The sequence below is a fragment of the Pseudomonas sp. C2B4 genome (assembly GCF_013359695.1).
GTDB lineage: Bacteria > Pseudomonadota > Gammaproteobacteria > Pseudomonadales > Pseudomonadaceae > Aquipseudomonas.
The window spans coordinates 38,735-140,536 of the sequence record NZ_JABFMU010000009.1; the positions used below are offsets into that span (position 1 = coordinate 38,735).

Here is a 101,802-nt window from a genome sequence, read left to right on the forward strand (position 1 = left end):
AGGGCGGTATGTCCGGCATGGCCGGCATGGACCACAGCAAGATGGCTGGTATGGACCAGGGCGGTATGTCCGGCATGGCCGGCATGGACCACAGCAAGATGGCTGGTATGGACCATGGTGACATGTCAGGAATGGCTGGCATGGGTGGAATGGATGGCATGGAGATGCAGTCGCACCCAGCCTCCGAGACCAATAACCCATTGGTCGATATGCAAGCCATGAGCACTACGCCGAAGCTTAACGACCCGGGTATTGGCCTACGGAACAACGGCCGTCGCGTGCTCACTTACGCGGATCTGAAGAGCACTTTCCAGGACCCTGATGGCCGCGAGCCCAATCGGACGATCGAGTTGCACCTGACTGGCCATATGGAGAAGTTTTCCTGGTCATTCAATGGCATCAAATTCTCCGACGCCGAGCCATTGCGCCTCAAGTATGGCGAGCGCCTGCGCATCACGCTGGTGAACGACACCATGATGACCCACCCCATCCACCTCCACGGCATGTGGAGCGACCTCGAGGATGAGCACGGAAAATTCATGGTGCGCAAACACACGATCGACATGCCACCCGGTACCAAACGCAGCTATCGCGTCACCGCCGATGCCCTGGGACGCTGGGCCTATCACTGCCACCTGCTGTTTCACATGGAAATGGGCATGTTCCGTGAAGTACGGGTTGATGAGTAAGGGAAACGGATTATGAGCAGATATCTGAATCGTCAGTCATTGATTGGTTGCGCCCTTGCCATCGGCATATTGAGTGGAGTGCCCTTGGTACAAGCTGGGGAAGGCAATGCCGAGCACGCTCACGCTGCTGCCGACACAGACAAGTCAGCAACAAAGCATAAGACCAAGACAAGTGAGTCCAAGTCTGATCACGGTTCTATGGACCATGGAACGATGGACCACAGCAAAATGAATCACGAGTCGATGGATCATGACTCAAACACTAAAAAAGCGGATTGAGACCATGACCCTTAAGCTTTTACGTCCGACCCTGATGGCGTTGACGGTTTCAGTCAGCTCTGTGTTTGTTGGTATCGCTACCGCGGCTGAAGAGATGGATCACTCCAAGATGGATCATGGTTCGATGGGAGCCATGGACCATAGCAGCATGGGGGCGATGGATCACGGCAATATGAACATGGACCAAGGCCAAATGGAGGGCATGGATCACAGCACCATGAATATGGATGCTGGGGCAACCACCATGAGTCGGACGCCCATTCCTGTATTGACCGATGCTGATCGTAAGGCCGCCTTTCCGCCTGTCGCAGGTCATGGCGTTCATGACAAGAAACTCAACTCTTTCGTCCTCCTGGATAAATTTGAATATCAAGACGCGGATAACGGCAGCGCTCTGAGTTGGGATGCCAAAGGTTGGATCGGAGGCGACGTCGATCGTTTGTGGCTACGCTCGGAAGGTGAGCGTACTAATGGTGTGACGGAAGATGCCGAACTCCAGGCGCTGTGGGGCCATTCCATCGGTCCATGGTGGGATGTTGTCACCGGTGTGCGCCAGGACTTCAAACCCGGTTCACCGCAGACGTGGGGGGCTGTTGGGATCCAGGGCATGGCCCTCTACAACTTCGAAACTGAAGCAACCGCTTTCATAGGCGAGAACGGCCAGACCGCCGCTCGACTAGAAGGTGATTACGACATTCTGCTCACCAACCGCTTAATCTTGCAGCCGACCGCCGAAGTGAACTTCTACGGGAAAAACGACCCACAGCGCGGCATTGGCTCTGGATTAGCCAATACCGAAGTGGGCTTGCGGTTGCGCTATGAGATTGTTCGTGAGTTTGCCCCTTATATCGGGGTTACCTGGAATCGCTCCTACGGCAAGACCGCCGACCTGGCCAGCGATGAAGGGGAAGATACCAACGAGGCTCGCTTTGTAGCCGGTATTCGCATGTGGTTCTAAGGGGCCGACATGAAAAGAACAATAAAAACGTTGACTGCTGCCAGTGTGGTCGCCGCCATTGTAGGCGCCGGTGTCGTGTATTTCGGGGTGTTTAATGTGGGCGCCGATGACCCCCATTCGCAGGCCGTGCACTCCCTACTCTCAACCGCTCGGGATCGATCAATCGAAGTACGCTCCCGAGACATTGAAGTCCCCGACCTGACAGACGAAGCGCTCATTCGTGCAGGTGCTGGCAACTACAATGCTATGTGCATTGGTTGCCACTTGGCTCCAGAGCTCGCGCAAACCGAGTTGAGTAAGAGCCTCTATCCGGCACCTCCCAACTTGTCGAAGCTTGGTGTCGATGGAAACCCAGCAGCAGCGTTCTGGATCATCAAGCACGGTATCAAGTCCACGGGCATGCCTGCCTGGGGTAAAAGCATGTCCGATCCCTATATTTGGGGAATGGTTGCTTTTCTTCAGCAGCTTCCGGGTATGGATGCTCAGGAATACAGAGCGTTAGCCGCGAGCAGCGGTGGCCATCAGCACGGTGGGGGTGAGTCCATGATGCATAACCATGAAGGTCAGCATGATGGTCAAGAAGAAGCGACTTCTTCACATCACCATGATGCAGGCGGAGCTGAAGAGCTCGCCGAAGCTGACGTTCACCACGGCGACACAATTGGCGCCCATGCACATGGTGATGTAACACCTTCTCGGGATGATGGTGTCGAACACGCCCATCCTGACGGTGTGGGGGCTTCACATGACGCTCCTGCAACATCAGCCGCTCAGCCAAAGACTCATACCCATGCCGATGGTAAGGAGCACACTCATGCGCAATAATTTTCGTCGTTCCGGCCGGGCACTTCGCCTCGCGACATTTGCGGTTCTGTTTATCGGCTCGGCTGCCCACGCTGCTGAACCTCTGACGATTGATGTCTATCGAGAGCTTTACTGCGGATGCTGCAAGAAGTGGATTAAGCACCTTGAAGCGAACGGCTTCACCGTCATTGATCATGTAGAAACAAACATAAACATGAGCGCGGTCAAGCAGGAGCTGGGCGTCGCTCCGCGTCTCTCGTCCTGCCACACTGCGGTGATCAATGGGAAATTTGTTGAAGGCCACGTGCCTGCCGAGCAAATAGTCGAGTTGACTAAGCGCACCGACCTTCTCGGGATTGCTGTCCCCGGCATGCCGGCAGGCTCGCCTGGGATGGAGGGCGAGGGACCGGAGGAAGTCTACCAAGTCATCGGCCTGACCAAAGCAGGTACTGATGAAGTACTCGCCGAGTACCCAGCACACTAGTTTTCAAACTGCCCGTCATCCTTGCATGGTTACTGCTCGTGACCATGCAAGTGAAGCGAACCCTTACCCAAGAACGCAGAACGCTGTGTGATGGAAAGCATGAGCAAGCGTAAGGGCGCATGCCGAATGTCCGATTCTGGCCGGAACGTCCGCTTGTGGCCGTTTTCTGCCTGTCGCCAACGTCAGCTTTGGGTCTTTCTCTGCCGGTCATGCACACAGCGAAATGGTCAAATTCGATGCAAATGATTGGTCAGGTCGAATGCAAAATGGGTGGGAAAGTCAGTGCGATTACCATCTAGATGCTGAGATCGTATCTGCGCGCGGTTGACCTAGCGTGCTAATCAATACAGCCAGGGAGTGTTTTCTTCGCGAGATGCTGGACAATGCATATGGCTTATCGATCAGTTCCTCAAGGATGCGGAAAAGCCGCATCCCGAGTACAAGCGAACCTGGCATTAGACCAAGTCAATTTCATGCTGGCTAGAAGTTAAAGCTTCAGTGACTCCCTGCGATGATGGTATTGCCCAGGTAGGTCGAATCGACTGTAGAGCAAGTCCAGCATCCTTTGCCTTGGATGCTTGCCGGCTGTTGAACGAGCCAATCGCGAAGACTCTCGCCATGCACAGGAGGCAAACGGTCGTTAAGCCGTCTCAATGTCCGGTGTCGCAGGCATCGTCTGACGTGCCAGTCGATATAGACGTCCCATACTTGCCTCTTGAGCGTTTCCTGCAAGGCCTAGGCGAGCGGTGCATCCTGGTGGCTATGGCTCAGGAAAGCGGTAGGTTGAACGAGTTATCGGTGCAACGTGGCACAGCTCGATGGCCAGAGGCTGGGCGGATGAAAACCAATGGGACGGGAAGACTAGATACGACCAGATCTGCCGCTACGCTGCCCGCTCACAGCTTCGGCATTGGATCGCCCTTGATGACGATGTACAAGGATGGGCAGAGGGTTCGGCTCAACAGCTCATTGCCTGCGTACCTGATTTTGGACTCGGCTCCCCCCAGACCCAAGCGGAGCTTCAAAGACGTCTGGAGGAAATGTGCTCACCCCATGGGTAATGAGCGCCGGGTAAAGGAGAGAGCGTGAAGCTATCGTCGATGCGATGCAGGTACCAGCAAGGGCATGTGTTGGCGCCAAAACCCTATAGCCTATGCTGCATGCATTAACTCAAATGGCGGTTACGAAAGTCGTCCAGCCCTGTCACGTTACCTCGCTGCTCGCTTGCTTGCTCAATGAGCTGTTGCTGCAGCATGTAGTTCTCATGGACCAGCGACACAATCTTGCTGAGGGCTAGCTCATAATCCTTCCGGAGACTCGTAATCTGCCCATGTGCGGCCTTCTTAAGCGACTTTTGCTTTTCAACCTCCTGGGCAGCGCTTGGCTTTATTTGCGCGCTCTGATTGGCGGCAGCGGCTTCGATCTCAGCGATCAGCTCCGCGTTTTCAGCGCGACTTTTTTTGATGGAGCCGCGCTTACGGCCAGCTTCAAGAGCCACAGTATCCTTGTTGATCGCAGAGCCCTTCGGGACAATCTGTGGCCTCCCATTCATTAACCGATGCAGCGCCGCCCGGTAGTTTTCAAGCGCACTCATGTCATCGCCTCCATTTTTTCCAGCAGCCCCCGATTCTCCAGCTTTTCGTAAATCGCATTGATTTCAGATTCAATCTGTTTGTACTGAGGATTCCTCGGCACGAACAGGGATTGTCCACGCTTCAGATTGTTCACGCCACGCTTGATATTCTTCAGGCTGCGGTCTTCATCGAGAAGGGATTTATCGCAGTCGAGACAGACGAATATGCTGGTGAAGGAAATTTTGTCGCAAGGTTCGAGATTCGTGCAGCCGCCCAGCGGGCTGGGCTTATAAACCATTTCGCCTCGCACGAACTTCTTTTGTGTGAAAGCGCGATCCGTTGTGATGATCAACGGCTTACCCTGATCTCGGGACACTTGAATGCGATGTCCCTCGCCACCCCAAAGCCGGCTCGTGCTGTTGATAACATCTTCCTCGTAGTTGAGAAATTGTGCTTTGCGGCGCTCGTGCTCCAATTCATCCAGCCAACGCTGCGATTCTTCGCTTTGGAGGAAATTTGTGGCAAATGCACTGCCCCTACGATAGTACGAGGCCATAACCTCTGTCAGGTGCTTAAATTGCAGCCCCAACGAACCCACGGAAACCATTCCAGAGCGCGCTGAATAGACTGCGAGGGAACGCCTGCACTGGTGAGTTGCCAAAGGCCAAAATTGACCCACTTTAACGTCAGGATCGGTCCGCCAATCCCGAAAACCATCAAACTGCTCCAACTCACGAATATCTGATTCCTGAACCACCAACCCGGGCCATCGGCTTGTTATTCGATCTATCTGGTCTTTACTAGTCATTCTTGTAACAGGAGCACCCTTAAATGCCTGGTGAGGGGCGCCGCACTTTTTTCGCGCCGCGAAGAGTGGATACTGGCTCAAGTCGGATTCATCATGTTCGAACAACAGCGCAGCAATCTGTCCAGCGGTCCGGGCCGCGATCACGCCTTTCTCGACAATGGGCGCTGTGACCCAGAATGTTTCAGTATGATTCTGGCCTGCAATCTTCGACGTATAGCCGCGCAATATACTAATAATGGCGCCGCCCGCGCTTATCGTAGTATATGTGTCGGCAGGTAGGTGCCGGGCTTCATTTTCGCGCATGCCGGAGAACAAATGAATCCAGTATTTCGCAGCCTGTTGAATTTCACCAAGATAGGCGTTGAGTTGTATCCAGCTCGTAATAGATAATTTCTCAAAAACCGAACCAAGTCCGTTCTGGGCGACTGCGTCGCGCCATGCAATGCTATTTTTGTAGTCGCGTGCACGAGTTACGGAGAGACCGAATTTTGGGTTTTCTTTCCTCCGCCGGTAAAGCCCCATTATCGCTTCGCCGTTGGTATTGAAGGCATCTAACTCAGCATTGAGTGCAGTTATGATCTCAGCGTAGAGGCGCGATGGAATAAGCTTGGTTTGTTGTGGGTCATTTTTTTGTAGTTTTGGATGTTTGTCGTACATATCTTGCATACGTTTAACAATGGTGTAGCTCGATGGCGCAAACTCAAAGTTCGGGTGAGCTATCCTTAGATCAAAGACTTCTTTTATAAGATTAAGCATGCTGCGCATTTGATTTTGGCCTAACTCGGAAAAGCCTCGCAATAGCAAGCGATTGATGTTTGCTTCTTCGAACAATTGAAGCAGTGAAAGGTCGCTATTGAGCGCTAGGCGCGCTAGCCTGTTAATCTCAGTAATTCCAATGGAATTAGGCTTGCGCGGTACGGGAAACAAATACATCCGCGCCAGTTGAATGCGCTTCATTTCATCGGCAATGACTATTACCAGCGGACTGCTCTTCGAGTTCTCTGCCCAACTATAGAAGTTGTATATGCATCTGCCTTGTGCGCAGTACATTTTCATATTCCAAGAGTCATCTTGGTAGCGCGAAACGATCTCTCCAGTCGCCGTGCGTGAAACAACAAAGCTCCCATCAACGGTAAAGTAGTGCGATGCATCAGCGCAGCTATCAGGCAGCTGGTGAGCTTGATACTGATTGAGTTTGAGATTTGTAAGAATGCTCACGACACGGTTCCTATTGTAACCAATGTATCGAAGTGAATGGCCCAAAATGGGTCGAGCGCACCGCATTCGATCTCATCGCGCACCCGGTTGATAATTGACTCGTAACTTGCATCAATGTCTTGAATGGCCGAGAGCACTTCGTCGATACGATGGACAGTCGGTCCAAATTTGCTTTGCCAATGGTCAGAGGGTTGTTTTGCTTTAATGGCCTGGATTAGATAGCGCAACGACAGCAGGCGACGAAGATCCTCTTCATCTGCGTGAACGGCGTAGTGCGCGCAAAACAAGCAGGATTCCGGGTCAACGCAGGAGGGTGTGGGAGCCCGCGCAGTAAAGCCTTGGGCGTGCTGAGGTTGCGATTCAGGCGGTTTCTCACACGACCCTGTGCATGTAGTAGTTATCTCATCTTTCTTTTTGTCAAGAATACGCACCGGGATTAGCTCTACAGTACGCGTGCGTGTGATGGCGGATTGGTACTGTGCTTCTAGGAAGTGACTGATTTCCGTCGCGTAGTCTTCCAGTGCAGGCCGACTGTAGCTCTGCCGCAAAGTCGCTTCGGTGTTGCTCAGCTTTTCCGCAGTGACTGACATATCGCTACCACTCAACTTCACATATTGATAGCTGACATTTTTTCGCCATTGCGTTGGAGTTACCCAAATTGTTTTGGGTAACGCTCTAGAGAGAAGCCTTTTGAAACCATTTATACTGGAGCCACCCACTGGTGCTACTCCATATCCGTTTGAGACAACAGGAAACACCAAAGTACTGTGTGCGCCATTCAAAACCCACGTCCGTAATTCAAGGTACTTTTTGAATACAGGAGCAAAACGAGCTCCAAACTCCGGCTCAACGGTTTTCCCGCCAGCCCGTGCCTTAGTTCCCGAGAAACGCTGACCTTGTGTGCTGGATACAATTTTTAGTGTGCCGACTGCGAGATTTTGAGCCACTTTGAGATTGCAGCCTGTAGCGGCGATAAATGCCAGCATGCCTGCGACCACAGCATGAGCACCGATTCGAATCCTTAGCCATGAGCGTGAATTATTGTTGTTTTTTTCATGCCGCTGCCTTGTGTCGTCATAGTTGGCTCTCATATTTTGCAGTTCTGCGCTATCACCCATCAAACCGAAGTGTCCTTTTACTTCTTCCCAAGTAGGAAACGTCGGTAACTCAACTAATATGGATGAGGTACTAAATTCTGCGGACTGAGATTTTACGCTATTGAGGTGCAATGAATAGAGATAACAAAGCTCGTCTTTAGGCGATCTGAGATGAAGCGGGAGAGCATCGCCCTTAACCAGGGCGCGATGCGCTTCATCAATGTAGTTGATCAGTACGGCAAATGTCTGTGCTTGAGTGTCGGCATTCGGTAACTTCAAATTTACATGGTTCGCGTGCGTGCTTCTTCGTGGGATATATGTCGCGATGCTGTTGACTTCTGGCTCGCTCAGGTCAGTTGTTGTAATCACTAATTTTCGAGCAGCGGCCTGATAGGACGAAGCAGTAGTTTGTTTAATCGACTGTCCACTGATCCCCGAGCTATTCATTCGATGCAGTAAATATCCGGTATAGTCGCTATAAGCTTGTTTCATAGACTGCATGTCATCAAAAGCGTAGTGGGACTCCTGCGTGTCAATCCAGTCAACAAATATTTTATATGTATCGAAGTCCTTAGCTATTACGGGACGACTATCCCCAGCACTCAATTGCTCTATTAAAGCTTGCGCGAAAGGAGTTCGTGATTTATCGAGGGATGACAGATCTACTGGGCAGCCTATTTTGGTGTGCAGTTGCTTACCCCGACGCGTATAGCAAAGCGATCCGATATCTAAGTATCGCTTGCCGATGTCGGCACCATTATTAATCATCAAGACAGCCAGTTGCGGATGAATTACCTCAACATTTGTATCTTTCGCGTCAATAACTACGACCTGGCGATGAATGAAGTTGCTGCTCACGCAAGTCCACCCGTGTTGGCTGATGTATTGATGTGGCTGAATAGCTGGTTTTCAAATTCATGCTGCACGCTGTTTTTCCACTTCAAGCGAGACTTATACTTCAAGTACTGCATGGTCGTTTCTATATTGGCGTGCCCCATGCGCTGTCTAACGTACTCCACCGCAGCTGTGATATTTTGGTCGCCCATGTGTTGCAATTGGCTTTCGAGCAAGTTCATACCGAATGTGGCGCGTAGGTCATGAAAGGTAAAGTCCTGAAAACTAGGACTATCACAACGAATACGCGGGAAGAGTATCTGTTGGATATGTGTCCGCAAAGCTGCACCATCTTGTATGGCGACGTCACGCGCTCTGTCGATCATTCCCGCGCTTTCGCTAATACGGCTATCTGAGTGATCGAATATTTCCTTTTTGCTGGTGTAATAAGGAACACCACTTTTACTCAAAAATACATAGTTATCCTCAGTGGCTCCGTAATAAGATCGATCGCGACGCTTTCTAGCTTCGTCACTGTCTACATAAATTCGCATATCCTGCACAAGCCAACCAGGGACAAGCAGCGTCATACGTTTGCCGCGCTTCGTATCAATTTGTGAACCAGCGCCTATGGGAAGTCGCAGATAGCCATTGCTGTCAAAGTGGCCTTTAAGGTGCGTAAGTCGTAGGGTTCCGATAGTCTGGACTCTTGCACCTGTAAATAAGGCAAAATAGAACATAAGCTGATATTCGCGAGACGATTTAAGCAGGGCTTTTAATACGCATGATTGTTCGTCAACGGTAAGCGGACGAAGCATTCCGCCATCGTTGATATACTCGCTCTGGCGCTGTTTTTTTTGATTCGGAATAGCTAGGTTGTGCGAATTAACTTTGAGATTTTTCTGGATGCCATAGCTCGACGTTACGCTGATATATTTTTTTATCTCTGTAAACGCAATTCCATAGAGTTTGTCACCGTCAATGAGATTCCAGTTGATTATTCCGCGATAAAAGTTGACCACGGCATTGATTCTGGCGCTGGCTGTGCTTGCAGAAAGTTGCCCATCATTAACAAACTCGATCAGTCGTTGTCGGTAGCGAAATGTGACCTTAAGGCGGTCATTCTTAGGGAAAAACAAATAATCTAGCTTTTCCTCTTCAATAAAACGCAAATAGTCGAGTAGATGATCGGCAATCCCTCGGAATGTTTTTGATTCATAACTGACTTCTTTATGGAGTTTCGTAATTAGGTAAAGGTTTCCGATGGTCCACGGTTCACCGTCGCTCTGAATGAGTACGGGAAAATTTGGTAGGTATCCCTTCTCACCCTCTACGAATTCATAATCCGGCAGGCTGTTCGAAGCCCTGCAATCACCTATTTCTAGGAAGCACAATGTTACAGGCCTGAACTCGGAAATGAGGATTCTCCGTGCGGTTGAGTCGTAGCGCCCTTGCCCGGTTTTGCTTCTAATCTGATTTCTCGCCACGATGACTCATCCGCAAAAATGATCGCTGTATGGGCATACAGTGATTCACTCGGATTATGCTGTCAATAGGGCTACGTTCGGACTATCGTCGAAAATCATCAGCGTCGGCAGGTGCGCCAATGCCCGGGCGACCTTGCCCAGCCCGGCCTTGAAACCGTCGATGCGCGTCTGTTCCAGCGCATAACGCTCGCGTCTTTGCGGCGTCAGCACTGGCGCCTGTGGCGCAATCAAGGTCCAGGGCGTCGGCGACCAGACCAGCAGGTACATGGCCATGACTTCGGCGAAGGTCACCAGATGGTTGTCGGCACTGCTGCTGGTGAAAATCGGCTTGCGCGCACCGCCGAAAAAACGCTCGCGCAGGGTTTCGTTGCTCTCCAGCGCCGGCAACAAATCCGCACGGTGGTAGTAGCTGGCGGGGTGCTCGTAGAGTTTGGCGCTGTCGCTGACCACCGCGCCTTCCAGATGCTCGCCGAACAACCCCAGACGCTCGATCAAGTCATGAATCGCCCGCAGCGTCGGCCCGGCCACATCGTCGGCGTAGACCTGATCGCCGCTCATCATCAGCAGTGCCGGGCGATCACAGGCGTCATGGTCTTGCGCCAACAGCGCATCGACACAGAGCAAGCCATCCGTCGCCGGGTGATGCGGCTTGCGGCAGGAACCGTGGAGCAATTGATCGATCCGTGAGCGCAGGACAAAGTTCGGTGCACGCGCATCGCCGTACAACAGGTGCGGTGCCCAGTCGGCGATGCCGATGCCGTCATCGATCAACAGGTCATATTCGATCCGCTCATCGCAGGGCAGGGCGGTTTCCAGTGACACATCGATCAGGTGCACAAACGCCTGCGTGCCCACCGCAATCACCGTGCATTGCCCGGCATCCAGGCGAATATCGCCCACGTTCTGCAACCGCAGCGTCAGCTCCAGCGCCCGGGTCCCCACCAGCCACAGCACCAACCGCGTGGGTTCCAGCCGTCGCAGCAGCGGGCCGGTCAGCACGGGGGGCAAAACTTGATGAGCGTCGGGCAATGGCAAGGTTACGGACATCCGGGTTCAAGCTCTTGGGGCACAGAGGCGGGCGATGATAGCGCAGGTCATCGCCGCTGCCTGTTAAGCCTTGTGAGCGTTGATGTGTTGAAACTGCTTGATCCGGGCTCGGTAGCGAATGGCAATCACATCCAGCTCCGCGACCGACAGCTTGTTGGCGCGATACACCTGGAACGGCTCATGCCACGACCACTGGCAGCGGTGCGCCGTGGCGCGCAATGGATGCATCAATTGCTCAAGGTCGAAGCCATTCGACCCGCTCTCGGAGTAGGACTCGGGGGTGTTGCCGGCGGTGGCCACCAGCATCACGGGCAGCCCTTCAAGTCGGCGGCCCTCGTTTTCATACGCGATGTAATACATGCGCGTCAGGACGCTGTCTTGCCAGGTCTTGAGCAGCGCCGGCGTCGAATACCACTGCACGGGAAATTGCAGCACCAGCCGTTGCGCTGACAACAGGCGTTGCACCTCCAGCCGGGTGTCCACCTGATCGCTGGGGTAAGTGCCATACAGATCGACGATGTCGATTCCGGGCAGGTCTTTCACCGACTCCAGCAAGGTGCGGTTGGTGCAGGAACGGCCAAGGTCGGGGTGAAAGCACAGAATCAGGGTGGTGTCGGTCATGGCGAACCCGGCATGAGTGAAAGGGAGCCCAAGCGTGCCAGCGTGGTGTAAATTGCTCCAATGGATGGTTTGTCTAGTTAGGTATTGATTCAATGAATCTGCGTTCGGTGGATCTCAACCTGTTGACCGTGCTCGACGCGTTGCTCGACGAAGCCCACGTCTCCCGCGCCGCCGAGCGTGTCGGCTTGTCGCAACCGGCGGCATCCAATGCATTGGAGCGCTGTCGCCACCTGTTCCAGGATCGCCTGCTCGAACGGGTACCGGGCGGGATGCTGCTGACCCCCAAGGCCCAGGCCATGCGCGGGCCGTTGAAACAGATTTTAGGGTCGGTGAGTGATTTGGTGGGCGCTGCCAGTGCCGACCTGGGCACCCTGCGTCAGACCGTGCGGGTGGTGATGGCGGATTTTCCGGCGATCATCGTCGCGCAACCGCTGCACCATCGACTGGCACAACTGGCGCCGGGCATCGACCTGGTGATTCAGCCCTGGCAGGGCGGTGAGGCCGCGCAGGAAAGCCTGAGCCGTGGGCAAAGCGATCTGGCCATGTCCGTGTTCCCCAGCCTCGGCCCCGATTTCACCCGACGCCTGCTGCTGCACGAATATTTCGTGGTGGCGATGCGTCCCGGCCATCCGGCGATCCCGGACTTCGATCTGCACCGCTGGCTGAGTTATCCACATGTGCTGGTGTCGGGGCAGGGCGCCACCTGGGGCCCGCTCGATGAAATGTTGAAGGGCAAAGGCCTGTCGCGACGGGTTGGCATTGTCGTGCCCAGCTTCGTCATGGTGCCGGATCTGCTTATGGGGTCTGACTTGATCTCGCTCTTGCCCAGCCGCTGTTTGTCGATGCCAATGGCCAAAACCCTGCACACCCAGGAGCCGCCGATTGAGGTGGAAGGTTTTCCACTGCACCTGGCCTGGCATAGACGGCGGGATGAAGACGTGGCCGTGCAATGTGTGGCGCGGGCGTTGGAAGAGGTGATTAGCGAGCTACAGTGAACGCGGTACGTCATTGATCAGAAGGGAGCCCACATGAACAGAATCATCCTGCCGGCACTGGCCATTTTCATCGCGGCGCAATCCCCTGCGTACGCCATCAACGACAAGTACCGCCAGCAACTTGACCAGTCCGGCTGCACCCAGGTCAGCGAGACCCAAGGCTGCGATATCCACAAGAGCAAGGCGGAAAACGCCAAGGCCGGGTTCACCAACCCGGCCGCCGAGAGCACAACCACCCAGACGCCTTATGCCGGGCAGTGGGTTGCCAAAAGCGATGCCGGCGCGACCGTCGCCACCATTCGTATCGATGCCAAGGAGCAGGTGTGGGTCAATGGCAAGCGGGTCAACGCCAAGCGCACCGACGGCACACTGCAATTTCGCCAGGGCAAGCTGACCTTCACGATTCAGGGCGATCGGCGGTTGCAGAATGAGGACTATTGGACCGACAGCGATGCCGGGACCAAGGGGCCGATTCAGATCGAGTAGCGTGATCGGGAGTTTGAATATGGGCGTCTTTAGAGTCGGACCATTGCCGCTTAATCGCTGTTCTGCACGCGCACCGATCCGTTGGCCCGCCTTCATATTCCAGAACTTGTGCCAAGCTGATGGGACGCCAATTCGCCGGTCGTTCTGGAGGCCATGACATGACGCACGCCCCTACGTCGCACATCCGTCGAGAGTTCTACAAATCCGTCGGCTTCTACCTTCGACTGGCCTGGCCGATCTTTTCCGCGATGCTGGTCGTCATCGTTACGGTTGGCTTGATCATCAGCTATCTGGAGGGCTGGGACGCGTTTGACGGCATCTATTTTGGCTTCGTGACCGGCTTGACCATTGGTTATGGCGAGCTGGTGCCGAAACTGCCGCTGTCGCGGGTATTGGCGATATTGCTTGGGTTCAATGGTGTGCTGCTGACGGCGATCTTTGCGGCCATCAGTGTGCGGGCGATCGAGACGGCGGTTCGGGTGACGGGGGGAGATAAGTAAGGCGGGCAAACACAACACACCACCCCTGTGGGAGCGAGCCTGCTCGCGAAAGCGGTGTGTCAGCCACATTAATGTCACCTGACACTCCGCATTCGCGAGCAGGCTCGCTCCCACAGGTTTTACACAGTTCTCTACATCAAGCCTCCCACCCCGCCCCGCTGACCGCCTCTTGCGCCAGCGGATGCAAATCCGCCCCCTGATGCTCCGTCTGCCAGGCCAGTAATTCCTTGCGCATGCCCGGCGTCCAGTACATCTGCAGATGGTTACGCACACCGAGCACGGCCTGCTTCTTGTCCGGTTCGCTGGCGAAGTACTGGGCGATCTGGTTGGCCATCTTGATCAGGTTCTCAGTGCTCATCGGCGCACCTCCGCTTTGGCACCTTGACGACGTTCCTTGAGCAAGCGGTGCTGTTCGTCACTGAATTCCTGATAGCGTTTTTGCCATTCGGATGGGTGATAGACGCGGCTGACTTCCACGGCGGTGACCTTGTACTCCGGACAGTTGGTGGCCCAGTCGGAGTTGTCGGTGGTGATCACGTTGGCCCCCGATTCAGGGAAGTGGAAGGTGGTGTACACCACGCCCGGCGCGACCCGTTCGGTGACCTTCGCACGAAGTACGGTCTGGCCGGCACGGCTGCCGATGCCGACCCAATCGCCTTCGTTGATACCACGGCTCTCGGCGTCGGTCGGATGGATTTCCAGGCGGTCTTCGTCATGCCAGGCGACGTTCTCGGTGCGCCGGGTCTGCGCGCCGACGTTGTACTGGCTGAGGATGCGCCCAGTGGTGAGCAGCAGCGGATAACGGCTGTTGACCTTCTCCTCCGTGGGCACATAACCGGTGAGCATGAAGCGCCCCTTGCCCCGCACGAATTGCTCGATGTGCATGGTCGGTGTGCCATCCGGAGCGGCGGCGTTGCACGGCCATTGCAGGCTGCCGTGGCGTTCCAGTTCGGCGTAGCTGACGTTGGTGAAAGTCGGCGTCAGGCGGGCGATTTCATCCATGATTTCCGATGGATGCTTGTAGTTCATCGGGTAGCCCAGGGCATTGGCCAGGGCCACGGTGCCTTCCCAGTCGGCCTTGCCGCCCAGGGGATCCATGACCTTGCGAACCCGCGAGATGCGGCGCTCGGCGTTGGTGAAGGTGCCGTCCTTTTCCAGGAACGAGGCGCCCGGCAGGAACACGTGGGCGAACTTGGCGGTTTCGTTGAGGAAGATGTCCTGTACCACCACGCATTCCATGGCCGACAGGGCCGCGGTCACGTGCTGGGTATTCGGGTCGCTCTGGGCGATGTCTTCGCCCTGGCAGTACAGGCCCTTGAAGCTGCCGGCCAGCGCCGACTCGAACATGTTGGGAATGCGCAGGCCCGGATCGGGTTGCAGGGTGACGTTCCAGGCCTGTTCGAACTCGGTCCGTACCGCCACGTTGGAGATGTGCCGGTAACCGGGCAACTCGTGGGGGAAGGAGCCCATGTCGCAAGAGCCCTGCACGTTGTTCTGCCCGCGCAACGGGTTTACGCCCACGCCTTCGCGGCCAATGTTGCCGGTGGCCATGGCCAGGTTGGCGATGCCCATGACGGCGGTGCTGCCCTGGCTGTGCTCGGTGACGCCCAGGCCGTAGTAGATCGCGGCGTTGCCGCCGGTGGCATACAGGCGAGCGGCGGCGCGAATATCGTCAGCGTCGACCCCGCAGACCGGGGCAAGGGCTTCCGGCGAGTTCTCCGCACGGCTGACAAATTCGCTCCAGCGGGCGAAGTCATTGCCCTCGCAACGGGCGTCGATAAAGGGCTGGTCTTGCAGGTTTTCGGTGATGATCGTGTGGGCCAACGCGTTGAGCATGGCGACGTTGGTGCCGGGGCGCAGGGCCAGGTGATATTCGGCGCGGGCGTGCACCGAATCCACCAGATCAATACGCCGTGGATCGATGACGATCAGCCGTGCGCCTTCACGCAGGCGACGTTTGAGCTGGGAAGCAAACACCGGGTGCGCATCGCTGGGGTTGGCGCCCATCACCAGAATCACGTCAGCCTGCATCACCGAATCGAAACTCTGGGTACCGGCGGACTCGCCCAAGGTTTGTTTCAAGCCATAACCGGTCGGCGAATGGCAGACCCGCGCACAGGTGTCGACGTTGTTGTTGCCGAACGCGGCGCGTACCAGTTTTTGCACCAGATAGGTTTCTTCGTTGGTGCAGCGGCTGGAGGTGATGCCACCGATGGAGTCGCGGCCGTATTTCTGCTGCAAGCGACGGAATTCGCTGGCGGCGTAGGTCACCGCTTCGTCCCAGCTGACTTCCTGCCACGGGTCGTTGATGTGCTGGCGGATCATCGGCTTGGTGATGCGATCCGGGTGGGTGGCGTAGCCCCAGGCAAAGCGGCCCTTGACGCAGGAGTGGCCGTGGTTGGCCTGGCCGTTCTTGTCCGGAACCATGCGCACCAGTTGGTCGCCTTTCATCTCGGCGCGGAACGAGCAGCCCACGCCGCAATAGGCGCAAGTGGTGATCACGCTGCGTTCCGGCTGGCCCAGCTCGACCACGCTTTTTTCCATCAGGGTCGCGGTCGGGCAGGCTTGTACACAGGCGCCGCAGGACACGCATTCCGAGTCGAGGAAGTTCTCGCCACCGGCCGCTGCCACCCGGGATTCGAAACCGCGACCGGTAATAGTCAGGGCAAAGGTGCCCTGGGTTTCTTCACAGGCGCGCACGCAGCGGTTGCAGACGATGCACTTGCTCGGGTCGTAGTCGAAATAAGGGTTGGAGGTGTCTTTCACGTCCTGCAGATGGTTCTCGCCTTCATAGCCGTAGCGCACTTCCCGCAGGCCGACCTGGCCGGCCACGGTTTGCAGCTCGCAGTTGCCGTTGGCCGAGCAGGTCAGGCAGTCCAGCGGGTGATCGGAGATGTACAGCTCCATGACGTTGCGGCGCAGGGTCGCGAGCTTGGGCGTCTGGGTGTGCACCGTCATGCCTTCGGTGACAGGCGTGGTGCAGGACGCGGGGTAGCCACGCATGCCGTCGATCTCCACCAGGCACATGCGGCAGGAGCCGAAGGCTTCCAGGCTGTCGGTGGCGCAGAGCTTGGGAATGGTGGTGCCCATCAGCGCCGCGGCGCGCATCACCGAGGTGCCTTCAGGCACGGTGATGCTGCGGCCGTCGATGTTCAGGGTGATCTGCACATCGCTTTCGCGGGCCGGCGTGCCCAGATCCATATCGGTTTTCGGATCGAATACAGTGATCATTGCTCGGCCTCCGAGGCTTGCAGACCGAAGTCGGCGGGGAAGTACTTGAGGGCGCTGGCGACCGGATAGGAAGTCATGCCGCCCAATGCGCAGAGCGAACCGTATTGCAGCGTGTCGCACAGGTCCTTGAGGATGATCACCTGCTGATCGCGAGCGGCTTGATCCGGCGCGGCGAGCAGGCGGTCGATCACCTCCACGCCACGGGTCGAGCCAATGCGGCACGGCGTGCATTTACCGCAGGATTCCTCGGCGCAGAACTGCAAGGCGAAGCGTGCCATGTGCGCCATGTCGAGGCTGTCGTCAGCCACCACCACGCCACCGTGACCGAGCATCGCGCCGATGGCGGCGAAGGCTTCGTAATCCAGCGGGGTATCGAATTGCGAAGGCGGCACCCAGGCGCCCAGCGGACCGCCCACCTGCGCAGCCTTCAGCGGACGGCCACTGGCGGTACCGCCACCGTAGTCTTCCACCAGCTCGCGCAGAGTCAGGCCAAAGGCCCGTTCCACCAGCCCACCGTGACGGATATTGCCCGCCAGCTGGAAAGGCATGGTGCCCAGGGAGCGGCCCATGCCGTAGTCGCGATAGAACTGCGCGCCCTTGGCCAGAATCAGCGGCACCGAGGCCAGGGTCAGCACGTTGTGCACCAGCGTCGGCTGGCCGAACAGGCCCTGCAACGCAGGGATCGGCGGCTTGGCGCGGACGATCCCACGTTTGCCTTCGAGAGAGTCCAGCAGCGCGGTTTCTTCACCGCAGATGTACGCACCGGCGCCGACCCGCACTTCCATATCGAAAGCCAGACCGCTGCCGCCGACATTGGCGCCTAGGTAACCGGCTTCACGGGCGATGTTGAGCGCCTGGCGCAGGGTGGCCACGGCGTCGGGGTATTCCGAACGCACATAGATGTAGCCGAAGGTGGCGCCGGTGCAGAGCCCGGCAATGGCCATGCCTTCGATCAGCAGGAAGGGGTCGCCTTCCATCAACATGCGGTCGGCGAAAGTGCCGGAGTCGCCTTCGTCGGCGTTACACACGACGTATTTCTGCGCCGCCTGGGTGCCACGCACCGTGCGCCATTTGATCCCGGCGGGGAAGGCCGCGCCGCCACGGCCACGCAGGCCTGAATCGAAGACTGCGGTGGCGGTTTGTTCGCCGCCAATAGCAACGGCTCTTGTCAGGCCTTCGAAACCGCCGTGGGCGCGGTAATCGTCCAGCGACAGCGGCCGGGTGATGCCGGCGCGGGCGAACAGCAGGCGTTGTTGGGATTTCAGGTAAGGCAGTTCTTCCACCAGGCCCAAGGCCAGTGGGTGTGCTGTTGGGCTTTGGAGGGCTTCTAGTACGGACGGTACATCGTCTGCGGTCAGCGGACCGAAGCCGATTCGGCCTTGAGGAGTGTCCACTTCCAGCAACGGCTCCAGCCAGTACAAACCGCGCGAGCTGGTGCGTTGTAGCTCCAGCGGCAGATTAAGTGCTTTGGCCTGAGTGATCAGCGCCGTGGACACCTCATCGGCGCCCACGGCACGGGCCAGCGAATCACAGGGCAAATAAAGAGTCGGCATCACGCGTCCTCCCGGCAAGCATCGAGCAAGGCATCCAGACGCTCTGCACTGAGCCGCGCATGCACCCGGCCATCCAGCTCCAGAGCGGGCGAACAGGCGCAGGCACCCAGGCAATAAACGGGACGCAAACTGATGCTGCCATCGGCGCTGCTGCCGTGGTCATCCAGTTGCAGGCGATCGCGCAACTGCGCGGCCAACTGCTCGGCCCCGCGGCTCTGGCAAGACTCGGCGCGGCACAAACGCAGAATATGGCGGGCCGGCGGCGAGGTACGGAAATCATGGTAAAAACTGATCACCCCGCGAACCTCGGCCTGACTCTGGTTCAGCGCATGGGCAATCTCGGGGATGGCCGCATCGGGGATATAGCCGATGCGCTCCTGAATATCATGAAGAATCGGCAACAGCGCGCCGGGAGTGCCCTTATGGCGCTCCAGCAGAGTGTTGACCACAGACAGGTGCAAACTCTCATCAGGCATTCAGCAATCCTCACGGTCACGGACAAACCTGGTGGTTGTCGGTTGTCCGAAAGTGTCGGCTGCGGCATTCACACCACGTCACGGTATCGTGGCAGGCCGTTGGCCAGGGCACCCTTGGCGGGCATCTTGTTGCGCCCGATGCGATCTGCGTCGCACCTCTACCGGGCATAAAGGGCAGCTTGCCACGCGGCTATTGATTGAACTGCACCAAAGCGACGTGCTCGGTTCTGCCTACGACTCTCCATTAAGTCTAGTTGAGCGGGGCACGGGAGCCTCGGCCAGTGGCTTAATGCCGCTATGGGCTTGTCGTGGTGGATGTATAGCAAGCATTACAGGTGGGAAGAAGCATCAGAACCATGGGCAAATCTACGGAGCAGATGCAGGGGGGGCTGACTCTGCAATCCCGATCGAGTATGAAGTCAGGCACAAGCCGTTCATTTGATAAACAGGGAAAGACCGATGATTGATTTCAACAACAAGGGATTCTTCAAACTCAAGCAAAACGACGAATACGCCGAACGCGTTTCCGCCCTGTTGATCGACGGCGAACACGTCATCGACGCCTACAAATCCATGCGCGACGGCGTGGTGTTCACCAACAAACGCATCATCTCGGTCAACGTCCAGGGCATCACCGGCAGCAAAAAAGACTTCACCTCATTGCCCTACAAAAACATCGTCGCGTACTCGGTCGAAACCTCAGGCACGTTCGACCTGGATTCCGAGCTGGAGATCTACTTCTCATCGTTGGGCAAAGTAAAATTCGAATTCACCGGCAAGACGTCGATGGTGGAAGTTTCGAAGCTGATTTCCCAACATCTGCTTTAACCACCCCCCAACAAAAAGCCCCGGAAACCCCGGGGCCAAACCAAATACCCACCAACACACAAACCCCCTGTAGGAGCGAGCCTGCTCGCGATAACGCCAGCCCAGCCAACACCAATCCCGAATGCAGAACTGCATAAGCAGCCCACCCACCCAAGCCAAACAATGCCAGCCAACTCACCCCAACCCCTGTGGGAGCGGGCTCGCCCGCGATAGCGCCAGCCCAACCAACATCAATCTGAACCAGCCACCAAAATCACAAGCAACCCAACCCCACAGACATCAACAACTACTCTCCAGCCTTCGCCGCCGCCCGCTCGGATACCTGCCCAGAAGCCCGATCCCGAGTCAGCACCTTAACCGCATCATCCACCACCGCCTTACTCATCGCCGTCAAATAATGCGCGGCCCAAGCGTGGTAATCCGTGTCCCTGACATAGGCCGCATCCTTGGTCAGCGCCTTGGCGAGAAACAGAAAATCAGAAGCCATGGCCAATGCATCGTCCAACGGGACATCGCGGGTGACGTGGAATAGAGGTTGATCGGAGCAGTAGATGGCGGGGGTTAAACCGATGGTTTTGAGTTCGGGCTGTTCGGTCATTGGCCACCTCCGAGGAGGGAGAGGCAATGGGGGAGGGTGTTATGCGATTGGGAGTTGCGTAGAGGGAACAGCCAAATTTCAAACGGATTGATACTGCGCATTATCCAACTCCTTGATATGAGGAGCTGCCACGTTCGTTTCCACACGAATGGGTGACAGCTGTGCGCAGGGTGGAAAACCGGGAATCAAGGAAACCGGCACGCCCGAAGACGTCCCACGCACAGCCGCCATAACTCACGCCGCAGGCATAAAAAAAGCGCCGGCAGACGTGATGGGGGCGCTGTTGCGCCTTGAATTACACGGGTTTCCACACCCGGTCGCTGAATTGGCAGCGACGGTAGGAGGGTATCGTGCAGATTTAGATCCTGCAACCTTGGAGGGATTCGATCACAAGCACAGATGGCGAAAAATTTAGTCTGTTCCGATTTCGGTCCGTATCAGCATCATCGAAAAGATGCAGGAATGCATCATAAAGGCATCGCAGACATCCTAGCCTCTTCTCCAAGATAGCGAAGCTATTGTTGCCGATGCCCCGCATTAACCAGCTATTCCCTACGCTAGGAATAAATCTCCTAGCCGAAGGCTGACCCTGACGAGGAAACAGGATTGATGTAACCTACCGTGCTAGCCGGCCTTTTGCCATAAACCTAGTACCCAAGTCACGTGAAGACACCGACACCTCTCTCGCCCGACGATGTTATGAGGGATGCAGCTGAGAAGCTTCGCAGTTGGGAATGCGCCAGCAAGAATAGAACAAGGAAGCTTCGGATGAGCGTTCGAGTGACTGTTTTACAGGCTGACCATGGAGATTGCCTACTGGTCTCTTATCTGGGAGACGGAGGGCCCTTCAACATATTGATTGATGGGGGAACGGTCAATACTTTTAGGCGGCCCAATGGGGCGCCCGGCCCATTGAGGCTAATCCTTGATAATCTTAAAACAAGCGGACAGTCAATTGACCTCTGTGTACTAACTCACATTGACAGCGATCATATTGGTGGAATGAAGCGAGCTTTCGAAACCGATGGGTATCTTGGAACTATTACCAAGAAGCTCTGGTATAACTCATCCGTTCTAATTACTGATGCAGCTGGTGTCCCTGACATTATTGAAAATCATGTCAAGTTTGATAAGGATGAAAATCCGCAAACCAGCTTTCGACAAGCATTTACCCTAGAAAGTAAAATCATGTCGGGAAACTATTGGCATAAAAATTTAATATTGACAGGGCAGAAACATACAGAAGGACCATTCACATTAACAGTGCTCTCTCCTTGTAAAGGCGATATTCTTAAGCTGGCGAACAAATGGCCGAAAGAGTTCATAAGTCCTTATACTTCCGGAAAGCGCAAGGATGTCAATGAGTCCTTTGTAAACTTACTAAGTAAAGATTTATTTGTTGATGATGACGCGCCAGCAAATCGCAGCTCCATTTCATTTCTTTTGGAGCTAGGAAGCTTTAGAGCACTCTTTTTGGCCGACGCACCCGATGATGTGGTGCGACAGTCTCTGACATCCCTGGGATACAGCGATTCTAATAAGATAAAAGTTGATTTCGTTAAGGTATCTCACCATGGAAGCCAGAGCAATACGAGCCAAGAGTTTCTCTCGATGATAGATAACTCGGGGTTCTTTTTTTCCACAAACGGTTTGGTACACCAGCATCCCGACAGACTGACCATAGCCAGGATTCTCAAGCAACATCCACAAGCTAAACTGTATTTCAACTACCAAGAAGTAATAAGCCAGACCTTTAGCTATGCTGAGCTTACCAAATACGCCTCAAACATATCCACAATACAAAGTTTGGATTTTTACCCGTGAATTTCTCACAAGACACGACCGCTTTGCAGTGCGTCAATCAGTACGCAGTAAAGGTTAACGGAGGAAGCGGGGTTTTAGTAAGTTCTCTGCACCCCGACGTAGCATATGTCTTAACTGCTCGGCATGTTGCTGAAAAAAAGCAAGTGGTAGAGAGTTACGACGGCTTGAAGATAAAGGTAAAAAAATGCCTCACATTTCCTGATCGGGGGAAAACCAAAGGCTTAGATTGTGCAATTTTAGTAATTGATCCAGTCGAAGGTTTAAATTATGCACCGGTGACAACATCTGCCATTAGGCCAGGAATGCCTTGCTGGATGATTGGTTATCCTGAAAGTCGGGCTCAGATGGTTGGTAATGCCAAGCAGATCAAAAATCAAGACTGTACCGTAGGCTCTGCAGAGAGCCATAAGTTCATCATAAACGCCACAAATGGCCCTCAGAAAATATATATTAATGGATTTTCTGGTGCGGGTGTTTTTATCGATTCAAATGGGCGGCTCGAGCTTTTAGGGATAGAGTATGGAGTAGATGAGGCGCCGATTGATTATAATGAACAAGCTGGACGTTTAGTTTGCTACACAATGAATCATTTCATACAGCTTTTGGCGGATAAAAAACTCCCGCCACTTGCGCCGGATTATTTAGGGTGTTTCTCCCGCATAAGTAATCTGATTTTTAATCTAAACTTCATAAATAACACAACCCTTGCAGAAGTCCAAGTCTACTTAAATCGAATCTCTCAGAACCTAATCGACAACGGCCTTCCTAAGCCTTTTCAAATGGTGGAAAAATATGGCTCCCATCTCTTGATCCCAAGCACAGATCCTGGGGCAATAATGGATCGAAACCTCTGGGTCGGACTTTTGGAGTTTTACGTAATTTGCAGTGCAATTGATTCCGTGCAATGTCTTGCAAGTGAATACATTGAGGACTCAGCTAAAACTCGAAGATTTTTGTATCACAACTCAAGCCAGAGTTGGCTCGCTAAACTCAGGGAAATATTGGATTTTGCAAACCAAACAATGAGCTCCCACGGTGTAGTTGTTGTAGGCTCGCCAGAAGGTAATCCCTTGATAGAGCCTGACGAAATCCATCTAAGCGACATAATAACCGACATTGCTTCTCCTAACCCTGTTGCACAAAAGCAAGAAATAGATGCTCATACGGTGAGCAAGCTTGAAAGCCTTTCAGTGCACCACCTTACTGCACTTAATAGCAAATGCTTAGTTAAGAATGAGTATCGACTCAGAGGTAAGAGCCAAATCGAATTCGTAAAACTATTTAAGGAGTACTATGGAGAGTTTATTAAGGGCAGACCTTAATCTTCGAAGCTTGGAGGCTGAATTTCCAAACTTCAAATTTTACGCATATGCCTCAAGTGATCAGTCGATTGTTTGCTTTGCATGTTTTAATAGCAATAAGGAAAATATACTATCCAATTGGGAAGGGATACAAGGCATCATAGCCGGAAAATTTCAAGCCACAGATGATCGCGCAAAATGGAATTATTATCTTGCATTTTTCACCCCTGAAAAGTTACCAATAACAGAAATTTATCGCATCCAGAACGACAGATTTTGTAGTCGTAAATTGATATTTGATAAACATGTGTACCCCTTCGATGCTGAGCACATCCAGCAAGTTTTGAGCAGGGATATACTGGGGTCGTCACTTAAACTAGACCTACGACAAATACCAGAACAATTTAACAGTTCTCTGTCCGAAGTATTGACGTCCGTTCCATTGAGCCACAATCCGATAGACAAAGACAAAAGGCGCGCAATTTTAAGTAGCTTGATAGGTGCATAATAGATGAAAATCAAGAACGTTAAGATTCAGGCTTTTCGCGCTTACAATAGCATTGAAAATGGTACTTTCGACTTTTTACTTAACGATGGTGAGCCTGCAAAATTTGTCGCTCTCTATGCGCCTAATGGCTTCGGCAAAAGCTCTTTTTATGATGCTGTAGAATGGGCGCTCACTAAGAGCATAGGTCGATATGTTCGTGCCTCAACCAAAACAAACAACGTGGCGGCAGCAGACAACAGCAAAGACCCGGAGTCTCCTCAATACATTTTACGCAACCACGATGCTCCCCTTGAACTTAAGACATCTGTCAGTGTTCTCACAACTATAAGTAAAAAGCCATTTACGCGAAATCTATCGCCTGCCGTAGATGGAGCAAGAGATTTTTCATTCACTGGAAAAGTCGCCAAGGGGCGAGCAGCATTCAGAGATATATTTTTATCCCAAGAAGGTGTGGATGCCTTCATTCGAGAAAGCAAGCCAGCTGATCGCTATGAACGCTTCATGGATACGTTCTCCGTGGATGCGGAAGACACTCGCAAGAAGCTCTATGCCCTCAGGGCTGAAAATACACAGATGCTGGATGAGATTAGAAATGAGATTTCTAAACTAGAGGAACTGATAGCTAAACCTGTAAATCTTACGGCCTTTGAGCAATATAATTTAGCCGTGAACTCACTAGGTGATGAAGGCCAGTATCTTAAGGTATCAGAAAGCAATTTAAATCAAGCCTCGGAAGGCAATCTCAAGTTTATGATTGCGGAGGTGATTCGACGCTTCGAACGTCTTGCTGAGTTTAAAAACTCGGAAATTGAGTTATTGAAAAATCTCATACTAGACTCCGAAATTGCGTATGACTCAGAAAGAAGCCTGGCTGACTCAGTCGAGACTTACAGCCACCTTTCGATGGCAGTTGCAAAAAGCAGGAGGTGTAAAGAGCTCAGCACGCAAATTGAGAATCAACAAGCTGTACTGACCGACCTAAATTCACAGGTTAGCGAATTGAAACAGCTTGCACAGTCGCTGCCACCCTTTGATGTTGCAACTAAAAGCATTGCAATCTTAGAGCAGAGCCTATCGGAAGAACTACTATCTCTTAAAAATGAAGAGTCCACGCACAAGGTCATCAGTATTGCGCTTGAAAAATTATCTAAGAGTATCACTGACGCAGATACTCTGTTACACCAGTGGAGATCATACCAAGACGCCGCAAAAAATAGTTTTCTGATAATTCAGACAGAGTCTGAGCTAATCCAACAGATCAACCTTAAGATTCAAGATTTAGAGTCGCGACTTTCTGCACTAAACATAAGTGAGCTCGCACTTTCTGAGCGCATCAACAAACTTAGCATCTCTGGTCTAGATCGGCACAATGTCATATCGAACATAACAGGGCTCATCCCCATATCTGAAGACGTATCTATTAGGTTGTCCTCAGCAAATCGAAGAATTGTTCAGCTGGAGGCTCAATTATCTGAAAACGCCTTGGCTTTAAAGGCTGTCAATGATCAGTCCGGGCTATTTGGGCAACTGGTAAACCTTGGGCAAACACTAATTTTAGAACACAAGGGGGCGAATTGCCCCTTGTGCAACCACCCATATGATGATCATGAAAAACTTCTAGCAGCCATTGCTAAGAACGATGCGATCCCTTCTTTACAGAGCTATTTGCAGCAGCAGGCGCAGAGTATTTCCTCTGAGAGAGAAACCACCGTTAACGAAGCTGACGAACTACTTCGGCGTATTCTACAGTTTGTCGATGAAGCCCTGGCCTCTGTACGGCTGACGTTGGCTCAGGTAACAAAAAATAAACTTATAACTAACTCAGAGCTTAATACTCTTCGCTCACAGCAGATCACTGCTACGGGGAAGCTGAATGCAGCTAGAGAATACACTCTGCAAATGGACGAGCCGGCACTTGTTAATCATATAAACTCACAAATAGCTATTATTGAGGAAAATAAGAAAAGCTACGTATCTCTCCGCGAAATTGAAGAGCGGGGGTTTCGTCGATGCTTATCTCTTATCGAGCAATCACAAAAAAATATACAAGAACTCCGTTCATCCGTAGACGCACACAAAGGGCAACCGGCTTATCTATTTGTTGCTCAGTATGCGAGTAAAATAGGACTCCCATTGGGGGCAGGACTTCATGAACACTGCAAAACTAAGCAGGAAGAGTTAATTCAAAAATTAAGTGATGCTGAAACCTTGCTGAACCAAGCACTCACCGAGACCTCCACTCTCCAAAGTTGGATGATTCAATCGAAAATTTGGCTAAAAGATTCGGACGTCGAACAAGCTTATACCGAACTCCATGATTCAAGGGCGACTTGGCTCGGTCTGCAGTCTAATTTTGGAAAAAGATTCTCAGAAATTTTTAATATACCTGCACCTAGCGCTCTAAATATAACTAACGGTCTACTAAATGGAAAAATTTCTGAGTGCTTGGCAGAGTGCGCAACGCTCAGAAAAAAAATAGATACGTGCTCTACATTGCAGGAATTGCTTCCTGTTCTTCTGCCTTATATTGAGCATCTGACACATAAGCGAAACCTCTCACCCTTGATGCTGCTTAAAACACAGCATGAAGCTTTACAGGAGAGGTTGGAAAATGAAATATCCGAGGTCGTATCATATTTAGAATCAAAAATATCTGGCTTTTTCTATAACGACCTCATAAACGAGATTTATAAAAAAATAGATCCACATCCTAATTTCAATACTGTCGAATTTGTTCCTACTTTTTCGCAAGATGAGCGACCTAGCTTGCATATAGTAGTGGTGGATGAGAAAAATAAACGAGTCCCGCCGACTTTGTATTTCAGTGCCGCCCAGCTTAACATCCTAAGTCTCAGTATATTCTTAGCAAAGGCTATTCACGCTACTTACGAGGGTGCTCCAGTCGACGTGATATTCATCGATGATCCGATGCACTCTATGGACTCCATCAATATCCTATCAACCATTGATTTGCTCCGAAACATCAGTCGCCAACTTAATAAGCAGATCATAATCTCTACTCACGATGAGAATTTCTACAAACTACTTCAAAAGAAAATTCCACTTGATAATGGATCTAAATTTTTGAGGCTTGAGTCATACGGCGTAGTCCGCGTCGAGCCAGCGCAACTGTAAAAAGTCTCTTACGAATTCATCATAGCTCGCTTGAGCTATGATGAAATGAGTCGCCCATCGTTTCGTAGGCACCTCCAAGCCTTGTAATGAAGCGCCTTAGGGGATGTCATGAGCAACCAGCGCTTTCCAAACAATTCAGAATCCAGGCGGTCAACCAAGTGACTGAAAAGGCGCTCTTTCTCAGACGTGACTACGCGATTGGGCGTGTCCGCCGTGTAGAATCCCAACTCCCCCAGCCCATGAGCCAATCGCGGACTGCCAAATAAGGAGTAACAACTTGCTTACCCGTCCCGATAAGGAGAAAGGGGATAGATTTATTATTGGTTAAATTTCCGCTTTATATGCCGCCAGCCCGTATTCATTGAATGGCTTTCAGATAATCCCGCAGGGCAATGAGTGGGCCATTCAGCTCCCTAATAGCCTGAATCCCAGCAAACTCCCCCGCCAACTTCCCCAACTCCCGCCCCAACGGCTTATCCACACCCCCAACAGCCTCCAACGCCAACCCTACACACTCATCCACCTTCACCTGAATCCCCTCAACATCCCCCCGGCGCACCAGCAACTCAAACACATCCCGCTGGTAATCACCCATCACCAAATCATCCCGCAAAATCGGGCTTGAACCTTCCGTTTCATAAGCGAGTTTGAGAGAGAAGAGGGCGACGGTTTCCAGTTGCGATTCCATGGGTGAGTCCTTGTGAAAGGGTCAGGCGGGGTGAAGGGTAAAAAAGGTCAAAAGATCGCAGCCTTCGGCAGCTCCTACACGGGACGGTGGGGTGTCAGGTGCTTTTCTATAGGCGAAAAAAAAGGCCTTGCTAAGCAAGACCTTTCTTAATTTTGGTGCCCCGAGGGAGACTCGAACTCCCACTCCTTTCGAAAACGGATTTTGAATCCGCCGCGTCTACCAATTCCGCCATCAGGGCTCAATGGCGGCGAAGTATAGAGAGGTGAATACCGCTGGTCAATCAGGTACATGGAGAATTTTTGATATTTCCGCTAGACTTCCCGGCCCTGCTAGACGAACCCCATCATGCGCGTTGCTGACTTTACTTTCGAGCTTCCTGATTCGCTGATTGCCCGCCATCCTTTGGCCGAGCGTCGCGGTAGTCGCTTGTTGACCCTGGATGGGGTCAGCGGCGCCCTGGCACACCGTCAATTCACTGATTTGCTGGAGCATTTGCGCCCTGGCGATTTGATGGTGTTCAACAATACCCGGGTGATTCCGGCGCGGCTGTTTGGCCAGAAGGCTTCCGGCGGCAAGCTGGAAATCCTGGTGGAGCGGGTGCTGGACAGTCATCGCGTGCTGGCCCATGTGCGTTCCAGCAAGTCGCCCAAGCCTGGGTCGAAGATCCTGATCGATGGCGGTGGCGAGGCCGAGATGCTGGCGCGTCACGATGCGTTGTTCGAGCTGGGGTTTGCCGAAGAAGTCTTGCCGTTGCTCGACCGCGTCGGGCACATGCCGTTGCCTCCTTATATAGACCGCCCGGATGAAGGCGCCGATCGCGAGCGCTATCAGACGGTGTACGCCGAGCGCCTGGGCGCGGTGGCGGCGCCGACGGCGGGGCTGCATTTCGATCAGTCGCTGCTGGAAGCGATTGCCGCCAAGGGCGTCGAGACGGCGTTCGTGACCCTGCACGTTGGCGCGGGCACTTTCCAGCCGGTGCGCGTGGAGAAGATCGAAGACCACCACATGCACAGCGAATGGCTGGAAGTCGGCCAGGACGTGGTGGATGCGGTGGCCGCCTGTCGCGCGCGCGGCGGTCGGGTGGTGGCGGTGGGGACTACCAGCGTGCGTTCCCTGGAAAGCGCCGCCCGCGATGGCGTGCTCAAGCCGTTCAGTGGCGATACCGACATCTTTATCTACCCGGGCCGGCCGTTTCATGTGGTCGATGCCCTGGTCACCAACTTCCATTTGCCCGAATCCACGCTGTTGATGCTGGTTTCGGCGTTCGCCGGTTATCCGGAAACCATGGCCGCCTATAAAGCCGCGGTCGACAACGGATACCGCTTTTTCAGCTACGGTGATGCGATGTTCATCACCCGTAACCCCGCTCCAAGCGGCCCAGAGGAAACAGAATGAGTCGCGAATGTCGCATGTCGTTTGAGCTGCTTGCCACCGATGGCAAGGCTCGTCGTGGTCGCTTGACCTTCCCCCGTGGCACCGTCGAGACCCCGGCCTTCATGCCGGTCGGCACCTATGGCACGGTCAAGGGCATGCTGCCACGGGATATCGAGGCGATTGGCGCTGAAATTATCCTGGGCAACACCTTTCACCTGTGGCTGCGCCCGGGCATGGAAGTGATCAAGAAGCACGGCGACCTGCACGATTTCATGCAGTGGAAAGGCCCGATCCTGACCGACTCCGGCGGTTTTCAGGTGTTCAGCCTGGGCGCCATGCGCAAGATCAAGGAGGAGGGCGTGACCTTCGCTTCCCCGGTCGACGGCGCCAAGGTGTTCATGGGCCCGGAAGAGTCGATGCAGGTCCAGCGTGACCTGGGCTCCGACATCGTGATGATTTTCGACGAATGCACGCCGTACCCGGCCGACGAAGACGTTGCCCGCGTGTCGATGGAGTTGTCGCTGCGTTGGGCCCAGCGCTCGAAAAACGCCCATGCCGACAACACGGCGGCGCTGTTCGGTATCGTTCAGGGCGGCATGCACCAGGATCTGCGCATGCGCTCCCTGGAAGGCCTCGACAAGATCGGCTTCGACGGCCTGGCTATCGGCGGTCTGTCGGTGGGCGAGCCCAAGCATGAAATGATCAAGGTGCTGGATTATCTGCCAGCCCAGATGCCGGCTGACAAACCTCGTTACCTTATGGGCGTTGGCAAACCGGAAGATCTGGTTGAGGGTGTGCGCCGCGGTGTGGACATGTTCGATTGCGTGATGCCAACCCGTAATGCCCGCAATGGGCATCTGTTCATTGACACAGGCGTGATCAAGATCCGTAACGCGTTCCATCGCCATGATGATTCGCCGCTGGATCCGACCTGCGATTGCTATACCTGCCAGAACTTCTCCCGTGCTTATCTGCATCACCTGGACAAGTGCGGCGAAATGCTGGGAAGCATGCTCAATACCATCCATAACTTGCGCCATTATCAAGTGCTTATGGCTGGTTTGCGCGAGGCTATTCAACAGGGTACATTGGCCGCCTTTGTCGATGCCTTCTACGCCAAACGCGGGCTTCCCGTTCCGCCTTTGGACTGAGTTTTCTGACCCCAAGATTCAACATTTGCAACTGGAGTGCTAAATGAGCTTTTTTATCTCTAATGCCATGGCAGACGCTGCAGCACCTGCTGCAGCCCCGATGGGCGGCGGCTTTGAGTGGATTTTCCTGGTCGGCTTCCTGGTCATCTTCTACCTGATGATCTGGCGTCCACAGGCCAAGCGCGCCAAAGAGCAGAAGAACCTGCTGAGCAGCCTGCAGAAAGGCGACGAAGTTGTGACCACCGGCGGTATCGCTGGCAAGATCACCAAAGTGGCTGACGATTTCGTCGTTCTGGAAGTTTCCGACACCGTCGAAATGAAATTCCAGAAGGGCGCCATCGCCGCCACGCTGCCTAAGGGCACGCTGAAAGCGATCTAAGTTTCAACTTCTACTCAATCGACGGGGCGCGCAAGGCGCCCCGCGTCATAAGCGGGCGGCGTGATGCTGAACAAATACCCTCTGTGGAAATACATTCTGATCCTGGCGGTGCTGGCGATCGGTCTGATTTATTCCGCTCCCAATCTTTATCCTGATGACCCGGCCATTCAGGTCAGCGGTGCAAGCACTGCGCTGCAGGTCAATCAGGCAGATCTGGACCGTGTGAGCGCTGCGCTCAAGGAATCCGGGATCGACGTCAAGGCTGCCACCCTGGCTGCCGGCGGCAAGGGCGGTCTGATTCGCCTGGTCAAGGCTGAAGACCAGTTGCCTGCCAAGGACGTTGTGCGCAAGGCGTTGGGTGATGACTACGTCGTCGCGCTGAACCTGGCACAAACCACCCCGCAATGGCTGCGCAGCCTGGCCGCGCACCCGATGAAGCTGGGCCTGGACTTGTCCGGTGGTGTGCACTTCCTGCTTGAAGTGGACATGGACAAAGCCCTGGATGCACGCCTGAAAGTCTACGAAGGCGACGTCAAGAGCCTGTTGCGTAAAGAGAAACTGCGCTATCGCAGCCTGCCGCAACTGGGCGGTGCCATTCAGCTGGGCTTCACCGATGAAGCGACCCGCGAACAGGCCCGTACCATCATTCGCAAGAACTTCAACGATTTCGACATTGTTCCGGCCGACCTCAATGGCCAACCGGTACTGCGTCTGGCGATGACCCCGGCGAAGCTGGCGGAAATCCGCGAATACTCCATCAAGCAGAACTTGACCACGGTACGTAACCGCGTCAACGAGCTGGGTGTTGCTGAACCGATCGTCCAGCGTCAGGGCGCCAACCGTATCGTGGTTGAGCTGCCGGGCGTACAGGACACCGCAGAAGCCAAGCGTATCCTCGGCAAGACGGCCAACCTCGAGTTCCGTCTGGCGGCTGAGCCTGGTGCTTCGAAAGCCACTTCCGAAGAATTCGAGTTCCGTGAAGGCAAGCGTCCTCCTGCGTTGATCGAGCGTGGCCTGATCATCACGGGCGACCAGGTGACTGACGCCAAGGCTGGTTTCGGCGAGCACGGCACGCCAGAAGTGAACATCCGTCTGGACGGTCACGGCGGCGAGCTGATGAGCCGTGCGACCCGTTCGAACGTCGGTCGCAGCATGGCGGTGATCTTCATCGAGCAGCGTCCGGTCACCACTTACACCAAGCAAGTGGTCGACGGCGTCGAGAAAGAAGTGCCGGTGCAGTCGTTTAAAGAAGAGAAGAAGATCATCAGCCTGGCGACCATTCAGTCGCCGCTGGGTGCTCAGTTCCGCATCACCGGCCTGAACGGCCAGGGCGAATCGTCCGAACTGGCGCTGCTGCTGCGTGCCGGTGGTCTGGCGGCGCCGATGTACTTCGCTGAAGAGCGCACCATTGGTCCTAGCCTGGGTGCCGACAACATCGTCAAAGGTGTTGATGCATCCCTGTGGGGCATGTTGTTCGTTTCGCTGTTCATCATTGCCATCTACCGCTTCTTCGGCATCATCGCCACCGTCGCGCTGGCGGTGAACATGGTGCTGCTGCTGGCCCTGATGTCGCTGCTGGGTGCAACGCTGACCCTGCCAGGTATCGCCGGTATCGTGTTGACCATGGGTATGGCGGTCGACGCCAACGTACTGATCTTCTCGCGGATACGTGAAGAGATCGCGGCGGGCATGAGTGTGCAGCGGGCAATCAACGAAGGTTTCGGTCGCGCATTCACCGCGATTCTCGACGCCAACCTGACCACCTTGCTGGTGGGCGGGATCCTGTTTGCCATGGGTACAGGTCCGGTCAAGGGCTTCGCCGTGACCATGTCCCTCGGGGTTCTGACCTCGATGTTCACGGCCATCATGGTCACCCGCGCGATGGTCAACCTGATCTTCGGCGGTCGTGACTTCAAGAAGTTGTGGATTTAAGGGGCTGCCATGTTACGTACAATCAACTTCATGGGCGTTCGCAACTTCGCGTTCGGCGTCACATTGTTCCTCACGGCCCTGGCATTGTTCAGCTGCGCCACCAAAGGCATGAACTGGGGCCTGGACTTCACCGGCGGTACGCTCATCGAGCTGACCTACGAGCGTCCGGCTGATGTGACCAAGGTACGTGAGCAACTGGTTACGGCCGGTTATCACGAAGCCGTGGTACAGAACTTCGGCGCCACCACTGATCTGCTGGTGCGCATGCCTGGCGAAGACCCGCAACTGGGCCACCAGGTGGCTTCGGCGTTGCAGAAGGTCGGCGGCGAAAACCCGGCGACGGTCAAGCGCGTCGAGTTCGTCGGCCCGCAAGTGGGTGAAGAGCTGCGCGACCAGGGCGGCCTCGGCATGCTGATGGCGCTGGGCGGCATCCTGATCTACCTGGCCTTCCGCTTTCAGTGGAAGTTCGCGGTCGGTGCAATCGTTTCGCTGATCCACGACGTGATCGTGACCATCGGTATCCTGTCGTTCTTCCAGATCACCTTCGACCTGACGGTGCTGGCGGCGGTACTGGCGATCATCGGTTATTCGCTCAACGACACCATCGTGGTATTCGACCGGGTTCGTGAGAACTTCCGCGTACTGCGCAAGGCCAGCCTGATCGAGAACATCAACATCTCGACCACCCAGACCCTGCTGCGGACCATCGCGACGTCGGTTTCGACCTTGCTGGCCATTGCCGCGCTGCTGTTCTTCGGTGGCGACAACCTGTACGGCTTCTCCCTGGCGCTGCTGGTGGGTGTTCTGGCGGGTACTTATTCGTCGATCTACATCGCCAACGTGGTGCTGATCTGGCTGAATCTGAGCTCCGAAGACCTGATTCCGGTAGTCAACACCGAGAAGGAAGTCGACGACCGTCCTTGAAGGAAGCTTCCTTCAGCGATGTAGTCCAAAAAGGCGCGAGTTGAACTCGCGCCTTTTTTTATGCTCCAAGGCTGGGAGAAGCGCGGGTTTATCCCGCATTTGATGGTCAGGAGGTTCATGTGAACAAGTCGATGCTGGTTGGTGCTGTTCTGGGTGCTGTCGGTGTGACTGCCGGGGGTGCTGTGGCCACCTACAGCCTGGTTAAAAATAACGGCCCCGAGTATGCGCAAGTACTCGCCGTTGAGCCGGTCAAGACGCAAATCAAGACTCCACGTGAAGTGTGCAAGGATGTAGCTGTCACCCGGCAAGCGCCGGTGAAAGATCAACACCAGATCGCCGGTACCGTGGTAGGTGCGCTGGCGGGTGGTCTGCTGGGTAACCAGATCGGCGGCGGCACCGGCAAGAAAATTGCCACGGTGGCGGGCGCGGTCGGTGGCGGTTATGCCGGCAACAAGGTTCAGGAGGGCATGCAAGAGCGTGACACCTACACCACGACGCAGACCCGTTGTAATACGGTGAATGACATCAGTGACAAGGTCGTGGGCTACGATGTGCGGTACTCGCTGGATGGCAAGGAAGGTAAGGTCCGGATGGATCGCGATCCGGGTAACCAGATTCCTGTGGATAAAGAGGGCAAGTTGATCCTGTCGGAGAATCAGCAGGCTCATTGATCGGCTCAAGACGATTCAAAAAGAAGCACCCTGCGGGGTGCTTTTTTTGTGCCTTAAATACTGATTTGAGGCCTCTGATAGACCCTGTGGGAGCGGGCTTGCCCGCGATAGCGATCTGTCTGGCACATTGATGTTGTGTGTGCCGACGCTATCGCAGGCAAGCCAGCTCCCACAGGGATTTGTGGTGTTTTCGGGGGGGGGGGCAAATTCCAGGCATAAAAAAAGCACCCCGAAGGGTGCTTTTCTCTGTCGCTGGAGGCTTAGCGCTTCAGCGAGGCCGGCAGGTGCGGCTGGATGGCCGTCAGGACTGCCTTGAAGCATTTGGTGTTGCCGGCAACGACGTGGCCTTTTTCAAGGAAGTCGTGACCGCCGGTGAAGTCGCTCACCAGACCGCCTGCTTCCTGGATCAGCAGGGCGCCTGCCGCCATGTCCCACTCGGATAGGCCCGACTCCCAGAACGCATCGAAACGACCGGCGGCCACGTAGGCCAGGTCCAGGCTGGCGGAGCCGGCGCGGCGGATGCCGGCGGTCTGGCCAACCAGGGCGCGGAACATGCCCAGGTAGTTGTCGAGGTTGTCCATCTGGTCGTCACGGAACGGGAAGCCGGTACCCAGCAGGGCGCCGTCCAGGCTGGTGCGGCCGCTGACGCGCAGGCGACGACCGTTCAGTTGAGCGCCGCGACCACGGCTGGCGGTGAATTCTTCCTGGCGAACCGGGTCCAGAACAACAGCGTGTTCCAGGCGACCGCGGTATTTGCAGGCGATGCTGACAGCGAAGTGAGGAATGCCGCGCAGGAAGTTGGTGGTGCCGTCCAGCGGATCGATGATCCACAGGTATTCTTCGCCTTCGATCCCGGTACCGGCGTGCAGACCGGTCTCTTCACCCATGATCGAGTGATTCGGGTAAGCCTTGCGCAGCGCGTCGATGATTTTCTGTTCGGCGGCGCGATCCACCTCGGATACGTAATCCTTGGCGTCTTTTTCGTCGACCTTGATGGTATCCAGGCGCTCGATGGAGCGGAAGATCAATTCACTGGCGCTGCGGGCGGCGCGCAGCGCGATATTCAGCATGGGCTGCATGGATGTGTCACCTAAGGTTGTTAAAGAAAGCCGGGCATTCTATCAGAAAGTTTCTACAGGTGAAGGACGACGTTCGCTTTCATGGCTTAACGGTAGTTTGAGCTGTAAGATTCTGCTCCCCCTATATATGTTCGAGAGCGCCTCCCTTGCTGCAAAACATTCGTGTCGTCCTGGTCAATACCAGCCATCCGGGCAATATCGGCGGGACTGCGCGCGCCATGAAAAACATGGGCCTGTCGCGGTTGGTGCTGGTCGAGCCGCGCCTGTTTCCGCATCACGAGGCTGATGCCCGTGCATCCGGTGCCGGGGACATCCTTGAAAAAGCGCAAGTCGTCGCCACCTTGGAAGATGCCTTGGTCGGCTGCAATCTGGTGCTGGGCACCAGCGCCCGCGACCGTCGGATTCCCTGGCCGCTGCTCGATCCCCGCGAATGCGGTGCGAAAGTGGTCGAGGAAGCCGCGCAGGGCGCCGAGATCGCCTTGGTGTTCGGTCGCGAAGATTCCGGCCTGACCAACGAAGAGCTGCAGCGATGTCACTATCACGTGCACATCCCATCCGACCCTGAGTTCAGCTCGCTGAACCTTGGGGCGGCGGTGCAGGTGTTGAGTTATGAAGTGCGCATGTCCTGGCTGGCGGCCGAAGGTCAGCCGAGCAAGGTCGAAAAGGAAGAAGTGGCATCGGTCAAAAGCGCTGAGCTGGCGACCATGGATGAGCTGGAACGATTCTATGAGCACCTGGAGCAAACCCTGGTGGCCATTGAATTTCTCGATCCGGAAAAGCCACGGCACTTGATGGCGCGCCTGCGCCGGTTGTACGGACGCAGCTCGGTCAGCCGGGCGGAAATGAATATATTGCGTGGCATCCTCACGGAAACCCAAAAAGCGGCCCGTGGTGAGCTTCTTAAGCGGAAGGATTAATGATGTTCGAGCGTTTGCGTGAAGATATCCAGAGTGTTTTCCATCGTGATCCGGCGGCGCGTAATGCTTTTGAAGTCCTGACCTGCTACCCCGGCATGCATGCCATCTGGATCCATCGCCTGTCTTCGATGCTGTGGCGTGCCGACCTGAAATGGCTGGCGCGGCTGGTGTCGAACTTCGGTCGCTGGCTGACCGGGATCGAGATTCATCCGGGCGCCAAGGTCGGTCGGCGTTTCTTCATCGACCATGGCATGGGCATTGTCATCGGTGAAACCGCCGAGATCGGTAATGACGTGACCCTGTATCAGGGTGTGACCCTGGGCGGGACCAGCTGGAACAAAGGCAAGCGTCACCCGACCCTGGGTGATGGTGTGGTGGTTGGGGCGGGCGCGAAGGTGCTCGGTCCGTTCACTGTTGGAGCTGGCGCCAAGGTGGGCTCCAATGCCGTTGTGACCAAAGAAGTGCCGCCGGGCGCCACTGTGGTGGGTATTCCGGGGCGGATCATCGTCAAGCCTGACGAAGAGCAGGACGCCAAGCGCAAGGCCATGGCCGAGAAGATCGGCTTCGATGCTTACGGTGTGACTGAAGACATGCCGGATCCTGTGGCTCGCGCCATCAACCAACTGCTGGATCACCTGCAAGCAGTGGATGGTCGCCTGGAGGGAATGTGCGGGGCGTTGAAGGATCTGGGCAGTAATTACTGTGCGAAAGATCTGCCTGAGCTGCGCGAAGAAGATTTCGCCTGTGTGAAGGACAAGGATCAGAGCCAGGCCAGTTAATGCCTTTATAGGTCGTATTCAGGCAATGGCACAGCGCTAAGCGGTGTGCCATTAAGCCGCAGACCCTGATATCATGCGCCCGCTCTTTGCGGGTAATCCTGACTAAAGTACTAGGTCTTATAGTTGACTTAAATACTCAGGAATTGCATACTCGCCCCATTCCGAACTCCGTGGTAATTGTCCATGCGACTGACTACAAAAGGCCGATACGCCGTGACCGCCATGCTTGATCTGGCGTTGCACGCGCAGCACGGGCCCGTGTCCCTGGCCGATATCTCCGAGCGCCAAGGCATCTCCCTGTCCTACCTCGAACAGCTTTTCGCCAAGCTGCGCCGCAGCAACCTGGTGTCCAGCGTTCGCGGTCCAGGCGGCGGCTACCAGCTGTCACGCGACATGCAGGGTATCCAGGTCGCCCAGGTGATCGATGCGGTGAACGAATCGGTCGATGCCACCAAATGCCAGGGGCAGGGTGATTGCCATCAAGGCGACACCTGCCTGACCCACCACTTGTGGTGCGACCTGAGCCTGCAGATTCACGAATTTCTGAGCGGTATCAGCTTGGCTGACCTTGTGACTCGCCGTGAGGTGCAAGAAGTAGCCCAGCGCCAGGATCAACGCCGTTGCAACAGCAAGGTGCCACGCCTGGACAAGATTGAAGCGTCCGCCGTCGAATGACAGCCACAGAGCTAACGGCGCGCCAGCCAGCCTGATTTAGGAGATAGTCCATGAAATTGCCGATTTACCTTGATTACTCTGCGACTACCCCGGTTGATCCGCGTGTCGCGCAAAAAATGAGTGAATGCCTGCTGGTCGACGGAAACTTCGGTAACCCGGCGTCCCGTTCCCACGTGTTTGGCTGGAAAGCTGAAGAGTCCGTCGAAAACGCCCGTCGTCAGGTGGCCGACCTGGTCAATGCCGATCCGCGTGAAATCGTCTGGACCTCCGGTGCCACCGAATCCGACAACCTGGCAATCAAGGGTGCGGCACATTTCTACGCCACCAAAGGCAAACACCTGATCACCACCAAGATCGAGCACAAGGCTGTCCTGGACACCATGCGCCAACTGGAGCGTGAAGGTTTCGAAGTCACCTACATCGAACCTCGCACCGATGGTCTGGTGACCCCGGAAATGATCGAAGCTGAACTGCGTGACGACACCATCCTGGTGTCGGTCATGCACGTGAACAACGAAATCGGTACCGTCAACGACATCGCCGCCATCGGCGAGCTGCTGCGTTCCAAAGGCATCCTGTTCCACGTCGACGCCGCTCAGTCCACCGGCAAGGTCGAAATCGACCTGCAGAAGCTGAAAGTTGACCTGATGTCGTTCTCCGCTCACAAGACCTACGGTCCTAAAGGCATCGGCGCCCTGTACGTAAGCCGCAAGCCGCGTGTGCGCATCGAAGCGACCATGCACGGTGGCGGTCATGAGCGCGGCATGCGCTCCGGCACCCTGGCGACTCACCAGATCGTCGGCATGGGCGAAGCTTTCCGGGTGGCCAAGGAAGACATGGTTGCCGAGAATGCACGCATCAAAGCCCTGAGCGACCGCTTCTACAAGCAGGTCGAGCACCTGGAAGAGCTGTACGTCAACGGCAGCCTGACCGCCCGCGTTCCGCACAACCTGAACTTGAGCTTCAACTACGTTGAAGGCGAGTCGCTGATCATGGCGCTCAAGGATCTGGCGGTTTCGTCCGGTTCGGCCTGCACCTCGGCATCGCTGGAGCCTTCGTACGTGCTGCGCGCCCTGGGCCGTAACGACGAACTGGCACACAGCTCGATCCGTTTCACCTTCGGCCGCTTCACCACCGAAGAAGAAATCGACTACGCCGCGCAGAAAGTCTGCGAGGCCGTTACCAAGCTGCGCGCTCTGTCGCCGCTGTGGGACATGTACAAAGACGGTGTCGACATTTCGAAAATCGAGTGGGCGGCACACTGATTTCAAGTCGCCGCGAACCAGCCCCGAGGACTCAGGTCCCGGGGCCCAAAGAGCGACTCTCTGATGAGTGAGGATTAAGAACCATGGCTTACAGCGAAAAGGTCATCGACCACTACGAAAACCCGCGCAACGTCGGCAAGATGGACGCGGAAGATCCTGATGTCGGCACCGGCATGGTCGGCGCTCCGGCATGCGGCGACGTGATGCGCCTGCAGATCAAGGTCAACGACGCCGGCATCATCGAAGATGCCAAGTTCAAGACCTATGGCTGCGGTTCCGCCATCGCTTCCAGCTCCCTGGCCACCGAGTGGATGAAGGGCAAGACGCTGGACGAAGCAGAAACCATCAAGAACACCCAGCTGGCTGAAGAACTGGCCCTGCCGCCAGTGAAAATTCACTGCTCCGTGCTCGCTGAAGACGCCATCAAGGCGGCCGTTCGCGACTACAAGCAGAAGAAAGGCTTGATCTGACTTTCAGGATTTGGCGACGAGTAAGGAGTCACCGATGGCTATCAGCATGACAGAAGCGGCTGCTCGACACGTGCGACGCTCCCTCGACGGGCGCGGCAAAGGTGAGGGGATTCGCCTGGGTGTTCGCACCACAGGCTGTTCCGGCCTCGCCTACGTGCTGGAGTTTGTCGACGAGGTGGTTGCAGAGGATCAGGTGTTCGAAAGTCACGGCGAGAAAGTGATCATCGACCCGAAAAGCCTGGCCTACCTGGACGGCACCGAGCTCGATTTCGTCAAGGAAGGGTTGAACGAAGGCTTCAAGTTCAACAACCCCAACGTGCGCGGTGAATGTGGCTGCGGCGAAAGCTTCAACATCTGAGGCTGCTCGTGGGTACTCCTTGTCATTTCGCTTTATTTGAGCTGCAACCGAGTTTCAATCTGGACCTCGATCAGCTGGCTTCGCGCTACCGCGAGTTGGCGCGCAGCGTTCATCCGGACCGCTTTGCTGACGCCTCCGAGCGTGAGCAGCGGCTGGCGCTAGAGCAATCCGCGAGCCTCAACGAGGCCTACCAGACGCTCAAGAGTCCCCCCAAGCGCGCGCGTTACCTGCTCGCCTTGAGTGGTGGCGAGCTGCCGCTGGAGGTCACGGTGCATGATCCGGAATTTCTTCTGCAGCAGATGGAGTTGCGCGAAGAGCTCGAGGATCTGCAGGACAGCGCCGATTTGTCGGGCGTTGCCGCGTTCAAGCGCCGCCTGAGGGCCGCCCAGGATGAACTGAACCAAAGCTTCGCAGCTTGCTGGAACGATGCCGCGCAACGTGAACGGGCCGAACGCCTGATGCGGCGCATGCAGTTCCTCGACAAGCTCACCTACGAAGTGCGCCAGTTAGAAGAGCGCCTCGACGATTAACCCAGTGCCGCTCCGGTCGCACGCCTGATATACAGATAAGTCCTGATAACGATGGCCCTACTGCAGATCGCCGAACCCGGCCAAAGTCCTCAACCGCACCAGCGTCGTCTGGCTGTGGGGATCGACTTGGGCACTACCAATTCGCTGGTCGCTGCATTGCGCAGTGGTCTTTCCGAGCCTCTGGCCGACGCAGAAGGGCGGGTTATCCTGCCGTCTGCCGTGCGCTACCACGCCGATCGCGTCGAAGTGGGCGAGTCGGCCAAGCTGGCTGCCGCCACCGATCCCTTGAACACCGTACTATCGGTCAAGCGCCTGATGGGTCGTGGTCTGTCCGACGTCAAGCAATTGGGTGAGCAGCTGCCGTACCGCTTCGTCGGTGGCGAGTCGCACATGCCGTTCATCGACACGATCCAGGGCCCGAAAAGCCCGGTCGAAGTGTCGGCGGATATCCTCAAGGTCCTGCGCCAACGCGCTGAAGCCACCCTCGGTGGTGAGTTGGTGGGTGCGGTCATCACCGTTCCGGCCTATTTCGATGACGCTCAGCGCCAAGCCACCAAGGATGCGGCCAAACTGGCCGGTCTCAACGTGTTGCGCCTGCTCAACGAGCCGACCGCCGCGGCGGTAGCTTATGGTCTGGACCAGCACGCCGAAGGCCTGGTGGCGATTTATGACTTGGGCGGCGGCACCTTCGATATCTCGATTCTGCGCCTGACCGGCGGCGTTTTCGAAGTATTGGCCACTGGCGGCGACAGCGCCCTGGGCGGCGATGACTTCGATCACGCGATCGCTGGCTGGATCATCGAGAGCGCCGGCTTGTCCGCCGACCTCGATCCGGGTGCGCAACGCAATCTGCTGCAAACCGCTTGCGCGGCCAAAGAGGCGCTGACTAACGCGGCGTCGGTTGAAGTCGCTTATGGCGACTGGAAAGCCGAATTGACCCGCGAAGCCTTCAATGCGCTGATCGAGCCAATGGTTGCCCGCAGTCTGAAGGCCTGCCGTCGTGCCGTTCGTGATTCCGGTGTCGAGCTGGAGGAAGTTCACGCCGTGGTCATGGTCGGCGGTTCGACTCGCGTCCCGCGTGTTCGCGAAGCTGTTGCCGAAGCCTTCGGTCGCCAGCCGCTGACCGAAATCGATCCGGATCAAGTGGTGGCCATCGGTGCCGCGATCCAGGCCGATACCTTGGCCGGCAACAAGCGTGACGGCAGTGAATTGCTGTTGCTTGACGTGATTCCGTTGTCCCTGGGGCTGGAAACCATGGGTGGCCTGATGGAGAAGGTGATTCCACGCAACACCACCATCCCTGTCGCCCGCGCCCAGGACTTCACCACCTATAAAGATGGCCAGTCAGCCATGGCGATCCATGTGCTGCAGGGTGAGCGCGAGCTGATCAGTGACTGCCGCTCCCTGGCGCGTTTCGAATTGCGTGGCATTCCGGCGATGGTCGCCGGCGCCGCGAAGATTCGCGTGACTTTCCAGGTCGATGCCGATGGTCTGCTGAGTGTTTCCGCCCGTGAGTTGGGTTCGGGTGTCGAAGCCAGCATCCAGGTCAAGCCGTCCTACGGTCTGACCGACGGCGAAATCGCCAAGATGCTCAAGGATTCGTTCCAGCACGCCAACGATGACAAGGTTGCCCGCGTGCTGCGTGAGCAGCAGGTCGATGCCCAGCGCCTGATCGAAGCGGTGCAGGCCGCCCTGGAAGCTGACGGCGAGCGTCTGCTGGACGCCGATGAGCGCATGGTCATCGAGCTGCAGGTGCAGGAACTGACCGAACTGATGAAAGGTACCGATGGTTACGCCATCGAGCAGCAGACCAAGCGTCTGTCGCAAGTGACCGATGCCTTTGCTGCCCGCCGCCTGGACTCGACGGTGAAAGCCGCGCTGGCGGGGCGCAACCTGAATGAGATTGAGGAATAACGATGCCGCAGGTCATTTTTCTGCCACACGAAAAGTTTTGCCCGGAAGGCATGGTCGTGGAGGCTGAGACCGGTACGTCCATCCTCGAGCTGGCCCATGAGCACCATATCGAGATGGAAAGTGCCTGTGGCGGTGTCTGCGCCTGCACCACTTGCCACTGCATCATCCGTGAGGGTTTTGACTCGCTGGAAGAGGCCGATGAGCTGGAAGAAGACTATCTTGACAAGGCCTGGGGGCTGGAAGCTCAGTCGCGCCTGGGCTGTCAGGCCAAGGTCGGGACTGAAGACCTGACCGTCGAAATTCCGAAATACTCGCTCAACCACGCAGCCGAAGCGCCGCACTGATTCAAGGAGCTTTCATGAGCCTGAAATGGGTTGATGTGCTGGAAATCGCGATCCAGTTGTCTGAATCCAAGCCGGATGTGGACCCGCGTTACGTGAATTTCGTCGATCTGCACCAGTGGGTGTTGGCATTGCCGGAGTTCAGTGATGATCCGACACGCGGTGGCGAGAAGGTGCTTGAAGCCATTCAGGCCGCCTGGATCGAAGAAGCAGACTGAGTCTGCACCGTACGCAGTTAGGCATTACCCGAGAACCCGCGTATAATTCGCGGGTTTAATTTTTCGTAAATTACCGTTTCTGGAGTTACACCATGGCTGTTCAACGTACTTTCTCCATCATCAAGCCTGACGCCGTTGCTAAAAACGTGATCGGCGAGATCACCACTCGTTTCGAAAAAGCTGGCCTGCGCGTTGTAGCTTCGAAACTGAAGCAACTGTCCAAAGCCGAAGCCGAAGGCTTCTACGCTGAGCACAGCGCTCGTGGTTTCTTCAACGACCTGGTTGCTTTCATGATCTCCGGTCCGGTTGTCGTTCAGGTTCTGGAAGGCGAAAACGCTATCGCTCTGAACCGTGAGCTGATGGGCGCTACCAACCCTAAAGAAGCTGCTGCCGGCACCATCCGCGCTGACTTCGCTGACTCCATCGACGCCAACGCTGTACACGGTTCGGACTCCGAAGCCGCTGCCGCTCGCGAAATCTCGTACTTCTTCGCAGCTACTGAAGTAACCACTCGCTAAGCATTGGCTTAAGAGTGAAGGTGAATCCATGACGACATCGACTGTTAAAACCAACCTGCTGGGGCTCACCCAGCCGGAAATGGAAAAATTCTTCGACTCAATCGGGGAGAAGCGTTTCCGTGCCGGTCAGGTAATGAAATGGATTCACCACTTTGGCGTCGATGATTTCGACGCCATGACGAACGTCAGCAAGGCCTTGCGCGAGAAGCTCAAGGCTGTTGCTGAAGTTCGCGGTCCGGAAGTGGTCAGCGAGGACATCTCCAGCGACGGCACCCGCAAGTGGGTGGTGCGCGTGGCGTCCGGCAGCTGCGTCGAGACCGTGTACATTCCCCAGGGCAAGCGCGGCACCTTGTGCGTTTCGTCCCAGGCAGGCTGTGCCCTGGACTGCAGTTTCTGCTCCACCGGCAAGCAAGGCTTCAATAGCAACCTCACCGCCGCCGAAGTCATCGGCCAGGTGTGGATTGCCAACAAATCCTTTGGCAGCGTCCCGGCAACCGTCGACCGTGCGATCACCAACGTGGTGATGATGGGCATGGGTGAGCCGCTGCTGAACTTCGACAACGTCATTGCCGCCATGCACCTGATGATGGATGACCTGGGCTACGGCATTTCCAAGCGCCGCGTGACCCTCTCCACTTCGGGCGTGGTGCCGATGATCGATGAGCTGTCCAAGCACATCGACGTCTCCCTGGCGTTGTCCCTGCACGCACCGAATGACGCATTGCGTAACCAATTGGTGCCGATCAACAAGAAGTATCCGCTTAAGATGCTCCTCGAGTCGTGCCAGCGCTACATGTCGTCCCTGGGCGAAAAGCGCGTGCTGACCATCGAGTACACCTTGCTCAAGGACGTGAACGACAAGGTCGAGCATGCGGTCGAGATGATCGAGTTGCTCAAGAACATCCCGTGCAAGATCAACCTGATTCCGTTCAACCCGTTCCCGCACTCCGGGTACGAGCGGCCGAGCAACAACGCCATTCGTCGGTTCCAGGATCAGCTTCATCATGCCGGTTTCAACGTCACTGTCCGCACCACCCGTGGTGAAGACATCGACGCCGCTTGTGGTCAACTGGTAGGGCAGGTGCTGGATCGCACCCGTCGCAGCGAACGTTATATCGCCGTGCGCGAACTGAGCGCCGACAACGATATTGCTTCGAGCGCCGCGAATAAGTAATCAAGAGAGGATCTCTATGTCCCTGCGCTTTGCGCTGCTTTTGTTGTTGGCCAGCCTCTGTGCTGGCTGTGTTCTTTCGGGCGATTACAACCCGATGAAGACCAGCAAGGGCAGAGACGAAGCGCGTGAGGCGTATGTGCAATTGGGCATCGGTTATTTGCAGCAGGGCATGACCGAGCGGGCAAAAGTGCCATTGAAGAAAGCGCTGGAACTGGATGATGCCGATCCGGACGCCAACGCGGCGCTCGGGCTGGTGTTCCAGGCCGAGATGGAGCCGGAACTGGCCGACCAGCATTTTCGCAAGGCGCTGTCCTCCCGTCCTGCCGATGCGCGAATCCTCAACAACTACGGCAGTTTTCTTTTCGAGCAAAAACGTTACAAGGAAGCCTACGAGCGCTTTGAACAGGCCGCTGCCGATACCCTGTATCCTGAGCGTTCGCGTGTGTTCGAGAACCTGGGCATGACCGCTTCGATGCTTGGCCAGCGCGACCTGGCCCAGCAGCAACTGGAAAAAGCCCTGCGTTTGAATCGCCAACAACCACGTGCATTGCTGGAAATGGCTGAGTTGTCTTACGAAGACAGGCATTATGTGCCCGCGCGTGACTACTACGATCGTTTTAGCCTGCTCGCCGAGCAAAATGCACGTAGTCTATTGCTCGGCGTTCGGCTGGCAAAAGTGTTTGAAGATCGCGACAAGGCCGCAAGTGCAGGCCTGCAATTAAAACGACTCTATCCCGGTACACCGGAATATCAGCAATACCTGTCGGAGCAATGATGAAAGCGGCGCATCCCGAAGTTGTAGCAGCGAATCGCGTAAACCCCGGTGAGACCTTGCGCCAGGCCCGCGAAAGCAATGGCTGGTCGCTGGCTGAAGTGGCGCTCAAGCTCAACCTCACCGTCAATTCCCTGAGCAATCTGGAAGCCGGCGAGTTCGACAAGCTGCCTGGGCACACCTTTGCTCGCGGCTATATTCGCGCCTACGCCAAGTTGCTCGGCATGGACCAGGCCGTTCTGGTCCAGCAGTTCGATCAATCCACCGGCACCGACTCCCAAGGCAGCAGTGTGCATAGCCTGGGTCGTATCGAAGAGCCGGTCCGGGTTTCCCACACCATCTTGCGCATTGTCAGCCTGTTGTTGCTGGTTGCAGTGATTGGCGGTGGCTTTGTCTGGTGGCAGGATCAGACTTCGCTGCGCACCAAGGACTTGATCAGCCTCAGCCCTGAACACGTTGAAGTCGAAGGCGCCGACGGGACCACCCAGATTCATCCGCTGGACGAGCCGGAAGATCAGGCGGTCGTGGAAGGTCAGGCTGAAAACGCGACTGCATTGGCATTGCCGCAAGCCGAGACTTCGACTGAAACGTCGGATGAAGCTCAAGAGGCTGCACCTGCAGCGGCCCCAGCTCCAGCCGCGCCAACGTCAGCGCCCGCTGCACCGGCGCACAGCACTGCTCCAGTAGTGGTCGCGACACCAGCGACTCCGGCCCCGGTTGTTCCGGTGGTGCCAGCGCCGACTGTGACCGCACCGATTGCTCCGGCCGCTCCAGCACCAGCCACTGCGGCGCCAGCTCCGGCAGCTGCTCCAGTTGCCGGCCAGGGCCAGGTTCAACTGCAATTCACCGCGGATTGCTGGACGCAAGTGACCGACGGCAGCGGCAAGGTGCTGTTCAGTGGTCTCAAGCGTAAAGGCGATAGCCTTTCCGTCAGCGGCAAGCCGCCGTTTGCCGTACGCCTGGGCTTTGCCCGTGGCGCGCAGGTCAGCTACAACGGCCAAGCGGTCGATGTTGCTCCGTTCACCAGTGGCGAGACAGCTCGCCTGAAGTTGGGTCAATAAGTCATGCACGGCGAATCTCCAATCAAACGTCGCGAATCACGCAAGATCTGGGTCGGTAACGTGCCTGTTGGCGGCGATGCGCCTATCGCTGTGCAGAGCATGACCAACAGCGACACCAATGATGTCGCGGCCACCGTGGCGCAAATCAATCGTCTGGAAGCCGCTGGCGTCGATATCGTGCGGGTGTCCGTGCCAGATATGGACGCCGCCGAAGCCTTCGGCAAGATCAAGCAACTGGTCAAGGTGCCATTGGTGGCCGATATCCATTTCGACTACCGTATTGCATTGCGCGTCGCCGAATTGGGTGTCGACTGCCTGCGTATCAACCCGGGCAACATCGGTCGCGAAGACCGCGTTCGCGCCGTGGTCGATGCCGCTCGTGATCGCGGCATTCCAATTCGCATCGGCGTCAACGCCGGTTCCCTGGAAAAAGACCTGCAGAAGAAATACGGCGAGCCGACCCCGGCCGCACTGGTCGAGTCTGCCCTGCGTCACGTCGAGCACCTTGAGCGCCTGAATTTCCAGGACTTCAAGGTCAGCGTGAAAGCCTCCGACGTGTTCATGGCCGTCGAAGCCTATCGCCTGCTGGCCAAGGAAATCGTCCAGCCGCTGCACCTGGGCATCACCGAAGCCGGTGGTTTGCGTTCAGGCACAGTGAAATCCGCGGTGGGCCTCGGTATGCTGCTCGCCGAAGGGATTGGCGATACTATTCGCATCTCGTTGGCGGCCGACCCGGTCGAGGAAGTGAAAGTCGGCTACGACATTCTCAAATCCCTGCACCTGCGTTCCCGTGGCATCAACTTCATCGCCTGCCCGAGCTGCTCGCGGCAGAACTTCGATGTGGTCAAGACCATGAACGAGCTGGAAGGGCGCCTCGAAGACCTGCTGGTGCCGCTGGATGTCGCGGTCATCGGTTGCGTGGTCAACGGGCCGGGCGAAGCCAAGGAAGCCCATATCGGCTTGACCGGCGGCACGCCAAACCTGATTTACATCGACGGCAAGCCGTCGCAGAAACTGACGAATGACAATCTGGTGGATGAGCTTGAACGCTTGATCCGCCAGAAAGCGGCCGAAAAGGTCGAAGCTGACGCTGCCGTTATCGCGCGCGGCTGATCGAACGAATTAAGGAATTTTTGTGAGCAAGTCTCTGCAAGCCATTCGTGGCATGAACGACATCCTGCCCGAACAGACCCCGCTGTGGCGTCATTTCGAAGGCAAAGTTGCGCGCCTGCTGGATAACTACGGTTACAAGCAGATCCGCATGCCGATCGTCGAGTTCACCGAGCTGTTCAAGCGCTCCATCGGTGAAGTGACCGACATCGTCGAAAAAGAGATGTACACCTTCGACGACCGCAACGGCGATTCCCTGACTCTGCGTCCTGAAGGCACGGCGGCCTGTGTGCGCGCGGTGCTTGAGCACGGCATCACGGGTGGTGGCCAGGTGCAGAAGCTCTGGTACATCGGCCCGATGTTCCGCCACGAGCGCCCGCAGAAAGGCCGTTATCGCCAGTTCCACCAGATCGGTGTCGAGGTGTTCAACCTCGACGGTCCGGACATCGATGCCGAGCTGATCGTGCTGACCTGGCGCCTGTGGGGCGAGCTGGGTATCCGTGATGCGGTCAAGCTCGAGCTCAACAGCCTCGGTACCAGCGAGTCCCGCGGCCGTTATCGCGACGCGCTGGTCGAGTTCCTGTCCAAGCATTTGGACAAGCTGGACGAAGACAGCCAGCGTCGCCTGAAGACCAATCCGCTGCGGGTACTGGACACCAAGAACGCCGATACACAGGCGATTTTGGTGGATGCGCCGAAAATGGCCGACTACCTCGACGAAGAGTCCCGCGTGCACTTCGAGGGCCTCAAGGCGCGTCTGGATGCCGCCGGCATTCCTTATGTGATCAACCCGAAACTGGTTCGCGGCCTGGATTACTACAGCAAGACCGTTTTCGAATGGGTCACCGACAAACTGGGCGCCCAGGGCACCGTGTGTGCCGGTGGTCGTTACGACGGTCTGGTCGAGCAGATGGGCGGCAAGCCAACCGCAGGTGTCGGTTTCGCCATGGGCATCGAGCGCCTGGTCCTGCTGCTGGAAACCCTGGAGCAGATCCCGGAAGAGATTTCCCGTCAGGTCGACGTCTACCTCTGTGCCTTCGGCGAAGAAGCCGAGCTGGCCGGCCTGGCCCTGGCCGAGCGTGTGCGTGACCAATTACCCAACCTGCGCCTGCAAGTGAATGCCGGCGCCGGCAGTTTCAAAAGCCAGTTCAAGAAAGCCGACAAGAGCGGTGCGCTGTATGCACTGATCCTCGGTGACGACGAGATGGCCCAGCAAGTGGTAGGTTTCAAACCCCTGCGTGGCCAGGGCGAACAACAAAGCATTGCCTGGGATGCGCTTGCTGCACACCTGGCCACCTGCGTCGTGCAGGGTTGAAGCTGTCATAACAGCCGATTTAGCGATTAAGGAGTATTGGGGTGTCGAGTACCGAAGACGAACAGCTGGCGGATTTGAAGGAATGGTGGTCACGCAACGGCAAGCCCCTGGTCACTGGTGGCCTGTTGGCGCTGGTTATCGTGTTCGGCTGGCAGGCGTTCCAGAAGTATCAGAACAATCAGTCGCAAGGCGCCTCGGTGCTCTATCAGCAATTGCTGGAAACCACGCTGACGCCTGATGGCAAGCCTGATGCGGCACGTGTTTCGGACCTGGCGGCCAAGCTCAACAGCGAGTTCGGCGGCAGCGCCTATGCGCAGTACGGCAGCCTGTTCGTGGCGAAAGTCGCTGTCGACAGCGGCAAGCTGGATGACGCAGCCAACGAGCTGAAAGCCATTGTCGCCAAACCGGCCAACCCGGCACTGGGCGAAATTGCCCGTCAGCGCCTGGCGCAGGTACTGGGTGCGCAGAACAAGGCCGACGAAGCCCTGAAACTGCTGGAAGGCGATGCCGACAAGGCCTTCCTGGCCACTCGCGAAGAACTCAAGGGCGACCTGCTGGTGCAGCTGGGTCGTACCGACGAAGCGCACGCGGCGTATCAAAAAGCCAAGGCGGCACTGTCGGATGAAGCGGCGGTCGGTGGCCTACAAATCAAGCTGGACGACCTGGCCAAAGGGGATGCGTGACGTGATCCGTTGGAAACATGCAGCATTGCTGGCTCTGGCCATTATGGCCGCGGGTTGCAGCAGCAACAGCAAGAAAGAACTGCCACCGGCCGAGTTGACCGATTTCAAGGAAGAAGTGGTTCTGCAAAAACAGTGGAGTCGTTCGATCGGTGACGGTCAGGGCGAAACCTACAACATGCTGGTCCCGGCGATCGATGGCGACACCATCTACGCCGCCGACGTGACCGGCGTGGTGATGGCGCTGGATCGCAGCAACGGCGACGTCAAGTGGAAGAAAGATCTCGAACTGCCTGTTTCCGGTGCCGTTGGCGTCGGTTACGGTCTGCTGACGATCGGTACGATCAAGGGTGAAATCGTAGCCCTGGACGCCATCAACGGCGAAGAGAAATGGCGCGCTCGCGTGTCCAGCGAAGTACTCGCACCACCTGCCAACAACGGTGATGTGATTGTGGTTCAGACCCAGGATGACCGTCTGATCGGTCTGGATGCCGCGACCGGCAACCAGCGCTGGTTGTACGACAGCACGCCTGCCGTACTGACCCTGCGTGGCACCAGTGCTCCGATTGTCACCAACCGCCTCGCGGTGGCTGGCCTGTCGACCGGTAAAGTGGTCGCTCTCGACATTTCCAACGGCGTGCCGGTGTGGGAACAGCGCGTAGCGATTCCACAAGGTCGTTCGGAGCTTGAGCGTGTGGTCGACATCGACGGCGGCCTGCTGCTGTCCGGCGAGACGATTTATGTCGCGAGCTATCAGGGTCGCGTTGCGGCACTGGACCTGCAAAGCGGTCGTCAGCTGTGGCAGCGTGATGCTTCCAGCTACGCCGGTGTTGCACAGGGTTTCGGTAGTGTCTACGTGAGCCTGTCTTCGGGCACCGTTGAAGGCGTCGACGAGCGTTCCACCACGGCACTGTGGAGCAACGATTCGCTGGCGCGCCGTCAACTGTCGGCACCGGAAGTGTTCTCCAGCTACGTTGCAGTCGGTGACATGGAAGGTTACCTGCACCTGCTGAGTCAGGTGGACGGTCGTTTCGTCGGCCGCGAGCGCATCGACAGCGACGGCCTGCGTGCCCGTCCGCTGGTGGTGGGTGACACGATTTATGCATATGGCAACAGCGGCAAACTGGAAGCCCTGACCATTAAGTAACGTCTATGCTTGGGGTTAACCCCAAGCAGCCCCGTAATTACGGGGTTTGCAGCGCCTTAAAGTGCTGCCCCGAGCACCAGCCGCTGCCTAGCAGCGGCTTTTGTATTTTCTGAAATAACGAAGTGGAGAGCCGCATGGTTCCCGTAATCGCCCTGGTGGGCCGACCGAACGTCGGCAAGTCCACCTTGTTCAACCGCCTGACCAGGACTCGCGACGCCATCGTCGGCGACTTGTCCGGTCTGACCCGTGATCGCCAGTACGGTGAGGCCAAGTGGCAAGGGCGTTCCTACATTCTGATCGACACCGGCGGTATCTCCGGTGACGAACACGGTATGGACGAAAAAATGGCCGAGCAGTCGCTGCTGGCCATTGAAGAAGCGGATGTCGTTCTGTTCCTGGTAGATGCCAAGGCCGGTTTTACCGCCGCCGACCAGATGATCGCCGAGCATTTGCGCAAGCGTAACAAGCGCTCCCACGTGGTCGCCAACAAGGTCGACAACATCGACCCTGAAATGGCCCGCGCCGAATTCGCTCCGTTGGGCATGGGCCACGCGATCCCGATCGCCGGCGCCCACGGTCGCGGCATCACCCAGTTGCTGGAAGTGGCGCTGAGTGATTTCCCGAAAGACGAAGACGAGCCGGAAGAGGGCGAGGAAGAGGATGTTGCGGAAGGCGAGGAAGCCAAGCGCATTCCTGGTCCGAGCGAAAAGGATGGGATCAAGATCGCCATCATCGGCCGGCCGAACGTCGGCAAGTCGACCCTGGTGAACCGCATGCTCGGTGAAGACCGGGTGATCGTGTATGACCAGCCGGGTACTACCCGCGACAGTATCTACATCCCGTTCGAGCGTAACGACGAGAAGTACACGCTGATCGACACCGCCGGTGTGCGCAAGCGCGGCAAGATCCACGAAGAAGTCGAAAAGTTCTCCGTGGTCAAAACCTTGCAGGCGATCAAAGACGCCAACGTGGTGATCTTCGTGATGGACGCCCGCGAAGGCGTGGTGGACCACGACCTCAACCTGCTGGGCTTCGCCATTGAGTCGGGTCGTGCGCTGGTCATCGCGATCAACAAGTGGGACGGCATGACGCCGAGCGAGCGCGACTTCGTGAAGGTCGAGCTGCAACGTCGACTGTTCTTCGTTGACTACGCCGATATCCACTTCATCTCGGCCCTGCACGGTACCGGCGTGGGCAACCTCTACGCTTCGGTACAGAACTCGTTCAAGTCCGCGGTCACCCGCTGGCCAACCAACCGCCTGACCCAGATCCTGGAAGACGCGGTCGGTGAGCACGCGCCACCGATGGTCAACAACCGTCGGATCAAGCTGCGTTATGCCCACCTGGGTGGCGCGAACCCGCCGATCATCGTGATTCACGGTAACCAGATCGAGAAGGTGCCGAAGTCTTACGTTCGTTACCTGGAAAACACCTATCGCCGTGTCCTGAAGCTGGTCGGCACACCGATCCGCATCGAGTTCAAGGGCGGCGAGAACCCGTACGAAGGCAACAAGAACTCGCTCACCGACCGCCAGGTCAACAAGAAGCGTCGCTTGATGTCGCACCACAAGAAGGCCGACAAAAAGCGTCGCGACAAGCGCTGATTCAAGGCTTGCCTCACCCTCGTGGGAGCGAGCCTGCTCGCGAATGCAATCTGTCAGTCAACGTTTATCGCGGCTGACACACCGCCTTCGCGAGCAGGCTCGCTCCCACAGGGTAGGTCGAGAAGAAGGGCGCCAATGGCGCCCTTTTTCATGCCTGCGGTTTGGGCTATCCTCGGGCTCTCCCGTGCCGCCGTAGAGCCGGGTGTAGAGCAGGGAATCACCGATGATCACCAGTAAGCTGCCGAATGTCGGCATCACTATTTTCACTCAGATGTCTCAGCTCGCGGCTCAGACCGGCGCGCTCAATCTGTCCCAGGGTTTTCCCGATTTCGCGGCCCCGCAGGCCCTGTGCGATGCGGTCGGCCGGCATATCGCCAGCGGCCATAATCAATACTCGCCAATGACCGGGCTGCCGGTGTTGCGTCAGCAGATCGCGGCGAAGATCGCCCGCAGTTATGGCGCGCAGGTGGATGTGGATACTGAAGTGACGGTCACCCCCGGCGCGACCGAGGCGATTTTCTGTGCCATTCAGGCGGTTATCCACAGCGGTGACGAAGTCATCGTATTTGACCCGGCATACGACAGCTACGAACCTTCGGTAGAGCTGGCCGGTGGTCGTTGCGTGCACGTGCAACTGGGGCTGAACGATTTCAGTATCGACTTCGAGAAGCTTGCTCAGGCACTGAGCCCGCGCACGCGGATGATCATTCTCAACACCCCGCACAACCCTAGTGGTGCGCTGATCAGCCGTGCCGAACTCGATCAGTTGGCAGCGTTGATCCGTGATCGCGACATTTATGTGATCAGCGACGAAGTCTACGAGCACCTGGTGTATGACGGCGTGCCTCACGTCAGCGTGCTGGCCCATGAAGAGCTGTATCAGCGTGCTTTCGTAGTCAGCTCGTTCGGCAAGACCTACCACGTCACCGGCTGGAAAACCGGTTATGTGATCGCACCGCCGGCCCTGACGGCGGAATTACGCAAGGTGCACCAGTACGTCAATTTCTGTGGTGTGACGCCGCTGCAATATGCCTTGGCCGATTTTATGGCCGAGCATCCCGAGCACGTCGAAGAGCTGCCGGGTTTCTATCAGGCCAAGCGTGATCTGTTCTGTGATCTGCTGGCGCCGTCGCGCTTCAGTTTCACCCGGGTGACCGGCACCTATTTCCAGTTGGTCGATTACTCGCAGATCCGCCCGGACCTCAATGATGTCGAGATGGCCCTGTGGATGACTCGCGAGCATGGCGTTGCCAGCATCCCGATCTCGGTGTTCTACCAGACGCCACCGGTCGGCCAGCGCCTGGTGCGGCTGTGTTTTGCCAAACGCGAGGAGACCCTGCGTGAAGCGGCGGAGAAACTATGCGTGATTTGAGTGCGTTGCCGAAGCTGACGGTTGCACTGGTCCAGACGACCCTGGCCTGGCACGACCGGCAGGCTAACCTGGAGCATTTCGAGCCGCTGCTGGAGCAGGCGCGTGGCGCGGATCTGATCATCCTGCCGGAGATGTTCACCACCGGGTTCTCCATGGAGTCCGAGACGCTGGCGGAGGCGGAAAACGGCCCCGCCAGTAAATGGCTGCGGACTCAAGCGGCCAAGCTTGATGCAGTGATCACCGGGAGCGTGATCATTCAGGCCGCCGATGGCAGCCATCGTAATCGTCTGTTGTGGGCGCGGCCGGACGGCGAGGTGCTGCATTACGACAAGCGTCACCTGTTCCGCATGGCCGGCGAACACAACCACTACACCCCCGGCGAGCGTCAGGTGCAGTTCGAACTCAAGGGCTGGCGAGTGCGACCACTGATTTGCTATGACCTGCGCTTCCCGGTGTGGAGCCGCGACGCCCAGGACACGGACCTTCTCCTGTATACCGCCAACTGGCCGGGCGCACGACGCCAGCACTGGAACCGTTTGTTGCCGGCACGGGCGATCGAGAACCTTTGCTACGTCGCGGCGGTGAATCGCATCGGGACTGATGGCAAAGGCTTTGCCTATACCGGTGACAGTCAGGTGCTGGATTTCCAGGGTGAGACATTGCTCAGTGCGGGGGAGGCGGACGGTGTGTTCAAGGTGGTGCTGGATGCGGCGGAATTGGCGGCGTATCGCACAAGGTTTCCGGCGAATCTGGATGCGGATACTTTCGAATTTACCTGAGACTTCCGCTGCCTGAGCGGGCCCCTTCGCGAGCAGGCTCGCTCCCACATTGGAATGCGTTCACCTGTGGGAGCGAGCCTGCTCGCGAAGAGGGCATGATAGGCACTACAAAAAATGACAGGCAAACAAAAAGGCCCCGAGGTTCGCACCCCGGGGCCTTTTGCATTGCAGCGAAGACTTACGCCGCTTTCGCTTCCGGCTGGCTCAGGGAGCGGTTCAGCGCGCTGAACAGGGCCTTGAAGCTGGCGGTGGTGATGTTTTCGTCGATGCCGACGCCGTGTACCGCACGCTCGCCGTTCACACGCAGTTCAATGTAGGCCGCGGCCTTGGCATTGGTGCCTGCGCCGATGGCGTGTTCGTTGTAGTCCATGATCTCCACCGGAATCGGCAGACCCGCGACCAGGGCTTCCAGGGCGCCATTGCCCTTGCCGCGCCAGTGCAGGTTGGTTTCGCCCTGGCCTTTGCTGGCCACTTCCACTTCGACGGCGCTGTGGCCGTTTTCTTCCTGCAGGCGATGGCTGACCAGCGCGTACGGGGTGTTGGCCTGCAAGTACTCGCTGTGCAGCAGGGCATGGATTTGCTGGGCAGTCATTTCCAGGCCCAGACGATCGGTTTCACGCTGCACGACCTGGCTGAATTCGATCTGCATGCGACGCGGCAAGCTGATGCCGTATTCCTGTTCCAGCAGGTAGGCGATGCCGCCCTTGCCCGACTGGCTGTTGACGCGGATGACCGCCTCGTAGCTGCGGCCGATGTCGGCCGGGTCGATCGGCAGGTAAGGCACTTCCCACAGGGCATCGGATTTCTGCTGGGCGAAGCCCTTGCGGATCGCGTCCTGGTGGGAGCCGGAGAACGCAGTGTGAACCAGGTCGCCAACGTATGGGTGGCGTGGGTGAACCTGGATCTGGTTGCACTCTTCGACGACCTTGCGCACGCCGTCGATGTCGGAGAAGTCCAGTTGCGGGTCAAGGCCCTGGGTGTACATGTTCAGGGCTACGGTCACCAGGTCGACGTTACCGGTGCGCTCGCCGTTGCCGAACAGGCAGCCTTCGACACGGTCGGCGCCGGCCATCAGGCCCAGCTCGGTGGCGGCTACGCCAGTGCCACGGTCGTTGTGGGTGTGCAGGCTGATGATCACGCTGTCACGACGGTTGATGTGACGGCCGAACCATTCGATCTGGTCGGCATAGATGTTCGGGGTCGCGCATTCGACGGTGGCCGGCAGGTTGAGGATGATCTTGCGCTCGGGCGTCGGGTTCCAGACTTCGATCACGGCGTCGCAGACTTCCTTGGCGAACTCCAGTTCGGTGGCGCTGAAGGTTTCCGGGGAGTACTGGAAGGTCCACTCGGTTTCCGGCTGCTGGGCGGCATATTTGACGAACAGCTTGGCCGCGTTCACGGCGATTTCCTTGACCCCTGCATAGTCTTGATTGAAGACGATGCGGCGGAAAGAAGGAGAAGTGGCGTTGTACAGGTGAACGATGGCTTTTTTCGCGCCACGCAGGGATTCGAAAGTACGCGCGATCAGATCTTCACGTGCCTGGGTCAATACCTGGATGGTGGTGTCGTCCGGGATATGGCCGTCTTCGATCAGGGTGCGGACGAAGTCGAAATCGGTTTGCGAAGCGGACGGGAAAGAGGCTTCGATTTCTTTCACGCCGACCTGCACCAGGGTTTTCCAGAAGCGCAGCTTCTTGACGGCGTCCATCGGTTCGATCAGCGACTGGTTACCGTCACGCAGGTCGGAGCTGCACCAGATTGGCGCGGCGGTGATGGTTTTCGACGGCCAGGTGCGGTCCGGGATATCGATGGTCGGGAACGCGCGGTATTTCGAAGACGGGTCTTTGAGCATGCTCATCGGGAAATCCTTATTGTGTGGGCCGAAAAAAGGCGGCCTGCCGGTGGATCAAATGTTCTTGGGGAAACGCGTAGGACGAGGCACCAGGATTCAGCCCGGCAGTCGTGCGCTGACAAGGCACAAACTGCGGTGCTGACGGAGCTGAATGAGGGTGTGAGAGGTTTTCATGCCTTCAACCCTAACCGCCGAGGGATAGGATGGCAAGCAGTCGAAAAAAATTGAGAGGAATACTCGCCAGCGTCTGTTTATCGAGATTTTATTGCTCTGTGCGAGCCTGATCTTCAGGTTGTTTGCGCAAGGTTTGAGCGATGCGCAATCGGCGGTTTGAGCGCCGGCTCCTCGCGGCGGGGGCTATTCTTCTTTAAAGCCTCGACTGGCAAGTGGGAGACGGCGATGAACGAGTCCGATTGGAAACAGTATTGCGTATTACGTCCGGTGGCCCATGAGCGGATGTGCACGCGGATCATGACCGACGTCGAAAAAATCGTGCTGGACAAGAATATCGCGCCTTACGAACGGATCGACGCCAGCGAGGAGTTACTGAAGGCTGGGCAAAAAGAGCTGTATTGGGCGTTTGGCGTCTTCAGGTTTTCACGCCATGAGGCTCGGTCGCACTTGCTTGGGTTGTGTGCGCGGGAATTGATCACGGCGGAGGAGTTGACCTGGTTTTCAGTGGAGACTCAGGAGTGGGTCAGGCATTGTCTGGCGGACCGGGAAGTCCATGGAATTCAGGACTTGGAAGCTGAATAGGCGGCGTCAGTGCTGCCGTCTTCGTGAGCAGGCTCGATCCCACAAGGATCACCGAAAACCTGTGGGAGCGGGCTTGCCCGCGAAGAGGCCATCAGCCTCTCCGAAAACCTAAGGCTGAAACGCCCCGATAAAAATCGCCGGATCCACCCGAGCATCATTCAGGCTGACATTCCAGTGCATATGCGGTCCGGTCGCCCGGCCAGTGGCGCCGACCTTGCCAACCACCGCACCTCGAGCCAATTGCTGCCCAACTTTCACATCAATCTTCGACATGTGGCAAAACATGCTGATGAAGCCCTGACCGTGGTCGACGAACACGGTATTACCGTTGAAGAAGTAATTGCCGATCAGGATCACCTTGCCCGTCGCTGGAGTCTTGATCGGCGTACCCGCTGGCACGGCGAAATCAAGGCCCGAGTGAGGATTGCGCTCTTCGCCATTGAAGAAACGACGCACGCCGAACTTGCTCGACAACGGGCCGTTGACCGGTTTGTCCAACAGCAGGTTGCTCGGGGTGTTCGGACTGAATGTGCGGTAGGCGGCGATTTGCTCGGCGAGTTCACGCTCGATGCGCTTGAGATTGTCCGGGTCAGGATTGACCTGCTGGGTGTTTTTCAGGGTGATGCGCTGTTCCGGGTATTTCTTGTTACCGACGGTGAACCCCAGGCTGCGACCGCCGCTGCTGATGGACTGGGCCCCCGGCTTCACCGTCAGCGGCACGCCGACAATCGCCAGCCAGTTGTTCTGTTCTTTGACGACCAATACCGGTTTGCCCTGATAGCTGGCCTTCGGCGCTTGCGCGGCGGCGCCAAGGTCCACCACGGCCACGCCGCCCGGCACGGGTTTGTTCAACAGGCGCGTGATGTAACTGTCGGCGTGGGCGTTGAACGTCAGGCACAACAACAGCAGCGAAGCTAAAAGGCGCGGCATGGATCAATCCAGTAGAGAAAGGGTGACGGGTGTCAGGTGATTGTCTTCGACCCGCACTTGCAGTTCGCCTTCACCCAATTTGGCCTTCAGGCGCTGGCCAGTATGGGTTTGACTGGCGCTGCGGATCGCGTTGCCGCGCTCGTCCAGCAAAATGCTGTAGCCACGACCGAGGGTCGCCAGGGGACTGACCACATGCAGCGTCTGCATCTGGCTTTGCAGTTGCAGGCGACGACTTTTCAAACCCTCGCGCATGGCCCGGGGCAAGCGTTCAGCGAGGCTGTCGAGGCGTTGGCGGAGCATCGCCAGTTGGCGGCCCGGATGCTGGCCGGCGAGACGGGTTTCCAAGCGGATCAGCCGTTCGCGGCGGGTGTTGAGGCTGCGTTCGAAGGCGCGACGCAGGCGCATGTCCAGGTCGTCCAGGCGTTGCGCTTGCTGACGCAGGCGTTCACCAGGATGACGCAGGCGGCGAGAGATGCCCTCCAGGCGCAGCCGATCACGCATCAGGCGGTCGCGCATGCGCATCACCAGTCGGCGATGCAGGCTCTCGACCCGGCGCACCAGATCGCTGGAATCCGGTGCCAGCAGTTCGGCGGCGGCAGAAGGCGTGGGGGCGCGAACGTCGGCGACGAAATCGCTGATCGACACATCGGTTTCATGGCCGACGGCGCTGACGATCGGCGTCACGCAGGCGTCCACGGCGCGGGCCACGGCTTCTTCGTTGAAGCACCAGAGGTCTTCCAGGGAGCCGCCGCCACGGGCCAGGATCAATGCATCGAAACCACGGGCATCTGCCAGTTTCAATGCGCGGACAATCTGCGCGGTGGCTTCGCGACCCTGCACGGCGGTGGGAATCAGCGTCAACTGCACCTGCGGTGCGCGACGGCGGAACACACTGATGATGTCGCGGATGACTGCGCCGGTGGGCGAACTGATGATGCCAATGCGTTGCGGATGCGCCGGCAGCGGAACTTTGCGCTCGGCACTGAACAGGCCTTCGGCGCTGAGCTTTTCCTTCAAGGCATCGAAGGCCAGGCGCAACGCGCCATCGCCGGCCGGCTCCACGGTGTCGAGGATCAGTTGGTAATCGCCGCGTCCTTCGAACAGCGAGACCTTGCCCCGCACCTTGACCGCCAGGCCGTCCTTCAGCGCCTGACGTACCCGTGCGGCGTTCTGCCGGAAGAGTGCGCATCGCACTTGGGCGCCGCTGTCCTTGAGGGTGAAATACACATGGCCGGATGCCGGGCGGGCGAGGTTGGAGATTTCGCCTTCGACCCAGATATTGCTGAACACGTCTTCAAGCAACACCCGCGCACGGCCGTTGAGCTGGCTGACGGTCAGTACTTCGCGGTCCAGGCCGAGTCTTGCAAAGGGATCTTTAATCATGGGACGCAGTTTAAAGGCATTCGATGATCAATCTCCATGAGTCCGCGCAAATCCCTTGTGGGAGCGAGCCTGCTCGCGAAAGCGTAGTGCCGGTCGCTGCAGTGTTGAAGGTTAATCCGTATTCGCGAGCAGGCTCGCTCCCACAGGGGTAAAGTCGTCGGCGGTATTCAAGGAAGATGGGGGAATTGAACGTGCTTGAGTTGTTGAGCCAATGGCCCTTTGGCGCAGTGGACTGGCTGGTGATCGGGGCCGGCATCGCCCTGGCGTACATCGTGTTCGGCATCGCCGGGTTCGGTACGGCATTGGTGGCCGGGCCGATTCTTATCCTGTTCATACCATTGTCGAAAATCGTGCCATTGCTGGTGCTGCTGGATTTCATCGCGGCGTTCGGCAATCTGCTGCCATCGCGAAAGGATGTGGCGAGGCCGGAGCTGTTGCGGCTGCTGCCTTGCATGGCGGTGGGGTGCACTCTGGGGGTGATTTTCCTCCTGAATCTGAAATCCGATTTGTTACTGCTGTTGATGGGGCTGTTTATCAGTGCCTACGCGATTTACAGCCTGTGGATAAAGACCCGGCCGGCGCAACTGTCCTCCGGTTGGGCGTTGCCGATGGGCACCGTGGGCGGGATGTTCGGTGCGTTGTTTGGCAGTGGTGGTTTTTTGTATGCGATCTATCTGAACAGTCGACTACCCAAGGATGAAGCGCGGGCGACCCAAAGCGCGCTGATCAGTTGCAGCACGGTGGTGCGGTTGAGTCTGTTTGCTGTTGCGGGGGTGTACGCCGAGTTGCCTTTGCTGATGCTGGCGCTGTGCTTGCTGCCGGCCATGGCGCTGGGGCTCTGGGTCGGCCGGCGGTTGACCAGGCGTTTATCGCGCGAGGCCTTTGTGCGGTTGGTGACGTGGTTGGTGTTGGCGAGCGGGATTGCGTTGATTGGGCGCTACATGAGCACCTGAGCACCGAGGGTTTCCATCTGATGGGGACTTCTGTGGCGAGGGGATTTATCCCCGTTGGGCTGCGTAGCGGCCCCAAAAGATGGGACTGCTGCGCAGTCCAACGGGGATAAATCCCCTCGCCACAAACCCTCAATAAAAGCGGCCCAATCCAACAGGCTTCAGTCGTTGTACTGACTCAACAACCGCTCAAGCCGCGCGCTGAGGCGGCGTTTGATTTCGGTTTCGATGTGGGGTGCGAAGTCGTCGATCACGTCTTGCATGATCAATTGCGCGGCGGCGCGCAGTTCGCTGTCGAGGTACAGCAAGGCGTCGGCGTTCTTGCTGGCGCTCGGCGCCGGTTCGGCGGCGGGCTTGGGAGGTGTCGGCTCGACGGTCAGCACAGGTTCGCTGACGGTGTCGAACAGCATGGGAATCTGTTCCTGGTCACCGGTTTCGACCGTGTCGGTCAGCAGCGGCGGTTGCAGGTTTTCATCGCCGAGCAATTGGCGGATCGACTCAAGGTCGTCCAGCAGTTGCGCAGGCTTTTGCAGCGGTTTTGGAGTGTCCATCGGAATGCTCAGAGTCGCTGTAAACGGTGATCTTGCAGAGGATAGCCCTGTTCGCGGTAGAAACGGAAACTCTCCCGCGCGGCCTGGCGGATCACCGGGTCCTCGACCACCACTTCCGCCACGCGGGCGAAGCGTTGGGCAAATGCCGGGATCTTCAGGTCGAGGTTGACCAGCAAATCCTGGTGTTGACCGCAGTCATCGCCAACACCCAGCACGATCAAGCTGTCCGGTTCGCTTTCGGCGGGACCGTGGGGCACGAAGCTTTCGCCCTTGAACGCCCACAGGCGTGCATCGAGATCGTCGCGCTGGGCGGCATCGCTGCAGTGCAGGTAGACGCGGTGGCCCATGCGCCAGGCTTTTTCGGTGAGCTTGCAGGCGAAATCCAGGCGTGCCGAAGGATCGGCGCTGGGCAGGATATAAAAGTCGACTTTGGTCATTGCGGTTCCTGAGCCTTGAACGGCGTCGCCCGCAAGCGACGCCGTCCAGGTTCATCGGTTTCAGGCTTTGGCGCGGTCCAGCAGGTATTGGGTCAGCAGGGGAACCGGACGGCCGGTGGCGCCCTTGTCCTTGCCGCCGCTGGTCCAGGCGGTGCCGGCGATGTCCAGGTGCGCCCAGTTCAGGTTCTTGGTGAAGCGCGACAGGAAGCAGGCAGCGGTGATGGTGCCGGCTTTCGGGCCGCCGATGTTGGCGATGTCGGCGAACGGGCTGTCCAACTGCTCCTGGTACTCATCGAACAGCGGCAGTTGCCAGGCGCGGTCGTCGGCAGCCTTGCCGGCGCTCAGCAGTTGACCGATCAGTTCGTCGTTGTTGCCCAGCAGGCCCGACGTGTGGGAGCCCAGTGCAACCACGCAGGCACCGGTCAGGGTGGCGATGTCGATCACCGCTTGCGGCTTGAAGCGCTCGGAGTAGGTCAGGGCGTCGCACAACACCAGGCGGCCTTCGGCGTCGGTGTTGAGGATTTCCACGGTCTGGCCGCTCATGGTAGTGACGATGTCGCCTGGGCGCGAAGCGTTGCCGCTCGGCATGTTCTCGGCGCAGGCCAGGATGCACACCAGGTTGATCGGCAGCTTCAGTTCAAGCACGGCACGCAGCGTACCGAATACGCTGGCGGCACCGCCCATGTCGTACTTCATTTCATCCATGCCGGCACCCGGCTTGAGGCTGATGCCGCCGGTGTCGAAAGTGATGCCCTTGCCGACCAGTGCGTACGGCTTCTCGGATTTCTTGCCTCCGTTGTATTGCATGACGATCAGGCGCGGCGGCTGGGCGCTGCCCTGGCCGACGGCGTAGAACGAGCCCATGCCCAACGCCTTGATCTTCTTCTCGTCGAGGACTTCGACTTTCAGATCCTTGAATTCCTTGTCGAGGTTTTTCGCCTGCTCACCGAGGAAGGTCGGGTGGCAGATGTTTGGCGGCAGGTTACCCAGGTTGCGGGTGAAGGTCATGCCGTTGGCGATGGCGGTGGCGTGGGTCACGGCGCGTTGCACTTCAGCCTGGGCAGCCTTGATGGTCAGCAGGGTGATTTTCTTCAGGGCACGCGGTTCGGCTTTCTGGCTTTTGAACTGGTCGAACTGATATTCGCCATCCACCAGGGTTTCGGCCAGCAGGCGGGTCTTGCCATAGCTGTCGCGGCCCTTGACCACGATTTCGTCCAGGGCCAGTACCGCATCGCTGCCGCCCAGGCCTTTCAGGGTGTTGAGTACGCCGGCGACGATTTTGCGGAATGGACGGTCGCCCAGTTCTTCGTCCTTGCCAACACCGACCAGCAGCACGCGTTCGGCTTTCAGGTTCGGCAGGCTGTGCAGCAACAGGTTCTGGCCCACTTTGCCGGCCAGGTCACCGCGCTTGAGAACAGCGCTGATGGCGCCACCGCTGAGTTCGTCGAGTTGTTTGGCGGCAGCACCTAGCTTGCGGCCTTCGCCGACGGCGACCACTAGCGTGGCGGTCTTCAACGTTTCCGGGTTAACGCTTTTTACAACCAGTTCCATGTCCGGGTCCCTGAATTGATGGTCAACTCGCAAGCGCTCGACAGTGTTCTGCGTCGCTTGCTTTATAAATAGAGGCGCCAATACCGATCGGCGACGAAGGCCGCAGTTTGAACCTCGCTACCGGCGCCTGACAACCCTCGGGCGTACGATTGTAGGAGCGAGCCTGCTTGCGAAGAACCCGAGACCGCCGCGGGGTTTCAGGCTTTGCGCGTTATCGTTGACGACCATCGCGAGCGAGCTCGCTCCTACAGGCGTTTCCATGCATTGCGCAGTGACAGGCGGACGCAATCACAGGATAATGCGCCATCTTTTTCGGCAGCCCTGCCTTGCGGGCTGTCTGATGTGCTTGCTTGTTTGGCCGCCTTAGCCTGACAACCCTGGAGTGTCTGGTTTGATCGTCTTCCGTTATCTATCCCGCGAAGTCCTGTTGACCTTGAGCGCCGTCAGTGCCGTGTTGCTGGTCATCATCATGAGCGGACGTTTCATCAAGTACCTCGCGCAAGCAGCCTCGGGCCAACTGGATCCGGGTTCGCTGTTCCTGATCATGGGCTTTCGCCTGCCGGGCTTCCTGCAACTGATCCTGCCTCTGGGCCTGTTTCTCGGGATCCTGCTGGCCTACGGTCGCCTGTACCTCGAAAGTGAAATGACCGTGCTCTCGGCCACTGGCATGAGTCAGCAACGCCTGTTTCGCATGACGCTGTTCCCGGCCACACTGGTTGCACTGGTGGTTGCATGGTTGAGCCTGAGCCTGGCGCCACAAGGTGCCAATCAATTCCAGCTGCTGCTGAACAAGCAGGATGCCCTGACCGAGTTCGATACCCTGGAGCCAGGTCGTTTCCAGGCGCTGCGCGACGGTACCCGGGTGACGTATACCGAGCAGTTGTCGGATGACCGCATCAATCTGGGGGGCGTGTTCATTTCGCAAAAGAACGTCAGTTCCGACAAGAAAGACCGCGGGATCTCTGTGCTGGTGGCAGAAAAGGGTCGTCAGGAAATTCGCCCTGACGGCAATCGCTACCTGATTCTCGACAACGGCTACCGTTATGACGGCAATCCGGGGCAAGCCGATTACCGGGCGATCAAGTACGAAGAATACGGCGTACTGCTGCCCAAACCCGATGTCAGTGATGAGGTGACCGATCGCGATGCCATGACCACCGCGTCCTTGCTGGGCAGCGATGACATCCGTTCCCGTACCGAGCTGCAATGGCGACTGTCTCTGCCGCTGCTGGTGTTCATCGTGACCTTGATGGCGGTGCCGCTGTCGCGGGTCAATCCGCGCCAGGGCCGTTTCCTCAAGCTGCTGCCGGCGATTCTTCTGTATATGGCTTACCTGACCATCCTGATTGCCGCTCGCGGCGCCCTCGAAAAGGGCAAGATTCCGCCGGCGCTGGGTCTGTGGTGGGTACACGGGATCTTCCTGGTCATTGGACTGGGCTTGCTCTACTGGGAACCGTTGCGCTTGAAGATGGCGAGTCGCCGCAGCGCGCTGGAGGTGGCCCGTGGTTAAGCTCGACCGCTACATCGGTAGCAGTGTGTTCATGGCGATCCTGGCGGTGCTGGGGATTATTCTCGGCCTGGCGACCTTGTTCGCGTTTATCGACGAGATGGGCGAAGTCAGCGATACCTACACCCTGGTCGATATCCTGAGTTACGTCTTGCTGACCGCGCCGCGCCGGCTGTACGACATGCTGCCCATGGCGGCGCTGATCGGTTGCCTGATCGGTCTCGGCAGCCTGGCTAGCAACAGCGAGCTGACCATCATGCGTGCAGCCGGGGTATCGGTCGGGCGGATCGTCTGGGCGGTGATGAAGCCGATGCTGGTGCTGATGGTGGTGGGGGTGTTGATCGGCGAGTACGTCGCGCCGGCTACGGAAAGCATCGCCCAGGCCAACCGTTCGCTGGCCCAGGGCAGTGGCGATGCGCAAAGCGCCAAGCACGGCCTGTGGCACCGTCAGGGCGACGAGTTCATTCACGTCAACTCCGTGCAACCCAACGGTTTGTTGTACGGCGTGACCCGTTATCGCTTCGATGATCAGCGGCACATGCTGTCGTCGAGCTTCGCCAAGCGTGCAGAGTTCGACAAGGATCACTGGCAGTTGAGCGATGTCACGACCACGGTGTTCCATGAAAAGAGCACCGAAGTGGTCAGCGCTCCGGTCGAGCGCTGGGACGTGGCGTTGAGCCCGCAATTGCTGAGTACGGTGGTCATGGCGCCTGAGTCACTGTCGATCAGTGGCCTGTGGGGGTACATCCACTACCTGGCGGACCAGGGATTGAACAATGGCCGTTACTGGCTGGCATTTTGGGTCAAGGTGTTGCAGCCGCTGGTCACCGCTGCCCTGGTGCTGATGGCGATTTCCTTCATCTTTGGCCCACTGCGCTCCGTGACCCTCGGTCAGCGGGTATTTACCGGTGTGCTGGTGGGGTTCACCTTCCGCATCGCCCAGGATTTGCTCGGGCCTTCGAGCCTGGTGTTCGGTTTCTCGCCGCTGTTTGCGGTCCTGGTGCCGGCCAGTGTTTGTGCCCTGGCCGGCCTCTGGTTGTTGCGTCGCGCCGGTTGAGGGCGGGGTTTTCCCGGTTTTTCGAGTCAAAAAAACGCCCCTGTCGCAAGACCGGGGCGTTTTTGTACGTGCCGTCTGACCTGCGAACGTGACGCTTGCGCCGTGGATCAGGTACAATTCCCGGCTATTTTTCGGCGGGCTATGCCTGCAGCCTTTTTGAGTGTTGATCCGTGAGTGATTTGAGTCATATCCGCAATTTCTCCATCATCGCCCACATTGACCATGGCAAGTCGACGCTGGCCGATCGTTTCATCCAGATGTGCGGCGGCCTGGCCGAGCGTGAAATGGAAGCCCAGGTACTGGACTCCATGGACCTTGAGCGTGAGCGCGGGATCACCATCAAGGCTCACAGCGTTACTCTCTATTACAAAGCCAAAGACGGTATCAACTACCAGCTCAACTTCATTGATACCCCCGGCCACGTTGACTTTACCTACGAAGTCAGCCGCTCGCTGGCGGCCTGTGAAGGTGCGCTTCTGGTGGTCGATGCCGGTCAGGGCGTGGAAGCACAGTCGGTTGCCAACTGCTACACGGCGATCGAGCAGGGCCTGGAAGTGATGCCGGTACTGAACAAGATCGACCTGCCGCAGGCCGATCCGGACCGCGTCAAGGAAGAAATCGAAAAAATCATCGGCATCGATGCCACCGACGCGGTCACTTGCTCTGCCAAGACCGGTCTGGGCGTCGATGAAGTGCTCGAGCGCCTGGTGACCACCATTCCGGCGCCGACCGGTAACATCGAAGATCCGCTGCAAGCGTTGATCATCGACTCCTGGTTCGACAACTACCTGGGCGTTGTGTCCCTGGTGCGTGTGCGCCACGGTCGCGTGAAGAAGGGCGACAAGATCCTGGTCAAGTCCACCGGCAAGATCCACCTGGTGGACAGCGTCGGTGTCTTCAACCCGAAACACACCCCTACCGCCGACCTGAAGGCCGGTGAAGTGGGCTTCATCATCGCCAGCATCAAGGACATTCACGGTGCGCCAGTGGGCGATACCCTGACCTTGAGCGCGACGCCGGACGTCGACGTGCTGCCGGGGTTCAAGCGCATCCAGCCGCAGGTTTACGCCGGCCTGTTCCCGGTCAGCTCCGACGACTTCGAAGACTTCCGCGAGGCGCTGCAAAAGCTCACCCTCAACGACTCGTCGCTGCAATACACGCCGGAAAGCTCCGACGCTCTGGGCTTCGGCTTCCGATGCGGCTTCCTCGGCATGCTGCACATGGAAATCATCCAGGAGCGCCTGGAGCGCGAATACAACCTGGACCTGATCACCACGGCGCCGACGGTAATCTTCGAATTGCTGCTCAAGACCGGTGAGACGATCTACGTCGATAACCCGTCCAAGCTGCCGGACCTGTCGGCCATCGAAGACATGCGCGAGCCGATCGTGCGCGCCAATATCCTTGTGCCGCAAGAGCACCTGGGTAACGTCATTACCCTGTGCATCGAAAAACGTGGCGTACAGGTCGATATGCTGTTCCTCGGCTCCCAGGTACAAGTGACCTATGACCTGCCGATGAACGAAGTGGTGCTGGACTTCTTTGATCGCCTGAAATCCACCAGTCGCGGCTATGCTTCTCTGGACTACCATTTCGATCGTTACCAATCGGCTAGCCTGGTGAAACTGGACGTGCTGATCAACGGTGACAAGGTCGACGCCCTGGCGCTGATCGTTCACCGTGACAACTCGCACTACAAAGGTCGCCAGTTGACCGAGAAGATGAAAGACCTGATTCCGCGGCAGATGTTCGACGTGGCAATCCAGGCCGCCATTGGCGGTCAGATTGTGGCGCGTACAACCGTCAAGGCACTCAGAAAGAACGTATTGGCCAAATGCTACGGCGGTGACGTCAGCCGTAAGAAAAAGCTGCTGGAAAAGCAAAAGGCCGGTAAAAAACGCATGAAACAGGTCGGTAACGTGGAAATTCCACAAGAAGCCTTCCTTGCCGTGCTCAGGTTGGATAGTTAGGTCCTATGTCACTAAATTTCCCGCTGTTGCTGGTCATCGCCGTGTTCGTCTGCGGCCTGTTGGCGTTGCTTGATGTGCTGTTCCTGGCGCCGCGTCGGCGGGCCGCCATTGCCTCCTATGAGGGCAGCGTCAGCCAGCCCGATATGGTGGTGGTCGAAAAGCTGAACAAGGAGCCGCTGCTTGTCGAGTACGGCAAGTCGTTCTTCCCGGTGCTGTTCATCGTGCTGGTGCTGCGTTCGTTTCTGGTGGAGCCGTTCCAGATCCCGTCCGGCTCGATGAAACCGACCCTGGATGTTGGCGACTTCATTCTGGTGAGCAAGTTTTCCTACGGAATCCGCTTGCCGGTGATCGACAAGAAGATCATCGAGGTTGGTGAGCCACAACGCGGCGATGTGATGGTGTTCCGTTATCCGAGCGACCCGAACGTCAACTACATCAAGCGTGTCGTTGGCCTGCCGGGCGATCAGGTTCGTTACACCGCCGACAAGCGCCTGTTCGTCAACGGTGAGTCGATCGCCGAGCAACTGGTCGGTTCCGAGCCGGGCACATTGGGCAGCGCCGAGCTCTACAAGGAAAAACTCGGTGTCGCCGAGCACCTGATCCGCAAGGAAATGAGTCGCTACCGCGCCACGCCGGACCGTACCTGGACCGTGCCAGCCGGGCACTACTTCATGATGGGCGACAACCGCGACAACTCGAACGACAGTCGCTACTGGGATGATCCGAGCATTCCCAAGGATCTGCTGGGCATGGTTCCCGACAAGAATATCGTCGGCAAGGCCTTTGCAGTCTGGATGAGCTGGCCGGAACCCAAACTCAGTCACCTGCCGAATTTCTCGCGGGTTGGCCTGATCCAGTAATCAAACACGGCGCTGTTGAACACAGCGCCGAATGCATTTCTGGAGCCGGTACATTGGGCACCAGAAGCATGAAGCCAACGATATTCAGGACGTTATTTTTGAACACAGCGTTAATTGTCCCAAGCCTGCGCCAACTTCCGGCGATGGCGGTGGAATCCAACCACGAACTCAGCGTGGGTAAACCGTGAGCGTCTCCTTAAGCCGTCTCGAGCGTCAGCTCGGCTACACCTTCAAGGATCAGGAACTGATGGTCCTGGCCCTCACTCACCGCAGTTTTGCCGGGCGTAACAACGAGCGCCTGGAATTCCTCGGTGACGCCATCCTCAACTTCGTCGCCGGCGAGGCGCTGTTCGATCGCTTTCCGTTGGCCCGCGAAGGTCAGTTGTCGCGTTTGCGCGCGCGCCTGGTCAAAGGTGAGACCCTGGCCGTGCTGGCCCGTGGTTTCGATCTGGGCGAATACCTGCGCCTGGGCTCGGGTGAGCTGAAAAGCGGCGGTTTTCGTCGCGAGTCGATTCTGGCCGATGCCCTGGAGGCATTGATTGGTGCAATCTACCTGGACGCCGGCATGGAAGTGGCGCGCGAGCGCGTACTGGCCTGGCTGGCTGGCGAGTTCGAAGGCCTGACACTGGTCGACACCAACAAGGATCCGAAAACCCGCCTGCAGGAATTTCTGCAGTCCCGTGGTTGCGAGCTGCCGCGTTACGAAGTGGTGGATATCCAGGGTGAACCGCATTGCCGGACGTTCTTCGTCGAATGCGAAATCATCTTACTGAATGAAAAAAGCCGAGGTCAGGGTGTGAGTCGTCGTATTGCCGAACAGGTAGCGGCCGCCGCAGCACTGATTGCCCTGGGTGTGGAGAATGGCAATGACTGATACAAACGCAACTCGCTGTGGCTATGTTGCCATCGTCGGCCGTCCGAACGTGGGCAAGTCCACGTTGCTGAACCACATTCTGGGTCAGAAGCTGGCGATCACTTCGCGCAAGCCGCAAACCACCCGCCACAACATGCTCGGCATCAAAACCGAAGGCGACGTGCAGGCGATCTACGTCGACACGCCCGGCATGCACAAGGGTGGCGAGAAGGCCCTCAACCGCTACATGAACAAGACCGCTTCGGCGGCGTTGAAAGACGTCGATGTGGTGATCTTCGTGGTGGACCGCACCAAGTGGACCGAAGAGGACCAGATGGTCCTGGAGCGCGTGCAATACGTGACTGGCCCGCTGATCGTGGCGCTGAACAAGACCGACCGCATCGAGGACAAGGCCGAGCTGATGCCGCACCTGTCCTGGTTGCAGGAACAACTGCCGAACGCGCAGATCATCCCTATTTCGGCTCAGCACGGGCACAACCTCGATGCGCTTGAGCGAGTGATTGCCGAACACCTGCCGGAAAACGATCACTTCTTCCCGGAAGACCAGATCACCGACCGCAGCAGCCGCTTCCTGGCGGCTGAACTGGTGCGTGAAAAAATCATGCGTCAGATGGGCGCCGAGCTGCCTTACCAGATCACCGTCGAAATCGAAGAGTTCAAGCAGCAGGGGAAAACCCTGCACATTCATGCGTTGATCCTCGTCGAACGTGACGGTCAGAAGAAAATCATCATTGGCGACAAGGGCGAGCGCATCAAGCGCATCGGCACCGAAGCGCGCAAGGACATGGAGCTGCTGTTCGACTCCAAGATCATGCTTAACCTGTGGGTGAAGGTTAAGGGTGGCTGGTCCGATGACGAGCGTGCGCTGCGTTCGTTGGGTTACGGCGACCTGTAAGCCAACATCGATCTACTGTGGGAGCGAGCCTGCTCGCGAAGAGGATGTAACATTCAGCATTGATGTTGACTGTCACACCGCTTTCGCGAGCAGGCTCGCTCCCACAGTGGTTTTTGGCTGCTTGTAACACTGCATCTGTCACTGAGAGCTCCATGTCCCAGCCAATCGGCCAACCCGCCTACGTCCTCCACTCCCGCGCCTACCGCGAAAGCAGCGCGTTGGTGGACTTCCTGACACCGCAGGGCCGGTTGCGGGCGGTGCTGCGCAGTGCGCGTGGCAAGGCCGGGACGTTGGCACGGCCGTTTGTACCGCTGGAAGTCGAGTTCCGTGGGCGTGGCGAACTGAAGAATGTCGGGCGCATGGAAAGTGCCGGCGTATCCACCTGGCTCAATGGCGAGGCGCTGTTCAGTGGCCTCTACCTCAATGAGCTATTGATTCGCCTGTTGCCCGCCGAAGACCCTCATCCCGGTGTGTTCGATCATTACGCCGCAACGTTGCTGGCCCTGGCCGAAGGGCGACCGTTGGAACCCTTGCTGCGCTCATTCGAATGGCGTTTGCTCGATGACCTCGGCTACGGCTTTGCCCTCAATGCGGATATTCATGGCGAGCCCATCGCCCCGGACGGTCTCTACCGCTTGCAAGTGGATGCCGGGCTGGAGCGGGTTTATCTGCTGCAGCCGGGGTTGTTCAATGGCGTCGAGCTGTTGGCGATGGCGGAAGCCGACTGGTCCGCACCCGGTGCGTTGTCCGCTGCCAAGCGACTGATGCGTCAGGCGCTGGCCGTTCACTTGGGTGGACGTCCTCTGGTTTCTCGAGAGTTGTTTCGAAAGCCGTAAATTCCCCGTGTATGCTGTGCACCGAACTTTCCCTTCTTCTGGAGCGCTTCCGTGACCACCAGCACCCGCATTCTTCTTGGCGTGAACATCGACCACGTTGCCACCCTGCGTCAGGCCCGGGGCACTCGCTACCCGGACCCGGTCAAGGCGGCACTGGATGCGGAAGAGGCGGGCGCCGACGGCATCACCGTGCACCTGCGTGAAGACCGTCGGCATATCCAGGAACGCGACGTGCTGCTGCTCAAGGACGTGCTGCAAACCCGCATGAACTTTGAAATGGGCGTCACCGAAGAAATGATGGCGTTCGCCGAACGTATCCGTCCGGCGCATATTTGCCTGGTGCCGGAAACCCGCCAGGAGCTGACCACCGAAGGCGGCCTGGACGTGGCTGGGCAGGAGGCGCGGATCAAGGCAGCGGTAGAGCGTCTGTCGAAGATCGGCGCTGAAGTGTCGCTGTTCATCGATGCCGACGAGCGGCAGATCGAAGCCTCTCGCCGTGTCGGCGCGCCAGCCATCGAGCTGCACACCGGTCGTTACGCTGACGCCGAGACGCCGACCGAAGTGGCCGAAGAACTCAAGCGTGTCGCCGATGGCGTGGCATTCGGCCTGGGGCAGGGTCTGATCGTCAATGCCGGTCACGGCCTGCACTATCACAACGTCGAGGCTGTGGCGGCGATCAAGGGCATCAACGAACTGAACATCGGCCACGCGCTGGTGGCTCATGCGTTGTTCGTCGGCTTCAAGTCGGCTGTTTCGGAGATGAAAGCGCTGATTCTGGCGGCTGCGAAAGCTTAAAAGACACACATAAACCACTGTGGGAGCGAGCCTGCTCGCGAAAGCGGGGTATCAGTCGACATCAACTTTGACTGATGCACCGCATTCGCGAGCAGGCTCGCTCCCACAGTTTTGATGGGCCAAGGCTTTAAAGCGGAGCCGGCTCCTGAGCGGGCTTGGTCTTGTCGATCCCCGGCACGTGCAGGTTGCCTTCAGCCACTTGATCGCCTTCAAGCTGCGGCTGCGTGACCCAGGTCAGGATGTCGTAGTAGCGACGGATGTTCGCCACGAAATGCACAGGTTCGCCGCCACGGGCGTAGCCGTAACGGGTTTTGCTGTACCACTTCTTCTCCGATAGGCGTGGCAGGATCTTCTTTACGTCCAGCCACTTGTCCGGATTCAGCCCTTCCTTGGCCGCCAGTTTGCGCGCGTCATCCAGATGGCCGCTGCCGACGTTGTAGGCCGCCAGGGCAAACCAGGTGCGATCCGGTTCCTGGATCGACTCGTCCAGCTGATCCTTCATGTAGGCCAGGTACTTGGCGCCGCCCATGATGCTCTGCTTGGGGTCGAGGCGGTTGGAAACGCCCATGGCCTGCGCGGTGTTCTGGGTCAGCATCATCAGGCCGCGCACGCCGGTCTTGGAGGTCACGGCCGGTTGCCACAGGGATTCCTGATAACCGACGGCTGCCAGCAGGCGCCAGTCGACTTTCTCTTTTTTGGCATACGCCTTGAAGTGCTGTTCGTACTTGGGCAGGCGTTGCTGCAGGTGTTGGGCGAAGGTCGTGGCGCCCATGTAGCCGAGGACGTCGACGTGCCCGTAATAGCGGTCTTTGAGGCGCTGCAAAGTGCCGTTTTTCTTGACCTTGTCGAGGTAATCGTTGATTTCGTTGAGCAGGCTGTTGTCATCGCCCGCCGCCACCGCCCAGCTCTGATTGTTGGCGTCGCCCAGATCGAAGGCTACCCGGATGTTGGTGAAATACACCTGGTTCATCGCGACTTCGTTGGAGTCCACCAGGGTCAGGTCGATCTGACCTTCGTCCACCATGCGCAGGAGGTCGACGACCTCGACCGCGTCGGACTCTTCGTATTCGATGCCGGGAAATTTCTGTTTCAGCTGCGCCAGTTGCTCGGCGTGGGTGCTGCCCTTGAGCACCATGATCTTCTTGCCCACCAGATCCTTCGCGTCGGTAGGACGGGACTGGCCGTTGCGATAGATGACCTGCGGCGTGACTTCCAGATAGGGGTGGGAAAACCGCACCTGCTTCTTGCGTTCTTCGCTGCTGACCAGGCCGGCAGCCGCCAGCACGGGGCCGTTCTGCTTGCCCACCTGATTGAACAGGTCGTCGAGGTTGTCGGCGGTCTCGATCTTCAGTTCGACCCCCAGATCGTCGGCGAAGCGCTTCACCAGCTCGTATTCGAAGCCGGTTTCACCGTTGCGATCCTGAAAGTAGGTGGCGGGGCTGTTTCGGGTGACCACCCGCAGCACACCATCCTCCTTTACGCGCTCGAGGGTGTTGGGTTTATCAACACAGCCACTGAGCACCAGGAAGAGTCCGGTTGCGATCAGCCATTTGGCGTATCGCGGACGCAAAGCCGTTGGGGAAAACATTTGCGCAGTATACGCAAAGGACCACGAGCGCCATATCTCGACAGCAAAGGGCTAGTCTGCTAGAGATCACAAAACCGGTCGAAACCCCGCAGGAATGGGTCTTGTCGGCGTTTTGTCACGGTAAAAATAAGCTGTGTTCCCACACCCCATTAACCTGACTTTCGAGGCAGAAACACAGATCGGCACCCGAGTGCAACCGTGCGTAGCGTTTCGGGTGATGTCGCGAGCTGTTTAGGCTAGAATGCACGGCCTCAAAGCACACCCCTTCCCGAGGCTGTCCCGAAGATGTTGATCCTGCGCGGCGCTCCTGCCCTTTCTGCCTTTCGCCACAGCAAACTCCTTGAGCAACTGAGCCAGAAGGTCCCGGCTGTCAGTGGCTTGTATGCTGAATTCGCTCACTTCGCCGAAGTTACCGGCGTCCTGACCGGCGACGAACAGCAGGTGCTCGCGCGCCTTCTGAAATACGGTCCAAGCGTTCCGGTCCAGGAACCGACCGGTCGTCTGTTCCTGGTGCTGCCACGTTTCGGCACCATCTCGCCCTGGTCGAGCAAGGCCAGCGACATCGCTCGCAATTGCGGCCTGACCAAGATCCAGCGTCTGGAACGCGGTATTGCCTTTTATGTAGCCGGCCAGTTCAGCGACGCTGACGCACAGTTGATCGCCGACGTACTGCACGACCGCATGACCCAGATCGTCCTGGGCAACCTCGAACAAGCCGCCGGCCTGTTCAGCCACGCCGAACCCAAGCCCCTGACCGCCATCGACCTGTTGGGCGGCGGCCGCGCCGCGCTGGAAAAAGCCAACACCGAGCTGGGCCTGGCCCTGGCCGAAGACGAGATCGACTATCTGGTCAACGCCTTCGTCGGCTTGAAGCGCAACCCGCATGACATCGAACTGATGATGTTCGCCCAGGCGAACTCTGAGCACTGCCGTCACAAGATCTTCAACGCCAGTTGGGACATCGACGGCGAGAGCCAGGAAAAAAGCCTGTTCGGCATGATCAAGAACACCTACCAGATGCACAACGAAGGCGTTCTGTCGGCTTACAAGGACAACGCCTCGGTGATCGTCGGTTCCGTGGCCGGTCGCTTCTTCCCGGACCCTGAGACCCGCCAGTACGGCGCGGTGCAGGAGCCGGTACACATCCTGATGAAGGTTGAAACCCACAACCACCCGACCGCCATTGCCCCGTTCCCGGGCGCGTCCACCGGTTCCGGCGGCGAGATCCGTGACGAAGGTGCAACCGGTCGTGGCGCCAAGCCAAAAGCAGGCCTGACCGGTTTCACCGTGTCCAACCTGCAGATCCCGGGTTTCGAACAGCCGTGGGAAGTGCCGTACGGCAAGCCTGAGCGCATCGTTACCGCGCTGGACATCATGATCGAAGGCCCGCTGGGCGGCGCTGCGTTCAACAACGAATTCGGCCGTCCGGCGCTGACCGGTTACTTCCGTACCTTCGAACAATCCATCACCACCCCGCACGGTGATGAAGTTCGCGGTTACCACAAGCCGATCATGCTGGCTGGCGGCATGGGCAACATCCGTGAAGAACACGTCAAGAAAGGCGAGATCGTCGTTGGCTCCAAGCTGATCGTGCTCGGCGGCCCGGCAATGCTGATCGGCCTGGGCGGCGGTGCGGCTTCCTCCATGGCCACCGGCACCAGCTCGGCAGACCTGGACTTCGCTTCGGTACAGCGCGAAAACCCTGAAATGGAACGTCGCTGCCAGGAAGTCATCGACCGTTGCTGGCAGTTGGGTGACAAGAACCCGATCAGCTTCATCCACGACGTGGGTGCGGGCGGTCTGTCCAACGCCTTTCCGGAACTGGTCAACGACGGCGACCGTGGTGGCCGTTTCGAACTGCGCAACATTCCAAACGACGAGCCGGGCATGGCCCCGCACGAAATCTGGAGTAACGAATCCCAGGAGCGTTACGTTCTGGCGGTCGGCCCGGCTGACTTCGAGCGCTTCAAGGCGATCTGCGAACGCGAGCGCTGCCCGTTCGCCGTGGTCGGCGAAGCCACTGCCGAACCGCAACTGACCGTCACCGACAGCCACTTCGGCAACAGCCCTGTGGACATGCCGCTGGAAGTGCTGCTGGGCAAGGCCCCGCGCATGCACCGTTCGGTGGTGCGTGAAGCCGAGCTGGGCGATGACTTCGATCCGTCGACCCTGAACATTGCCGATTGCGTCGAGCGTGTTCTGCATCACCCGGCCGTCGCGAGCAAAAGCTTCCTGATCACCATCGGCGACCGCACCATCACCGGCCTCGTGGCCCGTGACCAAATGGTCGGCCCGTGGCAGGTTCCGGTGGCCGACGTTGCCGTCACCGCCACCAGCTTCGACGTCTACACCGGTGAAGCCATGGCCATGGGCGAGCGTACGCCGCTGGCGCTGCTGGACGCTCCGGCGTCGGGCCGCATGGCCATCGGCGAAACCCTGACCAACATCGCGGCTTCGCGCATCGGCAAGATCTCCGACATCAAGCTGTCGGCGAACTGGATGTCCGCTGCCGGTCACCCGGGTGAAGATGCACGCCTGTACGACACCGTGAAAGCGGTCGGCATGGAATTGTGCCCTGAGCTGGGCATCACCATTCCGGTGGGCAAGGACTCGATGTCCATGGCCACCCGCTGGAACGATGAAGGTGTGGACAAATCCGTCACGTCGCCAATGTCCCTGATCGTGACCGGTTTCGCGCCAGTGACTGACATCCGTCAGACCCTGACCCCGCAACTGCGCATGGACAAGGGCACCACCGACCTGATCCTGATCGACCTCGGTCGTGGCCAGAACCGCATGGGCGCCTCGATCCTGGCACAGGTCCACGGCAAGCTCGGCAAGCAGGCACCGGACGTCGATGACGCCGAAGACCTGAAAGCCTTCTTCGCCGTGATCCAGGGCCTCAACGCCGACGGTCACCTGTTGGCTTACCATGACCGTTCCGACGGTGGTCTGCTGACCTCCGTGGTGGAAATGGCCTTTGCCGGCCACTGCGGTCTGAGCCTGAATCTGGACAGCGTCGCCGCATCCTCGGCGGAAATCGCTGCAATCCTGTTCAACGAAGAACTGGGCGCCGTGATCCAGGTTCGCCAGGACGCCACCCCGGACATCCTCGCGCAGTTCAGCGCGGCCGGTCTGGGCGATTGCGTGTCGGTGATCGGTCAGCCGATCAACAATGGCGAGATCAGCATCACTTTCAATGGCGACACCGTGTTCGAAGGCCAGCGTCGTCTGCTGCAACGTCAGTGGGCTGAAACCAGCTACCAGATCCAGCGTCTGCGCGACAACGCCGATTGCGCCGAACAGGAATTCGACGTGTTGCTGGAAGAAGACAACCCGGGCCTGAGCGTCAAGCTCAGCTACGACGTCAACCAGGACATCGCCGCGCCTTACATCAAGAAAGGCATTCGCCCACAGGTTGCCGTGCTGCGCGAGCAGGGCGTCAACGGTCAGGTGGAAATGGCGGCGGCGTTCGACCGTGCCGGTTTCAACGCGATCGACGTGCACATGAGCGACATTCTGGCCGGCCGTGTCGACCTGAACGAGTTCAAGGGCCTGGTCGCTTGCGGCGGTTTCTCCTACGGCGACGTACTGGGTGCCGGTGAAGGCTGGGCCAAGTCGGCCCTGTTCAACAGCCGTGCCCGCGATGCGTTCCAGGGCTTCTTCGAACGTACCGACAGCTTCACCCTCGGCGTGTGCAACGGTTGCCAGATGATGTCGAACCTGCACGAGTTGATCCCGGGCAGCGAGTTCTGGCCGCACTTCGTGCGTAACCGCTCCGAGCAGTTCGAAGCGCGCGTGGCGATGGTGCAGATCCAGGAGTCGAACTCGATCTTCCTGCAAGGCATGGCCGGTTCGCGTATGCCGATCGCCATCGCACACGGTGAAGGTCACGCCGAATTCGCCAGCGAAGAAGCGTTGCTGGAAGCCGATCTGTCCGGTTGCGTGGCGATGCGTTTCGTCGACAACCACGGCAAGGTCACTGAAAAGTACCCGGCCAACCCGAACGGCTCGCCGCGCGGGATCACCGGTTTGACCAGCCGCGACGGTCGCGTGACCATCATGATGCCGCACCCGGAGCGCGTGTTCCGCGCCGTGCAGAACTCGTGGCGTTCGGAAGACTGGAACGAAGACGCACCTTGGATGCGTATGTTCCGTAATGCTCGCGTCTGGGTGAACTAAGAGCCGTGTACAAGCTCAGCTTTTTCGTTCCCGACAGTCATGTCGACGTGGTCAAAAGTGCCGTATTCGCCGCCGGTGGCGGACGGATCGGTGCTTACGACCACTGTGCGTGGCAAGTGCTGGGGCTTGGCCAATTTCGACCATTGGACGGCAGTCAGCCGTTCATTGGCGAAGCGGGGCAGGTCGAGCAGGTCGAGGAATGGAAGGTTGAGCTGGTCGTGGCCGATGAGTTGATTCGCTCGGTGGTGACGGCTCTGAAACAGAGCCATCCCTACGAGACACCGGCTTATGAGGTGTGGCGGTTGGAGGATTTCTGATCTTCCAGGCTGCTGAAATGAAAAACCCGCTGAAAGTGATTTCAGCGGGTTTTTTAATGCCCCAGGTTTTGTGGTGACAATCAGGGCCTCATCGCTGGCAAGCCAGCTCCCACAGTTTTTTATGTCGTACACAAATGCTGTGTACCTCCGAGAACCCTGTGGGAGCTGGCTTGCCAGCGATGGCGGCCTGCCAGACAGCTCACAACTAAACCTTGGCACTCACCTCACTGCGATTGACCAACGCTTCCAGCGCCTGACTCAAGCTCGCCGCCCTGTCACCCACCAGCAGGTGCCAGATCCCGCCCTCAAGCTGACTCACACCCTGACACCCCAGCGCCTTCAAATCGCATTCCGATAACGCCTTGCCATCGGCCAGTTGCAGGCGAATGCGGGTCAAGGCCACACAGTCCAGTTGCAGCACATTGTCGCCTCCGCCAAGGGCGTGCAGCCATTGTTGTGCTTCAGATGTCGCCACGGTGACGGGTTGCGGCGCGTCGACCACCACAGCCGGGGTGGAGATCAGCGCGCGGCCCAACGCCGGCATCGCCAGGCGAATCTCATCGGCAATGCTGTCGGCCATCGGTCCGACCACTACCTGCAGACTGCCGCCCTTGCCCGGTCGCACCACCGCCATGGCACCCAGTGCTTTCAAGTCCGCATCCGAGGCTTTGTTGCGGTCCACCATGTCCAGTCGCAGGCGCGTGGTGCAGGCGCCGACCGTGATCAGGTTCTCGGCGCCACCCAGTGCCTTGATGTAGGCCCCGGCACGGTCACTCTCGGCCACCACTGCTTTTTCGGCAGCGGCGGTATCTTCCCGCCCCGGCGTCTTCAGGTTGAAGCGACGAATACAGAAATCGAACACCGCGTAGTAAATCACCGCATAGGCCAGGCCGACCGGAACCACCAACCAGCCATTGGTGGATTTGCCCCAGCCCAGAATCATGTCGATGAAACCGCCGGAGAAGGTAAACCCCAGGTGAATGTTCAGCAGGTTGGTCACGGCCATGGACAGGCCGGTCAGCAGCGCATGCAACAAGAACAGCAGCGGCGCGAGGAACATGAAGGCGAATTCGATGGGTTCGGTCACGCCGGTGAGGAACGAGGTCAGGGCCATCGACAGGAAAATCCCGCCCATGATTTTGCGCCGTTCCGGCAGGGCGTTGCGGTACATCGCCAGGCACGCGGCGGGCAGGCCGAAAAGCATCACCGGGAACATGCCGGTCATGAACTGGCCGCCTTTGGGGTCGCCGGCAAAGTAGCGCGACAGGTCACCGGTGACGAGAGCGCCGGTGGTCGGGTCGGTGAAGTTGCCGAACACGAACCACGCCATGTTGTTGAGGATGTGGTGCAGGCCGGTGACGATCAGCAGGCGATTGAAGACGCCAAAGATGAATGCGCCGAAGCTGCCGCTCTCCAGCAACAGGGCGCCGAAGCTGTTGATGCCGTGCTGGATCGGCGGCCAGATCAGGCCGAATACCACCCCCAGGCCGACCGCACTGAAACCGGTAACAATCGGCACGAAACGCCGGCCACCGAAGAATGCCAGGTACTCCGGCAACTTGATGTCCTTGAAGCGGTTGTACAGCGCACCGGCCATCAAGCCGCTGATTATCCCCGCGAGCATGCCCATGTTGATGCTCGCATCCAGCACCTTGAGCGTGGACACCATCACCAGATAGCCAATGGCCCCGGCCAAACCGGCCGTGCCGTTGTTGTCCTTGGCGAAACCGACGGCGATACCGATGGCGAAGATCATCGCCAGGTTGGCGAAAATCACCTGGCCGGCATCGTGGATGATCGCGATGTTCAACAGGTCCGTATCGCCCAGGCGCAGCAGCAGGCCGGCAATCGGCAGGATCGCGATCGGCAGCATCAGTGCGCGACCGAGGCGCTGCAGGCCTTCGATAAAGTATTGGTACATGGCGGTTCTCCCTGGTTGTTCTTGTTGTTCTTTAGCTCAGAGGCCAATGCTGGTGGCAGGCGTGGCGCACCGCCGAGGCGCTGCTCAGCTTGAGCAGGTCCTGGCTGATACGCCGGCATTCGCTGGCGCCGAGGTGGCGTACGCGGTCCTTGATTTCACCGATCTGCACCGGGCTCACCGACAGTTCGCTCACCCCCAGTCCGATCAAAACCGGCGTGGCCAACGGATCGGAGGCCAGCGCCCCGCAAACGCCGACCCAGCGTCCGTGCTGCGCAGCACCGGTGCAGGTCTGGGCGATCAATCGCAGCAACGCCGGGTGCAGGGCATCGACCCGCGAGGCGAGGCCGGCGTGGTCGCGGTCCATGGCCAGGGTGTATTGCGACAAATCGTTGGTGCCGATGGACAGGAAGTCCGCGTGCTCGGCCAACTGTTCGGCCAGCAGTGCGGCGGCCGGTACTTCGATCATGACGCCCAGCTCCGGGCGTTCGCTCAGGCCCAGTTCGGTGCACAAGGCATCGAGGCGCTGGCGGATGTGCAGTAGCTCATCGACTTCGGTGACCATGGGCAACAGGATCCGGCAGCGGGACAACGGTGTGACGTTCAACAGGGCGCGCAACTGCTGGTCGAGCAGTTCCGGGCGCGCCTGGGCCAGGCGAATGCCGCGCAAGCCAAGCACAGGGTTGGCTTCGGCGGGCAGGGGCAGATAGTCGAGTTGCTTGTCGCCGCCCACGTCGATGGTACGGATGATCACCGACTTGTCGCCCATGGCATCGAGGACGGATTGATAGGCGTGGTGTTGCTCCTGTTCGTCTGGCGCGGTATGGCGGTCGACAAACAGGAACTCGGTACGCAGCAGGCCGACGCCGTCCGCGCCGTTGGCCAGGGCATCGGCGGCTTCGACGCTGGAGGCGACATTGGCCGCGACTTCAATGTGCAGGTCATCCAGGGTGTGCGCCGGGGTGTGCGCTTGGGTCTGTTGCTCGTTGCGACGGTGCTGGCGCTGCATTTGCGCCAGGTGCACCTGAGCCAGGCGTTCGGCGCTCGGCATCAGTTCGAGGCGACTGCCGTCGGCGTCCAGCACCACTGCCTGGCCTTGTTCCTGCTCCAGCAGTGATGAGCCGAGCGCGACCATGCACGGCAAGCCTTTACCGCGCGCGAGGATCGCCACGTGGGAGGTCGCGCCCCCTTCGGCCATGCACAACCCGGCGACACCTTGCTGACACAATTGCAGCAGGTCCGAGGGGGTCAACTCGTGCGCGGCGACGATAACACCGGGTGGCAAGTCGTAATGCCAGGCTTCACCGAGCAGGGCCCGCAGCACCCGTTGCTTGAGGTCGCGCAGGTCGTTGGCGCGCTCGGCCAACAGTGAGCTGCCCAGTTGCTGAAGCACGTCGCACTGCACGTCGATCGATTGGCTCCAGGCGTGGGTCGCCGCCGTGCCGAGGTCAATGGACCGATAGGCAGCGTCGAGCAAGGCAGGGTCTTCCAGCAAGGCAAGATGGGCGGCAAAGATGGCTTCTTCGTCCGTGTCCTTGTGTTTCCGGGCCTGGGTCAGGGTGCCGGCAATCTCACTGCGTACCTGGGTCAGCGCGGTGTCGAGGGTTTGCCGTTGCTGCGCCGGATCGTTGTGCCCGGTGTCGGCTGGCAGGCTGATCGCGTTCAAGCGATACAGCGGTCCACCGACCAGTCCCGGAGCGGCGCAGACACCGTGCAACACACCGGCTTCGGCCGCCCGGTTGCGCTGGGCTATCGGAGTCGGCGCGGGGGCGTGATGCGCTTCGGGCAGGGCGGTGGACAAGGCGACCAACAAGGCCTGCAGTGCGGCTTCGGCGTCCGGGCCCTGGCAACTGACCTGCACTTCGTCCTGCTCGCCGATGGCCAGGCCCATCAGGCCGATCAGGCTGTCGCAGGTCGCCGATTGACCGGCGAAATGCAGCTTCGACTGACTCTTGAAACCTTGGGCGGTCTGACGGATCAGCGCGGCTGGCCGCGCATGCAAACCGCCACGGTGGGCAATGCGGATGTGGCCGACCCTTTCTTCGCCGGCAATCTCCGCGTCCGACTGCGTGCCCACACCCTGACGGCGAATGATGTGCAGGAGCGGCTCGCCCACTTTCACCGATTTGAGTGTGATGGGACGCGCCTGAAAGTCCTGGCTGTTGGTGAGGATCAGCAGGCTGACCAGGCTTTTGCATTGTTGCGCGACCTTGTCCTGATCGTAGCGCAGCAGCGGCTGACCATTGGCGACCCGAGCCCCTTCCTGGACCAGCATCGAAAAGCCCTGGCCTTGCAGTTCCACCGTGTCGAGGCCCAGGTGCAGCAACAATTCGGCACCGTTGTCGGCCCGCAGGGTCACCGCATGGCCGGTGCGGGCGACATGCACCACGACGCCGGCGCACGGCGCGTGCAGGGTGTCGTTCAGCGGGTCGATGGCGATGCCGTCGCCCATGGCGCCGCTGGCAAACACCGCATCCGGGACTTTGGCGAGCGTGAGCACCGGGCCGCTGAGCGGGGCGCTGAGGGTCAGCTCTTTATTGTTGTTGTGCATGGCTCGGTCTCATCAGGAGAAACAACGGTTCAGAAATTCGCCCGGACCCTGTGGGAGCGAGCCTGCTCGCGAAGAGCGACAGAACACCGCGGGGTGTCAGGCTGCCAGCGTCATCGTTAACGACCATCGCGAGCAAGCTCGCTCCTACAGGGGGGCGGATGTCTTCAATGGGTGCGCGTCACTTTGCTCAGGTGTCGCGGCTGGTCCGGGTCCATGCCGCGTGCAACTGCCAGCCCGGCGGCCATCACGTAGAAACTCTGGATCGCCAGGATCGGATCGAGGGCCGGGTGTTCGGCGCGGGTCAGGGTCAGGTCGCGTTCGGCCACGTCATCCGGCGCCGCCAGCAACACGCGGGCACCCCGTTGGCGCATGTCCGCCGCCAGGCTCAGCAGGCCGGCCTGCTCGGCACCGCGCGGGGCGAAGATCAGCAACGGGTAATGTTCGTCGATCAGCGCCATCGGGCCATGACGGACTTCGGCGCTGCTGAAGGCTTCGGCCTGGATGGCCGAGGTTTCCTTGAATTTGAGCGCCGCTTCCTGGGCGATGGCGAAACCGGCGCCACGGCCGATCACCATCAAGCGCTGGCAATCGCGCAGGGCTTCGATGGCCGGGCTCCAGTCCTGCCGCGCGGCATCACGCAGGCCTGCGGGCAATGCAAGGCCGGCATCGAGCAATTCGGTGTCTTCTTTCCAGTGGCCGATCAACCGGGCGCTGGCGCTGAGGGTGGCGATAAAACTCTTGGTCGCGGCGACGCTGCTTTCAGTGCCGGCCAGCAGCGGCAGGCTGAATTCGCAGGCGGCTTCCAGCGGCGAGTCGGCGGCGTTGACCATCGAGATGCTCAGCGCGCCCCGTTTGCGCAGCAGGCGCAGGCTGTTCACCAGATCCGGACTCTGCCCCGATTGCGAAAAGGCGAACGCCACCTGGCCGCTGACCTTCAACGGTGCCTGCTGCATGGTCACCACCGACATCGGCAACGAGGCAACCGGAATTCCCAGCAACTGCATGGTCAGGTAAGCGAAGTAACTGGCGGCATGGTCGGAACTGCCGCGGGCTACGGTCATGACCACTTGCGGCGGCTGACGGCGCAGGCGCCCGGCGATCTCGATCATCGGTGGGTCGAGCTGCTGCAGTTGGGCGTGCACGGCCTCGAACGAGGACAGCGCCTCTTCAAGCATTTTTGAAGTCAATGTCTTCTCCTTCGACCATGACGGCGGTCAGATTCAGTGAGCGGTCCAGGCGCACGCAGTCGGCCCAGGCACCGGGTTGCAGGCGCCCGCGTTCGGTGAGGCCAAGGTAATCGGCGGGAAATTGCGACAGGCGCTGCGAGGCTTCGGCGAGCGGCAGGCCGATCTTCACCAGATTGCGCAAGGCCTGGTCCATGGTCAGGGTGCTGCCGGCCAGGGTGCCGTCGGGCAGGCGCACGCCGCCCAGGCATTTGGTCACGGTGTGGCTGCCGAGCTTGTATTCGCCGTCGGGCATGCCCGCGGCGGCGGTGGAGTCAGTGACGCAATACAGGCACGGGATCGAACGCAGGGCCACGCGCATGGCACCGGGGTGCACGTGCAGCAAGTCCGGGATCAGCTCGGCGTACTGCGCGTGGGCCAGCGCCGCGCCGACGATGCCCGGCTCGCGATGATGCAACGGGCTCATGGCGTTGTAGAGGTGAGTGAAACTGGTGGCGCCGGCTTCCAGTGCGGCGACGCCTTCTTCATAGCTGCCCAGGGTATGGCCGATCTGCATGCGCACGCCACGGGCACTGAGGGCGCGGATCAGGGCATCGTGACCGGCGATTTCCGGGGCGATGGTGATGACGCGAATCGGCGCCAGGGCCAGGTATTCCTCGACTTCGGCCATCATCGCGGTGTGAGCGAAGTTCGGTTGCGCGCCGAGTTTGCCGGGATTGATGTAAGGGCCTTCGAGGTGCACACCGAGTACCCGGGCGCTGCCCTTCGATCGCTGCAAACAAAACTCGCCGACGGCTTTGAGCACCCTGGAAATCTCTTCGCTCGGCGCAGTCATGGTGGTGGCCAGCAGCGAGGTGGTGCCAAAACGCACATGGGTCCGGGTGATGGTGTCGAAGGCGGGCGCGCCTTCCATGATGTCTTTGCCGCCGCCGCCGTGAACGTGCAGGTCGATGAAACCCGGCAGCAGATAGGGCAGGTCATTGTCCGTCGGATCGCAGGGCACGCCTTCGATGGACACGACCTTGCCGTGTTCGTGGACCAGCCGGCCGCGAACCCAGCCGTCGGCAGTGAGGATGTTGTCTTCGGACATGTCTGTTTCCCGGTTTCTGACGGCGCAGCTATTTATTGGCGAAGCTCTTTATCTACGGAGCTCTTTATCTACGTAGCTCTGCGACAAAGTCGTAGTAGTCGTTGCGGCAATAGGTGTCGGTGACTTCGATGGGGGTGTTGTCTTCCAGATAACCGACCCGGGTCATTAGCAACATGGCGGTGCCGGGGGCGATACCGACCAGCCCGGCGAATTCGTCCGAGGCATTGATGGCCTGAATATGCTGCAAGGCGCGCACGACCGGTTTGCCGATGCCATCGAGGTATTCGTACAGGGAATCGCCCACTGCCTGCGGCTTGGGAATGATCGAGGCGGGCAGGGTGCTCATCTCGATGGCCATCACCGTGTCGTCGGCTTTGCGCAGGCGTTTCATGCGCGCCACCTTGTCGTTGGGCGACAGGCCGAGGCGGATCAACTCTTCGTGGGTCGGCAGGGTGATTTCCCGTTCCAGCCATTGGGAACCAGGCACAAACCCCTTGAGGCGCAACATTTCGCTGAAGCCCGACAGGCGCGACAACGGTTGCTCCAGGCGGGGCGTAATAAAGGTGCCGGAACCTTGATTGCGGCGAATCAGGCCCTGTTCGAGCAGCACTTCCAGCGCCTTGCGTGCGGTAACACGGGAAATCCCCAGCATTTCGCTGAGGTTGCGTTCCGATGGCATCGCCTGCTCGGCTTTCCATTGGCCGGCATGGATCGCCGTTTCCAGGTTGCGCGCCAGTTGCAGGTACAGCGGCGTGGGCTGGGTGTCGTCGGGGCGCAGGGCGTGGAGGTCGTTCATTTGGATGTGTTCCGATGCGGATATAGGATTGTTGTCGCACGGTTGTGGGACGAAACGTAATACCACTTGAATACCATGTCAACGTGCTCAAAAGGCTTTACGCGCAGCAAATTCGGCCTTTTTTGGCGGTCAGGAAGGTGGTTGGCTTGAAGTGGTATTAGAGGTGGGGTTTTGCAAAGCAAAGATCGCAGCCTTCGGCAGCGGCTACGGGTGGAAGTGGTATCTGCCCTGCAGGTGCTGCCGAAGATTGCGATTGCTTGAATTTATTTTTCGATGGCGACCGAAGGTAGCGGTCAGAGGCTGATCATTGTGGCGAGGGAGCTTGCTCCCGCTGGGGCGCGAAGCGGCCCTAAAACAGCGAGTGCGGTGTTGGATAGATATTGGGGCCGCTTCGCAGCCCAGCGGGAGCAAGCTCCCTCGCCACAAAAGCTCACATGCCTGATAGATGAGGGGTTACGGACGAATCTCGATCATCGTGCCGTCCGGCACCAGGTTCCAGACTTCACGCATGTCGACGTTGCGCATGGCCACGCAACCGTCGGTCCAGTCCAGCGTGTGGAACAGGGATTCGGGGTTTTCTTCGGTGTCCGGGGTGCCGTGGATCATGATCATGCCACCCGGGTCGACATTTTCGCGGCGGGCACGGACCGAGTCGCTGATGTTCGGGTAGGAGATGTGCATCGCCAGGTTGAATTTGTCACTGACCTTGCGCCAGTCGAGCCAATAGAAGCCTTCCGGAGTGCGTCGGTCGCCTTCCATCAGTTTCTGGCCCTTGGGATTGCGGCCCAGGGAAATGCGATAGGTCTTGAGCGGCTTGCCGTCATTGATCAATTGCAATTGGTGGGCAGACTTGAGAACCAGGACTTTCTCGATGACCTTGCCGTCCAGGGATCCCACGGCAGACGCCTGGGACACCGCAACGAACGACAAGCAGAACAGGGCAAGCAACCAGCGCATTGAAACGATTCCCCAGGAGGTGTCGCGACTATTTATTTATAGATGTTTTTTAGTTGGCAGGCTGAGCAAGCGGCGGGATCGATTCGGACCTTACGGGGTAGACCTCGGCCCGCCGGTCAGCGAAGAAGCATTCTAAGGTACGGCCCACCGTGCGGAAAGCCAGCTCGTCCCAAGGGATGTCCGCTTCGTCGAATAATTGCACTTCGAGGCTCTCGGGGCCGGCGGCGAAGTCCAGGTCCGCCAGTTCGGCGCGGAAGAACACGTGCACCTGGCTGATGTGCGGCACATCGATCAGTGTATAGATGCTCAGGTTGCGTACCCGGGCGCAGGCTTCCTCGGCGGTTTCGCGAATGGCGGCCTGCTCGATGGTTTCACCGTTCTCCATGAAACCGGCGGGCAGGGTCCAGTAACCCCGGCGCGGCTCGATGGCGCGTCGGCACAGCAACACCTGGCTGCCCCAGGTCGCCAGGCAGCCGGCGACGATATTGGGGTTCTGGTAATGAATGGCCTGGCAACTGTCGCAGACGAAGCGCAGGCGCGAATCGCCTTCGGGAATGCGTTGGGTCACCGGGTTGCCGCACTGACTGCAAAATTTCATGCTGGAGTTCCTGAATGCTGCACCTATCTTGGCGTGCGGCGGTGTCTGTCGGCAAGTTGTCGTTTAGCGACACACCGCTGTTCGGGGGGTTGGGCGACCGAAGCGATTGGTGCATGATGCGGGTAAGGCACAGATCGAGAACACTCATGCTGGATGAGCTACTGCATCGGGTAAGTAACCATACACCACGCACGCTGGAGACCGACCGTCGTTTCCCCGAGGCCGCCGTACTGGTGCCCATTACCCGCAGTGACGAGCCGGAGCTGGTCCTGACCCTGCGCGCCAGCGGGCTTTCGACCCACGGCGGCGAAGTCGCTTTCCCCGGTGGTCGGCGTGACCCCGAAGACCCCGACCTGATTTTCACCGCCTTGCGCGAGGCCGAAGAAGAGATCGGCCTGCCGCCGGGACTGGTCGAAGTGATCGGTCCGCTGAGTCCGCTGATCTCCCTGCACGGCATCAAGGTCACCCCTTATGTCGGGGTGATTCCGGATTTCGTCGAATACCAGGCCAACGATGCCGAAATCGCCGCCGTGTTCAGCGTCCCCCTCGAGTTCTTCCGCGAGGATCCGCGGGAACACACCCACCGCATCGACTATCAGGGGCGCAGCTGGTACGTGCCCAGTTATCGCTATGGCGAGTACAAGATCTGGGGGCTGACGGCGATCATGGTCGTGGAGTTGATCAACCTGCTCTATGACGCGAAGATCAGCCTGCACCAGCCACCGAAAAGTTTTATCAACACCTGAAGCCATCACTCGAATGGCCTGAACACGTGATGCCCTGAGGACTAACTAGATGAAATACCGCCTGGGCGACGCCCGTGTCGAGACTCACCCACAGAGCTGGGTCGCCCCCAACGCCGTGCTGGTGGGCAAGGTCAAACTGGAAGAGGGCGCCAACGTCTGGTTCAACGCCGTGCTGCGCGGCGACAACGAGCTGATCCTGATCGGCAAGAACAGCAACGTCCAGGACGGCACGGTGATGCACACCGACATGGGCTACCCGCTGACCATCGGTACCGGCGTGACTATCGGCCACAACGCCATGCTGCATGGCTGCACCGTGGGCGACTACAGCCTGATCGGCATCAACGCAGTGATCCTCAATGGCGCCAAGATCGGCAAGAACTGCATCATCGGCGCCAATTCGCTGATCGGCGAAGGCAAGGAAATTCCGGATGGTTCGCTGGTCATGGGCTCTCCGGGCAAGGTGGTGCGTGAATTGACCGAGCCGCAGAAAAAGATGCTCGAAGCCAGCGCTGCCCACTATGTGCATAACTCGCAGCGTTATGCCCGCGATCTGGCCGAGCAAGAAGAATGACCACGCCAGAACGTCCGGTGTTATCGCCCTGCGTGAATATTTGCGCGCTGGACGACGATGACATCTGCACCGGTTGCCAGCGCACGGTGGAGGAAATCACCCGCTGGAGCCGGATGGACAACACCGAGCGACGCAAGGTGCTGGAGTTGTGTCATGAGCGGGCCAAATCCAGCGGGTTGGTGTGGATGATCGGGGCAAAACCGCAAAATTGACGCGCGCCCATTGTAGGAGCGAGCCTGCTCGCGATGGACTCAAGAACACCGCGGGGAACCAGATTCCCCGCGTTATCGTTAACGACCATCGCGAGCAGGCTCGCTCCTACAGTATCCTGTGCGGCAAATTCGCAGGTACTTCCCCACCCATGCTCTTCCTCATTGCCTACATCAGCAGCGTCGTGCTGATCAACTTCGCTTTTTCCACCGCTCCGCACCTGGACATCATCTGGTCCGCCTGGGGCGGCCTGGTGTTCATCTTGCGCGACATGGTGCAAACCCGCTTCGGCCACGGTGCCATCGTGGCCATGCTGGTGGCGCTGGTGCTTTCCTATATCACCTCCGACCCCTCCATCGCCCTGGCCAGTGCCACGGCGTTCGCGGTGTCCGAGTGCATCGACTGGCTGGTGTTCAGCATCACCAAACGGCCGCTGCACGATCGCCTGTGGATAAGTTCGGCCCTGAGCATCCCCCTCGATACGTTTATCTTCTTCGGCATGATCGATGCGCTGACCCCCGGCGTGATCCTCACCGCACTGGGCTCGAAGTTCGCCGGCGTGACGGCGGTGTGGCTGATCATGGCCTGGCGCCTGCGTAAACAGGCCGTCGTCAGCTGAAGCCAAACCCTGCGGTTCATGTAAAATGCCGCGCTTTCTCCCACGGGACGCGCGCAAGACGTTGCTTCCCTCGATGATCCGCTTCCTTGAGGACCTTCAGATGACCCGTATCGGAACCCCATTGTCGCCTACCGCGACCCGCGTATTGATGTGTGGCTGTGGCGAGTTGGGCAAGGAAGTGGTGATCGAGCTGCAACGCCTGGGCGTTGAAGTGATTGCCGTGGACCGTTACGCCAATGCGCCGGCCATGCAGGTTGCCCACCGCAGCCACGTGATCAACATGCTCGATGGTGCTGCCCTGCGTGCGGTGATCGAAGCCGAGAAGCCGCACTTCATCGTGCCGGAAATCGAAGCCATCGCCACTGCGACCCTGGTGGAACTGGAGTCTGAAGGCTTCACCGTGATCCCGACTGCCCGCGCCGCGCAGCTGACCATGAACCGCGAAGGTATCCGTCGCCTGGCCGCCGAAGAGCTGGACCTGCCGACCTCGCCGTACCACTTCGCCGACACCTTCGAGGATTACAGCAAGGCGGTCGAAGACCTCGGCTTCCCGTGCGTGGTCAAGCCGGTCATGAGCTCTTCGGGCAAAGGCCAGAGCCTGCTGCGCAGCGTCGATGACGTGAAGAAGGCCTGGGATTACGCGCAAGAAGGCGGCCGTGCCGGCAAAGGTCGCGTGATCATCGAAGGCTTCATCGATTTCGACTACGAAATCACCCTGCTGACCGTGCGTCACGTTGGCGGCACTACATTCCTCGCACCGGTCGGCCACCGTCAGGAGAAGGGCGATTATCAGGAATCCTGGCAGCCGCAAGCCATGAGTCCGGTTGCCCTCGCGGAATCCGAGCGCGTGGCCAAAGCTGTCACCGAGGCCCTGGGCGGCCGTGGCCTGTTTGGCGTCGAGCTGTTCATCAAAGGTGATCAGGTGTGGTTCAGCGAAGTGTCGCCGCGCCCGCACGACACCGGCATGGTCACGATGATTTCCCAGGATCTGTCGCAGTTCGCCCTGCATGCACGGGCGATCCTCGGCCTGCCGGTCCCGGTGGTGCGCCAGTTCGGGCCTTCGGCTTCGGCGGTGATCCTGGTGGAAGGGCAATCGACCCAGACCGCCTTCGCCAATCTCGGTGCGGCCTTGAGCGAACCGGATACCGCGCTGCGCCTGTTCGGCAAGCCTGAAGTCAATGGTCAGCGCCGGATGGGCGTGGCCCTGGCGCGCGATGAGTCGATCGAAGCGGCCCGGGCCAAGGCGACCCGCGCTTCCCAGGCGGTTGTTGTCGAGCTGTAAAAACTTCTGCGGCGGGCCTATACCTTCTAGGTGTGGGCTCGCCCTGATGCCGGTCAGAAGCTACTGAACTGTGGGAGCGAGCCTGCTCGCGAAAGCTGTTTCCCATTCAACATTCATGTTGATGCGAACTCCGCTTTCGCGAGCAGGCTCGCTCCCACAGGGATTGCGCTGGATTGGCCGGCAAGACCTTTCATTAATGCTCCAGGCCTGTACCCCATGAATTCGCAAAGCATCATTGTCCCGAAAATCTCCACGCTGCCGGTGCATGAGCCCCGGGCCCGGGCGATCGTGCGGTGGCTGGTGCGCAAAAACATCGTCAAGGAAGAGCTCACGACGTGCGGCCGCACCGGCAATCGCATGGGCCACGCCATCGGCGAAGGCGCGCGTGACGTGGTCCTGCACCCGGAGGCGCTGCCGTTCGGTGAACAGATCAACGGTTTGGAGATCATCACCAAGCGATGCATCTATACGCCGGCCAAGGGTTTTCTGGGCGAGGCGGGTTGCGCCGAGTGCCGCAAGGAAGTCGGCGAGGCCCTGTTTGAAAGCCTGGAAGACTGGATGCCGGGGCGTACCGACAACTTCACCTGCCCTGAATGCGGGCATGAAGATGACATCAACGGCTTTCTGTTTCTGCAGGAATGCGGCTTCTCCAACCTGGGGTTCATCTTCAACAACTGGGCCGAGGCCGGGTTCAAGCAGAGCTTTCTCGACGAATTCGCCGATTGGCTCGATCAACCCGTGAGCTGGGTCAAAGTCGAACTCTGATGACCTTGTGGGAGCGAGCCTGCTCGCGATGGTCGTGAACGATGACGCGGGCTGTCTGGAGACAAGCGCCGCTTTCAAGTTCATCGCGAGCAGGCTCGCTCCTACAAAAAAGCAGCAATCTGGCGGATGCAATCCCCGTATATCAGTAATGCCAATAATAGACAGAGTTTTACATTGAACCCGAGGGGGTGTCTGACTATAATGGCGCGCTTCCATTTTCCCGCTCGGGAGCCCCCGCGATGCTGCGTATCAGCCAAGAAGCTCTGACATTCGACGACATTCTCCTAGTGCCCGGTTATTCCGAGGTGCTTCCTAACGAAGTCAGTCTCAAAACCCGCCTTACCCGTGGCATCGAGCTGAACATTCCTCTGGTTTCTGCCGCCATGGACACCGTCACTGAAGCCCGTCTGGCAATCGCCATGGCTCAGGAAGGTGGTATCGGCATCATCCACAAGAACATGACCATCGAGCAGCAAGCTGCCGAAGTCCGCAAGGTCAAGAAGTTCGAAGCCGGTGTCGTCAAAGACCCGATCACCATCGAGGCCGATGCCACGGTACGTGACCTGTTCGAGCTGACCCGCCTGCACAACATTTCCGGCGTTCCGGTGCTGCACGATGGCGACCTGGTCGGCATCGTCACTTCCCGTGACGTGCGTTTCGAAAACCGTCTGGACGCCAGTGTCCGTGAAGTGATGACGCCTAAAGAGCGTCTGGTCACGGTCAAGGAAGGTGCCGACAAGAACGACGTTCGCGAGCTGCTGCACAAGCACCGCATCGAACGCGTGCTGATCGTCGACGACAAATTCGCCCTCAAAGGCATGATGACCGTCAACGATATCGAAAAAGCCAAGGCTTACCCGCTGGCCAGCAAGGACGATCAAGGTCGCCTGCGCGTGGGTGCTGCCGTCGGTACCGGTAAAGACACCGGTGACCGCGTCGCAGCCCTGGTCAATGCCGGCGTGGACGTGGTGGTGGTCGACACTGCTCACGGTCACTCCAAAGGCGTGATCGACCGCGTTCGTTGGGTCAAACAGAATTTCCCTGAAGTGCAGGTCATCGGCGGCAACATCGCCACCGGCGCTGCCGCCAAGGCCCTGGCCGAAGCCGGCGCTGACGCGGTCAAGGTCGGTATCGGCCCAGGCTCGATCTGCACCACCCGTATCGTCGCCGGTGTCGGCGTCCCGCAAATCAGTGCCATCGCCAACGTCGCCGCTGCCCTCGAAGGCACAGGCGTTCCGTTGATCGCCGACGGCGGCATCCGTTTCTCCGGTGACCTGTCCAAGGCCATCGTGGCCGGTGCCTCCTGCGTGATGATGGGCTCGATGTTCGCCGGTACCGAAGAAGCGCCGGGCGAGATCGAACTGTTCCAGGGTCGTTCGTACAAGGCTTACCGTGGCATGGGCTCGCTGGGCGCCATGTCCCAGGCTCAAGGTTCCTCCGACCGTTACTTCCAGGACTCCTCGGCAGGCGCCGAGAAGCTGGTTCCGGAAGGCATCGAAGGGCGTGTTCCGTACAAGGGCACCCTGAGCGCCATCATCCATCAACTGATGGGCGGCCTGCGTTCTTCCATGGGCTACACCGGTAGCGCCAACATTGAAGAAATGCGCACCAAGCCTGAGTTCGTGCGGATCACCGGCGCAGGCATGGCCGAATCCCACGTTCACGACGTACAGATCACCAAGGAAGCGCCAAACTACCGCGTAGGTTGAGGCTTCAAGCAAATCGTTTAGCAACCGGGGCTGTTTTTTTCAGCCCCGAGTTGTTTCTGAATCACGACTGTTTCTGAATTATTTAGACGAGACTGAATCATGGCCCTCGACATTCACGCTCACCGCATCCTGATCCTCGACTTCGGTTCCCAGTACACCCAACTGATTGCCCGCCGCGTGCGTGAAATCGGTGTGTACTGCGAACTGCACCCGTTCGACATGGATGAGGACGCCATTCGCGAATTCGCTCCAAAAGGTGTCATCCTCGCCGGCGGCCCCGAGTCCGTGCACGAAGCCGACAGCCCTCGTTGCCCGCAAGCCGTGTTTGACCTGGGCGTACCGGTATTCGGTATCTGCTACGGCATGCAGACCATGGCGGAGCAACTGGGTGGCAAGGTAGAAGGCTCCGAACTGCGTGAGTTCGGTTACGCCCGTGTCGATGTGGTCGGCAAGAGCCGCCTGCTGGACGGCATCGAAGACCACATCGACGCCGACGGCCTGTTCGGCCTCGACGTATGGATGAGCCACGGTGACAAGGTCACCAAAATGCCGGAAGACTTCCACATCCTGGCCAGCACCCCGAGCTGCCCGATCGCCGGCATGTTCAGCGATGAACGTCGCTACTACGGCGTGCAGTTCCACCCGGAAGTGACCCACACCAAGCAGGGCGGTCGCATCCTGTCGCGTTTCATCCTCGACATCTGCGGCTGTGAAGCGCTGTGGACCCCTTCGAAGATTGCCGAAGACGCCATCGCCCAGGTTCGCGCCCAGGTCGGCACCGACAACGTGCTGTTGGGTCTGTCCGGCGGTGTTGACTCTTCCGTAGTGGCCGCGTTGTTGCACAAAGCCATCGGCGACCAACTGACCTGCGTCTTCGTCGACAACGGTCTGCTGCGTCTGCACGAAGGCGAGCAAGTGATGGCCATGTTCGCCGAGAACATGGGTGTCAAGGTGATCCGCGCCAACGCCGAGGACCAGTTCCTCAACAACCTGGCCGGCGAAGCCGACCCGGAGAAGAAGCGCAAGATCATCGGCCGTACCTTCATCGACGTGTTCGATGCCGAATCCTGCAAGCTGGACAACATCAAGTACCTGGCCCAGGGCACCATCTACCCGGACGTGATCGAGTCGGCTGGCGCGAAAAGCGGCAAGGCCCACGTGATCAAGTCGCACCACAACGTGGGTGGCCTGCCGGAAGAGATGAACCTCAAGCTGGTCGAGCCACTGCGTGAGCTGTTCAAGGACGAAGTCCGTCGTCTGGGCCTGGAACTGGGCCTGCCGTACGACATGGTCTACCGTCACCCGTTCCCGGGTCCTGGCCTGGGCGTGCGGATCCTCGGTGAAGTGAAGAAGGAATACGCCGACCTGCTGCGTCGCGCCGACCACATCTTCATCGAAGAACTGCGCAAGGCCGACTGGTACCACAAGGTCAGCCAGGCATTCGTGGTGTTCCAGCCGGTGAAATCGGTGGGTGTGGTTGGCGACGGTCGTCGTTACGCCTGGGTCGTGGCCCTGCGTGCCGTGGAAACCATCGACTTCATGACCGCGCGTTGGGCTCACCTGCCTTACGAACTGCTGGAAACCGTCAGCGGCCGCATCATCAATGAAATCGAAGGCATCTCCCGCGTCACCTACGACGTGTCGAGCAAGCCGCCAGCGACCATTGAGTGGGAATGATCCCGCGACACAGGTTGCAGTGAAGCACCAAGAAAAAACCCTGGCCTCGGCCAGGGTTTTTTTTGTGCGGCTTGTAAGGGCAGGGTCAGATGGGAAGGCGACTTTGAAGATTCAGGCCCATCCGCGTCAGCGCGCTGGATAATTCTTGCAGGCTGTCGTAGGGAACCCGATTGACGGGACCCCACGATGGACGATCGATGTAATAGCGCCCATCGGCAAAGCTCTGTACTGCTGTTTGCACCAGCTCACCATTCTGACTGCGGTGAAACAAGGTGAAGGCTCCCTGGGAGCGTTCGAAAGCGTACATGCCCGCGCGATAAAGCAGTCTGTGGATTTGCGTCTCGGTGCGGCTGACGGGCGCAGCTTCCATGCGCAGAAGCAGATCGGCGTATTGAGTATCGACGGTCCCGCGCATTGTATCGCCCTGTACGGAAGGCCCCCTTTCGATCTCAACGCCCGGATCTACGGCAATGCTCTCGCCTTGTCCGGGATTGACTTCCTCGATGCGTAAACTGACGCCGCCTTCCAATTCGCTGATGCCGGCTAACCCCCTGAAGGTATTTGTGTTTTCCACGCCCGTCAGCACGACCCACTTGCCCGTGTCGTGGGTGGTTTTATCAAGGAACATGATGTCGGCTGTCAGGTGATTGGTACTGATCTGTTCTTCAATCCGCGTCAGCGAAATCGGTTTTCTGTAGGTCGCCGCGCAATCGGTAGCCTGGACACGGATGCCGTTTTGCCGAGCGGCTTTCACCAACTCCAGTTCATTGAACTGCCCTGACGGATCGGTGCCGAGGCGAGTCAGATACTTTTGCAGGTCATCGGACATGACGCCGTTTTTGAAGTAAGCGTTCAGGTCGGCCTGGGCAAAATCGCTGAGCAGTCGGCGCACATAGAGGGTCTTGACGCCTTGCCGCGCCAGGGCAGCCATGTTTTCGATCATCAATCGCATGCTGGAAATGCGCCCCGGCGTTTCACTGATGACCAGTCCAGGTGCGGATTCGAATACCTGTGCGATGAGATCCGGGAAGGTCGTTGAGGCGTTGACGGCTGGAATGGCCGGACGCGGTGGCAGATTGGCCCATGGGAGGTTTTCGTAGAAACGTCGGGCGGAATTCAAAAGCGTCCTGGCCTTTTCGGCGAAGTGCAGGGCATATCGATCGGGAGCGATCAGCCCACCGTTCGGACCGATCTGCACTTGAATGTGCGTCTCGCGTAATCCCATTGCCCAATTTTTCAGTGCAGGCCGGCTGGCTGGTTCAACATCGTAGGGCGTTTTTACAAGGCCGATATCGTTCGAGGTCGAGGTCGAGGGCTGAGGTTCGGTGACAGGCGGGGTGGACGGCGAGCCGGGTCCAACCTCCGGTTGCTCCGGTTCGACTGCAGGTTGCTCTGGCTCGACGATTGCCGGTTCGCGCACGTCAAGTTCCAGCTCCACCGTGCACGGCTTGCCCAAACACTGGCCGCCACCCTTGAGGCCCAACTGGGTCATCCGTTCCCAGAGGCCTTCGTCATTCAGACGCACCGGCAATGAGTGAATAAGCTGGTTGGGCCTCGCCGGATCGACGATCGCCCAGAAACCGCCGCCCTGCGAATCCGTGAAGTAGCGCACGTAATAGGCCGTGTCGTTCATCAGGATGGCATAGGGCGGGTCGGATTCCAGCCTGTAGATCCCTTGGTATTTCCCTGTTTCCGTACCCGGAGTCAGTCCGTCCAGCAGTTCATTGGATTGATAGCTTTGCGGGATCTCGGGCACCTGTCCCGCTTCTGACGTCAGAGGGGGCAGCTCCTCCAAGGGTGGCAGTGTCTCACTGGGTTCTTCGACCTCCAGTTCCGGCACTGTGCCCGACTCGCCCAGTTCACCCGCCTCGGCGGCTTCCGACGGTGCGCCAATTTCCGTTAGCGCTCCGGTGCCTTTCAAAAACGGCAGGTTGAACAGCGCATCAATGCCGCTGAGTATCGCCCCGGTAACCCCCGCCTTGCGCTCGGTGGCGGTCTTGCCATTGACTGCCTGGTCGATGTTCAGCCCCATGTTGGCGAGGCTGGCGCCAATTACCGGCAATGCCACTGGCCAGCCTACGGCCGCCATCGGGCCGAAGACTTTCAAACCAGCGCTCAGGTAACCGATCCACAGTTTCTTTCGCAGATCACCGTTGGACGTGAGGGACAGATCGGCTTCGGCGAACATCGCTGTGCGGGTCGAGTCCCGCAACCAGCTGAACGCATCCCCGGTCACCGTCTGATGGTTCGGGTTGATCAGGTGATGATCGGCATGACCCCAGGTGCTGACCAGCCGATTCATCAGGTCGGTGATGTTCTCGGTGATCGGCTGTCGGTCGGCCAGCGGAAAATGCTCAAGGAACTGTGTGCGTGGCGCTTTTTCGTTCATTTTTTGCAGGACCCACCAGTGCATATCGGTGGCGGTTTCCAGCACATGAAAGGCTTTGTTATCGCCCGGTACGTACAGGATCTGGCGGCCCTTGGCGTCAACGATGCGCAGGATGTTGGTTGCCACATGGCCGTCCACATCCAGGGTATACACCTGCAATCCCTGGCCTGAGGGCGACTCGGATTGCAGCATGGCCAAGCTGACCGGCCAGGTCAGCGGGCCGGTCACGGCATTGAGGGTGGTTTGAAAGTCCTCGTCAGTCAGATGGCCGCTTTCTCGCGCTTCAACGGCTTTGCCGAGGAAGTTGCATTTGGCCAGTGTCCGGAAATCACTGGCATAGTCGGTCCAGAACCTCTGCAGCTTGTTGCGGTAAAGGTCACTGAAGTCGATGGCCCAGAAGTCTTTCAATACCTCGTTGCCATGCAGGCGCACTTCATTGGTTGCATCGAAGTTTCTTTCGTCCGGTCCTGCGGTATAGAAGCCGCCGTACAAGTCCAGAAGGTCGGCATTGTCCTGATCGGTCGCGCGAAAGCGGTGAATGACCAGTTGCGTCAGGGTCAGGGATTCATAGGGCTTCTCGTCATAATGCTGCCAACCGGTGAACGACGACCCCAGGCTCTGGGCGGTCTTGAAACGGTGGAAATAGACTTTATCGGGGTCGAGGCCGACGACTCCGTATTTTTCAAGCAATTGCGCGGCGACCTCATGTGCGGTGTCCTGCAGGCTTGGACAAGCCTTGATCACCTGCGCGGCGATGTTCTTGAGGGCAGCCTTGTCGGCTGCGTTGGGCAGTGGGCGGGTTTGTGTCGGGTTCATTCGCTCTGTTCCTTGAGTGAGGGACGACGAGGATGGCCCGATTGCCCAAGGTCGGTGCGCTACATATGTACCGCACCAGGGCGTTCCAGCCTGCGTCCATCCGCCGCGCCGCCCTTACTGTTTCGCAACCGCAGGTGTATCGTATTCGCCTTTTCCAGGCCCCTGGCCTGTCGCTGATACGTGAGGTAGTTGAGTTCATGTCCTTTACCCGTCGCCAAATTCTCGGTGGCCTGGCCGGTCTTGTTGTCGTTGGCGTCGGAGCGGGGGGCGCGTCGCGTTACTGGCTGGGCAAGAGGGCTGATGCCGAGGCGGGCCACGACTATGAACTCATTGCCGCGCCGCTGGACGTCGAACTCGTGGCCGGGCACAAGACCACGGCCTGGGCCTTCGGACCTTCAGCGCCGGGAACTGAACTGCGCGTGCGACAGGGTGAATGGCTGCGGGTGCGCTTCATCAACCATCTGCCGGTGGCGACCACCATTCACTGGCATGGCATTCGCCTGCCGCTGGAAATGGACGGCGTGCCTTACGTGTCGCAATTGCCGGTACTGCCCGGTGAATACTTCGACTACAAATTCCGCGTACCGGACGCCGGCAGCTACTGGTATCACCCGCACGTGAGCAGCAGCGAAGAACTCGGTCGCGGGCTGGTCGGCCCGTTGATCGTCGAAGAGCGCGAGCCGACCGGGTTCAAGTACGAAAAAACCCTGAGCCTGAAGAACTGGCATGTCGATGAGCAGGGGGCTTTCGTCGATTTCAGCATTCCTCGCGAAGCGGCCCGTGGCGGCACGGCGGGGCGTCTGTCGACCATCAATGGCATCCCGCAACCGGTGATCGAATTGCCCGCCGGACAGATCACCCGGGTGCGCTTGCTCAACCTCGATAACACCTTGACCTATCGCCTCAACATTCCGGGCGTCGAAGCGCAGATCTATGCGCTGGATGGCAACCCCGTCGAGCCTCGGCCATTGGGCAAGGAATATTGGCTGGGTCCTGGTATGCGTATCTGCCTGGCGATCAAGGCACCGCCGGCCGGTGAGGAATTGTCCCTGCGCAATGGTCCGGTGCGCCTTGGCACATTGCGTTCGGTGCCCAATACCGACGCGCCAACCGAATGGCCCGCCGCGCTGCCGGCCAACCCGGTGGCCGAGCCGGACCTGGCCAATGCCGAGAAACTCAACTTCAATTTCGAATGGGTGGGTTCGGTGTCGGTCAACGTCGACAACGGCAAGCCGCCGAGCCTGTGGCAGATCAACGGCAAGGCCTGGGACATTACCGACAAGACTTGTGCCGACCGTCCGATTGCCAAGCTCCAGAAGGGCAAGAGCTACATTTTCGAATTGAAGAACATGACTCAATACCAGCACCCGATTCACCTGCACGGCATGAGCTTCAAGGTCATTGCCTCGAACCGGCACAAGGTCATTCCCTATTTCACCGACACCTATCTGCTGGGCAAGAACGAGCGCGCGCAAGTGGCGCTGGTGGCGGATAACCCCGGGGTGTGGATGTTCCACTGCCACGTGATCGACCACATGGAAACCGGCCTGATGGCCGCTATCGAGGTGGCGTGATGCGTCAGATTCGACCCGCCGCGATCATCGACCGCAGCCGTGACCGCGACTTCATGCGCGAAGCCCTGGCCCTCGCCGCGCAAGGCGCCGCTCTTGGCGAAGTGCCGGTGGGCGCGGTGCTGGTGCAGGACGGTGAAATCATCGGTCGCGGCTTCAATTGCCCGATCAGCGGCAACGACCCCAGCGCCCACGCCGAGATGGTCGCGATCCGCGCCGCCGCCCAGGCTGTGAGCAACTATCGTCTGACGGGCAGCACGCTGTACGTGACGCTGGAACCGTGCAGCATGTGCGCCGGTTTGATCGTGCATTCGCGGATTGCTCGGGTGGTGTATGGCGCGCTGGAGCCCAAGGCCGGGATTGTGCAGAGCCAGGGGCAGTTTTTTACCCAGGGTTTTTTGAATCACCGGGTGTTGTATGAGGGTGGGGTGCTGGCCGAGGAGTGTGGGGCTGTTTTGAGCGAGTTTTTCAAAGCCCGCCGAGCGAAACCTTCAGACTGAACACCGAACTCCTGTAGGAGCGAGCCTGCTCGCGATGAGGGCCTGACAGTCAACGACGATGTTGAATGACAGATCGCTATCGCGAGCAGGCTCACTCCTACAGGGTTATTCGTTGTGGAGGGATTTACTTGCGAGCCACGATGACCGCCCGCATCGGCGCCGGAAGTCCTTCGATGGTCTTGCTGTGATCCTCGGGATCAAGGAAATCGCTCAGCGACTGATACTTCATCCACTCCGTCCCGCGCTGTTCCTCGACCGTGGTCACGCTGACGTCCACGCACTTCACATCGCTGAACCCGGCACGACGCAGCCACAGCTCAAGCGCCGGCACCGACGGCAGGAACCACACGTTACGCATCTGCGCATAGCGATCTTCCGGCACCAGCACCTGATGTTTGTCGCCTTCGACCACCAGGGTTTCGAGCACCAGTTCGCCGCCCTTGACCAGGCAATCCTTCAGCGCCAGCAAGTGCTCGATTGGCGAGCGACGGTGGTAGAACACGCCCATCGAGAACACGGTGTCGAAGCCTTCCAGGTTCGGCGGCAGGTCTTCAAAAGGAAACGGCAGGTGCCAGGCGTTAGGCTCGGAGAGGTAACGCTGAACTGCCTGGAACTGGCAGAAAAACAGCCAGTTCGGATCGACACCGATCACACTGTCCGCGCCGGCGCCGAGCATGCGCCACATGTAATAGCCGTTGCCGCAGCCGACATCGAGGATGCGCTTACCCTTCAGATCCAGATGCGGCGCGACCCTCGACCACTTCCAGTCCGAGCGCCATTCCGTGTCGACGTGCACGCCGAACAGGTCGAACGGACCCTTGCGCCACGGCGACAGGCCCATCAGCGCGGTGCGCATTTGCGCGCGGGTTTCATCGTCGCAATCGGTGTCCAGCTTCAGGCCGTTGAGCAGATCGACTTCGCTCGGCTGGATCTTTGGCAGGGCGTCCAGCGCGCTTTGCCAGCGCTCCAGATCGCCGTGACCCTTTTCCATTTTCTTGTCGAGTTGCGCTTGCAGGGTGGTGGCCCATTCGGCCAGCGGTGTGCCGGCCAGACGGCGGGCGAGGGGGGACAGATCAATCATGGCAAGGCAATCAACGAGGCAAAGTTAAGACACTGGAACCACGGCACGACTTTCGAGAACCCGGCGGCCAGCAGGCGCTCACGGTGTTCTTCGAGGCTGTCGGGCTTCATGACGTTTTCGATGGCGCTGCGCTTCTGGGCGATTTCCAGTTCGCTGTAGCCGTTGGCGCGTTTGAAGGCGATGTGCAGGTCGGTGAGCAGGGCGTGTTCCTGTTCGTCTTCAAAGCGAAGCTTTTCCGACAGGATCAAGGCGCCGCCGGGCAACAACGACTGACGGATGCGCGAAAGCAGTCCGGTGCGCTGATCCGGAGCGATGAATTGCAGGGTGAAGTTCAGCGCCACCACCGAGGCTGGCTGGAATTGCAGGGCGAGGATGTCACCTTCGATCACCTCGACCGGCAGTAACTCCTGGAACATCGAATCCTGACCGTTGAGGTACTCGCGGCAGCGTTCGACCATGGCCGCGGAGTTATCCACAGCGATCACCCGGCAACCGTCGGTGCGCACATGCCGGCGCAACGCCTGGGTCACGGCACCCAGGGACGCACCGAGGTCGTAGAGCACGCTGTTGGGCTGGGCGAACTGCGCGGCGAGCACACCGAGGTTTTCCACAATGGTCGGATACCCTGGCACCGAGCGCTTGATCATGTCCGGGAACACCCGCACCACGTCCTCGTTAAAGGCGAAGTCAGGCACCTGGGCCAAAGGCTGGGCGAAAAGGCGATCGGATTCTTTGCTCACGGCGGTTCCAGCGGTGTCGATGAAAAGGCCGGCATTTTAGCCAAGTTGGCGTGGGGATGCGCGGGTTGTCTGATAAACCGGTGGGCACGCCCTGATATCTTCGCCGTCGGTGATATCGCTTTCGCGAGCAGGCTCGCTCCCACAGGGATTGCGCTAAACCTGTGGGAGCGAGCCAGCACGCGAATAAATCAGCGCGGTTCAGGACC

92 protein-coding genes, 1 tRNA gene and 1 pseudogene are annotated in these 101,802 nt (G+C 58.4%); 63 read left to right on the forward strand and 31 right to left on the reverse strand.

Features of this window, described 5'->3' with window-relative positions; translation table 11 throughout:
• The 6 genes from HNQ83_RS09305 to HNQ83_RS09330 form a co-directional block, all read left to right on the forward strand.
• Positions 1–689 (forward strand): multicopper oxidase domain-containing protein (locus HNQ83_RS09305; protein ID WP_175388679.1); only part of this gene is annotated, 689 nt, incomplete at its 5' end.
• A 12-nt stretch (positions 690–701) separates the two neighbouring features.
• A complete protein-coding gene (locus HNQ83_RS09310; protein ID WP_175388680.1) occupies positions 702–968 on the forward strand; it encodes a hypothetical protein in 267 nt (88 codons plus the stop codon).
• Positions 940–1,926: a copper resistance protein B gene (locus tag HNQ83_RS09315; protein WP_256668913.1), complete on the forward strand. Its 987-nt coding sequence runs from the start codon at positions 940–942 to the stop codon at positions 1,924–1,926. The genes HNQ83_RS09310 and HNQ83_RS09315 overlap by 29 nt, the downstream gene beginning before the upstream one ends.
• Before the next feature lie 9 nt (positions 1,927–1,935).
• The gene (locus HNQ83_RS09320; protein ID WP_175388681.1) at positions 1,936–2,751 is read left to right on the forward strand and encodes a cytochrome c; all 816 of its coding nucleotides are present in this window, start codon (positions 1,936–1,938) and stop codon (positions 2,749–2,751) included.
• Positions 2,741–3,214, forward strand: coding sequence for a DUF411 domain-containing protein (locus HNQ83_RS09325; protein WP_175388682.1), 474 nt, complete (start codon positions 2,741–2,743; stop codon positions 3,212–3,214). Before HNQ83_RS09320 ends, HNQ83_RS09325 begins: the two co-directional genes overlap by 11 nt.
• 818 nt (positions 3,215–4,032) lie before the next feature.
• Positions 4,033–4,275: an HAD domain-containing protein gene (locus HNQ83_RS09330; RefSeq protein WP_175388683.1), complete on the forward strand. Its 243-nt coding sequence runs from the start codon at positions 4,033–4,035 to the stop codon at positions 4,273–4,275.
• 104 nt (positions 4,276–4,379) lie between these two features.
• Here the strand turns inward: HNQ83_RS09330 and HNQ83_RS09335 are convergent, their stop codons facing one another.
• From HNQ83_RS09335 to HNQ83_RS09360, 6 genes and pseudogenes are all read right to left on the reverse strand, one after another.
• Positions 4,380–4,808, reverse strand: a complete 429-nt coding sequence (locus HNQ83_RS09335; protein ID WP_256668914.1) for a hypothetical protein — start codon at positions 4,806–4,808, stop codon at positions 4,380–4,382.
• On the reverse strand, positions 4,805–6,814 hold the full coding sequence (locus HNQ83_RS09340; RefSeq protein WP_175388684.1) for a hypothetical protein: 2,010 nt from the start codon (positions 6,812–6,814) through the stop codon (positions 4,805–4,807). Before HNQ83_RS09340 ends, HNQ83_RS09335 begins: the two co-directional genes overlap by 4 nt.
• Entirely contained in the window at positions 6,811–8,769 is a 1,959-nt protein-coding gene (locus tag HNQ83_RS09345) for a hypothetical protein (protein WP_175388685.1), read from the reverse strand. The genes HNQ83_RS09340 and HNQ83_RS09345 overlap by 4 nt, the downstream gene beginning before the upstream one ends.
• Positions 8,766–10,232, reverse strand: coding sequence for a tyrosine-type recombinase/integrase (locus HNQ83_RS31615; RefSeq protein WP_372241886.1), 1,467 nt, complete (start codon positions 10,230–10,232; stop codon positions 8,766–8,768). The genes HNQ83_RS09345 and HNQ83_RS31615 overlap by 4 nt, the downstream gene beginning before the upstream one ends.
• Positions 10,233–10,316: 84 nt before the next feature.
• Positions 10,317–11,279 (reverse strand): annotated as a pseudogene (locus HNQ83_RS09355) (alkaline phosphatase family protein); the annotation flags it as partial.
• 63 nt (positions 11,280–11,342) lie between these two features.
• On the reverse strand, positions 11,343–11,900 hold the full coding sequence (locus tag HNQ83_RS09360) for an NAD(P)H-dependent oxidoreductase (RefSeq protein ID WP_175388686.1): 558 nt from the start codon (positions 11,898–11,900) through the stop codon (positions 11,343–11,345).
• Between the two features lie 92 nt (positions 11,901–11,992).
• Between HNQ83_RS09360 and HNQ83_RS09365 the strand changes: the two genes are divergently transcribed.
• The 3 genes from HNQ83_RS09365 (at position 11,993) to HNQ83_RS09375 (ending at position 13,881) form a co-directional block, all read left to right on the forward strand.
• Positions 11,993–12,895: a LysR family transcriptional regulator gene (locus HNQ83_RS09365; protein ID WP_175388687.1), complete on the forward strand. Its 903-nt coding sequence runs from the start codon at positions 11,993–11,995 to the stop codon at positions 12,893–12,895.
• Between the two features lie 33 nt (positions 12,896–12,928).
• The gene (locus HNQ83_RS09370) at positions 12,929–13,381 is read left to right on the forward strand and encodes a hypothetical protein (RefSeq protein WP_175388688.1); all 453 of its coding nucleotides are present in this window, start codon (positions 12,929–12,931) and stop codon (positions 13,379–13,381) included.
• A gap of 158 nt (positions 13,382–13,539) precedes the next feature.
• Positions 13,540–13,881, forward strand: a complete 342-nt coding sequence (locus tag HNQ83_RS09375; protein WP_175388689.1) for a potassium channel family protein — start codon at positions 13,540–13,542, stop codon at positions 13,879–13,881.
• Positions 13,882–14,017: 136 nt separating this feature from the next.
• Here the strand turns inward: HNQ83_RS09375 and HNQ83_RS09380 are convergent, their stop codons facing one another.
• The 4 genes from HNQ83_RS09380 to HNQ83_RS09395 are packed head-to-tail and all read right to left on the reverse strand — an operon-like array spanning position 14,018 to position 19,141.
• A complete protein-coding gene (locus HNQ83_RS09380) occupies positions 14,018–14,239 on the reverse strand; it encodes a formate dehydrogenase subunit delta (RefSeq protein WP_175388690.1) in 222 nt (73 codons plus the stop codon).
• The gene (gene fdhF / locus HNQ83_RS09385; RefSeq protein WP_175388691.1) at positions 14,236–17,112 is read right to left on the reverse strand and encodes a formate dehydrogenase subunit alpha; all 2,877 of its coding nucleotides are present in this window, start codon (positions 17,110–17,112) and stop codon (positions 14,236–14,238) included. Before fdhF ends, HNQ83_RS09380 begins: the two co-directional genes overlap by 4 nt.
• Complete coding sequence (locus HNQ83_RS09390) at positions 17,109–18,665, reverse strand: NADH-quinone oxidoreductase subunit NuoF (RefSeq protein WP_175388692.1); 1,557 nt, start codon at positions 18,663–18,665, stop codon at positions 17,109–17,111. Before HNQ83_RS09390 ends, fdhF begins: the two co-directional genes overlap by 4 nt.
• Positions 18,665–19,141, reverse strand: a complete 477-nt coding sequence (locus tag HNQ83_RS09395; protein ID WP_175388693.1) for a formate dehydrogenase subunit gamma — start codon at positions 19,139–19,141, stop codon at positions 18,665–18,667. The genes HNQ83_RS09390 and HNQ83_RS09395 overlap by 1 nt, the downstream gene beginning before the upstream one ends.
• Before the next feature lie 459 nt (positions 19,142–19,600).
• Between HNQ83_RS09395 and HNQ83_RS09400 the strand changes: the two genes are divergently transcribed.
• Positions 19,601–19,969, forward strand: a complete 369-nt coding sequence (locus tag HNQ83_RS09400; protein WP_095193791.1) for a PH domain-containing protein — start codon at positions 19,601–19,603, stop codon at positions 19,967–19,969.
• A gap of 286 nt (positions 19,970–20,255) precedes the next feature.
• Here HNQ83_RS09400 and HNQ83_RS09405 read toward each other — a convergent pair whose 3' ends face one another.
• Positions 20,256–20,567, reverse strand: a complete 312-nt coding sequence (locus tag HNQ83_RS09405) for a DUF3077 domain-containing protein (protein ID WP_175388694.1) — start codon at positions 20,565–20,567, stop codon at positions 20,256–20,258.
• Positions 20,568–21,335: 768 nt separating this feature from the next.
• On the opposite strand from HNQ83_RS09405, the gene HNQ83_RS09410 reads away from it, so the two are divergent.
• From HNQ83_RS09410 to HNQ83_RS09420, 4 genes are read left to right on the forward strand one after another with little or no spacing between them, the layout of a single operon-like run.
• Positions 21,336–22,391 (forward strand): ComEC/Rec2 family competence protein, encoded by a 1,056-nt coding sequence (locus HNQ83_RS09410; RefSeq protein WP_175388695.1) that lies wholly within the window; start codon positions 21,336–21,338, stop codon positions 22,389–22,391.
• Positions 22,388–23,713, forward strand: coding sequence for an ABC-three component system protein (locus HNQ83_RS09415; protein ID WP_175388696.1), 1,326 nt, complete (start codon positions 22,388–22,390; stop codon positions 23,711–23,713). Before HNQ83_RS09410 ends, HNQ83_RS09415 begins: the two co-directional genes overlap by 4 nt.
• Positions 23,685–24,200 carry an ABC-three component system middle component 1 gene (locus tag HNQ83_RS31620; RefSeq protein WP_372241887.1) on the forward strand — a complete coding sequence of 172 codons (516 nt, stop codon included), beginning with the start codon at positions 23,685–23,687 and terminating at the stop codon, positions 24,198–24,200. The genes HNQ83_RS09415 and HNQ83_RS31620 overlap by 29 nt, the downstream gene beginning before the upstream one ends.
• 3 nt (positions 24,201–24,203) lie before the next feature.
• A complete protein-coding gene (locus HNQ83_RS09420) occupies positions 24,204–27,335 on the forward strand; it encodes an AAA family ATPase (RefSeq protein WP_175388697.1) in 3,132 nt (1,043 codons plus the stop codon).
• Between the two features lie 358 nt (positions 27,336–27,693).
• On the opposite strand, the gene HNQ83_RS09425 is transcribed toward HNQ83_RS09420, so the two are convergent.
• Positions 27,694–28,023, reverse strand: a complete 330-nt coding sequence (locus HNQ83_RS09425) for a hypothetical protein (protein WP_175388698.1) — start codon at positions 28,021–28,023, stop codon at positions 27,694–27,696.
• Between the two features lie 153 nt (positions 28,024–28,176).
• Positions 28,177–28,261, reverse strand: a tRNA-Leu gene (locus tag HNQ83_RS09430).
• A 107-nt stretch (positions 28,262–28,368) separates the two neighbouring features.
• Here HNQ83_RS09430 and queA point away from each other — a divergent pair.
• From queA to HNQ83_RS09460, 6 genes are all read left to right on the forward strand, one after another.
• Positions 28,369–29,418 carry a tRNA preQ1(34) S-adenosylmethionine ribosyltransferase-isomerase QueA gene (queA, locus tag HNQ83_RS09435; RefSeq protein ID WP_175388699.1) on the forward strand — a complete coding sequence of 350 codons (1,050 nt, stop codon included), beginning with the start codon at positions 28,369–28,371 and terminating at the stop codon, positions 29,416–29,418.
• A 14-nt stretch (positions 29,419–29,432) separates the two neighbouring features.
• Complete coding sequence (gene tgt / locus HNQ83_RS09440; RefSeq protein ID WP_162634923.1) at positions 29,433–30,548, forward strand: tRNA guanosine(34) transglycosylase Tgt; 1,116 nt, start codon at positions 29,433–29,435, stop codon at positions 30,546–30,548.
• Positions 30,549–30,591: 43 nt separating this feature from the next.
• Entirely contained in the window at positions 30,592–30,927 is a 336-nt protein-coding gene (gene yajC / locus HNQ83_RS09445) for a preprotein translocase subunit YajC (RefSeq protein WP_007956696.1), read from the forward strand.
• A gap of 63 nt (positions 30,928–30,990) precedes the next feature.
• Positions 30,991–32,859 (forward strand): protein translocase subunit SecD, encoded by a 1,869-nt coding sequence (secD, locus tag HNQ83_RS09450; protein WP_175388700.1) that lies wholly within the window; start codon positions 30,991–30,993, stop codon positions 32,857–32,859.
• Between the two features lie 9 nt (positions 32,860–32,868).
• On the forward strand, positions 32,869–33,783 hold the full coding sequence (secF, locus tag HNQ83_RS09455) for a protein translocase subunit SecF (RefSeq protein WP_175388701.1): 915 nt from the start codon (positions 32,869–32,871) through the stop codon (positions 33,781–33,783).
• 119 nt (positions 33,784–33,902) lie between these two features.
• Positions 33,903–34,454, forward strand: coding sequence for a glycine zipper 2TM domain-containing protein (locus tag HNQ83_RS09460; RefSeq protein WP_175388702.1), 552 nt, complete (start codon positions 33,903–33,905; stop codon positions 34,452–34,454).
• 260 nt (positions 34,455–34,714) lie between these two features.
• Here the strand turns inward: HNQ83_RS09460 and suhB are convergent, their stop codons facing one another.
• A complete protein-coding gene (suhB, locus tag HNQ83_RS09465) occupies positions 34,715–35,533 on the reverse strand; it encodes an inositol-phosphate phosphatase (RefSeq protein WP_007941397.1) in 819 nt (272 codons plus the stop codon).
• A gap of 146 nt (positions 35,534–35,679) precedes the next feature.
• On the opposite strand from suhB, the gene trmJ reads away from it, so the two are divergent.
• The 21 genes from trmJ to HNQ83_RS09570 all read left to right on the forward strand — a co-directional run bounded on the left by trmJ (position 35,680) and on the right by HNQ83_RS09570 (position 54,532).
• A complete protein-coding gene (trmJ, locus tag HNQ83_RS09470; protein WP_096513321.1) occupies positions 35,680–36,450 on the forward strand; it encodes a tRNA (cytosine(32)/uridine(32)-2'-O)-methyltransferase TrmJ in 771 nt (256 codons plus the stop codon).
• Positions 36,451–36,452: 2 nt separating this feature from the next.
• The gene (cysE, locus tag HNQ83_RS09475; RefSeq protein ID WP_175388749.1) at positions 36,453–37,229 is read left to right on the forward strand and encodes a serine O-acetyltransferase; all 777 of its coding nucleotides are present in this window, start codon (positions 36,453–36,455) and stop codon (positions 37,227–37,229) included.
• A gap of 183 nt (positions 37,230–37,412) precedes the next feature.
• Positions 37,413–37,904 carry a Fe-S cluster assembly transcriptional regulator IscR gene (gene iscR / locus HNQ83_RS09480; protein WP_007974010.1) on the forward strand — a complete coding sequence of 164 codons (492 nt, stop codon included), beginning with the start codon at positions 37,413–37,415 and terminating at the stop codon, positions 37,902–37,904.
• Between the two features lie 50 nt (positions 37,905–37,954).
• The gene (locus tag HNQ83_RS09485; RefSeq protein ID WP_175388703.1) at positions 37,955–39,169 is read left to right on the forward strand and encodes an IscS subfamily cysteine desulfurase; all 1,215 of its coding nucleotides are present in this window, start codon (positions 37,955–37,957) and stop codon (positions 39,167–39,169) included.
• An 83-nt stretch (positions 39,170–39,252) separates the two neighbouring features.
• Complete coding sequence (gene iscU / locus HNQ83_RS09490) at positions 39,253–39,639, forward strand: Fe-S cluster assembly scaffold IscU (RefSeq protein ID WP_007974006.1); 387 nt, start codon at positions 39,253–39,255, stop codon at positions 39,637–39,639.
• 34 nt (positions 39,640–39,673) lie between these two features.
• Entirely contained in the window at positions 39,674–39,997 is a 324-nt protein-coding gene (gene iscA, locus HNQ83_RS09495) for an iron-sulfur cluster assembly protein IscA (protein WP_003227904.1), read from the forward strand.
• Positions 39,998–40,005: 8 nt separating this feature from the next.
• Positions 40,006–40,527, forward strand: a complete 522-nt coding sequence (hscB, locus tag HNQ83_RS09500; protein WP_175388750.1) for a co-chaperone HscB — start codon at positions 40,006–40,008, stop codon at positions 40,525–40,527.
• 51 nt (positions 40,528–40,578) lie between these two features.
• Positions 40,579–42,441 (forward strand): Fe-S protein assembly chaperone HscA, encoded by a 1,863-nt coding sequence (hscA, locus tag HNQ83_RS09505; RefSeq protein WP_175388704.1) that lies wholly within the window; start codon positions 40,579–40,581, stop codon positions 42,439–42,441.
• Positions 42,442–42,443: 2 nt separating this feature from the next.
• Positions 42,444–42,785, forward strand: a complete 342-nt coding sequence (gene fdx, locus HNQ83_RS09510; protein WP_085715824.1) for an ISC system 2Fe-2S type ferredoxin — start codon at positions 42,444–42,446, stop codon at positions 42,783–42,785.
• 14 nt (positions 42,786–42,799) lie between these two features.
• Positions 42,800–43,000: a Fe-S cluster assembly protein IscX gene (gene iscX / locus HNQ83_RS09515; protein ID WP_175388705.1), complete on the forward strand. Its 201-nt coding sequence runs from the start codon at positions 42,800–42,802 to the stop codon at positions 42,998–43,000.
• Positions 43,001–43,092: 92 nt separating this feature from the next.
• Positions 43,093–43,518, forward strand: a complete 426-nt coding sequence (gene ndk, locus HNQ83_RS09520; protein WP_007903599.1) for a nucleoside-diphosphate kinase — start codon at positions 43,093–43,095, stop codon at positions 43,516–43,518.
• A gap of 28 nt (positions 43,519–43,546) precedes the next feature.
• Positions 43,547–44,692 (forward strand): 23S rRNA (adenine(2503)-C(2))-methyltransferase RlmN, encoded by a 1,146-nt coding sequence (rlmN, locus tag HNQ83_RS09525; RefSeq protein ID WP_175388706.1) that lies wholly within the window; start codon positions 43,547–43,549, stop codon positions 44,690–44,692.
• A gap of 16 nt (positions 44,693–44,708) precedes the next feature.
• Positions 44,709–45,467 (forward strand): type IV pilus biogenesis/stability protein PilW, encoded by a 759-nt coding sequence (gene pilW, locus HNQ83_RS09530; RefSeq protein WP_175388707.1) that lies wholly within the window; start codon positions 44,709–44,711, stop codon positions 45,465–45,467.
• Positions 45,467–46,525 (forward strand): RodZ family helix-turn-helix domain-containing protein, encoded by a 1,059-nt coding sequence (locus HNQ83_RS09535; RefSeq protein WP_175388708.1) that lies wholly within the window; start codon positions 45,467–45,469, stop codon positions 46,523–46,525. The genes pilW and HNQ83_RS09535 overlap by 1 nt, the downstream gene beginning before the upstream one ends.
• A 3-nt stretch (positions 46,526–46,528) precedes the next feature.
• Complete coding sequence (gene ispG / locus HNQ83_RS09540) at positions 46,529–47,638, forward strand: flavodoxin-dependent (E)-4-hydroxy-3-methylbut-2-enyl-diphosphate synthase (RefSeq protein ID WP_003185136.1); 1,110 nt, start codon at positions 46,529–46,531, stop codon at positions 47,636–47,638.
• Between the two features lie 22 nt (positions 47,639–47,660).
• Entirely contained in the window at positions 47,661–48,950 is a 1,290-nt protein-coding gene (gene hisS / locus HNQ83_RS09545) for a histidine--tRNA ligase (protein WP_175388709.1), read from the forward strand.
• A 41-nt stretch (positions 48,951–48,991) separates the two neighbouring features.
• Complete coding sequence (locus HNQ83_RS09550) at positions 48,992–49,633, forward strand: tetratricopeptide repeat protein (RefSeq protein ID WP_175388710.1); 642 nt, start codon at positions 48,992–48,994, stop codon at positions 49,631–49,633.
• A complete protein-coding gene (gene bamB / locus HNQ83_RS09555; protein WP_175388711.1) occupies positions 49,626–50,777 on the forward strand; it encodes an outer membrane protein assembly factor BamB in 1,152 nt (383 codons plus the stop codon). Before HNQ83_RS09550 ends, bamB begins: the two co-directional genes overlap by 8 nt.
• Positions 50,778–50,911: 134 nt before the next feature.
• Positions 50,912–52,381 (forward strand): ribosome biogenesis GTPase Der, encoded by a 1,470-nt coding sequence (der, locus tag HNQ83_RS09560; RefSeq protein WP_175388712.1) that lies wholly within the window; start codon positions 50,912–50,914, stop codon positions 52,379–52,381.
• Positions 52,382–52,604: 223 nt separating this feature from the next.
• Positions 52,605–53,753, forward strand: a complete 1,149-nt coding sequence (locus tag HNQ83_RS09565) for a pyridoxal phosphate-dependent aminotransferase (RefSeq protein ID WP_175388713.1) — start codon at positions 52,605–52,607, stop codon at positions 53,751–53,753.
• Entirely contained in the window at positions 53,741–54,532 is a 792-nt protein-coding gene (locus HNQ83_RS09570; RefSeq protein ID WP_175388714.1) for an amidohydrolase, read from the forward strand. The genes HNQ83_RS09565 and HNQ83_RS09570 overlap by 13 nt, the downstream gene beginning before the upstream one ends.
• Positions 54,533–54,710: 178 nt before the next feature.
• Here HNQ83_RS09570 and leuA read toward each other — a convergent pair whose 3' ends face one another.
• Entirely contained in the window at positions 54,711–56,390 is a 1,680-nt protein-coding gene (leuA, locus tag HNQ83_RS09575; protein ID WP_175388715.1) for a 2-isopropylmalate synthase, read from the reverse strand.
• A 393-nt stretch (positions 56,391–56,783) separates the two neighbouring features.
• Between leuA and HNQ83_RS09580 the strand changes: the two genes are divergently transcribed.
• The gene (locus HNQ83_RS09580) at positions 56,784–57,140 is read left to right on the forward strand and encodes a hypothetical protein (protein ID WP_175388716.1); all 357 of its coding nucleotides are present in this window, start codon (positions 56,784–56,786) and stop codon (positions 57,138–57,140) included.
• Between the two features lie 108 nt (positions 57,141–57,248).
• On the opposite strand, the gene HNQ83_RS09585 is transcribed toward HNQ83_RS09580, so the two are convergent.
• Together HNQ83_RS09585 and xseA are read right to left on the reverse strand one after the other, a co-directional pair.
• Positions 57,249–58,070: a M23 family metallopeptidase gene (locus HNQ83_RS09585; RefSeq protein WP_175388717.1), complete on the reverse strand. Its 822-nt coding sequence runs from the start codon at positions 58,068–58,070 to the stop codon at positions 57,249–57,251.
• Positions 58,071–58,073: 3 nt separating this feature from the next.
• Positions 58,074–59,453: an exodeoxyribonuclease VII large subunit gene (xseA, locus tag HNQ83_RS09590; RefSeq protein ID WP_175388718.1), complete on the reverse strand. Its 1,380-nt coding sequence runs from the start codon at positions 59,451–59,453 to the stop codon at positions 58,074–58,076.
• Positions 59,454–59,638: 185 nt separating this feature from the next.
• Between xseA and HNQ83_RS09595 the strand changes: the two genes are divergently transcribed.
• The gene (locus HNQ83_RS09595; RefSeq protein WP_175388719.1) at positions 59,639–60,406 is read left to right on the forward strand and encodes a sulfite exporter TauE/SafE family protein; all 768 of its coding nucleotides are present in this window, start codon (positions 59,639–59,641) and stop codon (positions 60,404–60,406) included.
• Positions 60,407–60,564: 158 nt separating this feature from the next.
• Here HNQ83_RS09595 and HNQ83_RS09600 read toward each other — a convergent pair whose 3' ends face one another.
• The 3 genes from HNQ83_RS09600 to HNQ83_RS09610 are packed head-to-tail and all read right to left on the reverse strand — an operon-like array spanning position 60,565 to position 62,942.
• Positions 60,565–60,954 carry a DNA polymerase III subunit chi gene (locus HNQ83_RS09600; RefSeq protein WP_175388720.1) on the reverse strand — a complete coding sequence of 130 codons (390 nt, stop codon included), beginning with the start codon at positions 60,952–60,954 and terminating at the stop codon, positions 60,565–60,567.
• Between the two features lie 8 nt (positions 60,955–60,962).
• The gene (locus HNQ83_RS09605; RefSeq protein WP_175388721.1) at positions 60,963–61,391 is read right to left on the reverse strand and encodes a DNA polymerase III subunit chi; all 429 of its coding nucleotides are present in this window, start codon (positions 61,389–61,391) and stop codon (positions 60,963–60,965) included.
• 60 nt (positions 61,392–61,451) lie between these two features.
• Entirely contained in the window at positions 61,452–62,942 is a 1,491-nt protein-coding gene (locus HNQ83_RS09610) for a leucyl aminopeptidase (RefSeq protein ID WP_175388722.1), read from the reverse strand.
• Between the two features lie 391 nt (positions 62,943–63,333).
• Between HNQ83_RS09610 and lptF the strand changes: the two genes are divergently transcribed.
• The 8 genes from lptF to pdxJ all read left to right on the forward strand — a co-directional run bounded on the left by lptF (position 63,334) and on the right by pdxJ (position 71,736).
• Positions 63,334–64,452 carry an LPS export ABC transporter permease LptF gene (gene lptF / locus HNQ83_RS09615; RefSeq protein ID WP_175388723.1) on the forward strand — a complete coding sequence of 373 codons (1,119 nt, stop codon included), beginning with the start codon at positions 63,334–63,336 and terminating at the stop codon, positions 64,450–64,452.
• Complete coding sequence (lptG, locus tag HNQ83_RS09620; protein WP_175388724.1) at positions 64,445–65,506, forward strand: LPS export ABC transporter permease LptG; 1,062 nt, start codon at positions 64,445–64,447, stop codon at positions 65,504–65,506. Before lptF ends, lptG begins: the two co-directional genes overlap by 8 nt.
• A gap of 170 nt (positions 65,507–65,676) precedes the next feature.
• Positions 65,677–67,476: a translation elongation factor 4 gene (gene lepA / locus HNQ83_RS09625; protein WP_175388725.1), complete on the forward strand. Its 1,800-nt coding sequence runs from the start codon at positions 65,677–65,679 to the stop codon at positions 67,474–67,476.
• Positions 67,477–67,481: 5 nt separating this feature from the next.
• Positions 67,482–68,336, forward strand: coding sequence for a signal peptidase I (gene lepB, locus HNQ83_RS09630; RefSeq protein ID WP_175388726.1), 855 nt, complete (start codon positions 67,482–67,484; stop codon positions 68,334–68,336).
• Positions 68,337–68,520: 184 nt separating this feature from the next.
• The gene (gene rnc, locus HNQ83_RS09635; RefSeq protein WP_018927089.1) at positions 68,521–69,210 is read left to right on the forward strand and encodes a ribonuclease III; all 690 of its coding nucleotides are present in this window, start codon (positions 68,521–68,523) and stop codon (positions 69,208–69,210) included.
• Positions 69,203–70,105 carry a GTPase Era gene (era, locus tag HNQ83_RS09640; protein WP_007973959.1) on the forward strand — a complete coding sequence of 301 codons (903 nt, stop codon included), beginning with the start codon at positions 69,203–69,205 and terminating at the stop codon, positions 70,103–70,105. Before rnc ends, era begins: the two co-directional genes overlap by 8 nt.
• Before the next feature lie 152 nt (positions 70,106–70,257).
• On the forward strand, positions 70,258–70,941 hold the full coding sequence (gene recO, locus HNQ83_RS09645; RefSeq protein ID WP_175388727.1) for a DNA repair protein RecO: 684 nt from the start codon (positions 70,258–70,260) through the stop codon (positions 70,939–70,941).
• A 51-nt stretch (positions 70,942–70,992) separates the two neighbouring features.
• The gene (gene pdxJ / locus HNQ83_RS09650) at positions 70,993–71,736 is read left to right on the forward strand and encodes a pyridoxine 5'-phosphate synthase (RefSeq protein WP_175388728.1); all 744 of its coding nucleotides are present in this window, start codon (positions 70,993–70,995) and stop codon (positions 71,734–71,736) included.
• Between the two features lie 127 nt (positions 71,737–71,863).
• Here pdxJ and mltF read toward each other — a convergent pair whose 3' ends face one another.
• A complete protein-coding gene (gene mltF / locus HNQ83_RS09655; RefSeq protein WP_175388729.1) occupies positions 71,864–73,324 on the reverse strand; it encodes a membrane-bound lytic murein transglycosylase MltF in 1,461 nt (486 codons plus the stop codon).
• A gap of 285 nt (positions 73,325–73,609) precedes the next feature.
• Between mltF and purL the strand changes: the two genes are divergently transcribed.
• Positions 73,610–77,506 (forward strand): phosphoribosylformylglycinamidine synthase, encoded by a 3,897-nt coding sequence (gene purL, locus HNQ83_RS09660; RefSeq protein WP_175388730.1) that lies wholly within the window; start codon positions 73,610–73,612, stop codon positions 77,504–77,506.
• Between the two features lie 5 nt (positions 77,507–77,511).
• A complete protein-coding gene (locus tag HNQ83_RS09665; protein ID WP_175388731.1) occupies positions 77,512–77,823 on the forward strand; it encodes an NGG1p interacting factor NIF3 in 312 nt (103 codons plus the stop codon).
• Positions 77,824–78,028: 205 nt separating this feature from the next.
• On the opposite strand, the gene nagE is transcribed toward HNQ83_RS09665, so the two are convergent.
• The 7 genes from nagE to HNQ83_RS09700 form a co-directional block, all read right to left on the reverse strand.
• Positions 78,029–79,744: an N-acetylglucosamine-specific PTS transporter subunit IIBC gene (nagE, locus tag HNQ83_RS09670; protein WP_175388732.1), complete on the reverse strand. Its 1,716-nt coding sequence runs from the start codon at positions 79,742–79,744 to the stop codon at positions 78,029–78,031.
• Between the two features lie 31 nt (positions 79,745–79,775).
• Positions 79,776–82,292 (reverse strand): phosphoenolpyruvate--protein phosphotransferase, encoded by a 2,517-nt coding sequence (ptsP, locus tag HNQ83_RS09675; RefSeq protein ID WP_175388733.1) that lies wholly within the window; start codon positions 82,290–82,292, stop codon positions 79,776–79,778.
• A 164-nt stretch (positions 82,293–82,456) separates the two neighbouring features.
• Positions 82,457–83,467, reverse strand: coding sequence for an SIS domain-containing protein (locus HNQ83_RS09680; RefSeq protein ID WP_372241889.1), 1,011 nt, complete (start codon positions 83,465–83,467; stop codon positions 82,457–82,459).
• On the reverse strand, positions 83,460–84,566 hold the full coding sequence (nagA, locus tag HNQ83_RS09685; protein WP_175388735.1) for an N-acetylglucosamine-6-phosphate deacetylase: 1,107 nt from the start codon (positions 84,564–84,566) through the stop codon (positions 83,460–83,462). The genes HNQ83_RS09680 and nagA overlap by 8 nt, the downstream gene beginning before the upstream one ends.
• A gap of 64 nt (positions 84,567–84,630) precedes the next feature.
• Positions 84,631–85,362, reverse strand: a complete 732-nt coding sequence (locus HNQ83_RS09690; RefSeq protein WP_175388736.1) for a GntR family transcriptional regulator — start codon at positions 85,360–85,362, stop codon at positions 84,631–84,633.
• 453 nt (positions 85,363–85,815) lie between these two features.
• Positions 85,816–86,319 carry a murein L,D-transpeptidase family protein gene (locus tag HNQ83_RS09695; RefSeq protein ID WP_175388737.1) on the reverse strand — a complete coding sequence of 168 codons (504 nt, stop codon included), beginning with the start codon at positions 86,317–86,319 and terminating at the stop codon, positions 85,816–85,818.
• Positions 86,320–86,368: 49 nt separating this feature from the next.
• A complete protein-coding gene (locus tag HNQ83_RS09700) occupies positions 86,369–86,917 on the reverse strand; it encodes an NUDIX hydrolase (RefSeq protein WP_175388738.1) in 549 nt (182 codons plus the stop codon).
• Between the two features lie 146 nt (positions 86,918–87,063).
• On the opposite strand from HNQ83_RS09700, the gene HNQ83_RS09705 reads away from it, so the two are divergent.
• From HNQ83_RS09705 to guaA, 8 genes are all read left to right on the forward strand, one after another.
• The gene (locus tag HNQ83_RS09705) at positions 87,064–87,663 is read left to right on the forward strand and encodes a CoA pyrophosphatase (RefSeq protein WP_175388739.1); all 600 of its coding nucleotides are present in this window, start codon (positions 87,064–87,066) and stop codon (positions 87,661–87,663) included.
• Between the two features lie 49 nt (positions 87,664–87,712).
• Positions 87,713–88,237, forward strand: a complete 525-nt coding sequence (locus HNQ83_RS09710) for a gamma carbonic anhydrase family protein (protein ID WP_027924900.1) — start codon at positions 87,713–87,715, stop codon at positions 88,235–88,237.
• Positions 88,234–88,449, forward strand: a complete 216-nt coding sequence (locus HNQ83_RS09715) for a DUF1289 domain-containing protein (RefSeq protein ID WP_175388740.1) — start codon at positions 88,234–88,236, stop codon at positions 88,447–88,449. Before HNQ83_RS09710 ends, HNQ83_RS09715 begins: the two co-directional genes overlap by 4 nt.
• Before the next feature lie 149 nt (positions 88,450–88,598).
• Positions 88,599–89,066, forward strand: a complete 468-nt coding sequence (locus HNQ83_RS09720) for a VUT family protein (RefSeq protein ID WP_110966532.1) — start codon at positions 88,599–88,601, stop codon at positions 89,064–89,066.
• 100 nt (positions 89,067–89,166) lie between these two features.
• Positions 89,167–90,348 carry a formate-dependent phosphoribosylglycinamide formyltransferase gene (purT, locus tag HNQ83_RS09725; protein WP_175388741.1) on the forward strand — a complete coding sequence of 394 codons (1,182 nt, stop codon included), beginning with the start codon at positions 89,167–89,169 and terminating at the stop codon, positions 90,346–90,348.
• A gap of 216 nt (positions 90,349–90,564) precedes the next feature.
• Entirely contained in the window at positions 90,565–91,113 is a 549-nt protein-coding gene (locus tag HNQ83_RS09730) for a sugar ABC transporter ATPase (RefSeq protein WP_175388742.1), read from the forward strand.
• A 239-nt stretch (positions 91,114–91,352) separates the two neighbouring features.
• A complete protein-coding gene (gene guaB, locus HNQ83_RS09735; RefSeq protein WP_077047833.1) occupies positions 91,353–92,822 on the forward strand; it encodes an IMP dehydrogenase in 1,470 nt (489 codons plus the stop codon).
• Between the two features lie 99 nt (positions 92,823–92,921).
• Positions 92,922–94,499, forward strand: a complete 1,578-nt coding sequence (gene guaA / locus HNQ83_RS09740; RefSeq protein WP_175388743.1) for a glutamine-hydrolyzing GMP synthase — start codon at positions 92,922–92,924, stop codon at positions 94,497–94,499.
• Positions 94,500–94,584: 85 nt separating this feature from the next.
• On the opposite strand, the gene HNQ83_RS09745 is transcribed toward guaA, so the two are convergent.
• Complete coding sequence (locus HNQ83_RS09745; RefSeq protein ID WP_175388744.1) at positions 94,585–97,704, reverse strand: membrane-targeted effector domain-containing toxin; 3,120 nt, start codon at positions 97,702–97,704, stop codon at positions 94,585–94,587.
• A gap of 197 nt (positions 97,705–97,901) precedes the next feature.
• Here HNQ83_RS09745 and HNQ83_RS09750 point away from each other — a divergent pair, with 197 nt between their 5' ends.
• Together HNQ83_RS09750 and tadA are read left to right on the forward strand one after the other, a co-directional pair.
• Positions 97,902–99,278, forward strand: coding sequence for a multicopper oxidase family protein (locus tag HNQ83_RS09750; protein ID WP_175388751.1), 1,377 nt, complete (start codon positions 97,902–97,904; stop codon positions 99,276–99,278).
• Positions 99,278–99,775 (forward strand): tRNA adenosine(34) deaminase TadA, encoded by a 498-nt coding sequence (tadA, locus tag HNQ83_RS09755; RefSeq protein ID WP_175388745.1) that lies wholly within the window; start codon positions 99,278–99,280, stop codon positions 99,773–99,775. Before HNQ83_RS09750 ends, tadA begins: the two co-directional genes overlap by 1 nt.
• A 124-nt stretch (positions 99,776–99,899) precedes the next feature.
• Here the strand turns inward: tadA and cmoB are convergent, their stop codons facing one another.
• Positions 99,900–100,856, reverse strand: a complete 957-nt coding sequence (gene cmoB, locus HNQ83_RS09760; RefSeq protein WP_175388746.1) for a tRNA 5-methoxyuridine(34)/uridine 5-oxyacetic acid(34) synthase CmoB — start codon at positions 100,854–100,856, stop codon at positions 99,900–99,902.
• On the reverse strand, positions 100,853–101,596 hold the full coding sequence (gene cmoA, locus HNQ83_RS09765; protein WP_137804780.1) for a carboxy-S-adenosyl-L-methionine synthase CmoA: 744 nt from the start codon (positions 101,594–101,596) through the stop codon (positions 100,853–100,855). The genes cmoB and cmoA overlap by 4 nt, the downstream gene beginning before the upstream one ends.
• Positions 101,597–101,802 lie beyond the last annotated feature (206 nt).

Coding starts and splice junctions, on each gene's coding strand:
- HNQ83_RS09310 (WP_175388680.1), top strand. CDS start 702: ATGAGCAGATATCTGAATCGTCAGTCATTGATTGGTTGCGCCCTTGCC.
- HNQ83_RS09315 (WP_256668913.1), top strand. CDS start 940: ATGACTCAAACACTAAAAAAGCGGATTGAGACCATGACCCTTAAGCTT.
- HNQ83_RS09320 (WP_175388681.1), top strand. CDS start 1,936: ATGAAAAGAACAATAAAAACGTTGACTGCTGCCAGTGTGGTCGCCGCC.
- HNQ83_RS09325 (WP_175388682.1), top strand. CDS start 2,741: ATGCGCAATAATTTTCGTCGTTCCGGCCGGGCACTTCGCCTCGCGACA.
- HNQ83_RS09330 (WP_175388683.1), top strand. CDS start 4,033: ATGGCCAGAGGCTGGGCGGATGAAAACCAATGGGACGGGAAGACTAGA.
- HNQ83_RS09335 (WP_256668914.1), bottom strand. CDS start 4,808: ATGAGTGCGCTTGAAAACTACCGGGCGGCGCTGCATCGGTTAATGAAT.
- HNQ83_RS09360 (WP_175388686.1), bottom strand. CDS start 11,900: ATGACCGACACCACCCTGATTCTGTGCTTTCACCCCGACCTTGGCCGT.
- HNQ83_RS09365 (WP_175388687.1), top strand. CDS start 11,993: ATGAATCTGCGTTCGGTGGATCTCAACCTGTTGACCGTGCTCGACGCG.
- HNQ83_RS09370 (WP_175388688.1), top strand. CDS start 12,929: ATGAACAGAATCATCCTGCCGGCACTGGCCATTTTCATCGCGGCGCAA.
- HNQ83_RS09375 (WP_175388689.1), top strand. CDS start 13,540: ATGACGCACGCCCCTACGTCGCACATCCGTCGAGAGTTCTACAAATCC.
- HNQ83_RS09380 (WP_175388690.1), bottom strand. CDS start 14,239: ATGAGCACTGAGAACCTGATCAAGATGGCCAACCAGATCGCCCAGTAC.
- fdhF (WP_175388691.1), bottom strand. CDS start 17,112: ATGATCACTGTATTCGATCCGAAAACCGATATGGATCTGGGCACGCCG.
- HNQ83_RS09390 (WP_175388692.1), bottom strand. CDS start 18,665: ATGCCGACTCTTTATTTGCCCTGTGATTCGCTGGCCCGTGCCGTGGGC.
- HNQ83_RS09395 (WP_175388693.1), bottom strand. CDS start 19,141: ATGCCTGATGAGAGTTTGCACCTGTCTGTGGTCAACACTCTGCTGGAG.
- HNQ83_RS09400 (WP_095193791.1), top strand. CDS start 19,601: ATGATTGATTTCAACAACAAGGGATTCTTCAAACTCAAGCAAAACGAC.
- HNQ83_RS09405 (WP_175388694.1), bottom strand. CDS start 20,567: ATGACCGAACAGCCCGAACTCAAAACCATCGGTTTAACCCCCGCCATC.
- HNQ83_RS09410 (WP_175388695.1), top strand. CDS start 21,336: ATGAGCGTTCGAGTGACTGTTTTACAGGCTGACCATGGAGATTGCCTA.
- HNQ83_RS31620 (WP_372241887.1), top strand. CDS start 23,685: ATGGAGAGTTTATTAAGGGCAGACCTTAATCTTCGAAGCTTGGAGGCT.
- HNQ83_RS09420 (WP_175388697.1), top strand. CDS start 24,204: ATGAAAATCAAGAACGTTAAGATTCAGGCTTTTCGCGCTTACAATAGC.
- HNQ83_RS09425 (WP_175388698.1), bottom strand. CDS start 28,023: ATGGAATCGCAACTGGAAACCGTCGCCCTCTTCTCTCTCAAACTCGCT.
- queA (WP_175388699.1), top strand. CDS start 28,369: ATGCGCGTTGCTGACTTTACTTTCGAGCTTCCTGATTCGCTGATTGCC.
- tgt (WP_162634923.1), top strand. CDS start 29,433: ATGTCGTTTGAGCTGCTTGCCACCGATGGCAAGGCTCGTCGTGGTCGC.
- yajC (WP_007956696.1), top strand. CDS start 30,592: ATGAGCTTTTTTATCTCTAATGCCATGGCAGACGCTGCAGCACCTGCT.
- secD (WP_175388700.1), top strand. CDS start 30,991: ATGCTGAACAAATACCCTCTGTGGAAATACATTCTGATCCTGGCGGTG.
- secF (WP_175388701.1), top strand. CDS start 32,869: ATGTTACGTACAATCAACTTCATGGGCGTTCGCAACTTCGCGTTCGGC.
- suhB (WP_007941397.1), bottom strand. CDS start 35,533: ATGCAGCCCATGCTGAATATCGCGCTGCGCGCCGCCCGCAGCGCCAGT.
- cysE (WP_175388749.1), top strand. CDS start 36,453: ATGTTCGAGCGTTTGCGTGAAGATATCCAGAGTGTTTTCCATCGTGAT.
- iscR (WP_007974010.1), top strand. CDS start 37,413: ATGCGACTGACTACAAAAGGCCGATACGCCGTGACCGCCATGCTTGAT.
- HNQ83_RS09485 (WP_175388703.1), top strand. CDS start 37,955: ATGAAATTGCCGATTTACCTTGATTACTCTGCGACTACCCCGGTTGAT.
- iscU (WP_007974006.1), top strand. CDS start 39,253: ATGGCTTACAGCGAAAAGGTCATCGACCACTACGAAAACCCGCGCAAC.
- iscA (WP_003227904.1), top strand. CDS start 39,674: ATGGCTATCAGCATGACAGAAGCGGCTGCTCGACACGTGCGACGCTCC.
- hscA (WP_175388704.1), top strand. CDS start 40,579: ATGGCCCTACTGCAGATCGCCGAACCCGGCCAAAGTCCTCAACCGCAC.
- fdx (WP_085715824.1), top strand. CDS start 42,444: ATGCCGCAGGTCATTTTTCTGCCACACGAAAAGTTTTGCCCGGAAGGC.
- iscX (WP_175388705.1), top strand. CDS start 42,800: ATGAGCCTGAAATGGGTTGATGTGCTGGAAATCGCGATCCAGTTGTCT.
- ndk (WP_007903599.1), top strand. CDS start 43,093: ATGGCTGTTCAACGTACTTTCTCCATCATCAAGCCTGACGCCGTTGCT.
- rlmN (WP_175388706.1), top strand. CDS start 43,547: ATGACGACATCGACTGTTAAAACCAACCTGCTGGGGCTCACCCAGCCG.
- pilW (WP_175388707.1), top strand. CDS start 44,709: ATGTCCCTGCGCTTTGCGCTGCTTTTGTTGTTGGCCAGCCTCTGTGCT.
- HNQ83_RS09535 (WP_175388708.1), top strand. CDS start 45,467: ATGAAAGCGGCGCATCCCGAAGTTGTAGCAGCGAATCGCGTAAACCCC.
- ispG (WP_003185136.1), top strand. CDS start 46,529: ATGCACGGCGAATCTCCAATCAAACGTCGCGAATCACGCAAGATCTGG.
- bamB (WP_175388711.1), top strand. CDS start 49,626: ATGCGTGACGTGATCCGTTGGAAACATGCAGCATTGCTGGCTCTGGCC.
- der (WP_175388712.1), top strand. CDS start 50,912: ATGGTTCCCGTAATCGCCCTGGTGGGCCGACCGAACGTCGGCAAGTCC.
- HNQ83_RS09565 (WP_175388713.1), top strand. CDS start 52,605: ATGATCACCAGTAAGCTGCCGAATGTCGGCATCACTATTTTCACTCAG.
- HNQ83_RS09570 (WP_175388714.1), top strand. CDS start 53,741: ATGCGTGATTTGAGTGCGTTGCCGAAGCTGACGGTTGCACTGGTCCAG.
- leuA (WP_175388715.1), bottom strand. CDS start 56,390: ATGAGCATGCTCAAAGACCCGTCTTCGAAATACCGCGCGTTCCCGACC.
- HNQ83_RS09580 (WP_175388716.1), top strand. CDS start 56,784: ATGAACGAGTCCGATTGGAAACAGTATTGCGTATTACGTCCGGTGGCC.
- HNQ83_RS09585 (WP_175388717.1), bottom strand. CDS start 58,070: ATGCCGCGCCTTTTAGCTTCGCTGCTGTTGTTGTGCCTGACGTTCAAC.
- xseA (WP_175388718.1), bottom strand. CDS start 59,453: ATGATTAAAGATCCCTTTGCAAGACTCGGCCTGGACCGCGAAGTACTG.
- HNQ83_RS09600 (WP_175388720.1), bottom strand. CDS start 60,954: ATGGACACTCCAAAACCGCTGCAAAAGCCTGCGCAACTGCTGGACGAC.
- HNQ83_RS09605 (WP_175388721.1), bottom strand. CDS start 61,391: ATGACCAAAGTCGACTTTTATATCCTGCCCAGCGCCGATCCTTCGGCA.
- HNQ83_RS09610 (WP_175388722.1), bottom strand. CDS start 62,942: ATGGAACTGGTTGTAAAAAGCGTTAACCCGGAAACGTTGAAGACCGCC.
- lepB (WP_175388726.1), top strand. CDS start 67,482: ATGTCACTAAATTTCCCGCTGTTGCTGGTCATCGCCGTGTTCGTCTGC.
- era (WP_007973959.1), top strand. CDS start 69,203: ATGACTGATACAAACGCAACTCGCTGTGGCTATGTTGCCATCGTCGGC.
- recO (WP_175388727.1), top strand. CDS start 70,258: ATGTCCCAGCCAATCGGCCAACCCGCCTACGTCCTCCACTCCCGCGCC.
- mltF (WP_175388729.1), bottom strand. CDS start 73,324: ATGTTTTCCCCAACGGCTTTGCGTCCGCGATACGCCAAATGGCTGATC.
- purL (WP_175388730.1), top strand. CDS start 73,610: ATGTTGATCCTGCGCGGCGCTCCTGCCCTTTCTGCCTTTCGCCACAGC.
- nagE (WP_175388732.1), bottom strand. CDS start 79,744: ATGTACCAATACTTTATCGAAGGCCTGCAGCGCCTCGGTCGCGCACTG.
- ptsP (WP_175388733.1), bottom strand. CDS start 82,292: ATGCACAACAACAATAAAGAGCTGACCCTCAGCGCCCCGCTCAGCGGC.
- HNQ83_RS09680 (WP_372241889.1), bottom strand. CDS start 83,467: ATGCTTGAAGAGGCGCTGTCCTCGTTCGAGGCCGTGCACGCCCAACTG.
- nagA (WP_175388735.1), bottom strand. CDS start 84,566: ATGTCCGAAGACAACATCCTCACTGCCGACGGCTGGGTTCGCGGCCGG.
- HNQ83_RS09690 (WP_175388736.1), bottom strand. CDS start 85,362: ATGAACGACCTCCACGCCCTGCGCCCCGACGACACCCAGCCCACGCCG.
- HNQ83_RS09695 (WP_175388737.1), bottom strand. CDS start 86,319: ATGCGCTGGTTGCTTGCCCTGTTCTGCTTGTCGTTCGTTGCGGTGTCC.
- HNQ83_RS09700 (WP_175388738.1), bottom strand. CDS start 86,917: ATGAAATTTTGCAGTCAGTGCGGCAACCCGGTGACCCAACGCATTCCC.
- HNQ83_RS09705 (WP_175388739.1), top strand. CDS start 87,064: ATGCTGGATGAGCTACTGCATCGGGTAAGTAACCATACACCACGCACG.
- HNQ83_RS09710 (WP_027924900.1), top strand. CDS start 87,713: ATGAAATACCGCCTGGGCGACGCCCGTGTCGAGACTCACCCACAGAGC.
- HNQ83_RS09715 (WP_175388740.1), top strand. CDS start 88,234: ATGACCACGCCAGAACGTCCGGTGTTATCGCCCTGCGTGAATATTTGC.
- HNQ83_RS09720 (WP_110966532.1), top strand. CDS start 88,599: ATGCTCTTCCTCATTGCCTACATCAGCAGCGTCGTGCTGATCAACTTC.
- purT (WP_175388741.1), top strand. CDS start 89,167: ATGACCCGTATCGGAACCCCATTGTCGCCTACCGCGACCCGCGTATTG.
- HNQ83_RS09730 (WP_175388742.1), top strand. CDS start 90,565: ATGAATTCGCAAAGCATCATTGTCCCGAAAATCTCCACGCTGCCGGTG.
- guaB (WP_077047833.1), top strand. CDS start 91,353: ATGCTGCGTATCAGCCAAGAAGCTCTGACATTCGACGACATTCTCCTA.
- guaA (WP_175388743.1), top strand. CDS start 92,922: ATGGCCCTCGACATTCACGCTCACCGCATCCTGATCCTCGACTTCGGT.
- HNQ83_RS09745 (WP_175388744.1), bottom strand. CDS start 97,704: ATGAACCCGACACAAACCCGCCCACTGCCCAACGCAGCCGACAAGGCT.
- HNQ83_RS09750 (WP_175388751.1), top strand. CDS start 97,902: ATGTCCTTTACCCGTCGCCAAATTCTCGGTGGCCTGGCCGGTCTTGTT.
- tadA (WP_175388745.1), top strand. CDS start 99,278: ATGCGTCAGATTCGACCCGCCGCGATCATCGACCGCAGCCGTGACCGC.
- cmoB (WP_175388746.1), bottom strand. CDS start 100,856: ATGATTGATCTGTCCCCCCTCGCCCGCCGTCTGGCCGGCACACCGCTG.